This window comes from Brotonthovivens ammoniilytica, from assembly GCF_025566885.1.
GTDB lineage: Bacteria > Bacillota > Clostridia > Lachnospirales > Lachnospiraceae > Brotonthovivens > Brotonthovivens ammoniilytica.
The window spans coordinates 57,672-173,014 of record NZ_JAOQJQ010000003.1; the positions used below are offsets into that span (position 1 = coordinate 57,672).

Below are 115,343 nucleotides of genomic sequence, written 5' to 3' on the forward strand. Positions count from 1 at the left end.
GCGGGTTCTTCTTAATACGGTGGTACTGATTGTGGCCTGCCTGGCCCTGTGTACGGTACTGGCAATTCTGCTTGGCGTTTTATTTAACCGGAAATTTCCAGGCTCTTATTTATTCCGGACCATGCTGATACTCCCGTATTTTGTTATGGACTGTGTGGTAGGTATTGTTTGGAAAACATTGATTCTTGACCCCAATATGGGGATGAATTACTGGATTTGTAAGCTGCTGGGGATAAACTCCATTGATTTTTTCGGAAGATTTTCCCTGCTGACCATTGTAATTCTAATTGTATGGCAGTGGACGCCTTTCTTTTTTATGATTATTATAGCCGGACTGCAGAGTCTCCCCACAGATGTGTTAGAGAGTGCTTCTTTGGATGGCGCAAGCGCATTCCAGCAGTTAATACATATTAAAATACCAATGATAAAGAACCATATTATTACAGCTATGACCCTTGGGCTGATCAACATTTTAAAAGTATTTGGTCTTGTTTATGTAACCACTTCCGGGGGACCTGGTGTTAACAGTGCAAATCTGCCGTATCTGACTTACCGGACAATCTTTAATGACTGGAATGTGGGCAGGGCGGCGGCCCTGGCAGTTATTACTGTTGTAATTACTTTGGTAATTTCACAGAATTTCTTTAAACTGACCAATAAAAAGGAATCGGATTATGGCAGAGTTAAAAAGCCCCGGAGACTGAAAAGAAAGCAGGAGGTGTAAATAATTATGAATACAAGAAAAATCAGAAATATTTGTCTTTGTATTTTAGTTGCAGTGATTGCTTTGATCTGGTGCTTCCCGATTATTTATATGGTGGTGTCAAGCTTCAAACCGGAATCTCAGGTTGGTGTGTTTGGATTTGTTTTTCAGCCAACCCTGGAAAATTATCAGACTGTGATTACGCCGGCCTTCTTTGATTATCTGAAAAACTCTCTGATTGTAACGGTACTGACGGTTATTTTTTCCACGCTGCTTGCAGTGCCGGCGGGGTATGGTCTGGCTTTTGCCACTATGAAAAAACCGGATAATATGTATTTCTGGTTTGTTTCCACTACATTTCTTCCGGCGATTGCGGTGATCACCCCCGTATATCTGATTTTTAATGCCCTGCATCTGGTGGACAGTATCTGGGCGCTGGTAATTCTCTATACGGGAGCAGGAGTCCCTATGATGGTCTGGCTTGTTACAAATTATTTCAGGGAAATTCCAAAAGAACTTGTGGAGGCGGCCACTGTTGACGGGGCCAATAAAATACAGACATTCTTTAAGATTATGATTCCGCTGATTAAAAACGGAGTGGTTTCATCGGCGCTGCTTGTATTTATTCTTACATGGAATGAGTTTTTCTTTGCGATTACAATAACATATTCGGAAAGTGCAACACTTCCGGTTTATATGAGTAAGTGGATGACCCAGCAGGGATATTTCTGGGGGAAAATGTGTGCGTCGGGAACACTGATTGTCCTGATTCCCATTATCCTTGGGTTTTTTGCTCAAAAATCACTGGTCAAAGGGCTTACATCAGGTTCTGTTAAGGGATAAACGGGCTGATGTGAGGGAATGGCAGCAGTACAAAATAATTATTTTCAGTAATGAAATCGTATCAGGAGGGAAATATGAGTGTATTAAATTTGTTTCGTATGGATGGAAAAAAAGCAGTTGTAACAGGAGCTGCCAGAGGAATTGGCAGAGCATCTGCGCTGGCGCTGGCCGAGGCCGGAGCTGATGTAACGGTAATTGATATTCTGGACACTTCTGAAACTGTAAAAATGCTGGAGGAACTGGGGGTAAAAGCCTATGGGATTCAGTGTGACCTTACAAAAGAGGAACAGGTAAATGAAGCTATTGCCCAGGCAAAGGAAAAGATGGGTGCTATTGATATTGCTCATGTCAATGCCGGAATTGCCTACTGTGTAAAGTGTGAGGATATGAGTTTTGAAGAGTGGAAAAAGGTTACTTCCATTGATCTGGATGCAGTATTTTTGTGTACCAGAGCCATTGGACGGATTATGATTGCCGATGGAGCAGGCGGTTCTATTGTCTGCACGGCATCCATGTCCGGTTCTATTGTAAATTATCCTCAGGAGCAGGTTGCCTATAATGCGGCAAAAGCAGGAGTTATCCATCTGGTAAAATCTCTTGCCTGCGAATGGGCAAAACATGGTATCCGGGTAAATGCCATCAGTCCTGGTTATATCTGTACGGATATGACTCCTCCCACAACAAATATGGCATGGCAGAATATCTGGTATTCCATGTGTCCCACCAAGCGTATGGGAACTGCAGAGGAGATGGCTGCAGGTGTTTTGTATCTGGCAAGTGATGCCGCTACTTATACAACTGGAGCAAATCTGGTTATGGACGGAGGCTATTCCTGTTACTAAAGTGCAGAACAGAAAAAATCTGGAGGTATGAAAGATGCAGAAACTGGTGGCTGGTATTGATTATGGAAGTGATTCTGTCCGCGCGGTGATTGTAGAGGCACAAAGCGGCAGGACGATATCGGAAGGGGTATTTGCATATCCCAGATGGAAACAGAAAAAATATTGCAACCCGGCGGTTTCCCAATACAGACAGCATCCCCTGGACTATCTGGAAGGACTGGAAGCGGTCATGAAAGAGGCTCTTCAGAAAGCGGGAGCAGATGCTGGAAAGAGGCTTGTTGGAATTGGAATAGATACAACGGGCTCAACGCCCTGTCCTGTAGATATAAACGGAACCCCTCTGGCGCTGCTGAATGAATTCCAGGATAATCCCAATGCTATGTTTCATTTGTGGAAAGACCATACAGCTGTGGAAGAGGCAAAAGAGATTAACCGTACATTGTCCCGGGGCTCTGTGGATTATACCCGGTATCAGGGAATCTATTCTTCTGAATGGTTCTGGGCAAAGATTCTTCATACGACCAGAAAAGATCCGGCTGTACGAAAGGCAGCTTATACATGGGTGGAGCACTGTGACTGGATTGTGGGAGTGCTCACAGGTATCACTGACCCGGAGCGGATGTACCGCTGTTCCTGTGCGGCCGGACATAAAGCGTTGTGGCACAGCCGTTTTGGCGGGCTTCCTGCCCGGGAAGTGCTGGCTTCTATGGATGAATATCTGGGACTTGTATATGACAGGTACAAGACTTCTCCTCAGCCTGCGGGGACCTGTGTGGGAGAAATTTCCGGTGAATGGGCCGGGAGGCTTGGGGTAAATCCCGGGGCTGTTATTGGAGGCTGTTCTTTTGACGCTCATGCCGGCGGCGTGGGGGCCGGCGTCGGGTTAAAAACAATGGTAAAGGTAGTAGGGACATCTACGGTAGATATGCTGGTAGAGCATCCGGAAATATTGGAAGGCAAAGATTTGAGAGCATTCTGCGGCCAGGCAGAAGATTCCATTGTACCCGGATATGTGGGGCTGGAAATGAGCCAGCCGGCATTTGGAGATGCCTATGCCTGGCTGAAAGAGCTGCTGCTGTGGCCGTTAAAAGAAATGAAAATTCCAAAGGAGCTGCTTTCTTCTCAGACAAAGGTACGACTTCTTGAACAGCTGGAGGCAGAAATACTGCCTTCCCTGGAGATGGCCGCGTCAGAATTTCTGGAAGAAGATATTACGGCGCTTGACTGGTTTAACGGAAGGCGTTATCCTTATCTCAATGAATCTGCGAAAGCGGCATTCAGTGGTCTGACCCTGGGAACCGGAGCGCCGTCGCTGTACTGTGCACTGGTGAAGGCAACGGTTTTCGGAAGCAAACGCATTTATGAATCTCTCGCTGCACAGGGACTGTCCGTGGAACGGATGATCTGTGTGGGAGGCATCGCTAAAAAGTCAAAGCTTGTGATGCAGATGATGTCCGACGCTTTAAATCTTCCTGTTATGGTATGCCGCAAGGAACAGGTATGCGCAAGAGGTGCGGCGGTTTACGGTGCGGCAGCGGCGGGATTTTATAGCAGTGTCCAAGAGGCACAGAAGGTATTCTGCGAAGCATATGCTCCTAACTATTTCCCAGATCCGGACCGAAACAAGATGTATGAATCAATGTATCAGAAATACCTGACACTGGGAAAACTGACAGAAGAACAGCTCTGAGAGATTCCCGGAGGTTTCGGGAATGTAATGGAGTGCGATAAGAAATGAATAAGACAAAAGCAGTTGTATTTGACATGGACGGGGTTATTTTTGACACACAGAAGCGGTATAATGCCTGCTTCAGGGAAATGGGAAAAAGGTATGGTATCAGTGATGGAAAAATGGAAGAGCTGATTCTAAAAACCATGGGTGTCAATGAAACAGAAAGCTATCAGGTGGTGGAGGAGCTTCTTGGGGGAACTGTTTCCGGAAAGGAATTTGTCACAGGTATGCTGGACCTGTTTAAGGCGGGGGTAGAATCGGAGGGGCTTCCCTTAAAACCCGGGGTGAAGGAGCTTTTATCCTGGCTTACCGAACATGGATTTCTTGTGGGGCTTGCTTCAGCCACCGATTATGAGCGGATTGTAAAATATCTCACCAGAGCCGGTTTAAAACAGTATTTTTCCTTTATTACAGGAGGAGACCGGGTAGAACACGGAAAACCGGCGCCGGATATCTATCTTCAGGCCTGTGAAAATATGGGGGCAGATCCAAAAGAGACTTATGGGGTAGAGGATTCCTTTCAGGGAATCCGGGCTGTGTACAATGCAGGTATGCACGTGGTGATGGTTCCTGACAGTCTGGAGCCCACACAGGAAATAGAAAACCTCTTGGACTTTCGGTTTGAGACATTATTTGGTTTTCTGGACTATTTAAAGGGAGCAGAACCAGCATTGTCAGAAGAAAATTAAGAACCGGAAAGCAGATGAAATCCTGCTGAAAAGCAGAGGCAATTATAAGGTTCGTTAACAGAAATTATGATAAAAAACAGATATTAAGATGTGCGTGAATAGTTGTCATATCTTTTTATCTGTTTTTTTGATATAATAAATCCAGACTTGGCAGTAAATGCGCTGTCAGGCGGCATATGTACAAAAAGTTTTTAGGAAATCATCTGTTTTCTAAAGGGAGGAAAAAGAAAATGAAGAAAAAATTGTTAGTACGGGCATCGGCTCTGGCTGTTTCGGCAGCACTGCTGGCGCCTCAGGCCACAGCCTTTGCACTGGAACTGCCCGGGATACAGGCGCCACAGCTGGTGCAGAGAGGCGGTATGTTGTATGATGAGTCCATATATGAAAAGGAATACAGCCTGCCGTCAAAAATGAAAACAAGAAGCAGTCTGCCGGAAAAATATGATTTGCGGGAACAAGGACTGCTCCATGATGAAGTGAGGTTTCAAAATCCCTGGGGAGCCTGCTGGGCGTTTGCGGGGACACAGGCAATAGAGAGCAGTGCGCTAAAACAGAAGGCGGCGCAGTCTGAGTTTTCCGAAAAAGCTCTTGCCTGGTATGCATATACTATGCAAAACCGCAGGGGAGCTTCTGATGATCTGAAGGAAGGTGCAGAGATTATCAGTGAAAACGGTGATAGAAATGCGAAATATAAGATGGGAAATAATATCATGTCAATGACAGCCCAGCTTTCCAGCTGGAACGGTGCCAGTCTGCGAGAGGATATTCCTTATCAGGATAAAGAAGGACAAAAAATAGAAATGGAGATGAATGGCGGAACTGCCTATTATTATGATCCCCTGGGAGACTGGACGCTTCCTTATGAAAATGTGTATGACGATGCCTATCATGTGCAGGAAATGCAAATGCTGTATGGACTGGGAGTATTAGGCCAATCGTCGGATCCTCTATCGCCGGCAGAACAAAAGGAAGCTGCAGAAATGATGACTGACAATGCAAAACAGGCGCTTTTTGAAAAAGGGCCATTGTTTATCGGTTTTTATGCGCCGGAATCCAGGCCGGATGATCTGGGGGGTGAAGAAACCAGTCATTTTAACTGGGACAGCTTTGCACAGTACAGTCCTGACTTCCAGACAATGAATCATGCGGTAACAATTGTAGGATGGGATGATACCTTTTCTAAGGATAAGTTTACCATTACACCGCCGGGAGACGGAGCATGGATCGTAAAGAACAGCTGGAGTGATAAATGGGGCGATGAAGGGTATTTCTATTTGTCCTACTATGATACAACCGTTGTTTATTATAGTACGATATCGGGAGATTATAAAAACTCCGATGGATATTATACCTATGACCATAATTATCAGTATGACTATGCGGGATTGAAATATTCATCATCAAGCGATTATTCATTGGAGCTGGCATCTGTTGCAGCATCCATGGGATGCGAGCCGAAGATCGCCAATGTCTTTACCGCTCAGGGACCGGAAACATTAACGGCAGTGTCGGCATTGACGTTTGTTGGAACTGGCGCAGTGGTGGAAACAAAGGTTTATCGGAATCTTAAGGACAGCAGTAATCCAGAGTCAGGAGAGCTGGCTGCCCAACAGGAAGATGAATTTATAAATGCCGGGTATTATACCTTGCCCTTAAAGCAGGCTGTAGAGCTGAAAAAGGGAGAAACCTTCTCTGTGGTACAGAAAGTCTATTACCAATCTACAGGAGGCTATGATCTGCCAATAGAGGCGGCTCCTGGAAATATTCAGGCTGTGGAATCAACTGACAGCGCCGGCAATACGGATATATTGCATGTGAATTATAAAGTAACGGCTGAACCGGGACAGAGCTTTTTGTATCTTCCAATGGATGTGGGAGAAGATGCAGCCTGGTATGATGTGGCTGATTCAGAGGTGAAAAAGAATCTGGCTATGCCGATAGTAAATGCACAGGGAAATCAGGCAGATGTAATTATTCCGGGAAATGTTATGATTAAGGCATTTACCGTTGATTCTGTAGAGCTGTCTGTTCCTAAAATAAAGGCAGAAGCCTTTGATAGTAATGGTGCATCTCTGGGTGTGACGGAATATGCAGGTTCAATAGAAAAGCTTGTCCTGCCGGAGGGTACGGCATCTGTTGTGTTAACGGCATCCGGACAGGAACAGGAGACGGTAACCGTTACTGTGGACGGAAAAGAATATCAGACCGGAGATAAAATTCCGAAGGAGGTATTCTCAAAAGAAGGAGCAGTAAGCATAAAAGTTTCTGCAGAAGATAAAAGGGGAAACGTAAAATCACAGGAGTACACTTTAAAATTTGCAGTGAAAGAAGAAACAGAGAAACCGGAAAACCCGGGTGGTAAAGATGACCCGACAAATCCGGATGACGGAAAAGAACCGGTACAGCCTGATTCTGACGGTGATAAAACCCCAGGGCAGTCTGATGACGGAGCAGCAGGTGGAGACGGCAATATGGCAGACCAGATGAATACAGATCTGAATGCAAAAGCAGATCCGGTTAAAACCGGAGATACTTCACTGCCGGCAGTGTATGGAATCCTGGCAGCAGGAGCGGCAGTGGTGATTGTGGTGAGTGTTGTATTGTATCGGAAAAAGATGCGGTAATATGCCTGATTATATTTCTGATTGGGAAGGTGCGTAAGCATAAATAGAAAACATTCTTAATAGAAGCATTGAAATTTAAAAACCGGAAAAGTATGTAGGAGAATTGAACCGATTCCTAAAAGTTAGACCTGAAATCTAACGATTGGGGGTTACCTCAAATACAGATTTTTCCGGTTTTTGCATTTTATTATATGTCAGATGTGGGATGACTTCCGCCTCTGCAGGCGGTGAGTAACAAGTAGGTATCAATGGCGGGTGTCAATCCCCCATTTGATATACGCTCAGCCAGGAGGTGCAGCGCTTGGGAATAGAATATTGTCAGCAAAGCTGATCCGAATTGCGCACCAAGTCTCGCGAGAGTGAGACTTGAATTATTGTATCTTTTCCAGGCTGAACCAGGTAATGACAGCACCTGCCAGGGCAATGAAAAAAGAAACCAGCAGCATGATAAAGGCTGAGGTGTGGTTTAACAGCAGCCCTCCAAAAAAGCTTCCGAAAATACCGCTTATGGTAAACATGGTAGTTAAAAGGGACTGTCCTTTTACCAGATCGGCTTTTGGCAGCAGACGGTTAATGTATGCCGCAGCGCCGGGATAGTAAAGGGCGTAGCTTCCCATCTGGAACAGCTGTGCCGCATAAAAGGCGGGAACTGATTTTGCAAGCAGAGTAAATAAGAATTTCAGCAGAAAGAAAATAACAGAAATTCTAAGCAGCCAGTAGGCCGGAATTTTTCGATTCAGCCGGTTGAAGTTTGCCATAACGGGAAGTTCCACTGCCGCGCAGATGGCAACGGCGATTCCCATTTCCGAAGTGCCCCCGCCAATGGCAGAGACAATCTGGATGGTAAAAAAGTTTCCGGTAATAAAGAACATAAAATAAACCAGCATACTGCCCACAAGGAATAAAATAAATCGTTTGTATGTAATTATAAATCTGGGAAGTGACAGGGCCTGGCCGTCTGCCGGCAGCTTTGAACTGTCATCGGCTGTTTGGGAGATACTGCCTGACGGGACTTTGCGCAGTGACCAGAAAAAGCAGGTCAATCCGGCAAAAAATGCCAGGTAAAAAACCGGGAGCAGGGATTCGTGGTAAACTGCTACCAGCTTTCCGATAATAACGGATGCCACAGCATAGCTTACAGAGCCAACACCTCTGCTGAGACCGAAATTTATGCTGATTCCCGTATGCTCCAGAAGAAAACAAAGGGAATTAATCAGTGGCTGTAACGAGAACTGAAGAGTCAGAATCAGAACCATAATTACTGCCAGTGGAAGATTGGATACCGGGGTAAATATCAGGATCCCTGAGAGCAGCATTAAAATAACCAGCAGGATACAGCCAAAAAACTGTACAGTAATTTTTTGGCTGCGGTCCAGATAGCTGCCAAGAAATGGCTGCAGTATGGCAGCGGCTCCATTTGCCACAGATAAGATAATGCCGATGACAGCATTGTCAAAGCCCTGGGCCAGCAGATATACAGAAGCATATCCAACCACAATACTATAAGCAGCCTGATAACCGCCATGAATCATGGCATATCTGGCCTGAATAGAAGATTGATGTGTTTTCATTTTATGTAAACCCCACAATATTAATATTTTATCTTTTCATCCTAGTTTTTATTCTAGCAAATGGCCTAGGAAATGACAATCAAATCAAAGATGATTATGTAATTTTATGGAAAATAAAAATGCAGGCACCCTATCCCTGGCTGTTTATGAAGTGCTCCATAAAAGCATATGTGAAAAAGAGTTGAAAAAAAGAGTGCGTCATGTAAAAATAGGATATCAAAGGAGTACATAAGAAGATGAATACAGGAAAAGTTCAATTATTTGCGGAGATAGGTATTATCATTATCACGATAATCTGGGGAATTGCCTTTGTAGTGGTGAAAGATTCTCTGGACTTGATTCCGCCGGTTTATATGGTAGCATTTCGTTTTACTCTTGCAGCCATATTTCTTGCGGTTATTTTTGTAAAAAAACTGAGGCTGTTAAGTAAACAGTATCTTTTATCCGGGGCGGTAACAGGTATTTTTTTGTTTTTGGGATATTTTTTACAGACAATTGGACTTGAGGATACCCAGGCCGGCGTCAGTGCTTTTTTGACAACCGTATATGTGGTCTGGTCCCCCTTCCTTGCATGGCTGATTCATAAAAAGAAGCCGGAAAAGCAATGTGTGGCAGCTGCTTTTATAGCGGTGGCGGGAATAGGCTTATTATCCTTAAACCAAAGCTTTCAGATGGGGCAAGGAGAGATGCTGACGCTGCTTTGCGGTGTGGCATTTGCTTTGCATATGGTGTTTTTGGATAAGTTTGCAAAAGAGCAGGATCCAATTCTTCTGACAATTCTTCAAATGGCAGTTGTGGCGATTCTTGGATGGGTGCTGGCGCCGGTTTGCGATGGGAAAATGCCCGCAGATATGATTGGTGGAGATGGATTCTGGCAGGCTGTTTTATACCTTGGATTATTAAGTACCGGTGTGGCATTTTTACTGCAGAATGTAGCTCAGCGTTTTATTCCGGTGACTACCACGGCCATTCTTTTGTCAATGGAATCGGTATTTGGTGCATTATTTTCTGTTCTGCTGTTGTCGGAACACATGGGAGGAAGAAAAATTGTTGGATGTGTGCTGCTGTTTGGGGCTGTGATCACTGCGCAGGTGAAGGTGCAGAGGGGGAAAGCGAGCTGGAACAAGCCTTAGAAAATTATGATATTTATAGTGTGTTTTGTGTATTATTGGTTGGAAACGTAAGGATGCGTAAGCATACGTAAGAAAAGGCAAAATTTGCTAGTTGTATTGGAAGAATTTATGTAGAGAAATAAATCGTATAAACAAGAGGATTGAATAGGCATTACAAGATTTGATTTTGTAATGTCTATTATTTTTGTATAGCCTCTAATTCGTAAATATAGTATAAAATGCTTATTACTCCGTATAGCAATTTATTAGTATTAGATTTATTTGTATGTTTAAATAAAACAAGTGATAAAAAATATAAATATTATTTTGAAACTATATTTTGTAAAACTAAATATACATTGACAACAATATTGGATGAGCGTATTATAAAAACTAAATAAAGTTTGTTAATGTATGAAGTTAAGGAGAAAAAATATGAAAAGATTTCTGAAAAGAATAATAGTTAGTGTTAGTATTGGCTCGATGTGCGTATCTTCGATTCCTGTTTTAGCCACAGAATCGAAACAACAGCAGTATACGATAAATGATATAGGTGCATTGAAAAGAGAATTAAATAGTAATGCTTTTGATGAATTATCTAAGGTTGAAAAGCAAAAAATATCCAAAGACATAAATCCAAATGTGAAAGCGGAATTTTTTACAGAAAAAATAGAGACTGCATTAATAGAATTTTCGGATATGGAAGTAGATCTGTCGACCACAGCTGAGGGAAATCAATACGGGGAGGAAACAATTGATTTGGGGGATGGATGCTATGCAATTTTAGAGGTAACAGATAAAGAAGATTTAAATCTGTCACAAACTATTGCAAAAAATGTTAAGAGCTGGATAAATCCAACTGTATATGCCAAAAGCAGTAAAGTCACTAAAAAGTATGGGAATAGATATTTTACGGCTTCTTTTAACGTGGTATGTGGAATTGGGGGAGCTAAAATTGTGTTAGAAAACCACTATAAATTGAGTTCATCAGGTATAACGGAACGTTATGGTGTGTCATCTTGTTCAAGTGTATCATTAGGTGGGACAATATCACATGGAGATCCTGTTATAACAGATAAAACTGCAACTACACCAGGAAAATCAGATACAAATATGCATTGTCAGTATGAAGTTAATGGGTCTGCCGGAGGTGTTTGGAACTATAGCAAAACCTTTACTTTAAATACTAGACTAATATATAATTCAATTAATAAATCTGCAAAAACAATAACATTAACTCATGAATGGACAAAGAAATAATTATAGGAGAGATAATAATGACATATTTTACTTGGAGTATCGGTGCAATCATTATTTATGTAATAATCATTTTGGTTGTCATTGCATTTTACCGCCGGCTGAAATCTATAGATCATACATTAAAAGATCTCAAGAATTTAATAGAGGAAAAAGACAATAAAAATAAAGAATAGTTTTAGAATGAGAAAGGTTTAAGGTTTTCCGGATACTAAAAAACATTCCTGCAAAATATCGATCTGCAAAGATTTTGATATCAGCAGGAATGTTTTTTTGTTTTTATAAAACTTTTACTGCCAGCTTTTCCGTCCGCTTTTATCCGGAATTCCAAGTTCTTCCCGGTATTTTGCCACGGTTCTTCTGGAAAGCTTAATGTCATGCTTCTCAAGCTCTTCGGAGATCAGCCGGTCGCTGAAAGGTTTTTCTTTGTTTTCTCCGTTGATGATCTGTTTTATGACTTCTTTAATCTGGGCAGGGGTTATACCTTCTTCCTTTTTCCCCTGCCGGGAGATCGAAGCGGCCAGAAAGTAGTTCAGCGGAAAGATTCCCCAGGAGCACTGCAGATATTTACCGCGCATGGCCCGGCTGATGGTAGATTCATGAAGTTCCAGCTCCTGTGCAAGGTCACAGAGACGCAGCGGTTTATTGTGCAAGAGACCGTACAGGAAAAAGTCCTGCTGCCGGTCTACAATGGCGTGGGTGACCCGGGAGAGGGTGGAGCTTCGCTGGGAAATACAGTTCTTTACCCATTCTGCCTGCTGAATTTTGGAAGACAGGTATTTCTGAACTTCCGCATCTGCATTTTCCTTTAACATGGACTGATAGTAACTGCTGATATTAAAATTCGGATATTGGTATTCGTTAATCAGAATTTCAAATTTATTTTCCAGCTTTACGATAAAAATATCCGGAGTAATATAGCGCAGCTGTTCTCTGTCGCTGAAAGCGTTGCCGGGTTTGGGGTTCAGGGATTTTAATTCCTCACAGCCTTTTTGTATTTCTTCCATAGAAAGATGCAGCGACTTTGCAATGGCCGGAAGATGATTTTTCCCGATATCCTCCAGATGATTTAAAATCAACTGTTCTGTTACCGGGGAAAAATTTTTGCGCCGGTGCAGCTGCAGCAGCAGGCATTCTTTTAAGCTTCTTGCGCCTACGCCGGCAGGATCCAGTGCCTGGACGTCTGCTAGAAGTTTTTCCACGTCAGTTTCAGATAGGTGGAAACGCCCGGCAATGGAGGACAGATCTTCGGTAAGGTATCCCCGCTGGTCCAGTGAGAGAATCAGATATTCGATGATTTCTTTTTCCGAAGGCGTATATTCGGAAGCAATCAGCTGGGAGAGGAGATAGTCGCTGAGCAGCTCTCCGCCGGAATTGGCGACATTCCAGTTGTCCTGGAGATTATCGCTGTCCCGTTCCTGCTGATAGTATATGTGGTTCTGCCGGTCAGTGGAATCCAGCCAGTCCAGCTTCCGCTGGAGGTCAGCCTGTTTGTCCTGTTCTGCGGCCTCATAGGATTCGGCCAGTTCCACTACCGGGTTTTCCAGTGAGAGATTTTCTATGTAGCTTTCCAGCTCTACAGTACTCATCTGCAGGATTTCCATTGACTGAATCATACGCTGAGAAAGTATCTGTTTTTGACTGAGTTCCATTTTTAGTTCCATAGAAACATCCCCCTTTTATCATCTTATCTTAAGTAATCTATATGATATTTTACCAGAGATATGTTTGGTCTACAATGCCCGATATGAAAAAGAATCCTGCCACGGCAGGATTCTCCGCCTGCGGCGGGTCGCTTAATATGATTCAGGCGGCTGATAGCTGCAGTGAAAACGCTGCTCAAATACCTGAATCAAATTTGGACGGAAGTCCGGGTGGGAAATGTGAATCAAAAGCCGTGCCCGGTCTTTTAGCGTTCGCCCCCTTAAGTGGGCAATGCCGTATTCGGTTACGATATAGTCTGCATCGCATCGGGAGGTAGTGACCGCAGCTCCGGTATCCAGAATTGGCACAATTTTTGACAGAGTCCCTCTGGCCGCAGTGGAAGGCATGGCGATAATGGAAATTCCGTGATCTGCCATAGCGGCGCCCCGGACGAAATCTACCTGTCCTCCCACAGCGCTGATCTGTTTTAAACCTACCGATTCTGAACAGATCTGACCCATCAGGTCTACCTGTACACAGGAATTAATGCACACAATATGGTCATTTTTAGCCACCACTGCCGGGTGATTTACATAATCTACTGGGTGCATTTCCACATCTGGATTATGGTTTACATAATCATACAACCGTTTGGTTCCCATCAGGAAAGTAACAATGGATTTTCCCGGATGGAATACTTTTTTGCGGTTGGTGATTACTCCTGTTTCGGCCAGCTCTACCACACCGTCTGAAAACATTTCTGAATGGATGCCAAGATCTTTTTTATCTTTTAATGACAGCAGTACGGCGTCGGGGATGGCTCCGATGCCAAGCTGCAGAGTATCACCATCCTGAATCAGGGAAGCGCAGTGTTTTCCAATGGCTTTTTCCACTTCTCCCAGAGGGGCCGGCTTTAGCTCAGGCAGAGGAGCGCTGTGTTCCACAAAGCAGTCAATCTCATGAACGGATACTGTATTATCACCGTAAACCCATGGCATCTGGTCATTGACCTGAGCAATTACAAGTTTTGCGTTCTGAATGGCGCTTTTGGTGTAATCACAGGAAACGGAAAGATTTACATTCCCGTTTTCGTCCGGCGGTGTGACCATAACAAGGGCGGCGTCCAGCGGAAGAGTGGTGGTAAACAACTCCGGAATCTGATAGAAAAAGCATGGGGTAAAGTCCGCCCGGCCGAAAGCAATAGCGTCTCTTGTTCCGCCGCTGGCAAACAGAGAATTATGGCGGAAGTAAGGTTCCATACCTTCCTGACAGTACTTATTTTCTCCAAGGGAAACCATATGGCAGATTTCTGTATTCTCAAACCATTCCGGATGCCGGGACAGTGTATGAACAAGATATCCGGGTTCTCCCACTGCATGGCCCAGTGCGATACGGGCACCGGGAGGGATTTTTTTTAAGGCTTCTTCGGCCGACATAAGTTTCTGCCGGTATTCTGTTTTCCAGCTCATTTGGCGGCCTCCTTATTCTTCGATTTTGGCGATTGCTTTTGCAAGCTTCTTTTTCATGGCCAGATTGCCCTGGCGGGAAATCATAATCCGCTGAGCCTGCGGAGAGCCGGCGCCGTGCATGGATTCTGTCCGGTAGCCTACTGCTGCGGTTCCCAGGGTCAGGTTTTCAATCAGTCTTAAAATTCTCATGCGGTTTTCAGTAGACACCTCTGCAACGCCTTTAAAGTATTTGTCAATCACCGGACCCAGTTTCGGATCAGACAGATCTTTTTCGGATGGCGCTGTAACCATAAGACCTCCGGCGATATCCTCAGCCAGACGGGCGATTTCATATGGAAATCTTGTAATATTTTGTTTGCAGACATTGGCTAAAAGCAGGTCAATGATGTAGTTGCCGGAGGCTGTTTTCGTGCCTTCCGCAGAACATGCAATGCCGCAGCAATACAGCGTTTCGTTTAAATGCGTCATTTCGATTAATTTATCTTTTACATGGGAAGCGCGCTGGGCACCATTGTATTCCGCAGCTACAGCGGCAGCTCCGATTAATACATCACCCACGCCTACTTTACATCCTCCATAGGACTGTCTGTGATAGCCGGCAAAGCGTTCTACCAGTATTCCGGCAAATTCATACTCTCCATTTAAGAAAATACGGTCATTTGGAACAAATACGTCATCAAACACAACCAGAGCTTCTACACCGCCAAATTCAGAGTTTCCAACATCAATAGAACCGCCTTCCATTTTCCGGGTGTCGCAGGACTGGCGTCCGATAATCATATAGATCCCTTCCGTATCAACGGGAACAGAAAAAGATACGGCATAATCCTTATCGTCCTCGCCCATGGCGATGGTTGGCATAACAATTACTTCGTGGGAGTTGATAATACCGGTCTGGTGGGCTTTGGCGCCCCGGACAACAATGCCGTCGGCTCTTGTTTCTACCACACGCAGATACAGGTCAGGATCAGCCTGTGCATGAGGAGCTTTGGAACGGTCTCCTTTGGGGTCTGTCATTGCACCGTCAACGGTTAAGTCGTTGCGCTGGGTGTACTCTAAGAATTTTAAAAAGTTGTCATGATAGTGGGTGCCATGTTTTTCATCGCATTCATAAGATGTACTGTAAACGGCGTTGAAGGCATCCATGCCTACACAGCGCTGGAAGCAGGCAGCTGTCTTCTGGCCGCAGAGCCGCTGCATTTTTACTTTTTTTCTAAGATCTTCCGTATTTTGATGAATATGAGTGAAACGGTTGATTTTTTCCCCGGTGATATGGGATTTTGCTGTCATGAGATCTTCGTATTCCGGCATGGACGCCAGATCATAGGTCATTTTTACAGAATTTAAGGACGGGCGCAAAATCGGATGGTCCACCGGATTTTCGATTTTTTCCCCAAACATATAAATCTGCATATTCATTTTGCGGATGCTTTCTACATACTGTTCTCCTGTCATAAGTGCCATAATAAAAACTTCCTTTCCTTTTGATTAATGTTTCAAATTTTGTTGATATCAAAATATAAATGCAAAACCTGTGCCAGTTTCATGACACAGGTTTGGAAAGAGCGGGACTTAAATGCTGGAGAATCTGATGCAGGCTGAGAATCCTGCCGTGGCAGGATTCTTTTTTCTCAGTCTGGAGAATTTTTTTTGCGTTTCCGGACAAAGGTGGCGGGAGACATTTGAAGGCTTTTTGCGGCGTCCCGGACATTGCCGTAAGTATGGTAGGCGTCGTTGATATACTGAAGTTCGATTTCTTCCAGATAGGCGGAAAGATTATTGCCGTATCTGGCAGGGAGAAGCCGGGGCTTTGGAGCTTCTGTCCTCTGTATCATGGGCAGTTCATCCGGGTGGATGATTTCCCCGCTGCTGATAATAATGGCCCGCTCTACGACATTTTTCAGCTCCCGGATATTGCCGGGCCAGTCATAGTCTGTGAGGATCTGCATGGAAGCGTTGGAAAAGGTTTTCACAAAGCCGTATTTCCGATTCAGATCATTGGAAAACAGTGTCACAAGTGCAGGGATATCTCCTGGACGGTGGCGGAGGGGAGGAATGTGAATGGGAAATACCATAAGCCGGTAGTAGAGGTCTTCCCGAAAGGTGCCCGCCTTTACCATATCTTCTAAGCTGCGGTTTGTGGCGGCCAGAATCCGGACGTCGATTTTTCGGGGAACGGTGCTGCCGATTCGTTCAATTTCCTGTTCCTGCAGTACCCGGAGCAGCTTTACCTGCATGGATAAAGGAAGCTCGCCGATTTCATCCAGAAATATTGTGCCTTTATCTGCTACTTCAAACAGGCCGGGTTTTCCCTGGCGGTCAGCGCCTGTAAAGGAGCCTTTTTCATATCCAAACAGTTCGCTCTCCAGCAGATTCTCTGGGATAGCGCCGCAGTTGACCCGGATGAAGGAATTTTCCTTCCGGCTGCTGTGCTGGTGAATGTATTTGGCGAAGATTTCTTTGCCCACGCCGGTTTCTCCAAGGAGAATCACGGTAGTATCAAGCTCTAAGACCTTATCGGCAAGGCGCAGTGCGGCAAGGGTATTTTCATCCTCGGCAATCATGTCTCCGGAGAGAAGTTCTTTTTGCATATGGGCTAATTCCTGCTGCAGCTTCTTTTTCTGCTCCGCTGTTTTTTCAACTTCTACCTTTAGATGATAGATCTCTGTCAGATCCCGGACATTTGTGACAACCATAATGATTTCATGCTTTTCATTATAGATGGGAGAGCTTGTAATCAGAGCTTTTTTTCCGGTTTTAAACTCCTGATGGAGGGTGATGGGGCCGCCGGTGTTCAGAACCATCAGGGAGCCGGAGGAGGAAATGATCTTTCGTTCCACCAGATCACGCATGTTTTGGTGAAGTACCTCTTCCCGTTTCAGTCCGGTAATTGTCTCATAAGATTTATTGACCATAATGGTATTGGCCTGGCCGTCGGTAATATAGATTCCGTCAAAGGAGTTTTCCAGCACAGCGCTGAGCCATTGGTTGATATCTTTTTTGATTTCCATAAAAGTTCCTTTCTGCCGGATTTTTTTATTTTTATATATTTAGTGTACTCAAAAACGAAACAAAAGACAAGAAAATGTTTTGAAAATGGAACAAATATTGGATATGTGTTTTGAATATGAAACAAAAAAGAGGAGACAAGATAAAGGAATTTTGAATAAAACCGGGTCGGCGTATCAGTTTTATTCCAATAAAACTGGCATAAAATTTGCTATATATTTTAACAGATAAACAGGGAAAGAAAGGGTACATTATGATGGAAAGAATACAGGAAGTGTTAGAAAAAAAAGTCCGGCCGGCCCTCCTTGAACATGAGGGAGATGTAAAGGTGCTGTCTTTTGAAGAGGGGATTTTGCGGATACGTCTGCTGGGAAAATGTTCCGGATGTCCTTCCGCAAGAATTACCACGGAGGAGCTGATTCAAAAAGAGATTATGGAGGCGGTGCCTCAGGTGGAGGATGTAGTTCTGGTTCAGGAGACCAGCCGGGAACTTATGGATTTTGCCAGAAGGATTTTGAACCATGAAAATCGGAATTAAATACTGCGGCGGGTGCAATCCAAGGTATTCACGCCAGCAGGAAACAGAAAAGTTAAAAACCGGACTGTTAAAGGATATCCGGCGTGCAGAAGAAACCGGAGCTTTCTGTGCCGGAGAAAATGATGAACATAAAGATACAGACCTTGTGTTTACTTATGACAGTAATGAAGTATGTGATTTCTGGCTGGTTATCCACGGATGTTCGGCGGCCTGCGGAAAGAAAGAATTATTAAAGGCAAAGCAGAAGATTTTTGAGGCTGTACAGGGAAAGGATTTTGTAAAAATAAAGAAAGAGCTGCTGGAGGCTTTCAAAGCCGGATGCCGGAAAATGGAACCGGACAGTCAAAAAGAGGGGAAGGCCCATGGAAATTCCTGGACCGAAGACGGAAGGAAAATTCTGTATCCGGGGCAGCAGGCGTTTTTTACGAAAGTGCTGGATGAGGAGGCCGTGGCAGCGTTTGCCAGGTTAACTGGAGACTTTAACAGTATCCACCTGGATCCGGGCGCGGCGTCCGAAAGTCTGTATCGAAAGCCTGTGGTACATGGAATGCTTACCGCAAGCCTGATTTCAACGGTGATGGGCATGAAGCTGCCGGGGCCGGGAACTGTTTTTTCGGGAACCAGTATTACTTTTGATCTGCCGGTATTCTGGGGAGATACCATTACGGCTGAAGTTGTACTGGAAGATATTGAGGAGTATCCCGGTCATTATCGGGTACTGTTAAAGGGGCGGTGCGTGAACCAGGATGGATTAACTGTTGTCCAGGCAGACTGCAGTCAGATACTTTCTAAACGGAAATTTTATATAAAGGAGAAACAAAAGAATGACAAATCTTGAAAAATATAACCGGGCGTTTATCCGGAATCTGGATGTAACAGAGGATGAGCTTTTAGAATTGAAATACAGGGGAATTCCCCAGTGGGATTCCATTGGACATATGGATTTGATTGCAGAACTGGAGGGCGAGTTTGAAATCCGAATGGAGACATCGGATGTGCTGGCATTTTCTTCTTATAAAAAAGGAAAAGAAGTGCTGGCAGAATATGGCGTTATTCTGGAGTAAAAGCAGAGGGGAAAGCAATGATTATTACGGTCAGTTCAGAAACAATGGGAAGCAACAGCTATCTGATAGAAAAGAATAAAAAGGTTCTTATTATAGATCCCAATGAACCGGATAAAATCAAAGGGCTGATTTCGGAGTGTGGATGGCAGCCGGAAAAGATTCTGCTGACCCATGAACATTTTGATCATATCAAAGGGCTGGAAGAAATCCGGGAGTACTTTCAGATTCCGGCAGCGGCCAGCGAAGCCTGCAGTCTGGGCATCCAGAATGTTAGAAGTAATTTGTCTTCGATTTATGATATGTATGTCTATTATCAGACAGGACAGACTGCCGGAAAACGGCACCCGGATTTTGTATGCAGGCCTGCAGATGAAATATTTCAGGGAGAGTATAGTTTTTTATGGGAGGGATGCCGGATTACCATGAAGGCGCTGCCGGGGCATTCTAAGGGCAGCAGCGTGATCTGGCTGGATGAGGCTTTTTTGTTTACGGGAGATTATCTGATTCAGAATCAGCCGGTGATTACAAGATTTACCGGAGGAGCTCCGGACAGATATGAAAAAGAGGCCAGAAAATATTTTGCGTGTCTGCCGTCGGGATTGTTTATTTATCCCGGCCATGGGCAGCCCTATGTTTATACAAGGGAGATGGGGGCATATGAATGAAAATAAAGGGGTATACAGGCTTTCACAGCAGGAAAAGAACCGCAGGATAAACCGGGAATTAAGAGAACTTACAAAGATACACAAAAACAAATGTGAGCCGTACCGGAGGCTTTGCGGCGGTCTGAAAGAAGAAATGCCTTTTGTCCCGGTAAGTGCATTTAAGGATTTGGAGTTGAAAAGTGTCCCGGAATCAGAAATCGTGAAAATAATTACTTCTTCAGGAACTTCCGGTGAGCGTGTCTCCCGGATCTTTTTGGACCGGGAGACGGCGAATCTTCAGCAGAAGGCTTTGTGTGAAATTGCAGGAGATTTTATTGGGAATCAGCGGCTGCCGATGCTGGTGATTGACAGCCGGAATGTTTTAAGAGACCGGAGAGGATTTTCTGCCAGAGGTGCAGGGATTTTAGGGTTTTCCATACTTTCTGCTGAGCGGTGCTATGCACTGGATGAACAGATGCATTTATTGACAGAGGAAATCACGGCTTTTCTTAAAAAGCATGAGGGAGAAAACATTCTGGTTTTTGGATTTACTTATATTGTCTGGGAATATTTCTGCCAGGAATTAAAGAGAAGAGGTCTGTCCCTTGATTTGTCAAATGGATATCTGATTCATGGAGGAGGCTGGAAAAAAATGCAGCAGATAGCCGTTTCCGAAGATGTATTTGCCAGGGAACTGAAACGTGTCTGCGGCATCAGACATATCAGCAGCTATTACGGGATGGCGGAGCAGACGGGAAGTATTTTTATGGAGTGTGAGTGTGGTCATCTTCATGCCAGCTGCTATTCTGATATACGGGTGCTTCGGGCTGCAGATTTTTCAGAATGTGACACAGGGGAAGAGGGGATTTTAGCACTTTCCAGTGTCTTAGCCAAATCCTATCCGGGCCACAGGATTCTGACGGAAGATCTTGGCATCCTGCTGGGAACAGACCACTGCCCCTGCGGGCGGAAGGGAAGCTATTTTAAAGTAACAGGAAGAATACCAAAAACCGGGCTGCGGGGCTGCAGTGATGTGCTGGCAGAAAGCCGGGCCAAAAAGACAGACGCGAATATCTTTCTGGCGGCCGGAGTTTTAAAACCAAAGCCCCGGAAGGCGGCAGTTTTTGATGAATTAGCGGTTGGTTTTTTGACGGAAGTATCGGAATATATCCGGAAAAAGAAAGAACTGCAGCGATATCCGGATCTGTGTGCTTTTGGATTCTGGTGCCGTCCGGCAAACTTAAAAGCAATGAAACGTCAGGGACGCCGTGGGAAGGGGCTGGTATTTCATATTGTACCTTCTAATATGCCGGTGATGTTCGCTTATTCATGGGCTGTTGGGCTGCTTGCAGGAAATGGAAATGTTGTCCGGCTGCCGGGGCAGAGTGCTCCGGAGACAGATATTTTATGTAACCTTATAGAAGAGCTGTTTCAAAAGGAAACATACAGAGAGCTGAAGGAGTGCAGCAGTTTTGTCCGATACCGGGCAGACCGAAAAGTGACACAGATGTACTCAGAATGCTGTCAGGTCCGTATCATATGGGGCAGTGATGATACCGTGCGAAGCATTCAAAAGATTCCTCTGGCAAAGGGAGCATCAGATATCATATTTCCGGATAAATATTCCATTGCAGTGTTATCGGTCTCTTATATACTGGAACAATCAGAAGAAGAATTATGTCAACTGGCATATCGGTTTTACCAGGACACATACGGAGCAGATCAGAATGCCTGCTCCAGTCCCATTACTGTTTTCTGGCTGACAGGGGAAGCGGCCAGGGAAGAGATAAGTCTTGCAAAAGACCGCTGGCATACGGCGCTGGCAGAACAGGCAAAGGCGTATCCTCTGGACTTTTATAAGTCCGTGGCAAAATATCAAAAGCTTTGCAGAGCCTGTCTGGAACAAAAAGGTCTGGAGCCTGTAAAGCGTTTTGGAAACCGGTTGTATATTATTCCCTGCAAAGAACTGCCCGAGCATTTATGGGAGCTTTCCGGGGTGTGTGGTATGTTTTTTGAAAAAGATATAAAGGAAACAAGTGAGCTGTATCCCTGGATGGAGGCAAAGATTCAGACCATTGCAGCTGCAGGTATCTGTAAAAAGCAGCTGTATGATGAAATAAGAGCCGCCGGATGTCCTGGTGTTGACCGGGTGGTTTCCCCCGGAGAAGCCCTGGTTTTTGATCCGGTCTGGGACCGGAAGGATTTATATCTGCTTCTTACGGAGGAAAGATGATGAAATTTTATGAGGAAACAGATTTGTACAGGGAAAGGATACTGTTTATAACAGAAACCGGGGAGCATCTGACCTATCAGGAAAGCTATGATCTGGCGGATGAGATGCTGAAGGGAATACCGTCCAGAACTATTGCTTTTTTATTTTGCAGCAATCAGCTGGAAGCTGTCAGTGCATATCTTGGGATGCTGCGCAGGGGAATTGTGCCGGTTCTGTTAGATAAAGATCTGCCGCCGGAGCAGATCAGAGAGATGATGAAAATTTATGAGCCGGAAATCTGTATTTATCCGGCAGCCGAAAAAAATAAAATGCCAAAGGGACATATTTTGTGGGAAAATGCAGCATATCTCACAGTCAGAACCGGGGAGAGGCGCTGCCAGATGTATCCTGAACTGGGGCTGCTGCTGCCAACCTCCGGCAGCACCGGAAGTCCAAAGCTTGTGCGGCTTAGCTATGAAAATCTGCAGAGTAATGCACTGTCTATTGCCGGATATCTGAATCTTACAAAAGATGACCGGCCGGTGACAAATCTGCCTATGCAGTATACTTATGGACTGTCTGTAATTAACAGCCATGTGCTAAAAGGTGCATCTATACTGCTGACAACAGGAACGGTATTTGAAGAGCGTTTTTGGAAGCTGGTAAAGGAGCAGAGAGCCACGGCTCTGGCCGGTGTGCCTCATACATATGAAATGCTGAAACGGCTGCGGCTGGATGCCATGGAACTGCCGGATTTAAAAGTACTGACCCAGGCCGGAGGCAGGCTGTCGGGAACCCTTCAGCAGTATTTTGCCTCCTGGACCAGAAAAAAAGGAATAAAGTTTTTTATTATGTACGGCCAGACGGAAGCCACTGCCCGGATGTCCTACCTTCCCTGGGAAAAAAATCTGGAAAAGCCCGGGAGTATTGGGATTGCGGTTCCCGGGGGCCGTCTGGAGCTTCAGGATGAGGAAGGAATGGTGATCGAAGCGCCGGAAACAGAAGGAGAGCTGATCTATTATGGGCCAAATGTTTCTTTGGGATATGCCGGGGGGCGCAAAGATCTGTCAAGAGGTGATGAGCAAAGAGGCAGGCTTGCTACAGGAGATCTGGCAAAACGGGATGCAGAAGGGTTTTATTATATTACCGGAAGAAAGAAACGATTTTTAAAGATATTTGGAAAACGCATCAGTCTTGATATGCTGGAAAAGATGCTGGCCTGCCGGTATCCGGACAGTGTGGCAGCCTGTACGGGAACCGATGAGAAAATCTGCATTTATATAGAAGATAAAAGCCCAGCTGCTCCCGGTGAGATTGCAGGCTTTCTTTCAGAACAGACAAGATTGCACCAATCAGCGTTTCTGGTAAGGAAAATTCCACAGATTCCAAGAAACAGCGCAGGAAAAATACAGTACACACAGCTTTTATTACGGGATATCCACGGAAAATCTCGGGGAAACAGTTGAGAAAACAGTCTTTTTCGTATATAATAGCCGGAGTAAAAGAAAAACATAAATAAAATGAAAAGATAAAAGAAAAGAGGCCAGATAATGACAAAAGTCAGAACCAGATTTGCACCAAGTCCTACAGGGAGAATGCATGTAGGGAATCTTCGGACTGCATTATATACGTATTTGATTGCAAAACATGAAGGCGGAGAGTTTGTTTTAAGAATTGAAGATACCGATCAGGAGCGTTTTATGGATGAGGCTCTTGATATTATATATCGCACCATGAAAAAGACTGGGCTGATTCACGATGAAGGGCCGGATAAAGACGGCGGTTACGGTCCTTATGTGCAGAGTGAGCGCTGTGCATCCGGACTTTATATGGAATATGCCAAAATGCTCATTGAAAAAGGAGAGGCTTATTACTGCTTCTGCGATAAAGAGCGTCTGGAATCTTTAAAACAGACCATCGGAGATAAGGAAATCAGTGTTTACGATAAGCACTGCCTGCATCTGTCAAAAGAGGAAGTGGAGGCAAACCTTGCCGAAGGCAGGCCTTTTGTGATTCGTGCCAATGTTCCCAACGAAGGTGAGACAACCTTTCATGATGAAATTTACGGGGATATTACACAGCCAAATTCTGAACTGGACGATATGATTCTCATAAAATCTGACGGATATCCTACTTACAACTTTGCCAATGTAGTGGATGACCATCTGATGAAAATTACTCATGTAGTCCGGGGAAATGAGTATCTGTCGTCAGCACCGAAATACACCAGACTGTATCAGGCTTTTGGCTGGGAAGAGCCAAAGTATATCCACTGTCCGCTGATTACCAATGAAGAGCATCAGAAACTCAGCAAGCGGTGCGGGCATTCTTCCTATGAAGACCTCATTGAGCAGGGATTTCTCACGGAAGCTGTGGTAAATTTTGTGGCTCTTCTTGGATGGAGTCCTTCTGATAATCAGGAGATTTTCTCTATGGAAGAGCTGATACAAAAATTTGATTACCATCATATCAGCAAATCACCTGCGGTTTTTGATATGACGAAACTGAAATGGATGAACGGCGAGTATTTAAAAGCCATGGATTTTGATACTTTTTATGAGATGGCAGAGCCGTATATCCGGAAGGCAGTTAAAAAAGATTATGATCTTAAGAAAATTGCCCAGATGGTGAAAACCAGAATTGAAACATTTCCGGAGATTGGTGAACATATTGATTTCTTTGATACACTTCCGGATTATGATATCTCCATGTATACACACAAGAAAATGAAAACAAATGCGGAGACATCATTAGAAGTTTTGACAGAGGTTCTGCCGAAACTGAAAAATCAGGAGGACTACAGCAACGATGCCCTGTATCAGATGCTGAAAGAGTATATTACAGAAAAAGGATACAAAAACGGCTATGTGATGTGGCCTGTCCGCACGGCTGTTTCCGGAAAACAGATGACTCCGGGAGGAGCTACAGAACTGATGGAGGTACTGGGAAAAGAGGAATCTGTTGCACGTATTGAAAAGGCAATTGAAATGTTGAAATAAGTTCAAGAAGGTAAGAGAGCCGATTTATAATAATTCAGGGCTGTTTGCAGACTTTGGAAGTTTTCTGAAAATACAGAGGAAAGACTGTTACCGGGAAAACTTGTGCCAGAGGTGTTGCAATAGCCCTTTTTTCATGCCCGAAAATCAGTATAATAAGAATGATTCCATTAGAATATTCAGACACAAGATCTGGTATTGTGAAATGAGACTGATTTCAAAAGACACAATATATGGTTTTGGGTATTGTAATCAAATACCATATGTTGTACAATGTCAGCAGACATAAAAAAATAAGATCTATATATAGTATAACAGAAACAGGAGACGGGCATGAAAATCATAAAGAGAAGTGGAACAGAAGTCCAGTTTGATCTGGATAAAATTACAGCGGCGGTGATCAAAGCAAACAGCTCTGTGCCGGATAATGAAAAAATGAGCAAAGAACAGATTGCAGTTATTTCTGCAAATATGCGGACCATCTGTGAGGGAATGAACCGTGCGCTCAGCGTGGAGGAAATTCAGGATTTTGTTGAAAATCAGATTATGAATCAGCGGGCATTTTCCGTGGCAAGAAATTATATTACATATCGTTATAAAAGAGCACTGGTGCGTAAAACAAATTCTACTGATGAACAGATTTTAAGTCTTCTGGAATTTGATAATGAGGAAGTAAAACAGGAAAATTCAAATAAAAATCCGGCAGTTAACAGTGTTCAGAGAGATTACATGGCAGGGGAGGTAAGCAAGGATATTACCAAGCGTTTTCTGCTTCCGCCTGAAATCGTAGAAGCCCATGAGCAGGGGCTGATTCATTTCCATGACGCAGACTATTTTGCACAGCATATGCACAACTGCTGTCTGATCAATCTGGAAGATATGCTTCAGAATGGAACGGTAATCAGTGAGACTATGATTGAGAAACCTCACAGTTTTTCAACAGCCTGCAATGTTGCTACTCAGGCAATTGCGCAGATTGCAAGTTCTCAGTATGGCGGCCAGAGCATTTCCCTGGCGCAGCTGGTTCCTTTTGTACAGGTAAGCCGTGAAAAATTCCGGAAAGAGGTTGCGGCTAATTTTGCAGAGGCCGGCATTGATGCTGATCAGGATACCATTAATCAGGTAGCTGAAATGCGTGTCAGAAAAGAAGTTCAGCAGGGCGTTCAGATGATTCAGTATCAGGTTATTACATTGATGACAACCAATGGACAGGCGCCCTTTATCACAATTTTTATGTATCTGAACGAAGTAGAAGACGGCCAGCTGAAAGATGATCTGGCAATGGTAACTGAGGAAGTATTAAAACAGCGGATGCAGGGAATTAAAAATGAAAAGGGAGTTTACATAACACCTGCATTTCCAAAGCTGATTTACGTACTGGAAGAGGATAATATTAAAGAGGGAAGCAAATATTATTATCTGACGAAACTGGCGGCAGAATGTACTGCAAAACGGATGGTGCCGGATTATATTTCAGAAAAGGTAATGCTTCAGAATAAAGTAGATAAAAACGGAGAGGGACACTGCTATACCTGTATGGGATGCCGTTCCTTCCTGACCCCCTATGTGGATCCGGAAACAAACAAACCGAAATACTACGGAAGATTTAATCAGGGTGTTGTGACCATTAACCTGGTAGATGCAGCCTGCTCTTCCGGAAAAGATATGGAAAAATTCTGGAAAATCTTTGATGAAAGACTGGAATTGTGTTATAAAGCTCTAATGTGCCGTCACCGCCGTCTGGAGGGAACGCCTTCGGATGTGGCTCCGATTTTATGGCAGCACGGAGCGCTGGCCAGACTGAAAAAAGGTGAGACCATTGATGAGCTTTTACATGGCGGATATTCCACCATTTCTCTTGGATATGCAGGATTGTGCGAGTGTGTCAGATATATGACAGGAAAATCCCACACGGATCCCGCCGCAACACCATTTGCACTGGAAGTGATGCAGCATATGAATGATGCCTGCGCGAAATGGAAAGCAGAACAGAACGTGGATTTCAGTCTTTATGGAACGCCATTGGAGTCTACAACATATAAGTTTTCAAAATGTCTGCAGAAACGTTTTGGTATCATTCCGGATGTGACAGACAGAAACTATATTACAAACAGTTATCATGTACATGTAACGGAAGAAATTGACGCTTTTGATAAGCTGAAATTTGAAGCGCAGTTCCAGAAACTGTCTCCGGGGGGAGCCATCAGTTATGTGGAAGTGCCTAATATGCAGGACAACCTGGAAGCGGTTCTGTCTGTTATGAAATATATCTATGATAATATCATGTATGCAGAATTAAATACAAAGAGCGATTTCTGCCAGGAATGCGGGTACAGCGGAGAGATTCAGATTATTTCTGATGAGCACAATAAGCTGGTATGGGAATGCCCGAACTGCGGCAACCGGGATCAGGACAAAATGAATGTGGCCAGAAGAACCTGCGGTTATATTGGCACACAGTTCTGGAACCAGGGACGTACCCAGGAAATTAAAGAAAGGGTTCTGCATCTGTAGGCCGGAAGGCGGGGGATACTATGAACTATGCGGCGATAAAAAAATGTGATATTGCAAATGGACCGGGGGTGCGGGTTACTCTGTTTGTCTCAGGCTGTACCCATCACTGCAGGGAATGTTTTCAGCCGGAAACCTGGGATTTTAAGTATGGAAACCGGTTTGATGAGACCGTGGAACAGGGAATTTTAGAGGCTCTTGCTCCGGATTATATCCAGGGACTGACATTGCTTGGGGGAGAACCCTTTGAGCCGGCGAATCAAAGAGCGCTGGTACCTTTTTTGCACAAAGTGCGGGAGCGGTATCCGGATAAGGATATCTGGTGTTTCAGCGGATATGTTTTAGAAGAGCTTACCGGTATGCAGGAAGGAACCGGACGGGCCAGATGTGAGGTGACAGATGAGATGCTGTCTTTGATTGATGTGCTGGTAGACGGAGAATTTGAGCTGGAACAAAAAGACATCAGTCTGCAGTTTCGGGGCTCATCTAACCAGCGTTTGATTCAGGTAAAGGAAAGCCTTGAAAAGAAAGAGATTATCTGGTGGTCCGGCGGGAAATAGAGAAGAGAGTTTTAATTTTATAAGAAACTATAATTACAGCAAAGCAGCGCCTTCGTTCAGGTAACGGGCGCTGCTTTGCTGCGTGAAAGAAATGAGGCAGTAGTTATTCATTTATCTTAATATCTGAATTTAACCAATTTTTCCAAGCTCTGTATTTTTCTGATAGGCATCTGTAATGGCTTCAATGGCTGCGGAACGAAAACCGTTTCTTTCCAGAGCGGAAACCCCTGCAATGGTGGAGCCTTTGGGAGAGCAGACGGCATCCTTTAATTCTCCGGGGTGCCGTCCTGTTTCCAATACCATAGCGGCTGCCCCCAAAACAGCCTGGGCAGCATAAGTAAGCGCCTGATGCCGGCTTAAACCGGTGAGAACAGCTCCGTCAGCCAGTGCTTCAATAAACAGATAAGCAAAAGCCGGAACACATCCGCTGACGGTTGTGAAAGCGTCCATCATTGTTTCAGAAAGCCGCTCAATTCTGCCGGCTCGAAACAGCACCAGTTCAAGATCCGCAAGAATATCTTCGGATACTTCGGGACCGAAAGCCATGGCAAGCATTCCTTTTCCAATGGCAGCCGGTGTATTTGGCATAATCCGCACAAAGGGCAGCCGGCGGCATGCTCCATCCAGCTTTTGCCGAAGGGTTTCAATGGTCAGACCGGCAGCAATAGAGATCAGCACTTTTTCCTTCCCGGTTTCGCACTGCCGGTTTAGATATGGTGAAATTTCATGGAGAACATCTCCTATGATCTGTGGTTTTACACATAAAAAAATAAAATCTCCCAGCCCGGCGGCATCTGCATTTGTGGCGGCAGTCTGACATCCTGTTTCTCTGGCCAGACTAGAGGCTTTGGCCAGGTCGTAATCTGTAATATAAATCTGTTGTGGATTTAACGCCCGGCTGGCGGCACGGATTAAAGCGCTCCCCATATTTCCGGACCCGATAAAAGCTATTTTCTTATTCATTTCCTGTGGTCCTCCTATTTTTCTTTCATTGTAAATCCCGTACCTGAAAATGAAAATTAAAGTTTTTTTTGTATAATTATAAAAAATTTTAACTGGTTGTAATATATAGCAAAGGCGATATAAGAAATTGAAAAATGCATTAAAATCTTCTTTTCATCACAAAAAAAGTATTTGAATGGAGCTGGGGAAAACGGAATGGTAACATGGCCTTGACAACAAAAGGAGGGAAAGGGGATGGATATGATAAAAGAGCTGATACTGCGCAGGCGTTGTAGAAAAGAAAACAAAGAAAATAATGAGATACCGAAAGGCTGCAAAAAGGCAGTCAGCGGGGAGGCTTTTTTGTTTTTGGGGGGCATTGGGATTTTGTTTTTGTTTCTGGGGATTCACATGGGAGCTATTCATATGTTTAATACATTAATGAATACGGCATATCAGCTTTTGCTGGATACGGTATTTTACGTAATGGCAATTGCTGTTTTATCGGGAGCTGTCTCGGCGCTGTTTTCTGAGTTTGGGGTTATTTCTCTTCTGAATAAAGGACTCTCTCCCCTTATGAAACCGATTTACGGACTGCCAGGGGCCAGCGCAGTAGGCATATTAACCACTTATCTGTCGGATAATCCGGCTGTGCTGACGCTTAAGGCAGATGAAAATTTTCCGGAGTATTTTCAGAAAAAACATCTGCCGGCCCTGGTAAATCTTGGGACATCTTTTGGAATGGGCATGATTGTAACTACCTTTATGATTGGGATTGCATCTCCCTCTGGCGAGAGTTTTCTTCTGCCGGCAGTGATCGGAAATGCCGGTGGAATTGCAGGCAGTATTGTCAGTACACGTCTGATACTGTTTCTTTCTTATAAGGAGTATGGGAGAGGAAAGCCTCAGGGAAAATCCTTGAAACCGGAGTCCGAATCTGCCGTTTTGTATCGAAAAGTACGTGAGGGAGGCGTGGGAGCAAGGTTTATGGATGCCCTGTTAGCCGGAGGAAAGTCAGGGGTGCAGATGGGAATCAGCATCATACCGGGAGTACTGATTATTTGCACGCTGGTCCTGATGCTGGCAAATGGTGCTCCGGAAGGGGGATACACAGGAGGAGCCTATGAAGGAGTCGCAATTCTGCCATGGATTGGGAAAAAACTGGATTTTATATTGATGCCGTTATTCGGATTTACCAGTCCGGAGGGGATTACCGTTCCCATTACGGCATTGGGAGCAGCGGGAGCTGCTATTAGTCTGGTGCCCAATCTTGTGAATCTGGGACTGGCATCCGGACATGATGTGGCGGTATTTACAGCGATGTGTATCTGCTGGGGAGGTTTTTTAAGCACTCACGCAGCTATGATGGATACTTTTGGATGCCGGCGGATGACCGGAAAGGCGATTGCCTGTCATACAGCAGGCGGTCTGTGTGCGGGTATTCTGGCAAACTGGCTGTATCAGCTTGTATCAGTTTTGATGTAAATTAGGAAAAATAAGGATTAAAAATTATTTAAAATCACTAAAGTAAAATTGAATATGCATGTTGAAGCCAGGATGTTATGCTGATATCAGTAAAACATGTTTTCAAAAAAGTTCGAAGGAGGAGAATACTATGGACATTGAAAAATACCTTGACGCGTTCCCAAAGGAAAGAGAATTAAGAAAGAAAAATATTGAAACGGTTATGGCTTATATGACCTATAGCGGAGATGAGAGATTAAACCGCTGGAAATTATTTACAGAGGACGGACAGGGGGGCTATACAGGTCCTGCAAAAGATTATCCGGCACCTGAATTTATTGAGTGGGGAGTTCCGGGGCATGAGGGGTTAAAAATGAGTGATGCATGGAACAGCAAATGGTTTGAAGACGGGGTTTATACAGATATGCATCTGCTCCTTTCTGACGATCCCAACTATATAGTTGTATCAGCACTGGGAACGTTTCAGTTAAAATTTCCGGCGTATGAGGAAAAAAAGTATCAGAATTATTTCTTCCATGTTTTCGAAATGGAAGATGGACTGATTAAACGGTATCATGAACATATGAATTTTTGTCAGATGTATCATACCATCGGGATTGAACTGCCGGAAGTGGAGTTTCCGCACGGTATTTAAAAAATTGGGGGGATAAAGCAATGATGAAATCAAAAGGTCCGATTCAGCTTCCTTACGCGGGAACAAAGGTAAGAAAAATAGAATACGTGGGATATGCCACAGGAATGATCGGATATCAGATTCAGAATACATTGATGGGAATTTATCTGCTGATGTTTATGACAAATATTCTTCAGATTCCTATGCTGTATGCAGGCTCCGTTACTCTGGTCTGCAGGTTTGTGGATGCTTTTACAGATATTTTCTTTGGAACCATCGGGGACCGTACACATACAAGATTTGGTTCTTTCAGGCCATGGTATGTGACAATGGCAATTCCTGCGTGCTTATCATTTATGATGCTGTTTATCTGTCCGAAGTTTGTAACTCCGGGATCGGCATTTGCATTATTCTGGATTTATCTGATTTATTTGATTTACGGAAGTGTATTTACGACGATTATGTATACTTCTTACAGTGCATTTACTTCTGTTGCCACTGCAGATAATAACGAGCGCCGGGGACTGGTTCTGGCACGGCAGATGGGACTAAATATCAGCGGTATTATTGTGGCGGCGGCGACACCGGTTATGATGTATTTCGGCGGTGGAGTTTCCAATAATGAAGCTGCTTTTAAAGCTCTGGGAGTGTTTGTGGCAGTAGTAAGTATTGTTTGTTACCTGCTCTGCGGTTTGACACTTCGTGAACGGGTACAGTTAAATGCAGGCAAGGCTCTGCCCATCAAAGAAGGTTTTAAAGTATTTAAAGGCAATAAGATTTTCCTTGGGGCACTGATCTGCAATGTGCTTCATTCTATCGGAATAGCCATGTTTGGCGGATTGATGAGCTATTACTTCCTGTATTATAAAATGAATCCGGGATTAATGAGCCAGGGACAGCTTGTGGCAGCCATTGTAGCAACGGCTATCAGTATGATTTTTCTTCCGATGATGATGAAGCGGCTGCGCCGGGCAGCGGTTTACTGGATTGGTGTAATTATATTCTGCGGCCTTTTAATGCTGGGGTATGCATTCAGTATGTTTACCGTCAGCGGTTATCTGATGTGTACCGGTTTTACGGTAGGGATGATGATTGTCTATGCGGTTACCTTCAGCTTTATCCCTGATGCTGTGGATTACGGCGAATGGAAGAATGGTGTGGGGGCTCCGGGAACGGTAAATACTGTGCTGACCTTTATCCAGAAAATCACCACTGGTTTTGGAACGATGCTGATATCTGTTTTATTAAGTGCAGTAGGATATGATGCGGCCAGAGGGTTTGAGCAGACACAGGCGGCCAGAGAAGGAATCCGTCTTATCAGCTGTGTGGTACCGGCGGCATTTTTCCTCCTTTCTGCTCTTGGGCTGATTTTCCTTCGGGTTAAGGCAGAAAAGATGAAAGAGATCAGAGAAGAGCTGGCTGTCAGAAGAGCCAATGCACAAAAAGAGGAAGCATAAATATAAGTATCATTGTATAGGAGGAAGAAAGTTATGTGTGAAGATAAAGAATTAAGAGAGAAAAACAGAGGGACCATAGCAGAATTTTTTAAACGCCATGCGGAAGCCAGAGCCGAACTGTTTGATACAGACGGCTGTAAGGAACTGACCTTTGCGGCAAACGGCGGGGCTCCCCAGCGCTGGGAGGGTAAAGAGGAAGTATTAAAGAATTTTACCGCAAATAAGACATTTTTCCCCACCTGGGGATGGCGGGACATTGTTATTGACGATACACAGGATCCAAATAAATTCTGGGCAGAGGCATACGGCGGCGGTGAACAGAAGGTAGGAGATTCCAAAGAACCAACCAAATATGAAAACCATTATGTATTCTGCTTTAAAATGAAAGACGGGCTGATCCTTGAGATGCGGGAAATTAATAATCCGTTGAAGCTGATGATGGCATTGGGAGTAGAGCTTCCAAAGATGCCGGATGCAAAAGAGGATACAGAGCAGTTATTAAAACGTTAATCTTCAAATTTTGTATAAATATGCATAAGGTCCGGCAGTGTACGAAAAAGCAGTATGCTGCCGGGCTTTTTTTGCTCTATAAGAAATACTGTGTTGTGATAAAGCTGAAAAGTACCGATTCCTATAGAGCAAAAAACGCTCCGCTGTGGATGGCACTGTGGCGGAATGGAGTCATGTCGCAAAAACGATTTTTTATAAATGATCAGTAAAAGCTTTGTAAAATATAAAGACTGGATATGAAAAATGAATGGAAAAAGTGAGGTTAATATGGGGGAAGCTCTGTATAAAGTGCGGCGGTCATGGTAAAATGAGTCCAGAATGCCAAATGTCAGGAGGATAAAGATGTCTTCTTATTTATCAAAGTATGAGACGTTTATGGAAGTTGCAAAAACCAAAAGTATGAGCCGGTCTGCTGTAAATACGCATCAGACTGTTCCGGGGGTCAGCTATACCATTGCCAAGCTGGAAGAAGAGTGGGGGATTCCGCTGTTTGTGAGAAACAGAGGGAAAATATCCCTGTCTGAAGCTGGAGAAGCGCTGCTGCCTTATATTTCAGATGTACTGGAAGCTCAGCAGAGACTGGAAAATGAGGTGCTGTCTTTTAAGGGAATTGAAAAGGGTACTGTGAAAGTGGGAGGACTGCGCCGTGTGACAAAGCAGTGGCTTCCAAGCATGATTCAATATATGGAGGCAGAGTATCCCAATATTCAGATAGAAATTGTACTGAACTTGTATGAAGAGGTGCAGACAGATCTTCAAAATGGGGTGATAGACATTGCCTTTGCCGGAGAACCCACCACAAAACTTTTGGATTTTTACCATGTAATTGATGACCCGTATATGGTTGTTATGCCAAAGTCAGATCCGCTTCGGGGCAGGATGGAACTGACATTAGAAGAAATCAGGCATGAGAAGCTGATTATGCCGGACTGGGTTCATGATAAAGGGCTTCAGACACTGATGGAAAAAAGCAGAATTGATAATCAGACTGCCTATCGCATTAAGGATACAGGAACTATTTTGTCTATGGTGGAGCAGGGAATAGGTGTCTCTATCCTTCCATATTTTATTATATCAGGGGAACGGGCCGATGTGGCGGCAGTGCGCCTTTTGGACTGGCCGGCAAAACGGTTTGGGATTGTGACGGCTTCAGAAGCAAGGCTGTCTCCTTCGGCTAAAAAGTTTATGAATTGTGCGAAAGAATGGCTGAAAACCAATCAGGATCATATCGGCTTTCACGGGACAGAGAAGAAGGAAGGCTGAATGAGGGAGAAAAGGGGCGAAAATGGAGACTGAAAAGAAACGGAACGGACTGATTCACGATATGGGTTACTTTGCCGGAAATTTATTTTTTTCCAAACAGGAGATCAGGCGCCGTCATAATCTGGTAAGACAAAGGCTTAAGGCTGCAGGGGCAGATCTTCTGATTGCACAGCTGTGTTTTCCGTCGGCCAGTATGGCTGTGGATCCGTATATTACCTGGCTGACCGGTACTTCTGGCTATAAAAGCACCATGACAGCGGTTCTGCCGGTTCAGGGAGAGTTAATACTGATACCAGGAGCGGGAATGCAGTCAGTCAGCGGAAATGACTGCCCGTATCTGGCGGGAACGAAAGATCTGCTTCAGGAAGTATTAAATGGAGTGAAACGGATTGCTTACTGCGGGCTGGGGCGGATGCCCCTTTCTTTTTATCAGTATCTGGCAGAAGTACTGCCGGGAGTGGAACTGATAGATTTCTGCCGGGAACTGGATGTTATGAAAGCTGTAAAAAGCCAGGAAGAGTTAGAGGCAGTTAAGCATGCGGTCTGGATACAGGACCGGTTAATAGAGTATGGGGCAGAATATCTGAAACCCGGACTGACGCAGTCAGAGATCTGGAGCAGGATTATAAGCTTGTTATCAGAGCTGGGAGCGGATATGAGTGTTATGCCAAAGATTTTGATGACCTCCGGGAAAAATAAAACAGTAGGTTCTTTTCCAACGGTACATCCTAAGACACGGGCTCATCTCTGCTTTCCGGAATACAGATTGCAGGAGGATGACTGGGTACATATTATTTATGAAACCCCCGGACTTGGCGGCTATTATTCTGAAACCGGCCGCATTTTTTATTTTCAGGAGCCATGCATGAAGGCCCGAAAGGTTTGGAAAGAATGTGTGGAGCTGATAAAGTTTCAGGCGGGCAGTATTAGACCGGGAAAAACATTGCACGAAATCCGGGAGGAGGTTAATCATTATCTAAAAGTGCGGGGAGCCAAAACGGATGAGAATATATTCCAGATTCGCGGCATCGGAAATCTAACAACAGAAAGTCCGCAGCTGTATGACTGGGACCAGATGAAACTTCAGCCGGGGATGGTTTTGAGTCTGCAGCCTCGTTATACGAAAGGTGATGAAACGTCCATTATCTTAGATACTTATGTGGTTGGCGCTCCGGGGGAGAAGGCCTGCCGGTTAAGCAAAGTTCCTCAGGAGCTGGTTGTTCTATCTTAAAATACGGAAAAAACGAAATGTGCAGATATCGTATCATAAGATGAAAACAGAAGATTGACAATCCTTCCGGCAGATGATAAGATAATACTCGTTGTAAGCGGATATGGCGGAATTGGCAGACGCGCCAGATTTAGGTTCTGGTGGGAGACCGTGCAGGTTCAAGTCCTGTTATCCGCATAATAAAACCCTTGGATTTTCAAGGGTTTTGTTTTTTTTGTGTTGTATTTTGTGTTGCATAGACTTTCAAAATACCCATTGGCTATTTGATTCATTTGCTCGGCCTTATCCTCCAAAACATGCCGATATACATTTTTTAAAACGGCATCGCTGCCCCAGCCACCACGTTGCATGATATATGCATCAGGGATACCCAATGCATGTTGGATAGATGCCGAATAGTGTCTCAGGTCATGAAAGCGAAATTTCGGAAGACCGGATCTTTTTATAATATCAATAAATCGGTCAGAAATTTGAGTTTGCCTTAATAGAGTAATTTGCCCATTAATCCCTTTTAATTTTTCGATGACAAAATCCGGAAATTCTATGTATCGGTTACCGCTCAAACTTTTTGGGGATTTTTTTATCCAGTTATTATTTTCGTTTAAAGCCATGGAATATTCTGCGTGTACAATATTGCCTTGTATGTGATCGCTATCAAGCGCTGCGATTTCGCCCCTTCTCATAGGGGCGAATGCGGCCAGTAAAATAGGGATTTCCATTTCTGTATTATTTACATAATCCATGAGACGCTGTATCTCCTTTTCAGATGGGACATAAAGTTTAGGACGCACCGTCAATTTCTGAAATAATTTTATTTTCAATTATTTGAAAATCCTTTTTTTCGCTTGTATTCTCAGACGGCGGCTGGTGATAAAATTGAGGATCGCTTTGCTATATAGTCATCCCGAGCACCGCCGAATGTTAGACAACAATTATTTTTGCGGGATTCCTTTTACGCAGCCCATTTGGATGCATATGCTTCACAAATCCGCTTTCCTTTTGTGGTTGGATTATCGCATGTAAATGATTTGTATATCCTCTTCTTTTTTTGAGTGCCGTCCGGTAAAACAATGCTGCATGTTGCCGTCCTCTGTTGTCAGCAGAGGGCGGTGTTTGACTTTTAAGATATATTTGCTATAATATACTTAACAAGACAGCCGACAGGTAGGTGCAAGCTACCTGATCCGGCGAATTTATAACAGTTTACTTAGTAAAGCTGCCCATCCGGCCAAGGAATCAGGGCGGCTTTACTTATTTTTTAAATGTAGAATTGATACAATTAAGCTGGCAACAGCCAGTATGATCATAAATTCCTCATATGTATTCATAAGCATTTCCCCTTTCCACAAGACTCGGATCGGGAACCGGCACGCCCCTTCGGCTGTCCGGGTAAATATATTCAGTTACTTCGTCCCTGGAGAGACAGATATTTGACTTTCCAAGCATATTTGTTATAATATACTTAACAAGACAGCCGGAAGATAGATAAAGCCTATCCGCCCCGGTAAAATATAAAGCTTTGTAAGCCGCCTATCTTTTCCAGGGACAGGGCGGCTTACTTATTTTTCAAATTCAAAATTGCGATAATTAATCCAGCAACTGCTATGATAACCATGAATTCCTCATATGTACTCATAAGCAACACATCCTCCTGTCAAGACTCAGGACGGATGACTGCACGCCCTCCCGGCTGTCCGGGTAAATATATTCAGTTGTTCTGTCTATGGAGAGACGGGTATTTGACTTTTCAAGTATATTTGTTATAATATATTTAACAAGGGAGCCGATAGCTAGCTGAAACCTAGCCATCTCGGCAAATAGGTATAGAAAATAGCGCTACACTATGCGGGTGGGGGCGCTATTTTTGGTTATGCTTATTGACGGTTATAACAAGGGTTATTACAGCAACGAGCATAATAACGAAAGTAAATAGATCGTTGTATGTAACATACATAAGCACCAGCCCCTTTCTCTGTATGAGTAGGTGGCTACATATCGCCCCATCGGTTCCCTGGGTAAATATATTATGTTGTCAAGGTGGAATCAGGGACCGTTTTATATTTATTGCGTGATTATGTAATACAAAAAGGTGTCCCCCTGTTGGGAACACCTTTCTCAATCAATTGAATTACAAGATGGGCGGCGTATCCATCATCTCAGGTACTCTTACGAGTGTGTCGGGGGCCTTTCCGACTTTTGCGATTCAATTTAATGTATCCCCATTCTATGCGAAAATATTCTATTTGTCAAATTTGCTCAGCCTGCCATTTTCAATTCCGTACTTTAATTTTCCGGAAGTAATGGTGTGAAGAGTGGCAACATATAGATAATTTTCTTTTACATCCAGTTTTATTCCTATCTGCACATTCTCACTCAATACCTTAACAAGTTCAAAGGAGGCATTTGGTTCGTTTGGATTAACACCTATATAGTCGGGATTCGAGATGATGGATGGTATAAAACGCATATACGGCAGGCATTCCGGGTGTCTTTTTTCAATGTGCTTCTGTAAACCATTGGACTGATAAATCTGCTCTGCTCAAATGATACTGAAAGATATTCGTTAAATGCTTCATTAAAGAGAGCAATGGGAAATACCTTGTTGTTCATGCGTTTGTTCACCCCTTTTCTTAGTGTATTTTATTAAAAAGCCTCAGCGGTTTAATCAGATGTAAGTTTTCCAACAGACAATGTTGCTTCAAAGTAGATAACATGGTTGTCCCCTGCCCATCTTAATGTATATTCTACAAACTGATAAATATAGTACAAACAGAGATGGTCATTGAATAGGAATGACTGGCTTATATCCTCTTATCAGTTTTTGATAAAGGGGTTTTGCTAGATATGAATTATAACAAACCATTTAAAACTTACCATTTAATGGACAGGGGAATTTTTTATGTAGCTGAATTTATATAAGCATCTGAAATTTGTCCGGCATATTTTGTATATACATCTTGAAGCTTTCCAGCCCATTTTTCATATGTAGAATAGCTATCTCCGTTTTTATACATAAGTTCAGCCATTTCAGAAATACCATCATTACAGATAACTGCTAATTCGGAAATTTTTTCATTACATAATTCCGCTTTTGCCATGATATCATCACCTAAAGAAGAAGCTTCATTTTTATACTCTTTAACAAGTCCCGGCGTTGCGGATTTTATTTTTTTAGAGTATTTATCAAGGATACTCTGATAAGCACTGGAAGATGTTCCTGGCTTGGAGTTTGAAGCTGTATTATTTTCTGCTGGTGAAGAGTCTTCTTTCTGGCTATTGGAGTTGCTTTTGGATGAAGAATCTTTTTTCTGGCTATTGGAGCTGCTTTTAGATGAAGAATCTTTTTTCTTATCGGAAGATTTAGAGTTATGCTTGGCAACGTCCTTATTGTTTTCCGATGAAGTAGATTTTTCAGAAGCTTCGGCAGATACAGTGTCTTTTTGCTTTTTGGAATCATTATTTTCATCTGAAGCAGTAACATCTAATTCAGATTCGTCAATTATATCTTCTGATGTGGTAGCGCCTGTTTCTGATTCATTTGTGGAATCATCTTCTAAATTTGAGTTGTCGTCTATATTATAGGATTCAGATACTTTTGTAAGTTCATAAGTAGTAGTATTTCCCTGTACTGTTACCTCATAAATAATTTTACCATTCCGGTAGGAAAATTCTTTATTTTCACTAGTTGAGGATAGAAGTGAAGATCTTGAAGTATCCCGAATAGAAGTCCATGTATACTCATCTACGTTTGATGCAGGAGCAATAAAAGATCCAAGCCAATAGAGTATTATTCTACTTCTATTATGAGATACTCAGTTAATTTCTATGACATCATCCGAGATTATGGCTTCTTGGTAAGAATCATCGTCGCTTTCGGAGCGCCAAGTACCAGACAAGTCTAGCGCTGATGTGTCTTTTGATTTTGTAACGTTGCAAGAGGTCAATAATCCCATGATCATAAGACTAGAGACGATGATAGCTAATAGTTTCTTTTTCATAATAATCCCCTTTTCTTAGTGTATTTTATTAAAACGCTGCAGCGGTTTAATTTATATTTATTATGTCTTCAGTAATTGGCAGAACACTTTACCAACGGTGTTCTCAGACAATATTCTATTTTTGTCACCTTTATATTTTACGAAAAATTACCCTAAATTACCAGTACTAAAAAATTTTCTTACAAATGGGAAAGTGGCATATTTTTTATTTAAGTAATAGAATCTTTTGTATCCATTAACAATTCTTCTATATATTCCGCCACTTCGTCAGTCTTTGGTAATTGTTGTAACATTTCATCTCCACCGATTTTAAGCCATGTTCTATTTGATTAATCAATGGTTACATTAAAGCAGCCGGCAATTCTTTTGTTAAAAAGCTTTGTTAAAAATGCGCTAAAAAGGTATGATGATAAAGCAGAATATGGTATAATTTAACAATAATCTGAGTGAGTTACTTAGATTAAATAAACAAAATCTGAAAGGGAAAATTATGAAAAGAAAACAGGTAATTGCTTTGATTTTGAGTGCTGCGCTTGCTGTAAGTGTGGCAGCTCCGGTAATGGCTGCAGAGCCCGCTGAGGACTTAGCGCAGAGTGGAGTAGTCCAGGAGATTCCGGACGAAAAGAGTGAATCTTTAGCTTCCGATACGGAACATGCAAAAGAGGCAGATGCAAAAACAGTTCCAGAAGCGGACAGGCAGAAAGAAGAGACAAAAGCAGATGATCTTGAGAAGTGGAATCCGGTTATCACAGAGGAAGAATTAGAGGACAGCAAAGAAAGTCTGATGGGACTGCTGGACAAAGACGGGCTGATGGACCGGTATGATAAATTGCCGGCAGAAGCCAAGGCAGGGTTAGATTCCACCGCAGCGGAATATATGCATGCAGCCTTTGATGAAAACGTTGATAATTTTGAACAGTCATTAGCGTATATGGAGGGAGTTATTGGTGCGCTGGAACTTGGCACGGAACTGGATCCATATCTGGACCAGCTGATGGATGAAATTGTTGAGTCTATTGACCAGCTGCGCCATTATCTTATTACAGTAGAGCAGTGGTATCAGGATGAGAATATTGATGTCAACTTTGTAACTCAGCAATGGGAAACAATAATTAAAGATTTGAACGCATATTCAACCTGGTATGCACCGCTCTTTACTGCTGATTATGTAAAGACAGTAAGCTCTTACTATGAAAAATTAAATGCTGTAGAGATAACCGATGAAAATGCAGTGGATATTTACGAACAGTTGATGGATGCAGATAAGGTTCTTGGCCAGGCAGATAAAAATATCAATTTCTCATACAGAGATCAGGCAAAGGAGATCATTGCTCATTACCAGGATTTTCTGGCTCTGGCTCCAGAGGGCATGGCGGATGAATTTGCTTTTAGATTTTTGACAGGTACTGATACACCGGATAAGTATGTGTTTACCTATGGAAATGTGGTGGACAAATATCTGCCACAGGTACAGGCGGAACTGGCTTCTCTGGAGGATGCTTTTAGTATAGGCGCATATTATTCTTTTTATGAAGAGACCTGGGGAAACCTGAATAATCTCTGGACGGCTTTGGCAAACGCCATAGAGCAGGATGCCCTGAAACAAAGCGAAGAAATTGATGTATATGGTTATGAAGGATCTGAAAAGGCCGAATATGAAAGAGCAGCAGTTGTTTTTCAGGCTGCCTTGGAAGACCGGGAGTATGCACAGCTTGTAACTGCAGCAAAGGACATGCAGGCTGCGTTAAAGGAATATAATGAAGCGGCAAAGCTTGCCCTTGAAGAAGCTAAGGATCAGCTGCCAGGACTTTTAGATCAGCTGATGGTGCTGATGACCGAACTGGAAGTAAACGGAGCTTATTATGAAGATATGTACTATCAGGAAGTTGCCGCTCAGATAGGCGCGGTGTCTGATGCTCTTAGTGATCTTCCGGCTGTTACGGATATCGAAGCGTTAAAACTTGTTAATTCTGTAAATGGGACATTAAAAAAACAGGCTTCCAGCTATTCTGAGAAACTGGATGTTTTAATGGAACAGTGTGAAAGCCTGAATGCAGCAATTGCAGATATCTTTGCTTATGCATCGGATGGTGTGAAGGAAACAGATAACTATAAAGACGCGGCTGCTTTATGGAAAGCATTTGCGGATAAAGTCTCTAAGGAGCGTAATGCTTATGATGCAGGAGCTGTGGTAGATATTACAGGTTTGCTGAAGGCATACGATAATATGGCGGCAGATGCCGGAAGTGAAGAAGGTATGATTCAGACAGCTGCAAGGGCGATTCTGGATGCAGCGGTGAAGGCAGGCCAGGAGCTTTACAAACAGGAAGCTGCAAAGGAGCATAGTAAAGAAGCTCTTGAAGCATATAAAACAGCTCTGGATGCAGCAGTGAAGCTTCAAAGCAGCTGGGATCCGTCAAATGTATCCGATGTACTGAAAGGACTTGCAGATGCTCAGGAAGTTCTTCTTAATGATAAAGCTGGGACTGAAAAACCATCCGACCACCAGCAGAAGCCTTCTGACATAACAGAAGATCCGGTAGATACAGGTAAAAAGACAGAAGGAAAGGATACTACCTCTTCTGGTAATGTTCCAAAAACCGGAGATGCAGCTGCGGCAGGCATTCTGGCTATGATGGCAGCTTCAGGTCTTGGTGGAGCAGCAGGTTTAAGACGCCGTAAAAAAGATTAAGAGATGCAGGTGCCCTGACTGTCAGTGAAATTCACTGGCAGGGGCATTCCCTGAGAATGATAAAAACGAACCAGCGAAAAACTGTAAGACTCTCCCCCCTGGAAGAGGGCGGCTCATACGGTCAGCTGGTTCGTTATATTTTTAATTTATTTTATTTATTATCTTTTCCAGATCCCTGTCATGTCCAATTACCATTAGATGCTCATTGCCCTGGAAGGTATAATCTCCGGTAGGCATTGTTCTTAAACCGTCTTTTGTTTTTATGGCGACAATATTTACATGATATTTATTTCTGAAATCCAGATTCATAATACTTTTGCCAATCCATTCCTGCATCGGTGTGATTTCATAGATAGCAAAGTCATTGCCAAGTTCAAAGTAATCAAAAATATTGTCAGAGCTGTACTGCACTGCACACTTTTCGGCGATATCCCGTTCCGGGTAAACGATGCTGTCGGCGCCATTTCGGAGGAGAAATTTTGCCTGGATCTTTCTAGTTGCTTTACTGATAACTTTTTTTGCGCCCAGCTCTTTGAGCTGGCTTGTGATTTCAAGACTGCTTTGAAAATTTGTTCCGATACATACAAAACATACATCAAAGTTGCCAACACCAAGACTTCTTAAAACACTTTCTTTTGTACAGTCGCCGATTTTTGCGCTGGTGACAAAGGGAAGCAGGGGCTCCAACAATTCTTCATCCTGATCAACGATCATCACTTCGTTACCAAGTTCTGCGAACTTCTGACACAGGTAGCTGCCAAAGCGGCCCAGTCCAATGATTAAAATAGATTTCATAATAGATTCCTTTCATAAAATCAGCCAATACTAATGTGTTCCTGAGGCTGGCTGATATGTGACAATTTTTTCTTATCTGTGAAAGACAGGGCAAAGGATAAACTGCCCAGCCGTCCAATATACATAAGAAAGATAAGAATAATTTTTGGTGCAAGGGTCAGGTCCGAAGTGATTCCGAGGCTCATCCCTACAGTGCTGATAGCAGAAACCACTTCAAATAAAATATCCGTAATATCCAGATTCTGAATGGTACAGATTAAAAAGGAGGCAGCTAAGACCGAAAATAAATTGACGCAGAATACAGCGGAAGCTTTTGTGACGGCTCCGTTTTCCAGACGCCGTTTAAAAATATTGATACTTTCGGTTCGGGTAAGTGTTGAACGAAGGTATAAAAGTAATACTACAATGGTAGTGATTTTGATACCGCCTGCGGTAGACCCGGGGGCGCCTCCAATAAACATTAAAGCAATTGTAAGCAGTTTTGAAGATTCAGTCAGAGCGGAGCTGTCAATGGAGTTAAAGCCTGCGGTTCGCGGGGTGACGGCACAAAAGAAAGAACTTAAAACCTTTCCGGATGTGGTCATATCTGCAAACAGATGCTGGTTTTCCAGACAGTAGAATAAAACAGCTCCTCCTGCTGTGAGAATCAAAGTACCGATTAAAACGATTTTTGTGTGAAGTGCATAGCGGCGGACATGCAGTTTATGAGTGTAAATATCGTTCCATACAAAAAAACCGATACCTCCGATCAAAATCAAGAGCCCGATTGTTATGATTACAACTCCATTATCGTAAAAACCAGTCAGGGAAGAGAATGGGGTAAATCGGCCCATTAAATCAAATCCAGCATTGCAAAAAGCTGAGACGGAATGGAAAATCCCGTAATAGATGCCGGTACCAACGCCCATTTTTGGAATGAAGCAGGCTGATAATATCACTGCACCAATTCCTTCAAATAAGATGGTGCCCTTTAGGATTATCATGGCCAGCTTTACGATTCCGCCCATATCAACGACACTGACACTTTCTTTTAACATACCCCGCTGGCGGATGCTGATTTTTCGCTTCAGGAGAATTGAGATGCCAAAACCAAAAGTTATAAATCCAAGACCGCCGATCTGTATCAGGCAGAGAATTACTATTTGACCGAACATGGACCAGTGTGTAAAGGTATCTACTAGAATCAGGCCGGTTACACATGTGGCGCTGGTTGCGGTAAAGATTGTTGTGCCGAAAGGAGTAACTTCCCCTGTTTTACTTGCAAAGGGAAGCATCAGGAGTAAAGCTCCGATTAAAATAATGATAAAAAAGCCGATTGCAATAGTCTGCATCTGAGAAAGTCTGCGGGGAAACCTTCTCTGAAATGTATTTGCCATATTTTTTAGTCCTTTAAGAATTGTGAATTCTGCTTTCTTATTTTGAAGCAGGCCGGCAGATTCTGCCGAAATTGTTATATATTATAGCATTATAACTATTTTTGTCTAGTACTCTATGATATACTGATAGATGAAAAATTTTTATTTATATCAGATAACAGTGTATTTGTTAAATGTGCATATAAGTGTGGAGGTAGCATATGACAGTAATCATTGTAATAATTTTTGTTGTTCTGGCGATGCTTACAACCTGGGGGAAAAACAAGGTAAATGGACAGCAGGAACAGGATGGTTCCAGCCAGAATGCCCACAGAAGCCAGAGCACCTATCAACGGAGAGAAACGCCCCCAAATACCGGAAAAACCTTTCAGCCCGGATACTATAAACAAAAGACCTATCAAAAGCAGGAGACTATGCGGGAAAAAAACGGCGTGAGCAGAGGTGAAGCACAAAAGAAAAAGGAAGCCCAGGATGTGAAAAAGCGTTTTCATGAAAAATATCATGAAGAACTGGAAGAAAATCAAAAGATCGGGGCGCAGCATGTCTGGCGGGAAGCGGGAATTGAAGAGGAAGACGGAGCCATTCTGGCATCCGCAAAGTTAAATTCCTATGCCGCAGAAATGGACAATGAAGAGGACAGCCGAGTGGATTTGATGGGGCCGGTTTATGATCTGATGGCCAAGGGACCGGATACGTCTATTCCCTTTCGAAGAGACTTTGAGGGTGAGGCTGCAGAGCTGCTGAGTCGTTTAAACCGGTAAAAGAAACATTGGATATTTTTTATACGTGTAGTGTATGCATTTAAAAAGTGAAAGAAAGAAGGGAATAAAGATGCCGCAGGGAAATCCCAAACCAGGAGAGAAATATCTGCATTTTAAAAATAAATTATATCAGATTATAACAGTTGCAGTTCATTCAGAAACTAATGAAGAAATGGTAGTATATCAGGCGCTGTACGGAACTTTTAAAAGTTATGTGCGTCCTTTGTCTATGTTTATCAGTGAAGTAGATCACGAAAAATATCCTGAAGTTATGCAGGAATACAGATTTCAGTATATAGAAATAGAAGAGGATAGTCTGCCTGTACAGGCTGCAAAGGAAAACGATGTTGACAGCTCCGGAAAAAATCAAGGAGAAATCAAAGAGGAGGCTTGTCCCATCAATAACTGGCTGATTCGTTTTCTGGATGCGGAAAGCTTTGATGAAAAATATGAAATTGTAACAGAAATGAAATCGGATATTAATGATAAGCTGATTGATGATCTGGCAGTTTCTCTGGATGTTGTGATTCCGGAAGGGAACCTGCAAAACCGATATCAGCAGCTGAAAAACTGTATCCGCACCCGTCAGAAGTTCGAAGGAGGCAGAATCTCATAAGATGGGCATCCGGTGTGGTGTCAAAAACACTGGGTATGCAGCGCAAGATAGCTGTTCTGATATTTGGGATCATAGGTGACCTCTTTAGCAAACCAGCGGGGAGGAACAAAGTCAAGGGCAGCCTGACGGGATGGGAATTCAACTTCGGCAAGAATAAGATCCTGTAAGGCACCTTCAAAAAGGTCCAGTTCAATTGTGTAGGATAAATAAGGAATGCAGTAGCGTTTTTTTGTGATAACAATGCCGTCTGCTTTTGATTTTAAGTGTTCATAGGATTCTTTTGTCAGAGGGAGGTTGTATTCTTCTCTGGCAAGGAGGCCGGCGGACTTATAAGTCAGATAGTACTCTGTATTCTGACGTCTGATTCTGACTACTGGTTTTGTGGACAGGTAGGCCTGCTGGATTTCCAGACAGGGATACTGCTCTAGATGATCAGGGAGATGCTGAATCAAAAATTTGCGTTCGATTTCCATAAGCTTTTTAACCTTTCCGGCTGCGGATTACCTGAAGTTTTGCATACGCCTGCCGCAGCCAGATGATACGTATGGCTCAGCCGTTACAGAGTAAGCTCTGAGTAACAGCATTTTTACAGGTTCCATAATAATAGATCTGCAGAAAGAAAACAAGAACAGAACAAAGATAATAGCAGGAACAAAAAATAAATGCAGGAATGAAAAAGAGGAAATATAAGATGAAGAAAATAGGTATTTTACTGGCAGAAGGATTTGAAGAGGTAGAAGCTCTGACGGCAGCGGATATTTGCAGGCGGGCAGGGATTATCACCGGTCTGATATCCATTACCGGAAGTAAAACCGTGACTGGAGCTCACAAAATTACCGTACAGGCGGATGAGCTGTTTGAAAACATAGTATTTGAAGGATTGGACGGAATTGTGCTTCCGGGAGGGATGCCGGGAACAGAAAACCTCCGTGTGTATCCGGGTGTGAAAGAAAAGGTTCGGATGTTTTACGACAGCGGCAGACTGACGGCTGCTATCTGTGCGGCGCCGGGTATATTTGGAGAGATGGGAATTTTAAAGGGCCGGGATGCTGCGGTGTATCCGGGCTGTGAGGCCGGAGAAGATGTAAACTGGCTGGATAGGAGTACTGTTGTAAGCGGTCATGTGATTACCGGCAGAGGACCGGGGGCTGCTGCTTGTTTTGCCCTGGAACTTGTAAAATTTCTTATGGGAGAAGAAAAAGCAGAAGAAATAAAAGATAGTTTTATGATGCCGTAAAGGAATTGTGTACAGGCACAAAAAGAGGGAAGATAAAGAGATAAACTTTTAGAAAAATCACGATGTGTTTTCTACAGAATTACAGTATAATTACTATAATGCCGTAAAAAGGCGAAGAGAAGAAAACTAAAACATGCGGGTATTTAAGAATACAGGCAGGAAAAGGAGTATATATGAAACCTACATTAACAGAAGCAGAAGCAAAGCTGTCATATGCGAAATATTTTCATATGCCGTTAACACCAATTCCACAGGAAAAGCTGGATATTCTGGCCGCCGGACCTATGGACCCTGAAAAGATGTTAAAGATTACTGATCGTGTTAAATTGTTCGATGAAGGATACTTTGACGTGGAGGTGGGGTATGGTGTACAGGAGGATGGCAGCGGCTATGTATCAAACCTGACGAAAATGCCGGGCGTCACAAAAGAAATGTTTGAATGGTGGTTTGCATGGCATGGACTTGAGGATCTCCGTTATAAAATCTGGGATCCGGAAGATCACTATTATGCAAGACAGAAAAACCGTGATAAAGCATTGAGCAGTAACCTTCCCATGAGAGAAAGAACCTGGGGAACCACCCACGAAGTTTTAGAGGATATCGGACCGGGACCGGACGAACTTATTCTAGATTTTAAATATCCCTCGGAAATGGGATATCCGGAAGAGAAAGTAGGTACAGATGCCTGCGCTTCCATGATGTGTGCCAACGGCCACGGACCGGAGCCGGGCAAGGGTGTTGCAGCGGTGATGACACATATGATCCGAGAGATTGAAGGCGGTATTGAGTTAAGAAGCCGTTTTTGGATTGGATATCAGATTATGGATGGAAGACCTATGAAACTGATTCCAAGAGGTGTCAGTGTTCCTATGGAAGTGCCAATGGGGCTGTTTGCACATAACTTAAAAGAATTTACACATCTGGCAGCAATTCTGCCAAAGGTATACGAAGAAGAAAAGGACCGTTTCTAAAAGTAAAATGAAAAAGATTGGCGCTGATACTCCGGGGAAATCCCCGGGGTATTTTATTTCTCTATAGGAAATACTGTATTGTGATAAAGTTGAAAAGTACCGATTCCTATAGAGCAAAAAACGCTCTGCGGTGGAATGGAGTCATGTTGCTTGCGCATTTTTTATTCAGGAAATTCCTGCAGACAGGAAAGGCGGATGCTCTGTGAGAAAGGTGCTTTCGTGATTGCTGCATGCAGGCTTCTTTTATAGTTATTAAAAGGCATTTGGCCTTCTGTTTTCAGGGAAAGACTGTGGCAAAAATCACTTCCATTTCACGGTAAAGTATTATATAATAGCACCGATACGGAAATAATTCCCTGATAAAGCAGGATATCCCTGTGAAATAGTGGGAAAACTGATAGAAAAAAGTTGAGGAAGGACATATGCTTGAATTAAGAGATATTAGTTTTCAGGTAACAGATGAAAACGATGCCACAAACAAAGAGATTTTAAAAAATGTTAATTTAAAAGTAGATGACCGTTTTGTAGCGATTACCGGACCTAACGGCGGAGGAAAGTCTACCCTTGCAAAAATTATTGCGGGTATTTTCCGGCCCACATCCGGACAGATTCTGCTAGACGGGGTGGATATTACAAATATGAGTATTACTGAGCGTGCCAGAGCCGGCATTAGCTTCGCATTTCAGCAGCCGGTGCGGTTTAAAGGACTGACAGTAAAGGATCTTATTACACTGGCGGCGGGGAAGGACATTAATATTTCCCAGGCCTGTTCCTATTTATCAGAAGTGGGACTGTGCGCCAAAGATTATATCAACCGTGAAGTCAATGCCAGTCTTTCAGGCGGAGAATTAAAACGTATTGAAATTGCCATGATCATGGCAAGAGGAACGAAACTGTCCATTTTTGATGAACCGGAAGCAGGAATTGATTTGTGGAGTTTTAATAACCTGATTCAGGTTTTTGAGTCTATGCATGAAAAAATCAATGGCTCTATTCTGATTATTTCTCATCAGGAACGTATTTTAAATATTGCGGACAAGATTGTTGTAGTTGCCGGTGGACAGATAAAAAATGTAGGGACAAAAGCAGAAGTACTGCCGGATTTACTGGGAACCTCAGAAGCCTGCAGCACTTTAATGGATAAAATTGTATAGGGAGGTCAAAAACTATGGATGCAATTGAAAAACACATACTGGAAGAGGTAGCCGACCTTCATGCAGTTCCGGAAGGTGCGTACAATATCCGCTATAACGGACAGTCTGACGGCAGAAAAACAACAGCTAATATAGATATTGTAACAAAAACAGAAGAAGGAAAATCCGGCATTGATATTATTATCAAACCGGGAACCAAAAATGAAAGCGTGCATATTCCTGTAGTTTTGAGCCAGAGCGGTTTAAAAGAGACAGTATACAATGATTTTTATATCGGAGATGATGCCGATGTGACAATTGTTGCGGGATGCGGTATTCACAACTGTGGAACGGATACTTCTCAGCATGATGGTATCCATACCTTTTATGTTGGGAAAAATGCCAGAATAAAATATGTAGAGAAACATTATGGTGAAGGCGATGGTTCGGGAGAACGTATTTTAAATCCGGTTACCGTGATCAATATAGATGAGGGCGGTTATATGGAGATGGATACTGTCCAGATCAAGGGCGTTACCTCCACAAAACGTGTGACGACTGCAGTGCTGAAAGCGGGTGCTGCATTAGAGATCAGCGAAAAAATCATGACACATGGCAATCAGTACGCAGAAACAGATTTTACCGTTGATATGAACGGAGAGGACTGCAGCGCCAATGTAGTATCCCGTTCTGTTGCAAAAGGAAAATCAAAACAGCTTTTTGTTTCAAGAATTAACGGAAACTGTAAATGCGCAGGTCATACGGAGTGCGATGCCATTATTATGGATCAGGCCTGTGTAACTGCGGAGCCGCAGCTGACTGCAAATGATATAGATGCCAGTCTGATTCATGAGGCAGCTATTGGAAAAATAGCCGGAGAACAGCTTATAAAGCTCATGACACTGGGGCTTACAGAAGAGGAAGCAGAGGAACAGATCGTAAACGGTTTCTTGAAATAATTACCAAAATAATTTTTTCATTTCTGTTAATAATAGTTTCAGGGTAAGCAATGCTTATCTTTAAAAATAAAAAGAAACAAATATTTACGGAGGTGAAAAGAATGAGCAATTCTTCAAACTCAAACAAAACTAGTGTACCAGAAGCAAAAGAAGCAATGAACCGTTTCAAACAGGAAGTTGCATCCGAATTAGGTATCTCTTTAAAAGAGGGATATAACGGAGATCTGACATCTCGTCAGGCAGGTTCCATCGGTGGTGAAATGGTAAGAAAAATGATCCAGAGACAGGAAGAGCAGATGTCTGGAAGATAGTAATTCTATTGCTGTCAGATAAAAAGGCTTTTCCGGCCAACCTAAGAGGTTGGCTGGAAGGGCCTTTTTACATTTATTGTTGAAATTTGAAAAACCCTGTGTTATAATTCCTAAATGACTGTAAGTGGCGAAAGTACGCCCTTTTTTATGGTATATGGGTTTTGTAGTTGTGAAGTTCCTGTATCATAGAAAGCCGCAGACGTACAACTACATGACATATATTAAGGAGGATAATTGTTAGAATGAGTGTACAGGTAGAAAATTTAGAAAAAAACATGGCAAAACTCACAGTTGAGGTGCCTGCTGAGGAACTGGAAAGCGCACTCCAGGAAGCATATAATAAACAGAAAAAAAGCATCAGTCTTCCGGGATTCCGTAAAGGAAAAGTTCCAAGAATGATGGTTGAAAAAATGTACGGAGCAAATGTTTTCTGTGATGATGCAGCAAACAGCCTGCTTCCGGGGGCATATTCAGAAGCAGTAGAAGAAAGCGGACTGGATATCGTTTCCAGACCAAATCTTGATATTGTACAGCTGGAAAAAGGAAAAGCATTTATTTTTACAGCAGAAGTTGCAGTAAAACCGGAAGTGACACTTGGAAAATATGTGGGAGTTACTGTAACAAAGATTGATACAGCAGCAACAGAGGAAGAAATCGAAAAAGAAATCAATGCTGAAAGAGAAAAAAATGCCAGAACAATCACAGTGGAAGGCAGAGCTGTAGAAGACGGCGATACAGCAGTTATTGATTATGAAGGCTTTGCTGACGGTGTGGCATTTGAAGGTGGAAAAGACGAGAATCATTCACTGGTAATCGGTTCCGGCAGCTTTATTCCTGGATTTGAAGAGCAGCTTATCGGAAAGAATGCCGGTGAAGAAGTGGAAGTAAATGTAACATTCCCTGAAGAATACCATTCTGCAGATCTTGCGGGAAAAGCAGCAGTATTTAACGTAAAAATCAACGAAATCAAAACAAAAGAAGTTCCAGAGCTGGATGATGAGTTCGTACAGGATGTTTCTGAATTTGATACTGTTGCAGAATATAAAGAGAGCATTAAGGCAAAAGTAGAAGAAAGAAAAGAAAGCGATGCCAAAGCAGCTCAGACAGACGAAGCTATTAAGAAAATTGTAGATAAATCCCAGATGGATATTCCGGAAGCTATGATTGATACTCAGTGTGAAGATATGATCAATCAGTTTGGGCAGCAGATGTCACAGCAGGGACTTTCCATGCAGCAGTACCTTCAGTTTACAGGTATGACCATGGATAAAATGAAAGAGCAGGTTCGCGAAGAAGCAGTTGCACGTATTGAAAGCGGACTGATTTTAGAGCAGATTGCAAAAGAAGAAAATATTGAGATTTCAGATGAAGATTTAGATGCTGAGATCGTTAAAATGGCTGAGCTGTACAAAATGGAAGCAGATCAGTTAAGAGGCTACATGGGCGATTCTGAGAAAGAAGCAATGAAAAAAGATTTGGCTGAGCAGAGAGCTGTAGCATTTATCATGGAAAATGTAAAATACAGAGCAAAAGCAAAATCAAAAAAAGAAAAAGATGCGGAAGCTGAGGCAGAAAGCACAGAAGAATAGTCATAAAGGTTTGGCAGATATCTTTTTCAGGCCGGTCCGGTCGGACCGGCCTGTTTGATACTTTTTAAACAGAAATGGAGGCAGAAATATGAGTTTTGTACCTTATGTCATTGAACAAAACAGCAGAGGCGAACGAAGCTATGATATTTACTCAAGATTATTAAAAGACAGAATCATTTTCCTTGGAGAAGAAGTGAATGAGACAACGGCTAGTCTTGTTGTTGCACAGCTTCTTTTTCTGGAATCAGAAGATCCGGGAAAAGATATTCATTTATACATTAACTCTCCCGGCGGGATGGTGACTGCAGGTTTAGCAATTTACGATACTATGCAGTATATTAAATGTGATGTATCAACTACCTGCATCGGTCTGGCTGCAAGTATGGGAGCATTTTTGCTGGCCGGAGGAACCAAGGGAAAACGTTTTGCGCTTCCCAATGCAGAGATTATGATTCATCAGCCCTCCGGAGGAGCAAGAGGTCAGGCAACAGAGATCCAGATTGCAGCAGAGAATATTTTAAAGACGAAACAGCGTCTTAACAGAATCCTTGCAGAAAATACCGGAAAATCTATAGAAGAGGTTGCCGCTGATACAGAAAGAGACAATTATATGACTGCGGAAGAAGCAGTTGCATATGGACTGGTTGATTCTGTAATCAAAGACCATCACTAGGATGAGAGAGGTAAAAACATGGCAGTAAAAAACAACGGAGAAGAAAGAATACGTTGTTCATTTTGTGGGAAAACCCAGGAACAGGTGCGCAAATTGATTGCAGGCCCAAAGGGGGCCTATATCTGCGATGAATGTGTGGAAATCTGTTCTGATATTATAGAGGAAGAGCTGGAAGGATATACTTCCGAGAGTGCATCGCAGTCAGAAATTAATCTGTTTAAACCGGAAGAATTAAAAGCTTTTCTGGATGATTATGTAATCGGACAGGATGAGGCGAAAAAAGTTCTCTCTGTAGCAGTTTATAATCACTATAAAAGAATTATGGCAGAACCAGATCTGGATGTGGAGCTGCAAAAGAGCAATATTTTGATGCTGGGACCTACCGGTTCCGGTAAAACACTGCTGGCTCAGACGCTGGCTAAGATTCTTAATGTGCCTTTTGCTATTGCGGATGCCACAACATTAACAGAGGCAGGATATGTAGGCGAAGATGTGGAAAATATTTTGCTGAAAATTATCCAGGCAGCAGATTATGATGTAGAGAAAGCCCAGTACGGCATTATTTATATAGATGAAATTGATAAGATCACAAGAAAGTCAGAAAATGCATCTATTACAAGAGATGTTTCAGGAGAAGGGGTGCAGCAGGCGCTGCTGAAAATTCTGGAAGGAACTGTGGCATCTGTACCGCCTCAGGGGGGCAGAAAGCATCCTCAGCAGGAACTGATTCCCATTGATACAACGAATATTTTGTTTATATGCGGCGGTGCTTTTGAGGGACTAGATAAAATCATCGAGGCCAGAATGGATCAGAAATCCATTGGCTTTAATGCGGAAATTTCTGATAAAAAGGACAAAAATGTAGGAGAGCTGTTAAAAGAAGCTCTGCCTCAGGATTTTATAAAATTCGGATTGATTCCGGAGTTTATCGGGCGTGTTCCTATGGTAGTTTCCCTGGAGGCGCTGGATAAAGAGTCACTGGTCCGGATTCTTACGGAACCGAAAAATTCTCTGATGAAACAGTACGAGAAGCTGTTTGAGTTAGACCAGGTAGAGCTGGTATTTAAGAAGGAGGCTCTAGAGGCAATCGCAGAGTGTTCACTGAAACGAAAAACCGGCGCCCGGGGTCTTCGTGCGATTATGGAAAAAACCATGATGGATCTGATGTATCGGATTCCTTCAGATGATACCATTACAAAGTGTATCATTACCAGAGAAACAGTAACAGGAAGCGGAGAAGCCGTTCTGGAATATAAAAGCAAATAGGCAAAGAGAAAATTACATGGACGGAGCTTTCTTGTGAGAGCTTCGTCCATTTCACAATAAGACATAAGAGAAATGGAGGACGGTTATGAGTGAACTTTTAAAAGAACTGCCCGCTGTAGCCTTAAGAGGCATTACAATTTTACCGGGAATGATTGCGCATTTTGATATCAGCCGTGAGAAATCTATCAAAGCCATTGAGACCTGCATGATGGAAGATAATCAGATTTATCTGGTGACACAGCGGGATATGGAGGAAGAAGATCCTGATGTAAACGGTTTATATAAGATTGGTGTCATTGCCAGCATCAGACAGCTGATTAAGTTAAAAGATGATGTTGTGAGAGTTTTGGTGGAAGGGAAAGAAAAAGCTGAACTTGCATATCTTAATCAGGATAAAGGATATCTGGAAGCAGCAGTAGTACCGGTGGAGGAAAAGGAGACGGAAGTGTCCCCTGAGGTAGAAGAAGCCATGCTGCGGGCTGTGCAGGAGGCTATGATTGAATATTGTAAAGTGAATCCAAAATCAGGAAAAGAACTGGCCCGCCAGGCAGATGGATTGAATCATCTGAATACACTGATGGATCTTTTAGGAAACAACCTTCCGATTTTTTATGAACAAAAGCAGAAATTGCTGGATGCATCATCCCTGGAGGAACGCTATGGGGTTTTGATGAATATTCTGCTCAGCGAGACGAATATTCTTGAAATAAAAAATGAGCTCCAGATGAAAGTAAAGGAACAGGTAGATAAAAATCAAAAAGAATATATTCTGCGGGAGCAGATGAAAGTGATTCGGAAGGAGCTAGGAGAGGACAATACGGAATCTGACAGCCAGCGGTATTTAAAACAGACAGAGGAGCTGAATGCCCCCTTACAGATCAAAAACAGAATCAGAAAAGAAATTGAACGGTTTAAAAATATTGCCGGAAATGCTTCTGAGGGCAGCGTGGCAAGAGGATACATAGAAACTCTTCTGGCACTGCCATGGGAGAAAGCCTCTAAAGATAATACAGATCTTGACAATGCAGAGTTTATTTTAAATGAAGATCATTATGGACTGGAAAAGGTAAAAGAACGGGTGCTGGAGTTTTTGGCTGTGCGCAATATGACAAAAAAAGGGGAGAGTCCCATTCTTTGTCTGATTGGCCCGCCGGGAACCGGAAAAACCAGTATTGCCCGGTCCGTTGCAAGAGCCCTGGATAAAAAATATGTGCGGATCTGCCTGGGCGGCGTTCGGGATGAAGCGGAAATACGGGGGCACAGAAGAACGTATGTGGGGGCTATGCCTGGCCGGATTGTGGAAGGCATCAGGCAGGCCGGTGTAAAAAATCCCCTGATTCTTCTGGATGAAATTGATAAAATGAGCAGTGATTATAAAGGAGATCCTTCTTCGGCTATGCTGGAGGTGCTGGATTCAGAACAAAACCAGAGATTTATGGATCATTATGTGGATCTTCCGGTAGATTTGTCAGAAGCTTTGTTTATTGCTACTGCAAATGATATCGGAAATATTCCCCGGCCTTTGATGGACCGTATGGAGCTGATTGAAGTACAGAGCTATACCTCAAATGAGAAGCTGCACATTGCAAAAGAGCATCTGATAGGGAAGCAGAAAGAGAAAAACGGGCTGGACGCAGATCAGATCAGCTTCAGCGACCGGGCGCTGATGAGTCTTATTGAGGGTTATACAAAAGAAGCAGGTGTGCGGAATCTTGAGCGCAGGATTGGTGAACTCTGCCGTAAGGCAGCCAGAGAGATTTATCAGAAACATAAAAATGCCGTTAAGATCACAGAGACAGCTCTTGAGAAATATCTTGGAAAAAGAATATTTACTACAGATATGGCGAATACAGAGGATGAAATCGGAATTGTAAGGGGGCTGGCATGGACCAGTGTAGGCGGAGATACGCTGGAAATCGAAGTAAATATTATGCCGGGAAAAGGTGAGTTTTTACTTACCGGAAAACTGGGAGATGTAATGAAAGAATCTGCCCAGGCCGGTATCAGCTATATCCGGTCGGTCAGTGAACAATATCAGATAGAAAATAATTTTTTCAAAGAGCATGATATACATATCCATATTCCGGAAGGAGCAGTGCCAAAGGACGGACCGTCAGCGGGAATTACTATGGCTGCGGCTATGCTGTCTGCCATTATTCAAAAACCCGTTAAGGCAGATGTGGCTATGACCGGTGAGATTACTTTAAGAGGCAGGGTTTTACCTGTAGGCGGATTAAAAGAGAAACTTTTAGCGGCTAAAAATGCCGGGATTAAAACGGTCTGCGTTCCGGCAGACAATGAGAAAGATGTATCAGAAATCTCGCAGGAAATAAAACGTGGGCTGGACATTCATTTTGTTTCCCGGATGCAGGATGTACTGGAAATTGCATTTGCAGACGGTAAAGAAGCATAACCCCACAGCGGGGAAAGGAGACCTTTATGGTTATTAAAAAAGTGGAATTGGAAACAGTGTGCGGTTATACCAGCACACTGCCGGAAAATACAAAACCGGAAATTGCATTTGCAGGGAAATCAAACGTTGGAAAGTCTTCCCTGATTAATGCTCTGATGAACCGGAAATCACTGGCGAGAACATCTTCTCAGCCCGGAAAAACCCAGACCATCAATTTTTATAATATTAATGATGAAATGTATCTGACAGACCTGCCGGGGTACGGATTTGCCCGGGTATCTCAGTCTGAAAAAGAAAAATGGGGAAAGATGATTGAAAATTATCTGAATACTTCTAGTCAGCTGCGGGCGGTATTTCTTTTGATAGATATCCGGCATGATCCTTCTGCCAATGATAAAATGATGTATGAGTGGATGGTTTATCAGGGCTTTGAACCGATTATTATTGCTACAAAACTGGATAAAATCAAGCGGAGTCAGGTACAAAAACAGTTAAAGGCCGTGAAACAGGGGCTGAATGTGAAACCTGGAACAATTGTAATTCCTTTTTCTGCTCAAACAAAGCAGGGGAGGGAAGAAATATGGGATTTAATGGATCAGATAGTAGAATATGAAGAATAAATATGTGTATGTTTTAGTTTTGCTGGTCTGCATCGCTTTTGCGGGGCTTTTTCTTACGGGGATATATATGGCAGGCCAGAAAAAGGGCAGTACAAAAAAAGAACTGACAGTGGTGACGTCTTTTTATCCAATGTACGTGGCGGCAGATAACATAATTGGAGACAGTAAAGGGGTGGTGCTTCAGAATTTAAGCGAGCCCCAGACCGGGTGTCTTCATGATTATCAGCTGACGCCGGAAGATATGAAACTGTTGTCGGAAGCGGATGTGTTTATTGTAAACGGCGGCGGGATTGAAACCTTCCTGACAGATGTTGCAAAAGCATATCCGGACCTTGTGATTATGAATGCTTCTGAAAATATTCATCTGCTGGAGGATAATGCCCATGTCTGGATGGATCCAGAGCTGTATGCCGGACAGGTAAAGAAAATTGCATCCGATATGAAACAGGCTGATCCGGAGCGCGGAGCATTATATGAACAGAATGCAGCTGCATATTGTGAAAAGATCGGAGATTTGCAGCAGGAATTTGAAGAACTGAAAGCCAGGGGTTCGGGGAGCAGTCTTGTGATTTTCCATGAAGCGTATGCCTATACAGCAAAGGCACTTGGGATGAACGTGGCAGGCTCCATGGACCTGGACGAAGAGCGGCAGATCAGCGCCGGCGAGGTGGCGGAAATTTTATCAGTAATTGATTCACAGAATGTAAAATTTGTATTTGCAGAGAGACTGTACGGGGAAAGCATGGGAAATACAGTAGAAGCAGAATCCAAAGCCCGGGTGGTTTATCTGGATCCTCTTACCAGAGGAGAATACAGGGCAGACGGATATCTGAAAGGAATGCAGAAAAATCTTGAATTGATCAAAGAGGCGTTTTCAGATTATGAGCCATAGGTGAAAGGAGGAATCACGATGCGCAGATTAATTAAACCCTGCGGGCTTCACTGTATAAAAATAAATGACATTGGAGTAAAATTTGCAGAACAGACAGCATTGGAACATGTGAACCTTCATATTCACTGCGGGGCGCTGGCCGCTGTGATCGGAAAAAACGGAGCGGGAAAGTCCACGCTGATTCGTGCAATTTTAGATGATATTCCTCACACAGGGACCATAGAATTTAAAGATCACAAAAATGGAAATATGCAGAATATGCGGATTGGTTATGTGCCTCAAAAATTAAATATAGAAAAAAAGACGCCGGTAAGTGTCTATGATATGATTGCCTCCTATCAGTCCGGATTTCCGGTATTTTTAAAAAAACGGGCAAAAGTGCAGCAGCAGATTCTGGAAAATCTAAGGCTGTTTCAGGCGGAAGATCTCATTGACAGGCAGGTGTGCAATCTTTCCGGAGGGGAGCTGCAAAGAGTACTGCTGTCTATGGCGGTAATGTCTGAGCCGAACCTGCTGTTATTGGATGAACCGGTTTCCGGAATTGATCAAAATGGCATGGATTTGTTTTATGAAACGGTAAATGATCTAAAGCAGAACTATGATCTGGCGGTAATCTTAATATCCCATGATCTGGATTATGTAGCCAGATATGCGGACCAGGTAGTCCTGCTTGATAAGACCGTAAAGAAACAGGGAACCGTACGGCAGGTATATGAAAGTCCTGAATTTCAGCAGGTGTTTGGCCGGTTTGATATAGATTCCTTTAGGAATATGCGGGGAAAAGAACAGAGCCTTAAAGCCTCAGCGCTAAACAAGGAGCTGGTAAAGCAGACATCTAAAAGAAGGGATACCCCTGGTTTTCCCATATCAGACAGGAGGGGGCGCTTATGATGGAAATGCTGGCATCATTGTTTTCTTATGACTTTATGAAAAATGCCTTTCTGGCAGTGCTGATTATTACACCTCTCTTTGGCCTGTTAGGAACCATGATTGTAAATAATAAGATGGCTTTTTTTTCGGATGCTCTTGGGCACTCCGCTCTTACCGGGATGGCCATAGGCATAGTTCTTGGAATCCAGGATACAAATTTATCCATGATCTTGTTTGCAGTTGTGTTTGCGCTTCTGTTAAACAAAATCAGCAGCAGTATAAAAGCGGCAACAGATACCATTATTTCTGTATTTTCTTCCTGCAGTATTGCTGTAGGGCTTGCTATTTTATCCCGGGGCGGGAATTTTAGTAAATATTCCAGTCTCCTGGTGGGGGATATACTGAGCATTACCCAGAAAGAAATCTTTTATTTATTTATTATATTTCTGGCAACCCTGGTATTCTGGGTTGTATGTTACAATCAGCTGCAGGCGGTAAGCATTCACCGGACGCTGGCAAAAAGCCGGCGTATGAAGGTAGTACTGATTGAAAATCTGTTTTCTGTTTTTATTGCTGTTGTAGTTATGCTGTCTATTAAATGGGTGGGTATCCTGATTATCAATGCACTGCTGATTCTGCCCGCCGCTTCTAGCAGGAATATTGCGGAAAATGTCAGGGAATATCATTTTTTTGCCGTTCTATTTTCTGTATTTTCCGGAATACTAGGACTGGTAATTTCTTATTTTACCAATGTGGCTTCCGGTCCTATGATTGTAATACTGGCTTCTGTCATCTTTTTTGCCACATATATTTATGGGAAAAATAAATAGGGAAAGACCATTACCTCAAAGAACAATCGTCAAAAAGGGATTGTTATGGATGGGAAAAGGAGAAACTGTCTGGTTGAAATGCAAAATTTTATCAGACAGTTTTTCTTTGTTTTTATGCAGTTTTTTAACCAAATTGCCCTGTAATTCATATATAGTTCATAATCCTGTTATAAACTGCAGAAGGTTAAGAAAAAATTAAGAATAATACGCGCCTGAGGCGTGTTTGACCACAATAAACGAAAGAAGGAAGTAAATGGAATGGAAAAAAAGAAGTTAAATTTTTCCCACAACCTGCTTGGGTGCCGGTTTGATAACTGGATGCGTCTGATTCATCAAAACCCAGTTACTCCGGAAAACAAAAAGCAGGTTCGTTTTATGTCCGTAGTTTCTTTTGTTCTTGGGATTCCTGCATTTTTAGAGTGGCTGATCTTTTATATTCCCATTAAAAGGACGAAGATCAGGAAAGATCCGGTTTATATTGTAGGACACTGGAGAACGGGAACTACATTTTTGCAGAATCTTATGACAAGAGATCCGCAGTTTGGCTGGTTTGATCCGGTAAAAACAGTATCATTTAACAATTGTATTTTGCTGAAACCTCTGCTGGCGGCGGCACAGAAATATCTGCTGCGGGGAGCCAGGCCTATGGATAATCTGGAATATACACTGGATCTGCCTATGGAGGAAGTATTTGCACAGGCTACCATTTCTACCCAGGCCATTGCGCATATGCTTGTATTTCCCGACGGAGGACGGGGCGTAAAATATATTGAGACAGCCTTTATTGATGAGCAGCCTGAAAAAAAGCAGCGGGAATGGAAGAAGGCATATAGTTATATTATAAAAAAAGTAACGTTTCTGGAAAAAGGCAGACAGCTGCTTTTAAAAAGCCCGGAGAATACCTGCCGGATTGGGATGCTGAAACGCTGCTATCCGGGAGCGAAATTTATTAATATATACCGGGACCCCTATGTGGTAGTTATGTCAACCTATAACATGTTCATCAAAGAAATGGGATTATTCTGCCTGAACAAAAAGCCATCTAATGAATTTATCGAAGATGCGGTGATTGACCTGTTTGAGAGGATCTACAGAAAGGCCTTTAATGAGCTTTATGCTATGCCGGAAGGGGATTATATTGATATCTGTTATGAAGAGTTCTGCAAAGATCCCAAAGAGAACTTAAAAACCATTTATGAACATCTGGGTCTGGAAGGATATGAAAATGCCCTGCCGCACTTTGAAAAATATCTGGACAGCCAGAAAAACTACAAAAAGAATCAATTTGAATTAAAAGATGAGTTACGAAATAAAATAAATGACCGCCTGGGATTTTATTTTGAGCATTATGGATATGAAATGCGCACCGGCGGTGAGAAGGAGGATTGCTGAGTTATGGATCATTTGGATAAACTGGAGGCAAAAAGTGTACACATTTTAAGAGAGGCCTATGCGGCTTTTGGGAATTTATGTATGCTCTGGTCAATTGGAAAGGACAGTACAGTTTTACTCTGGCTTGCCAGAAAGGCATTTTACGGCCATGTACCGTTTCCCCTGGTGCATGTGGATACTCATTATAAAATACCGGAGATGATTGAATACCGGGACCGTCTGGCCAAAGAGTACGGACTTTATATGATTTACGGAGAAAACAAAGAGGCTTTAGAGGCGGGAGAGACATTTCCAGAGGGAAAGGTTTCCCATATGGAATGCTGCAAGCGTCTGAAAACAGAGGCTCTTACCCATACATTAAATGGAACCTGGCCCCGTTACCGCTTAAATCTTCAGACCGGAGAATATGAACAGGATACAGACACGGCGGCTTACACGGGAGTAATTGTAGGGGCCCGTTCCGATGAGGAAGGCTCCCGCTCCAAGGAAAGATATTTTTCCCCAAGAGATAAATATAATGACTGGAATCTGGATGATCAGCCCCCTGAGTTCTGGAATCAGTTTAAGACAGATTTTGCTCCGGGAACTCATGTAAGAATTCATCCTCTGTTAGACTGGACGGAGCTGAATATCTGGGAATATATTGAACGGGAAAATATCCCCACAGTTTCTCTGTACTACAATCAGGGAGACGGAACAAGATACCGTTCCTTAGGCTGTGCACCCTGTACAAAGCCTATTAAATCAGAGTCACGCAATCCAAGAGAAATTATTGAAGAACTAAAAACCGGAGCGCTTTCTAACATTGCCGAGAGAAGCGGCCGTGAACAGGATAAAGAAGACGGGGGCCTTGAGACGCTCCGCCGGAATGGATATATGTAGGAGGAAGGCACAAATGCAGATGGAAGAATTATTAAATATTGTTACCGTGGGACATGTGGATCACGGGAAAAGTACGGTAATCGGAAGACTGCTTGCAGATGCAGGTGCGCTTCCTGACGGGAAGTTAGAGGCAATCAAAGAAAACTGCAAAAGAAATTCCAAACCCTTTGAATATGCTTTTCTGCTGGATGCGCTAAAATATGAACAGGCCCAGGGAATTACTATAGATACAGCACGCTGTTTTTTCCAGACAGACAAAAGGAACTATATTATTATTGATGCTCCGGGACATATTGAATTTTTAAAGAATATGGTAACCGGTGCTTCCAGAGCCGAGGCGGCTCTGCTGGTGATTGATGCCTCTCACGGAGTAGAAGAAAATACAAGACGCCACGGATATTTTCTGTCCATGCTGGGTATCCGCCAGGTGTCTGTGCTGGTAAATAAGATGGATATTGTAGATTACCGGGAAGAGGTGTTTGAAAGCATTAAGGAAGAGTATAAAAAATTCCTGAAAAAAATTGATATTAATCCTCAGACATTTATTCCTGTCAGCGGTATGGAAGGAGATAATATCGCCATTTCGTCGGAACGGATGTCCTGGTATCAGGGTCCTACCGTGTTAGAGCAGATGGACGCTTTTAAAGCAGTTCCGGAGCCGGAGAATATGCCCTTCCGTATGCCTGTTCAGGGTGTGTATAAGTTTACGGAAAGCAATGATAACCGCCGGATTATAGCCGGGACGGTAGATGCGGGAAAAATAAAAGAGGGGGCTTCTGTAACCTTTTATCCTTCCGGAAAGAAGACAAAAGTAAAGACACTGGAAGTTTTCAATGCGCCGAAGCCAAAACAGTTTACGGCGGGCCAGGCGGCAGGGTTTACCATGACAGAGGAGATTTTTGTAAAGCGCGGTGAGATCGCCTGCATTTCAGAGGAAGATGCTCCAAATGTCGGGGTGCGGCTGAAAGTAAATCTGTTCTGGCTTGGAAAGGAAAATTTAAAACTGGATAAACCTTACTACTTAAAATGCGGCACCGCAAAAGTAGAAATGCGTCTGGAAAGTGTAGAGCGGGTGGTGAATGCTTCGGACTTAAGCTGTCTGATGCGTCAGTATGTGGAAAAAAATGAGGTTGCCGAATGTATCTTAAAGCTGGATCGTCCTATTGCTTTTGATCTGGCGGGCTCCATTGAAGCTACCAGCCGTTTTGTAATTGTAGATGATTATGAGATTGCCGGCGGGGGGATTATTACTGAGGCATTAAAAGACCTGGATTATGATCACAAAAATATCCGCTGGTCCGGAGATGCCATGACTGAGGCGGAGCGTTCTAAGATGCTTGGAAACAGCGGACTTGTTGTATGGATGACAGGACTGTCAGGTGCAGGAAAGACAACAACGGCGCAGGAAGCAGAGCGCCGCCTGATAGCAAAAGGAATACCAGCTTACGTGCTTGACGGAGATAAGCTGCGCCATGGCCTGAACAATGATCTTGGATTTTCCGATGAAGACAGAAAAGAAAATATCAGACGTACCACAGAAGTGGCGAAGCTGTTTAAAGATGCGGGGATGGTTACTTTTGTTACATTGATTTCTCCATTTGAGGAAGCACGGCAGAAGGCAAGAAACAGCATTGGTGATAATTTCATGGAAGTTTATGTAAAAGCGGACCTTGAAACCTGTCAGAAACGGGATCCCAAAAAGCTGTACGAAAAGGCAAGAAAGGGAGAAATCCGTTCCTTTACCGGTATTGACTCAAAATATGAGGTACCAAAAAACCCGGATCTTGTGCTGGATACACAGCTCTGGAATGAAGAGGAGTGCGCGGAAGCGCTGATTGGCGCTGTGATGGCCAAAATAAAACGATAGTGTATAGAAATCAGAAAATTTAAAGTAATCATAGATATACAAAAGCGGGGAGCGCACAATGATCTGACTTGATCAGTGTGTGCTCCCTGGTTGTTTATCAGGCGGAAGGCTGATATCTCATATGAATCATATTTTCTATGAGTTCAACAGTGCCTTCCACACCGTAAATAGAGGTATTCAGGCAGGCATTGTAAAGTTCGGGATTTCCCCAGGTTCTGTCAGTATAGTATTTGTAAAAAGCCTGTCTGGAACGGTCAACCTGAAGAATGGTTTTTTTTGCCTGTACGGCGCTGACATCAAAACGGCTTATCTCCACCTGAATCCGTTTCTCAAGAGGGGCGCACAGATAGACAGATAAATGGGGGATATGCAGTTTGTCCAGAATGTGATCCGCACATCTGCCAAGAAAAATACAATTTTCATTTTCTGCAATATTTTTTATGATTTTTCTCTCTTTAAAATACAATGCATCATGAGATACGGAGCCTAGTTTTGGCAGTCTTGGAAATCGGGAAGGTTCTGCGTCAGGAACGCTGTCATTATAATCAGAAACTTCATTTTCGTCCAGATTATATTCCTGACAGGCCATGGAAAGAATATCTTTATCGTAATAGGTAAGGTGTGTCCTTTTGGCAAGAAGAAGGCCTACCTCCTGCCCGCGGCAGCCATACTGGCGGCTGATACAGACAATTACTCTTTTTCCCTGAGGAATCACAGGGCAGGCGCCGCTGATAGCTTCAAGACCGGATGTTAAGTGATAGGCTTTGGGGTCATAAGATGCGATTTCCTGTTCTAACTGGCGGTAGGCTGTCAGAAGCTTCTCATATTCTCCGGGATCTTTTAATGTTTTCATCATATTAGATAACAAAATTAATTCGTTTTTCAGGAACTGGTTTTTGTCCTGATTCAAAAGCTTTGCAATCTGATTGACAGATATGGTTCTAGAAGCCGGAAATACTTTTCCAAGGGTACTGCCCGTTGCTTGATAAATCTGATTGTCAAGTTCGTAAATTTTTGCCGCTAAAGCTTTGTCCTGCTTTTTTTCATTCATAGAGTGTCCCCCAATTATAAAATTTGATCTTCCCAATAAAATCTCTTTATTATAGTATATGTTAAAAGTAAAATTATTTCTATGTTATTACATTATTCATTTCCCATATTTTTTCAGGCATACGGTAAAGGTGCATCCCTTTTTTGGTTTGCTGGAACAATCTATAGTTCCGCCGTGAAGTTCAGCCACTTTTTTTGCAATGGAGAGGCCAAGTCCGGTTCCATCCTTCTTGTGAGAGGTATCTCCCTGATAGAACTGTTCAAAAATATGCTTTATGGTTTCCTTATCCATACCCGGCCCCTGGTCTCTTAGATAGATCTGATAAGCATACTGGGTGTCGATGAGACTGATATCAATCAGACCGTTTTTGGGAGAAAATTTAATAGCGTTGTCCAGCAGGTTCAGCCAGATCTCAGAAATCAGTTCCTTATCTCCCATATACAGTGTGGGCGGGAGATGCAGCTGAAAGGTTAAGTTTTTTTCCTGCCATTTTGGCTCCAGTAAAAGGATGGTCTGCCGGATCTGTTCATCCAGAGAATAGGCACAGTGTCTGATAGAAAGTTCATCACTGCCAAGCCTTGAGAGCCGCAGGATATTGGCTGTGAGAGCTGACAGACGGGAGCTTTCCTGTACGATCAGACCGGCGTATTCGACCCGCTCCCGGTCTGAGATGCCCTGTTCTGTCAGCAGTTTTCCGTAACCGTTGATAATAGCCAGGGGAGTTTTAAATTCGTGGGATACATTTGAAATAAAATCCTTTTTTAAATATTCATTGCTGCGCAGTTCCCGGATCATAATATTGAATTGTTTTGCAAGATCGCCTAACTCATCCTTTCTGCCGGATTCTTCTACTTCTATATCAAAGTTTCCGGCTGTAATCTCTTTGGCTGCCTTTGACAGATCAAGGATGGGGGTGGCGGTACGTTTGGTCAGGGCAATAATCAGGACCACCACAGCCAGCAGCGCTATAATAAAAAGCGCCAGATCCTTAAGAGCATATCCGAAATAGAGAATTCGATAATCTTTTCGGGAAAAAATGATATCATGGCTGACCATCCAGGTAAGGATGATAGTAGCCAGAGACGAGAACATAATTAACAATGTGAAAATCAGACCAAAGCGTCTGCGGATTCGTTTCATAAAATACTCCATTCCGATTATGTAAACCTGAAAAATGCGGGAATTTACTTATTAATAACTGCTTTATATCCAAGTCCCCGGATTGTCTGTATTTCAAAATCATTGACAGCGGAGAGCTTTTCGCGAAGACGTTTGATATGTACATCAACGGTTCTGGGATCTGTTTCTGAATCAAAGCCCCAGATTTCGTCCATCAGTGTCTGACGGGTGAAGATTTTATCAGGGTAGGAGAGCAGTTTGTGCAGCAGATAAAACTCTTTCTGGCGCAGTTCCATCTGAGTGTCTTGGCAGGAAAAAATCAGAGTATTTTCATCAAGTGTACAGTCTCCTACAGTCAGGATACTTTCCTCAGACATCCGGGCCCTTCTTAGCAGCGCTTCTACTCTCAGCAGCATTTCATCCATATCTATAGGTTTTATCATATAGTCATCTGCGCCGTTTTTAAAGCCCTCCCGTTTATCGTCCAGCTGGGATTTTGCGGAAATAATCAGGACCGGGAGTGTATAATTTACACTTCGGATCTGAGCGGTAAGCTCAAAGCCGTCCATATTTGGCATCATAATATCAGCGATAAGAAGATGGATGGGTGTTTGTGCCAGAATTTCTAAAGCTTCGGTGCCGTCGCCGGCTTCAAAAACCTGATATCCGGTTCGTTTCAGGTGTATTTTTATCAGATTACGGTAATCAGGATTGTCCTCTGCAATCAGAATATTTACCATAGAAAAACCTCCTTCATTTCTGATAGTGTAACATGAAATGAGCTGTTTGTTAATGGGCCGTTAAGAGACCATCCGGCAGCAACGCTGTTAGGTAAAAAAGAATCAGTCCGATTTGGAATCACTGACAGTCAAAAAACAAATTTGTCAGGGGTAACAGGGCGTGATATCTTAGAGACAGACAAAGGTAAAGGGGGACAAATGATGCTTACAACAAAACAGAATTTTCTGGAAACAATTAAAAAAGGCGGAAAACCGGATCGTCTTGCAGCATGCTATACTGCGTTTAAACCCATAGGAGGAGATCCGGTATTCCAGTTTGTGCGGGGAAACCGTATCAGAGGAACATACTCTTATGACCGTTGGGGAACTTATATTGCTTTCCCGGAAGAGCAGCCGGCGGCAACGCCTGTTGTTACAGCTGAAAATCAGGTCATCCAGGATATAGAGGAATGGAAAAAATACGTAAAGGTTCCAGATCTGCGAGGCAACTGTTCCGAAGGATGGGAGACAGCTCTTGCAAATAAGGCAGCCATTGATAAAGATGAATATATGTCCATTACCATAATGGGAACAGGTATTTTTGAACAGCTCCACATGCTGATGACATTTGAAGATACGCTCTGTAATTTCCTGTTATATCCGGATGAAATGCATGAGCTGATTGATGTTATTACGGAGTACCGCTTAGAGTACATGAAATTGATTGTAGAGAATCTGCATCCAGATGCGATTTTATCCCATGATGACTGGGGAAGCAAAACGAGCCTGTTTATGGCTCCGGATACATGGAGAGAATTCTTTAAAGAACCGTACCGCAGACTGTATGACTATCTTCATGCCAATGATATCTTAATTGTGCATCATTCGGATTCTTTCTGTGAACCCATTGCGGAAGATATGGCAGATATCGGAATTGATGTGTGGCAGGGAGTGCTTCCAACAAATAATATTCCTGAGATTTCCAAACGCCTGAATGGACGTATGGCTTTGATGGGAGGTATTGATTCCGGAATAGACCGTGCAGATACACCGGAAGAAGAGATTCGGAAAGAGACAAGAAGGGCTTGTATGGAATACGGAGATCTGCCTCAGTTTATTCCAAGTATTACATACGGCGGTCCGGGAACAATCTATCCGGAAGTTGAAAAAGTAATTATTGATGAGATCCATCAGTTTAATAAAGAAAAGTTTGGAATTTAGTGCAGAATCACAGGTAATATGCAGGGAGTCTGCGGGCTGTTCCTTTGTGTGAAAAGTAAATAAAAAACTATGCCGCTGTGTGGGAGAAGGATACCTGCACAGCGGTTTTTAATACAATGGGAGCTATAAGTATCCCATTGTATTAAAACGCTCCCCGGGGAAGCCCCCTTTTATGGTTCTCGGATATTCAGGAGATTATAAACGGTTACATCAAGAGCTTTGGCGAACTGAATCAGTTCATAGTCGGTTACGATGCGTTCTCCTGTTTCTATACGGCTGATGGACTTTTGATTCAGGTTTAATCCGTTCAGCTGTACTTTGGCAGCCAGCTGCTCCTGGGACAGCCCGCATTTTTCCCTTTCTGCCCGGATTTGTCTCCCAGAAGTATTGCAGAGTCCATTTGAACATCTGTAGATCCTCAAGTTGTTGTGCCTCCTTTTGAATTATCCCAAAGATAAGTAATCTGAGTTGACAGTAGCATAATGAAGAATTGATAATTACTCTAAAGATGACTAAAAACTTATGATATAGATAAATTTAATCTCCAATTATAAATACTTTTAGTGTAGAATAGTATGCATAATATAAAAGGAGATTAGCGGATATGGAAGAAGAAAAGCTGAAAACAGCTCAGGAGCTGGCGGGGCAGATTATGATCTGTGCCAGAGACCAGATTATGATTTCCATGCGTTTTCTGGACCGGGCTCTGTTTCGAATGCCTGTAACAGCCAGCAACAGGACCCCAGGCTTTGGTGTAGACGGCGAAAAAATCTATTACAATCCGGAATTTGTACTTCAGTCATTTCAGCGCGAAAAGAATGAATGTACCCGGGCGTTTCTGCATATGATTCTCCACTGTATTTTCAGCCATCCATTTCAATATGAGAAGCTGGACCGGGAATGCTGGGATCTGTCCTGTGATCTTGCTGTAGAAGCAGCTATTTTGGATTTGAATATAAAAGATACTGTTTTAAACCGGGATGACACAATGAGAAGAACTCTGAATAAATTTTCGGCGAAGGTTCCACATCTGACTGCGGAGAGGATCTATCGTTTCCTTTTAGATCATCCAGCGGAAAGGGAAGAGTGGCTGAAGGAATCGGCGGCTTTTGCACGGGATGAACATCTGCTTTGGATTCCTGAAAGGGAAGTGGACGCCAAGGAGAGAAGCGGGGATTCTTATACAACGGATACAAGAACTGCTATGGTGGGCTGCCATGAGGCAGACAGTGGAGAAGAAGGTGAGCAGGAAGAAGTAGAAGAAGCACTTTTAGGCCAGGGAGACAGCGACTGGGAAGATATCAGCCAGCATGCAAAGACGGATCTTGAGACGTTTTCCAGAGAACAGGGATTTGGCGCCGGAAGCCTGCTGTTAAATTTGCGGGAAAGTCTTCGTGATAAAATAGATTATGGAGAGTTTTTGCGAAAATTTGCTGTAATGGGCGAAGAAATGCATATCAATGATGATGAGTTTGATTATATATATTATACATATGGTATGCAGCTGTTTGGGAATATGCCTCTGGTAGAACCTTTGGAATACCGGGAGAGCAAGCGTATCCGGGAATTTGTCATTGCCATTGATACGTCTGGATCCTGTCAGGGAAAGACAGTAGAACGATTCCTAAATAAAACATATTCCATATTAAAAACAAGCGAAAGCTATTTTGCACGTGTAAATATTCATATTATACAGTGCGACAGCCAGATACAGCGGGATGTGAAAATTACTTCTGATGAGGAATTTGAACAGTATATGCAGGATGTGGAGCTGGCGGGATTTGGCGGCACTGATTTTAGACCGGTATTTGATCATGTAGACGGAATGATCAGACGTCATGAGTTCCAGAATCTGAAAGGTTTGATTTACTTTACAGATGGTCACGGGACCTTTCCAGAGAGAATGCCGGATTATCAGACTGCGTTTGTATTTATAGAAGAAGGGATTACAATACCAGAAGTGCCGGCATGGGCTATTCGTCTGGTATTGCGGGAGGATGAAATTTAATGAACATCAAAGAAGCGAAAGAACAAATTGAAAAAGCAGTGCGTATTTATCTGATGAAGGATGCATATGGAAATTACAGGATTCCCATTGAGCGTCAGAGACCGGTATTTTTACTGGGGGCTCCGGGAATCGGAAAGACAGCGGTAATGAGTCAGGTGGCTCAGGATCTGGACGTGGCGCTGGTGTCGTATTCTATGACCCATCATACCCGTCAGAGTGCTCTTGGACTGCCCTTTATCAGTCATAAAAACTATCAGGGAAAGGAATTTGACGTATCTGAATATACCATGAGCGAGATTGTGGCATCTGTATACGAGGCTATGGAAGTGAGCGGTAAGAAAGAGGGGATTTTGTTTCTGGATGAAATCAACTGCGTGTCAGAGACACTGACCCCGTCCATGCTGCAGTTTCTGCAGTACAAAACCTTTGGCAAACATCAGATTCCGGAAGGCTGGGTGGTGGCAACAGCAGGAAATCCCCCGCAGTTTAACCGTTCTGTAAGAGAATTTGATATTGTAACTATGGACCGTTTAAAGGTGATGGAGATTGAGCCGGATTATGATGCGTGGAGAGGTTATGCGGTGAACCGGGGCGTTCACAGCGTGATTTTAACCTATCTGGATATTAAAAAAGGTGATTTTTATATTATTGAAAATACGGTGGACGGCAAATCTTATGTGACGGCCAGAGGCTGGGAAGATTTGTCTGAAACCATTTACCTGTATGAGGAGCAGGGATTTTTGGTAGATGAGACATTAATCGGGCAGTATCTGAGAAATCCAAGAGTTGTTCGGGAGTTTGCCTCTTATTATGATCTGTATCAGAAGTATAAAAAGGATTATCAGGTACATCAGATTCTTTCCGGAGAGGCTGACCGGGATATCAGAAAGCGGGCGCAGCAGGCTCCCTTTGATGAACGTCTGTCCTTAATGGGGCTTCTTTTAGAAGCGCTGCAGCAAGACATCAGGAAGAATGTAGAGCTGGAAGATGCCATGCTAAAACTTCTTAATGAATTGAAGGAAGTAAAGGAGCGATTGTCAGCAGAGCCGAAGGCGGAGATATCTGCGCAGAAGGTATTACAGAATCAGGTTGAAGGTGTGAAACAGCGGATGGCCAAGGAAGACCAGGCCAATGCCCTGTCTGACGCTGACCGAAGAGCATATCAGCTGATTATCCGTACTCTGCAGCGGGATATGCAGGACATACGACTTGGGGATATTACAGATGCTGCAGCGGCTTTTAATCTGATAAAGAACAGCTTTGACCGCGATGTGCTTAAGATGCGCAGTCAGGCGGATGAAATCAGTGGGGAATTATCCAACCTGTTTGAATTTGTGGAAAAGGTATTTGGAAATGGAAATGAGATGTTGATTCTTGTAACAGATCTTACGGTAAATTATAACAGTGCAAAGTTTATCAGCCGGAAAGGCTGTGAAGAGTATTATAAATATAATAAGAAGTTTCAGTTATATGAAAGACAGCAGGAAATAGCCCATGCGTTGGAACAATTACAGTTATAAAATTGAAAATGGGGAAGTAACGCTGACCAGGTTTGAGGGCGGCGATACCAGAGTGGAAATTCCCCATAGAATAGATGGGATGCCTGTAACAGAAATTGGCCCGGAGGCTTTTTCTGAGTACGGACTTCAGGTGGAATCTGTTACCGTGCCGGAAACTGTGCGAAAAATAGGGGCTTCTGCCTTTAAAATGTGCATGAATCTGCAGCAGCTGATGCTTTCTGAAGGGCTTGAATCTATCGGAGAGGGGATGCTTTACGGGACTCCGTTAGAGGAACTTTATTTTCCTTCTACCCTGAAAGATATTGAGGGGGCCTGGGAGCTTGGCGGATTAAGGTGGAACATCCATGAGAAAAATCCGTGGTTTTCAACAGACGGATTTGCCCTGTATAAATGTGATGCAGGTGAAAAGATTCTTTTGGCAGTGCAGCCGGAGGAGAACAGAAGTCTGTATCAGGTGGAGGCAGGAACTGGTGTGATTGGCCAGTCTGCCTTTGAAGGGCAGAAATATTTAAGGCATGTAGATCTGCCGGGCAGTCTGCGGATGATTGAGGAAGAAGCTTTTGAAAGCTGCCAGAGCTTAGAAGAGATAGATCTGCCGGAGGGCGTCGTAAAAATCGGGGCAGAGGCATTCAGCCACTGTGCCAATTTAAGAGTGCTCCGTCTGCCGGCATCACTAGAAGAGATCGGCCACCGGGCTATTACCAATACATATGACTGGAGCTATTTAAAGCGGGGCATTGAAAAAATTGTGGTCTCTTCCGAAAATCTTACGTATCTGGCAGATGAATCGGCGCTTTACAGACGGCTTTCTAACGATACATTAGAGCTGGTGAAATATTTCGGAGATGATGCAGAATATGAAGTTTCAGATAGGGTATCCGTTCTTTCTGAATATGCATTCCGCCGGTCTGTATTTCGTACTTTGATAATACCGGACAGTGTCCAAATCATTCAAAAGGATGCCGTATTGGAATGTGAAAAGTTGGAAAAAATTATTTTGCGTAAACTGGATGCTCATATTTTTCTGCCCAGAACTCCTGTCTGCCGAAAGGACGAGGTGACAAAGCTTTTGTCTGATCAGGGAGATCTGTTTTGGTTTGAAGCTTATGACCGGTTATTCGGAACGTATTTCCAGCTGTCTGATAAGGCAGAGTTTGCCTGCACAAGATTGAGATATCCGGTAAGCCTGCGTTCGGAAATCGCAGGAGCCTATCAGCGTTTTTTAGAAAAACACAGAATAGAAATACTAGATGTCATCAGTACCCAGGAGAATGCAGATCTGCTGAAAAAACTGACGGAAATCGGATTTTTTACTAAAGATAATATAGATGCTGCCATTGACAGGATAGGACGGAGCGGGAAAGGCAAGCTTACCGGATTCCTTATGGAGTATAAGCGTGAGAATATCGGGACGGATGATTTTGATTTTTCTTTGTAATTATTTCAGAAAATAGAAGAGGGGTGAGAGATGCTTATTTTGGATGAAAATTTTTCTAAAATAACTGAAAATAAACAATAATAATTCGTAATTACAGATATTATATGTTATGATAAACAGGTATTCCGTCACCAGGAGATGCACTGCAGCATTTGCGGCGATTGAATATAGAATATTTATTTTTATCAGATAAGGATTAGAGGATTTAAAGTTTTTGATACTCTGATCCGGGAAGGAAAAACTATGAAATATGAAATTCAGGGAGAAAATTTACCGGTTGTGATCTGTCGGCTGGATGCCAACGAAAAAATGATTACAGAACGTGGAGCTATGGCGTGGATGTCACCGAATATGAAGATGGAGACCACATCAAACGGAGGTGCCGGTAAGGCGCTTGGAAGAATGTTTTCCGGTGATTCTCTGTTCCAGAATATATATACCGCTCAGGGAGGAGAGGGAACCATTGCCTTTGCGAGTTCTTTTCCGGGGGAGATCCGGCCATTTCAGGTGTCTGCGGGACAGGAATACATACTTCAAAAACGATCCTTTCTGGCTTCAGAAGCGGGAGTAAATTTATCCGTACATTTTCATAAAAAATTTGCATCAGGCCTATTTGGCGGCGAGGGATTTATTCTGCAGAGAGTTTCCGGAAACGGAATTGTTTTTGCGGAGTTTGATGGAAGTGTTGTAGAATATGAGCTGGGAGCCGGTCAGAAAATCATTGTTGATACCGGAAACCTTGCGGCTATGTCAGCTACCTGCAGTATGGACATTCAGACGGTGCCGGGACTTAAGAATAAAGTATTCGGCGGCGAGGGATTTTTTAACACAGTTGTAACCGGACCGGGGCATGTATGGCTCCAGACAATGCCTATCAGTTCTGTGGCCAATGCATTAAAACCATTTTTCCCATCCGGGAATTAAAAAACAACCGGCCGGAAATTTTTTCCTGGTCAGCGCCCCACAAAAAGTGAGACTAAAATCTAAACTTTGGGGGGCGCTGCACGGTTTGGTTAATGTTTAGAGAAAGAATTTCAGCAGCCTCTCCTGGCCGGTGCTGTCTGTTATAGCATAACTTTCCTTAATATATCCGGATTCCAGGTGAATGACAAAATGGCAGCAGTGTAAAATAAACTCCGGATCATGCGTTACGATCATAACCGTTCTGCCGGAGGCTGTGATTTGTCTGACAGCTTTTGCAACCTGCCTCATATGAAACAGGTCCAGGCCGCTGGTGGGTTCGTCAAATAGAATAAACGGTCTTTCAGAAGCAATTGCGCAGGCAACTGCAACACGCTGCTTTTGTCCTCCGGATAGTCCCATGGGGTGGCAGTCCGCAAAGGGCAGCAGATCCATTTCATTTAAAATCTTTTCTGCCTTTTCTTTATCCTTTGATGGATTCTCAGATTTCATGCTTAATAATATTTCATCTAGAACGCTTTCTGTGAAGAGCTGGTGATTTACATCCTGCATGACCATGTAGCATAGTTTCAGCCTGTCTTTCGTTGAATAGCATGTCTCCGTATTCTGTACGGTTCCTTTAAAGCGTCTTTCCAATCCGCACAGACAACGGGAAAAGGTTGATTTTCCGGTTCCGTTGTGTCCGATGATGGCCGTTGCGCTGCCGGAAGGAAAATCAGCTTCCGGTATGTGAAGCAGCCTGGGCTGATGCTTGTAGGCAAAGAAAAAGTCTTTAACCTTCCATATCCCATTGCTATTTTGTGCCGGCAGTCTTTCTGTATTTTTAAGTCCGGTGAGGGTGAGGGGACGCAGTCCCATTTCATCCCGCTGCTGTGGGGACAGCTGCTTAAATTCCTCAGCTGTGTAATCTCCTGCAATTTGTCCGTCTTTTAGAAACAGGACCCGGTCGAAGAGGCCGGACAGATAGTAAAGCCGGTGTTCAGATATAATAACGGTTTTTTTCTGGGCCTTAAATGTTAAAAGAAGCTGCCTAAGGTCTGCAATGGCCCGGGAATCCAGATTAGATGAGGGTTCATCCAGTACATAAATTTCAGGGTCGATGGCGGAGGCTGAGCCGCAGGCGATTTTTTGTTTTTCTCCGCCGGATAAGGAGAAAATACTTCTGTCAAGGAGAGAACTTAAGTTTAACTGTTTGGCGGCCTGTGTTACTCTCTCGCGAACAACCTCCTTTGGCATACCGTGGTTTTCCGGTCCAAAGGCCAGCTCGCTGGTAGTGTCTACATTGAAAAACTGCGAGCGCGGATTTTGGAATACAGAACCTGTTTTTAAAGAGAGATCAAATAGTGTCAGGTCACAGGTGTTTTTTCCGTCAAGACAGACGGAGCCGGTTAAGGTTCCTTCATAATAGTGAGGGATGAGCCCGTTAAACAGCCGGGTCATAGTAGTCTTTCCACACCCGGAGCTTCCACAGAGCAGAACAAAGGAACCATCCTCAATGGTACAGGAAATATTGTTTAAAGAACCTCCCGGCGTGCCGCTGCTGTAAGATGCTGCGGCCGACTGATAGGAAAAGGATACATTTTTACATTCGATCATCGTTTACCCCCTTGTAATTAGTTCATATATCTGGGCTGCGAATGCCCCAAGACATATGATAAGAAAAATGATATCCTGTGCGTGAAATCCAAGTCTGCATATATTTGTCCGTCTGACCGGTCCGCCCAGTCCCCGGGTAAGCGCCGCAGCAGATAGTTCTTCACCGATTTTTACGGAACAGATCATCATAGGAACAAGCCGGTATTCTAACATGGAACCGGGTCTGCCTTCTCCAAACCGGATGCCCCTCATACGCATTGCATCTCCGATGGCGCTCCATTCTTCGGCAACAGTAGGAAAAAAACGAAACATGACAGACATGGGAATCGTAATCTGCCGGGGCAGATGCAGCCGTTCCATGGCTGCAATAAATTCACTGACTGTGGTTGTGGTTACTGCGAAGTATCCCATTACAATACCGGGGGTAAAACGCAGCAGTATACCTGTGAGGGCTACTGCAATATAATTGGGGATGCCGTTTAAATGTGACAGGCCGAATAATTCTAAAAGGAGGCTTCCTCCAAATACCAGTATGTAAATGATGGCACCTTTTCGCTTTTTTGCCGCCAGCAATAGGAAAAGGGGAATAGCCGCCAAGATAATGATATAGTATTGCATAATGCCGCTAAAGGAACCGCCCAGAATAAAAATGGCTATGGTTAATAATACGGCAAGCTTTGTCCGGGGATCTAATGAGAGTTTGGTGTTGTCTTTTTTGCTGGCGAGAAGTTCGCGGCCCATTATACGATTCCTGCCCGTTTAAAGTGTTTTTTGAAAATCCGGCCCCCAATGAGACCTCCTGCAAGGCCGCTGACAAAAGCTGCTGCCAGAAGTAATGGTAAAATCCAGTCCGGCATATATGCCATAAGGGTGTCGGCATATTCCTGGCCGTAACCGGGAAGCAGGTTTTGATAATATGCATCTCTGGTTACCACAATAGGAATAAATGCGCCGATTACCCACATAGAGAAAATTCCATGAATAAAAATCTCCCCTTTTGCGCTTTGATAGCGGCTGGCCTTCATTAGAAAATCAGAAATCAGGCCAAAGATCAGGCCGGTTGGAATGCACCAGTAGCCCATACCGGTGAGCAGCATTATGATGCCCAGAAGCAGACCGCAGATAGTAAGCATACCAAATTTTTTGATCTTGCTGAAAAACAGCATCATTGGTATTCCCCCGATGATAGGTACGATTACACTGATCAGCGGAATAAAAATCGGAATAAAACCGATGGATGCCGCGGCAAAAATGACGATGAAATAAATAGCGGTAAAAATACCAATGTTTATAAAATCCTTTCCTTGCAATTTGTTCATAGAACAACCTCCTGCTTGTTTTATATTTACTTGGATTAGTTGCAACTAACCAAAGCTAATGGTAGCATATATGATGTGATGTTTCTATGCACATATCAGTATTTTAGGCCCGTATAGCAAGGAGTTTTCTGCCTGAATCAAACTGAAATTGACCGAAGATTTTTACATCATTATAATAGTATCAATGATTTTGTGCTGAAAAAGGAGAAGAAAAATGGATGATATGTTAGGCAGTATTTTAAAGAACAGTGACCGTATTTTGGGAGTGACGCTGAAGGATAGTTCAAACGGCAGGGAATTGATTTTAGACCGGGACGGCGGCAGAGGGCGTATGGTCTTTTATACCATCTGTCCCGGGCTTACACTGGCATTTATTTTTGTAAATGCCGGTATGTGGCCGGAATCTGATGCAAATTCCCAGCTGAAACTGCTCCAGATCAACTACTGTATTTCCGGAAGAAGTGAATTGCTTTTAGATGACGGTACCTATATTTATCTGCAGAAAAATGATTTTGCTATCAGTGAACAAACTGCGCAGAAAGAGTACATTTTTCCTACAGGAAAATACCAGGGAATCAAAATATACTGTGATCTGAAGCTGTTACAATCCGGCAGTGGGCTTCTGGAGTTTTTTAACATGGATCTTGCCGCGCTGAGAGATATCTATTGCAAAAGAAGGAAGACCTACCTTTGCGAAGCGGATAATGAACTGAAAGATATTTTTAGCAGGCTCTTTTGTTTGGCAGAAAGGCCGTCAGATTTTTATTTAAAGATCTATACCCTTGAGCTTGTTTACCGGCTGCTGGGTATGAATGTTCATCCGCCAAAATCCTGCGGTTTCTACACAGAAACACAGGTAGAACTTGCCAAGAGAACGGCAAAGATACTTTCCGACAATCTGCATCTGCATATTCCGGTACGGCAGATTGCAGATCGTTTTTCTGTCAGTGAAACCAGCCTGAAAAACTACTTTCGGGGAGTATATGGACAAAATATCTCCACCTATCTGCGGGAAATCCGCATGAATACGGCAGCCGGATTACTTAAAAACACAAAACGTCCTGTGGCTGAAATTTCTGAACAGGTTGGATATTCCAATCAAGGAAAATTTGCGGCTGTTTTCAAGCAGAAATATGGTCTGTCGCCGCTGGAATACAGAAGAGTAAAAAAGCTGGAAAATGAGTCATTGGAAGATAGTTAATACAACAACGGAAATGAAAGACATCCGGATGGAGCTTGATGCGGTAAAAGCACTTTTCTCATGTTTATATGATCAATCGGCAGGGCGGGAGATGGTTTCATAACCGTTGTTGTTTTTTGCATAGAAGGCTAAACTTAATTTTAAACGCTCTTCAGGATCATCTAACTGCAGATAGTAGCGGGCTTCCATTTTTCGAATATGATAGATAACATTATTTCGGTGCATATGAAGCAGCCTGGCAGTTTCTGTAGCCTGACAGTTTGTTTTTAAGTAAGTATCCAGAATCTGCACACAGCAGGTATGATTTTTTGCGTCATCTGCAAGGATACGGTTTAGCTTTTCATGTTTTGTAATACTATATCCGCTACCGGTCGTATCTAAACGGCAGAGAAACTTTAGTGCAATTTGTTCAAAAAAAATCAGATCTGTGCGGGAAGAAGACTCTTCCTCTAAAAATGACAGTGCAGCTTTGGCTTCCCGATAAGCAGCTTTTAACTCTGTAATCTGATGAAATAAGCGGCTGACGCCTCCAGATATATTATGCTGATGTATTTCATACAGAAGTGTGTGGTAAATCAGTGGAAACTGCTCCATATAATGAAAAGGATCTAAGCGTTTCTGCTCAAAAATCAGAATCAGAATCTGTCCCTGGTATTCAAAAACACGGGATTCCGGAATAGACTGCTGAATCTGATGCAGAAGAAATGGAATTGTGATAGATCCGGGGGACGTTAAGTTCAGTGCACATAGATAAAAGTCAGAGGCAAACGGAAGATCAATATAAGCCAGCCGGTCTTTCACAATCGAAATTTCGGGAGAATCATTTTCCAGAAGATCAATCAACAGATATTCATACATAAACCCTTCTGTTTTGATGCTCTGCATCATCTTTTCCAGTCCGATCTGGACACTTTCAAAAAAGTTTTCAAACATTCTTCTCATATATTTCATATTGGACGGATTTACTAAAACAAGTACACAATAACCCACAGGCTTTCCGTTGATATAGATTAGTTTGATAATCTCATTATAGCGCTCAGACCTTTTATCAGCTGAGATATAAATGCCGGTTTCTGTCAGCGTATCAAATATTTTTTCATTTTGAAACTGCTGTACCATGTCAGAGGTCAGATGTCCCTGCTGGATGGCGTAAGGAAAAATTTTATCAGCGGCAACATAAGCCGTGGAGTGTGCCAGAATCTTTAAACTAAGATCGTAGATCAGAACGGGATTTTTTAAAAGAGGCTCACTGATTTGGATTAAGTGATTTAATCCAAGATTCTGAATCAGGCTGTCGTGCATGCTGCGATCCCAGTTTTGAAACATAATATAAATTTCCTGAAGGGTATTAAAAATAACTGCCCATTCCAGATCAGTCTCCATCCATATGACTCCCGGGTAAGGAACCGGAAGCTGTCCGGGACGGCAGACACAAAGTAAAAGCAGGTGTTCAGGCAGACTGTCCGGTGAGAGCGGGTGTTGGGACTCACACAGATATAAAAAATCCGGAGAGATTTCCAGGCTGCATCTGGGCAGAAGACGGATTCCGGAAATAGATACTGTTGTGAGATCCAGATATTGTTCAACGGATAGCTGGGGATGTTTGATTTTCAGCTGTGTAAATAACATGTTGAGGTCGATAATCATAATCAAGTCTCCTTTTTTGAATTGTATCATGTGACAAGAAAAAATAAAATATTTTTCTTTTAATGTGAATAAATCAAGAAAATAAGAACATAGGTTCTTGTAAAAACTACAAAACAAAACCGAAAAACAGACGATAAAATTAGAGGTTTCAGAAATGATGATAAAAACAAATCACGTTATACTGACAGTAGCAGATCTTAAATGAAAACGTATGGAGGAGGTAAGAAAAACGTGAACAGAGTATGCCAAATTATTAATGGAGCCATTGCAAGAGCACAGGAAATTCTTAACAGTATGCCATTATTTGAGTTCTAAGGAGGAAAGAGACTATGAGCAGAGCCATGAATCGAATTATTGTAAATAAAGATCTGTGCATCGGATGCCAGATCTGCTTTAAAGCCTGTTTTATAGATATTATAAAATGGGATAAAGAAAACAGAAAACCAATTATAAAATATCCGGAAGAATGCGTACAGTGTGGTTTCTGTGAACTTAATTGTCCCAAGGGAGCGATTAAGGTAGAGCCGGATTATGACGCATATGTATTCCCGAGAGAGCACATTTGTGATATGTAGGAGGAGATGCAAAATGGCAAATATTATAAAAACGGATTTATTAGTAGTTGGCGGAAGTCTGGCCGGTATGTGTGCCGCTATCACCGCAAAGGAAAATAATCCAGAGCTTGATGTGCTGGTTGTGGAAAAATATACATCCGGGTATGCAGGAAAAGCAAACCGGGGTGCAGGTATTATGGATGCTATGGCAGGGGTAGATCCGGAACGGTATGTGGAATATCATACAAAATACAACGGGGACTATTTAAATGATCAGGATTTTCTGCGTGATTATGCCAATGGACTTGATAAAAGTGTGGAATTGCTGGATAAGTGGTCTGACGGGAAAATTTCAAAAACGCCGGAGGGAAAGTTCCGCTATTTGAAATGGCGTGCTCAGATTACAGGAAAAGATGAGCATGGAAAATTAACCTTTGATAATAAAGATGATTTTCCATGGACACTGGTGGCCGTAGATTTAGATTATATGGTTAATGTCAGAAGATATGGGGCAAAAATCGGCGTAAAATTTATTGACCGCACCGGCATTGTAGATCTGCTCAAAGACGGCGAGCGGATCAGTGGTGCAGTGGGATACAATATTGATGACGGGTCTCAGTCTGTATATCAGTGCAGGGCTGTAGTTATGGCCACAGGTGCATGCAATTACCGGATTATGCCAATGTGGGCCGGCGGAAGAGGAGAGGGTATACGGGCTTGTTACCGGGCAGGTGCACAGTTTAGAAACTGTGAGATGAGCTCTTTTTATAACTGGACCTCTCTGGAAAACTTTGAGTCCAGCATGGGTGTAGAATATGCCCTCTATAATTCTGAAGGGGAAAATGTATGTAAGGAATTTGCAACCACTCACCACTCCGATGTGGATGCCTATTCCATTGCAGAATATTATAAACAGACAAAAGCCGGAAAGGGGCCTTTAACTTACCGGATGCCGGAAAATCCTCTGATGCCCTTTCTTCAGCAGTGCTGTGGCTCTTCCGCTTATTTTGACCGTCCTTTTGCAGACAGATTCTGGAACAACCTGTTTTTTAATGCCTTTTCCCAGGCAACTAATAATGAATGTGTGCCGGGACTGGTAGGAGAGTTTGGAGCATTAAGAGTGGGAAGAGATTTCCAGACCACAGTTCCCGGATTATTTGCAGCAGGAGATTTGTCTCATACCGGTGGAGCATATCATGGGGCAACCACATCTCCGGTTATGGTACGGGGCTCCGGTCTTGCAAATGCACAGTATTCCGGGCGTCTGGCAGGAGAAAACGCAGCGCTGTTTGCAGCAGCCCATGAGTTTGGGACTGTTGACGAGACAGAAATTGTGGCAATTGACCGGCATTTTAACGGGTATGGAAAACAAAAGGGAACAGTGTCTGTCATGGACTTTCTGCCAAAGCTTCATAATGTCATTCAGCCGCTGGGCAACAGTTTGTACAGAAGCCAGGAGCGTATGACAAATGCTCTTGCCCGTGTAAAGGAGCTGCAAGGAGAGTTAGATACACTGAAGGCAGATGATCCTCATAATATGTTTGGATGTCTGGAAATGGAATCAATGCTTCTGTGTGCTGAAATGTTCTTTACTGCTTCTCTGGAGCGGACAGAATCACGGGGATGGTTCTTAAGAGAAGATTATCCGGAGCATGAAAAGGAATTGTACTGGGTAACCTGCCAGCAGACAGAAGATGGCGGTATGCAGACGAAAAAAGAACGTGTACCCATTGAAACTTACAAGTACCAGCCAATGGCATAAGGAGGAGAGAGTATGAACCCAAAGGATAGAAAACCATATCCTCTGACAGAGGAAGAAAAGAAAAGCCCGGTTGCGAAATTTTACAGAGAAACCCTTGCCTGCCCGAATCCAAAGCTGATGGAAATTCTGGCCCGGGGGCCCATGGATCCCTCAAAAGCGCTGATGCCGGAACAGATAGAAAAAATGTATGAACCGGGATATATGGAAGTGGAAACAGGATACTGTATCCTTCCAAACGGAGCTGGATATGTAGCGGTTAATAATGTATTTCCGGGAGTTACCATAGAGATGATGCAGTGGTGGTTTGCGTGGCATGCATTGGAGCAGATACGCTATAGAATCTGGAATCCCCTGTGTCATCCAACCATTGCAGTGGCAGATATTGACAGAGACTATATCAAAGATCCTAATGTGCCGCTGGCAAAGAAATCTCAGGGAGTTGTACATTTTGTAGTGGAAGATATCGGAGGCGGGGAGCAGAATATTCTGATACATTTTCTGGATCATGACCAGATGGAGGGAATCTCCGACGAAAAACTGGAAGCGACTCATCAGACGGTATTCGGCGGTTACGGAATCGTATCCAGCAGGGGAAAAGATGCCCCCATTGATAAGGCTCCGGCTATTATGATGCATTTCTGCCGGGAAACAGAAGAAGGTGTGGAATTCCGTACCCGTTTCTGGGTGGGCTACCGCTGGAATAAAGGAAAACCAATGTGTGTGCTGCCGCCGGGATTATCTGTACCGGAAGTAGTTCCCATGGGGCTTGCATTTCATAATGTAGAAGAGTATTCTCATCTGGCAAGTATCCTGCCGGAGGTGTATGCAGAGTTTGGGAAAGATCCAATTTAATGTGACATAGGAGGGCAGCTGCTGTAAAGGGTTTTAATTCCCTTTACAGCAGCTGCTTTTAAAAAGTTGGTAAAAAATAGAATGGCGAAATTAATGTTTATATCATATAAAATGCTTTACAGAATGGTTTTTGCTGTTAAAGTGTTTCCCCTTTTTTAATATCTCTGAACATCAAACAGAAAATCATCATTACTACCGCACAGACCAGCGGAACTTTGAAACAATTTACCATACCTGTAGAATTTATAATGGCTCCCATCAGACCATTGGCGATTGTATTTCCGAAAATACCTGCTACTCCCAAAAAAGACATGCCGCTGGCGATTTCTTCTGGTTTTAAAACATTAAGCGGGTAGGTATACGGAACAATCTGCTGGCAGCTGTTTACACTGCCCATGGGAAGAATACTGATCATGCCGAAAACAAATGGTATTCCGGCAACTATCGGCATACCTGTCATGAACAGCAGTACACCGCCTGCCAGACTGGCAATTCCCCAGAACAGTACCAGGGGGCGGTATTTTAACGTTTTGGCGGCATACTGACCAAAAATTAAAGTCAGAACAGCGGCGATAATCAGGGAAGGCGTTGTGAGAAAACCGGCCCGGACAGAGTCTACACCGCCGAATGCCTGCACATAGGAAGGCAGATAGTTAAAGGCTGCGTTGGCGATACTGAAAAACAGAGAAATCATAAAAACAGATAAAAAGTATTTGTTTTTCAATATACGAACCGGGAAAATAGGATCCTGGCTTTTTTTCTCACAGACAAGCAGGAGCAGGATGCCAATAATAGTTATGATAATTAAAAGGATATTGACCGGACTGGTCCATCCCGATGCAGGTCCCCAGCTCATAACCAGTCCGAAGGGGATCAGAAAAACGCAGGTAAAGATGGAGCCGCCGATATCCATAGGCTTTCCGCTGTCTGCTTTCTGGCTTTTTGGTATTCCATATATGGCCAGAATAATTGTTATTACTAATATTGGCAGCGAAATATAGTATTCCAGACGCCAGCCTGCTGCCGTGGAGCAGAAGATGCCAGCCAGGGGCGCGGCAATCATCATAGCAACGGTAGATGCGCTCTGGGCAAATCCGGAATATTTTGTAGCATCCTGACTGCCGAATACATCGCTCATTAATACAAAAGAGTTGGTTACCCATAAGCCCCAGGCAATTCCGGAAACTGTCCGGGCGATAACATACACCCAGAAATTTGGGACGAAAGTGGCTGCTGCATAAGAAACTGTATATAAGATCAGTGCAAAAATAAAAAGCTGCTTCCGTCCGAATTTTTCTCCCAGTTTTCCGCTGATAGGCATAATTGCGCATCTTGCGGCACTTTCTAGGGTAAAAATCATACTGACAGATAGTAACGCATCATACTCACCGGCCACTGCATATCCCAAAACCCCAATACCGGATATTAAAAACATTGCCATAAAGTTTGCAATTAAAATAGCAAAAAACCCAATCATTTTTCTGCTTTGCTGCATAAAAACCTCCTTTTCCAAGGCCGGGCCGGATCAGAGCTAACGCTCCGGATGGAGGCACATTTTTTTTGCTCTGTCCGGCGTCCCTTATAGATAGATTGTTAGCAGTGCGCTGCAGACTAAGTCTCCGCTTACTGCTGCAGTTGTCTGAAATGTATAAAAACGTTTATCCCTGCTTAAAAAATGGGCATGAAGGAAAAGCTGGTCGCCGGGATATACAGGATGCAGAAAGTCTGCGTTTTGTATACCGGAGAAAATCGGGAGCCTGCCGGATTCCTGTTCTGAAAGACACAGGGCGCAGGTCTGTGCCAGTGCTTCGATGATTAACACTCCCGGAAATACAGGATTGCCCGGAAAATGCCCCTGAAAACAGGGTTCTGATGCGGCTACAGATTTTAATGCGGTACTGTCATTTCTGCTGAGTGAGAGAATGGAATCAATCATCAGCATAGGCGCTCTGTGGGGCAGCCTGGAAAAAACATCTGTATGAATCTGTTTATTCATGGTTTTAATAGCGCCTTAAAACCTGGCCGGAGATGACTACTCTTTGGACTTCGTTTGTACCCTCATAAATCTGAAGAATTTTAGAATCCCGCAGCAGTTTTTCCACAGGATACTCCCTGCTGTAACCATAACCACCCAGAATCTGTATCGCTTCTCCGGCATTTTTAAATGCCACATCTGCAGCATAGCATTTTGCAATGGCTGCTTCTCTGCTGTAAGGCATATGAGCCTCTGCAAGACAGAGAGTATGTACAATCATCTGACGTGCTGTTTCAACTCCGATTTCCATATCTGCCAGTTTAAACTGGATGGCCTGTAACTTGGCGATAGGCGCGCCGAAACACTGTCTTTGCTTTGCGTAAACCGCAGCTTCGTCGATACAGCGCTGAGCGACGCCCACAGCGCTGGCTCCCACAAACGGGCGGGCCAGATCCAGTGTCTGCATGGCATATTTGAATCCTTCTCCTTCTTTTCCTAATAAATGATCTTCCGGAATGCGCACATCTTCAAACACTAAAGATGCAGTATCAGAGGAGCGCAGTCCCATCTTATCCTCATGTTTGTCAACGGAAAATCCCGGACGGTTTCGTTCCACAATAAATGCGGAGATTCCCTTTACCCCTTTTGTTTTGTCTGTCAGGGCAAATACTACAAAAATATCTGCATAGGTGCTGTTTGTAATAAAACATTTGGAGCCGTTGATAACATATTCATTTCCGTCCTTTACGGCAGTTGTCCGGGTTGCCGCCGCATCAGAGCCGGCGTCTGCCTCTGTCAGGGCAAAGGCGCCAAGGCCGCCTCCCACGATAACGTCAGAGTACATTTTTTTCTGTTCCGGGGTTCCGTGCATCAGCACCGGTTTCAGGCTGAGTGTAGTACCCATTAAAGTAGTGGCAAAGCCCAGATCATATTTTGCGAATTCTTCCATAACAGCGGCCACTGTTACATAGTCAATGCCGCTTCCACCGAATTCTTCCGGAATCTCAAGACAGTGATATCCGATTTCCATGGCTTTTTTTACTGTATCCAGAGGAAAGGTTCCATCTTTATCCCACTGTGCCGCAAAAGGCTTGATTTCCTTTTCACAGAAGTCGTGTGCCATTTTCACGATGTCTTTCTGATCTTCGTTTAACATGTATCCCATAGTATTGTCCTCCTTAAAATTAGTTTTCACTTGTTACGTTTTTTTAGAGCAATCTGCATGCCAGAAAAATACAGTGTATTTGTGCTGTCCCTGTTAAGAAAGCGTTTACTTTTTGCATTTGGTGTATAAAAAAGAAACAAAATGAAGCCATTCATTTACTTATAAAAATAAAAAATTACAATAAATGAAGTATTTTGGCTGACTCTATTAATTCATCTCTAAAATCCGGATGGGCCAGACTGATCAGTGCCCTGGCTCTGTCGGACATAGACAGGGTTTTTAAATTGATGCACCCGTATTCTGTGGCCACATACTGAATGTCTGCCCGGGCGGTGGTAACGGCGGATCCGGGGGGAAGGTTCCCCACAATCCGGCTGGAGCGGCCGCATTTATTTTCAATGGTACTTGTAAGGGCGATAAAGGATTTTCCGCCTTTGGACATCTGCGCTCCACGGACGTAATCCACCTGTCCACCGGTGGCGCTCTGCTGTTTGCCGCCAAGACAGTCGGCGGCTGCCTGGCCGTACAGATCTATGGACATGGCAGTGTTTACACTGATCATATTGTCGTTGCGGGCGATGACGGAAGGGTCATTTACCATATGAAAAGGAGCAAAATAAATATCTTCATTCTGATTGACGTAATCATAAAGCTCTTTTGTTCCAAGGGCGAAAGATGTTACTGTTTTTCCTTTCATGTAGTTTTTCCGCCTGTTGGTTACAACACCGGATTTCATCAGATCCATCATGGAATCTGTAAGCATTTCTGTATGAATACCAAGATCATTATGATTTCCAAGACCGTAGCCGATGGCATTTGAAATGCCTCCCAGTCCGAGCTGTATCGTTGCACCGTCGGGAATCAGTTTTACGATATGTCCGGAAAGGGTACGCAGCGTATCGTCAAAGGACAGATTAGGCATGGCAAATATTTCGTCATCTGCTTCTGTTATGATATCTGCCTGTGAAACGTGAATGCAGCTGCTTTCACCGTGGACGAAGGGGGCATTTTTATTTACCTGTAAAACCACCCGGTGAGAGAGCTGGCGGATATAGTCATGAAACGTGCTGCCATAGGCGCCGTAACTCATAAAACCTTTTTCGTCAGGAGGAGAAACCTCCAGAAAAGCAATATTGGGGCGGGCGATTTCGCGGCACCATAAGCGGATCTGGCTTAAATGGAGCGAAGTAAAACGGGTCTGGCCGTTTTTGATACCGGTATGCTCTCCGGGACCGGCAAAATAACTGAGAGTAGAAAAGTGTCCACGGGCTTCGGGCAGAAAAAACGGCAGGATTCTGGGAGTAAGGCCGTGGCAGATTAAAACATCCTCAAGCTCCGCTCTGCGCTCATATAATGCTTCCGCAAGTTTAAAAGCAATGCTGGAGGCTGTTCCGATGTAGACCCGGTCACCGCTTCCCACTATTTTAACTGCATCAGATACCGGACGTAATTTTTCCTGATAAAGCTGTTTCCAATCCATAAGTCATGTTTCCTTTCTGTTCTGATTTTGTTTTGAATGATGAAATGTAAAAATGCAAAAGGTATGCCAGTTTAGCTGAAAAAGTAAAAAAATGGCAGAAATTAGAAAGTGGCATATCTTTTGCATGAAAGTCAGAGGAAGATATGAAACATATACAAAAAATTTCAGGAGGTATTAGCTATGAACATGCTTGTTTGTGTGAAACAGGTTCCGGATACGACAGAGATTAAAATAGATCCGGTGAAAAACACATTAATCAGAGACGGCGTGCCAAGTATTTTAAATCCCTTTGACGGATATGCCCTTGAGGCGGCGGCACGCATCAAGGATCAGAATCCGGAATCGAAGATTGTCGTCATTACTATGGGGCCTCCCCAGGCGCAGGCTGTATTAAAAGAAGCCATTGCAATTGCGGCGGATGGTGCATATCTGATATCAGGAAGAAGTTTCGGAGGATCAGATACACTTGCCACCAGTTATATTTTGTCTCAGGCTGTCAAAGAGATTGAAAAGAAAGAAGGGAAATTTGATATTATTTTCTGCGGAAAACAGGCCATAGACGGGGATACTGCTCAGGTTGGACCGGAAATAGCGGAACATTTGGGGTATCCGCAGGTGACTTATGGACTGGAAGCAGAATTAAAAGAAGACCAGGTCATCGTGAAAAAAGAAACGGAGGAAGGAGCGGAGCTGATTGGAGTTCAGATGCCATGTGTTCTGACCTTTACAAAACCGGCCTGGGATCCAAGATATCCTACTATGAAACGGAAATTAATGGCCAACCGGGCGGAAATTCCGGTGATCAGTGATGAGGAACTGACCTCTATAGACAGAGCCAAAATCGGCTTAAAAGGTTCTCCCACCAAGGTAAAAAGGACCTTTGTACCCCAGAAGAAACAGGGAGGCGTGATCATAGCGGAAGAAAATGCGGAAGAATCAGCCAGAAAACTGTATCGGCTGCTTGGCGATGCGGGAATTATGTAAGGAGGTCAGACAAAATGGAAGCAAAAACAAAGGATCTATGGGTGTTTATAGAAACAAATAAAGATGGAAGTGCTAAAAACGTAGGGCTTGAACTGCTGACGCCGGGGAGGGCTCTGGCGGGCAGACAGGGCGGAGGGCTCACTGCCGTTGTTATTGGATACAATGTAAAATCTGCCGTGCAGGCGGCGGATATCTATGGGGCGGACACCATAATTACAGTAGACGGGCCTGAATATCAGGACTATACAACGGATGCTTATACCCATGCAATCTGTAAGCTGGTGGAAAAGTACGGCCCCACAAGTATGCTGATTGGAGCTACCAACAACGGCCGTGATCTTGGCCCGAGGGTGGCCTGCCGATTGAAGACAGGTCTGACTGCAGACTGCACAAGTCTGGATATAGATGAAGAATCAGGAAATGTGGCCTGGACCAGACCAGCTTTTGGTGGAAATCTCATGGCAACGATTTTATGTCCGGATCACAGGCCGCAGATTGGAACCGTACGGCCAGGTGTATTTAAAAAAGGGCAGGAGACGGAAAGGAGTGCAGTCATTATCCGGGAAGATATTCCTGTAGATCAAAAAGATATCCGGACACAGATCCTTGAAGTTATCCGGGATATGAATGAGGAAAACGTAGATCTGGAGGGAGCAGAAATTATTGTATCCGGAGGCAGAGGTGTAGGAGGACCGGAAGGGTTTGAGGTAATAAAAAAACTGGCGGATGAGCTGGGAGCAGTTGTGGGGGCATCCAGAGCCGCAGTGGATTTAGGATGGATTTCCCATACCCATCAGGTAGGGCAGACAGGAAAGACTGTGGGACCGAAGCTGTATATTGCCTGTGGTATTTCCGGCGCTATTCAGCATCTAGCGGGAATGAGCAGTTCGGATTGTATTGTTGCAGTCAATAAAGATCCGGATGCTCCGATATTCGGCGCGGCAGATTACGGAATCGTTGGAAATCTGTTTGAGGTTCTTCCTGTGCTGACGGAAGAAATTCAAAAAAGCAGAAAACTTATCTGACAGTATACAAGAGATACAGCGGAGTGCATTTTTTATACAATGGGAACCTTGTTCCCATTGTATAAAAACGCTCCGCGAGGAGGCGCACAGGCGCGAAGATGAAAAAAGCCGCAGGCGGCCGCGCCAGGCGCAAGAATGTGCCAGAGCACATTCTATTTAGAATGGGAACCTTGTTTCCAGTGTATAAAAACACCCCCCATGAAGGAGCACCGGCGTGAAAATGAAAAATGCCGCAGGCGGCCGCGCCGGGCGCAAAAACTGGCATGACGATTGCTTCATAATAAAGTGATAACAAAAGCAGATGAAAATAAGAAAGGAGATCATATGGCAGCAATATCTACAATAAATAAACCCATTGAAACAGCGGAGGAATACGTACAGAGTCTAAGAGATATGAAAACGGAAATCTGGGCCTTTGGAGAAAAGGTTTCCAATATTCCGGATCACCCGCTGTTTATACCACATGTAAATGCAGTAGCGAAAACTTATGAGATGCCATTTCCTGTTAAGAGTCATCTTACAGGAAATACCATTAACCGGTTCAATCATATTCATCAGGGTCCGGAAGATCTGGTGGCAAAAGTAAAAATGCTGCGGGCGCTGAATCAGCAGACAGGATGCTGTATCCAGCGATGTGCAGGTATGGACGCTTTAAATGCTACTTATATTGTGACCTATGAAATTGATAAAAAGTATGGAACGAACTATCATGAAAGATTTAAAAAATTCATGACCTACCTGCAGGACTATAATCTGGTAACCATCGGCGGCATGACAGATCCCAAGGGCGACAGAAGCAAAAAGGCAAACCAGCAGAAAGATCCTGATATTTTCCTTCATGTAGTGGAAGAGCGGGAAGACGGAATTATTGTTCGGGGAGCAAAAGCGCATCTCACCGGTGTTTCCGGAGCTCACGAGCTTATGGTATTTCCAACAGAAAACATGAAAGAAGATGCAAAAGATTATGCGGTTGTATTTTCCTGTCCGGTAAATACGCCGGGAATTACATATATTTTTGGGCGTCAGACTAATGACAGCCGGAAACTGGATACGGAGTATCCCATTGACCAGGGAAATCCCAAATATGCCTGCGTAGGCGGCGAATGTCTGGCAGTATTTGATAATGTGTTTATCCCCTGGGAAGACGTTTATATGTATAAAGAATATGAATTTGCCGGAATGTTTGTGGAAGCATTTGCAACGGCTCACCGCCAGAACTATGGAGCCTGCAAAGGCGGAATTGCAGATGTTTTAATCGGCGCTGTTTACGGCATTGCAAAGGTAAACGGAGTAGAACGGGTAGGACATGTAAAAGACAAAATTGCAGATATGATCAATTTGTCTGAAACGTTATATGCCGGTTCCATTGCCTGCTCCTATGAAGGACACCAGACGGAATCCGGGGCATGGCGTGCAGATACCATGCTTGCAAATATAACAAAACATAATACAACAAAGTTTGTGTATGACATTAACCGGATTGCCCATGACCTTTCCGGAGGGCTTTTGGCAACACTGCCATCCGAGGCTGATTTAAGACATCCGGAAATCGGGCCTTTAATTGAACGTTTCCTGGCAGGCACAGATGCTATGTCCACAGAGGATAAAATGAGACTGTACCGTCTTGTGGAAACATTAAGCGGCGGAACTGCGGCGGTAGAATCCATGCACGGAGCGGGTTCTCCACAGTCCCAGCGTATTATGATGCTTCGTGACGCGAAGCTGGAGCAGAAGCTGAAGTTTGCACAGCAGCTGGTGGGCTGCAGAGGATGTAACGGCTGTGATGGATGTAAGCAGGATTAAAGCTTTGAAAAAACTGTGACAGAAAAAATCAGGAGGAAAACATGGAATATCGTTCAATGATTCTTACAAAAGAAGACAGTATCGCTATCATTCAGATGAATCATCCAGAAGCTATGAATGCGCTGGAGGAAGAACTGGCGGCAGAATTACTCAGTGCATATAAAGATGTGGCTGAGGATCCTGAAATTGGAGCGGTGATTTTAACCGGCGCTGGAAAGGCTTTTTGTGCAGGAGGAGACTTAAAACTCCTCTCCAGAGGATTTGAAACTGCAGAGGCAGGATATGATTATATGAAGTCTTTTCGGGAGATGGTAACGCTTTTTATGAATATGCCAAAACCAACCATTGCTGCTGTTAATGGGTTTGCAGTAGGGGCAGGCTTTTGCATTGCCATGCAGGCGGATCTGATTCTGGCCTCTGATCAGGCAAAATTTGGTATGGCATTTGCAAATGTGGGACTGATTCCTGATCTGGCCGGGATGTATACACTGCCAAGACTGGTAGGGCTTCACAGAGCAAAGGAACTGGTTTTTACAGGACGGACGATCAGCGCCTCAGAGGCGGAAGAAATGGGAATCGTAAACAGGGTCATTTCTCATGATGAGCTGCTGGCGGAAGCGAAGAAACTGGCTGTAAAACTGGCTGCAGGTCCCAGAGTGGCTCTTCGCATGGCCAAAAACGTAATGAATGATTCTGTTAATATGACGCTGGAACAGCTTCTTGACTTAGAACCCCATGCCCAGGCTATCTGTTTCCAGAGCGAAGACCATAAAATTGGAGTAAAGGCATTTTTTGATAAAGAAAAACCTGTGTTCAAAGGAAAATAGAAGTATGAGACAACCGGCAGAGCCGCCGGGTATTGAAACTATAAATAAATGAAAGGTAGAAGAAAGGAAAAAAATTATGGCAAAAGTAGAAATTAACATGCCTCGTTTTGGAGCGCAGATGAAAGAAGGAAAAATTCTCAACTGGATGGTAAGTGTAGGAGATCATGTAGAGGAAGACGACGGCCTGCTGGAAGTGAAAGCTGAGAAGATGGATGCAGAGGTGGAGTCTTTATATACCGGCACTGTCATTGAAATTATCGCAAAGGAAGGCGAAGTATATCCGGTGGGAGCCGTACTTGGATATATGGATGCCGAAGACGAAGACTAATAAATAGGTAGATCATGTATGATGTCTGGCCATCTGATGCAGTCATATGCATTGGATGGCTGTTTTAAAAATTCGGTACGTATTTGACACGGGGGATGATCTATGGGATTGATTGCAATTGCGGCGAATCCGGCTTCGGGAAGGGATATCCGCAGGCTGGTGTCTTCAGCCACAGTATTTAATAACCGTGAAAAACAAAATATTATGGAGCGCATTATATTAGCTGCCTCTCAGTTTGGAGATCACAGATTTTGCATTATGCCGGAAAAATCATATTTTGCCCAGAAGATCAATGCGCATTTAAAAGAAGATCTTAAGCTGATTCCGGAAGGAATGGTTTTCTGTCCGGATCTTCCCTGTTCTGACAGTCAGAAAGATACCACTGCATTTGCAGAATATGCCCGGCAGCAGGGGGCAGATGTGCTGATTGTGCTGGGGGGTGACGGCACCAGCAGGGCTGCGGCAAAAGGAATGATGGATCTCCCGTTAATTTCCATATCTACCGGAACCAATAATGTGTTTCCGGAAGTATCAGAAGGCACTGCAGCCGGTATAGCGGCTGCGGCTATTGCGCAGGGAATCAGACTGGATGATAGCTGTTTTGAACGGTGCAAGCAGATTGAAGTATCTGTAAACGGAACATTTTGTGATATTGCTCTGATTGATGCGGTTTTTTCAGATACTGTGTATTCCGGTGCGAAAGCGATCTGGAGCAGAGAGGATATCAGCAGAGTGATGGTCACCCAGTGTCATCCTTCAGCGATTGGATTTTCAGCAATTTTGGGATGTACGCTGACCGTAAGTCCCCAGGATAACTGGGGAGCTCTGGCTGACTGTGGAATCGGGACGCCAAATCTGAAAGTTTCTTTGGCAGCTGGGACAATTACACCGGTGCAGGTGACAGAAATAAAAAAAATTCCGTTGAATGAGAGTGTAATTTACAAAATGGAAAAGAGCGGAATGCTGGCTCTTGATGGAGAACGTGAAGTGAAATACAGTTCCGGCGATGAAATAGAATTATGTATCCGAAGATGCGGGCCGGTTCGTGTAAAAATTGCCAGGACACTGGAAGCGGCCCAGAAACAGGGGTTTTTTGTAATTTCATAAAAAATATAAGGAGGAGAAGTCATGGAAGGTATGATGAAAGCCATGGTGCTGGAAGAACCCGGAAAGCTGGTTTTAAGAGAGCTTCCCATTCCCAAACCGGGTCCCAGGGACGTTTTGCTGAAAACAAAGTATGCAGGCATCTGTGGAAGCGATTTTCCCATTTACAAAGAAGGGCTGTTTGTTCCAAGGCTGCCGTTGATTATTGGTCATGAGGCCAGTGCGGTGATTGTGGAAAAGGGTGAACAGGTACAGGGATATGAGGTCGGAGACCGGGTGACCGGAACAAATATTCAGTTCTGCGGCCACTGCCAGGCCTGCCGGGAAACACCGGAAGGGGAGCTGGCATGGGGATGTGAAAATATTGCGGTTTCCGGACTGGGCTTTGGTGTAGATGGGGTATTTGCAGAATACTTTCTGATACATGATGTGATTCCGGGGGTATCGCTGTTTAAAATAGATGACCGCGCGGATGATCTGGAGGCTGCCATGTGTGAACCGATGTGCACCGGGGCCGGATGGTATCAGGTTCCGGATCCAAAGCCCGGCGATAATATCGTAATTATTGGCGCGGGAATTATCGGAGAGAGCGTTTTGCAGCAGCTTTTAAAAATCCCGGATGTGGAGATTGTTGTGGCGGATTATTCGAAGCTGCGGCTGGATGTTGCAAAGAAAATGGGAGCCCATCATATCTGCAATCCATCCACAGATGGAGACACACTGGATTTTGTCATTGATCTGTGGGGAAATAAGGAGTTTTTATACAATTACGGAGACCGGATCAGCGGCAATGCAGATATTGTTTATGAATGCTCCGGAAATGCAAAAGCCTGGGCCCAGGCAATACAGATTGCAAAGCCTGGCGGAAAAGTATGTACGGTTGGAACCTGTGAGGGAATGGCTCTGGTGTCCCCTCAGTGGATTCAGTTAAAGCAGGTACAGGTGCTGGGCGGATTGTATGGAAGCATTGGACAGTCAGTGGAAGAGATCAACAACGGAACATTAAATGTAAGGGATCTGGCTACACATGTATTTTCACTGGAAGAGTTAAACGAGGCTTTCCAGGTGGCCATGGATGCAGATAAATCCATTAAAGTGCTGATTAAAGTGGATAAGGATGCGCCGGATTATCCGTATAACAAACAGGAAACATGGGGGTGACATATTATGAAATATTCAAATGACGAATTATTGGCAATGTATCGGACGATGGTGACAGGACGTCTGTTTGATTTGGAACTGGACCGCCAGAATAACCAGGGGCATCTTCAGGGGATGTTTCATTTCAGTATTAATCAGGAGGCCATTGGAACTGCAGTAGCTCACGCACTGAAAGATGACGAACCGTTTATGCCGTCTCACAGATGCCGCCCTCTGCATTTGTACCGCCTGGATTTGAGAAAATTTCTGGCAGAGCAGGTTGGATTAAAAAGCGGATACAGCAAAGGAACATCCAGTGATTTTCATCTGTGTCTGCCGGAAATTGGTTTTGTGCCTAACCCCTCCATTCTGGGAGCAGGAGCGCCCATTGCCTGTGGATATGCATTTGCATTAAAAAGAAAGTCCCCCGGGAAAGCAATGATACAGCTGATGGGAGACGGTACCTTTAATCAGGGCGTTGTCCACGAGGCGCTTAACTGGGCGGCGGTTCAAAAGCTGCCGCTGGTATTTTTAGTAGAAAACAACGGCTGGGCCATGAATACCGACCCGTCTTATTACCGGGCAAATGATAATATTGCGGACCGGGCCAGGGCCTGCGGGCTTGATGCGGTTTCGGTGGACGGAAATGATTTAATGGCAATGCGCGAGGTGACGGATGCGGCTCTTGACCGGGCCAGAAAGCATTCCATGCCATCCCTCATTGAGGCCTGCACTTACCGTGTGAAAGGACATTTTAACGGCGATACCGGATGGTACCGGGATCCAAAATATCATGAGGAAATGATGGAGAGGTATTCAGATCCCATTCCCCGCTACGAAAAAATACTGGTGGAAAATCATGTGGCCTTACAGGAAGAGCTGGATGCAATGAAAAAACAGATAAAAAAAGAAATCCGTAAGATTGCCAATGAGGTTTATGAAGAGTCTTTAGATCCTGCAAACAAGGTGGATATAGAAGAAATGCTGCGCCCGGAGACAATGTGGGCAATGCCGATGGAGGGACTGCGATGAAAAAGATAACATTAAATAATGCTCTGGATGAGGCGTATCTGGAGGAAATGCTTCGTGATGAGGATGTCATTTTATTTGGAGAAGATGTGCAGACCGGATGCGGAGCCACATCTCACCCGCTGCTGGCCCAGAATTTTGGACCAGACCGTCTGATTCCAATGCCTATCACAGAACAGCTGATCTGCAATAGTGCAGTTGGTATGGCTCTGGCTGGAATGCGGCCCATAGCGGAACTTGGGTTTGAGGATTTTTTAAGTCTTGGATTTGACGCGTTAGCCAATCAGGCAGCTAAAATCCGGTTCTGGTCCCACGGAAAGGTGAAATGCCCTATGGTTGTAGTGACCTGCGGCGGAGTGGGCGCCGGATGCGGATGCAATCATTCTCAGAAAGCAGAAGCTTGGCTGGCAAATGTACCCGGACTTAAGATTTTATGTCCTACCACTGCGGCAGATACAAAAGGAATGATGAAAGCAGCTATCCGTGACGATGATCCTGTACTGTTTTTAGTAAACCGGAGCCTGCAGTACGTAGAAGATGAAATTCCGGAAGAGGATTATATTGTTCCTCTGGGAAAAGCACGTATTGCAAAAGAGGGAAAAGATCTTACGGTTGTATGCTGGCACCGCCCTTATACATACGTAATGGAGCTGGCAGAAGAGCTGAAAGAGGAGGGGATTGATCTTGAAGTTATTGATCCCCGCAGTATGTGTCCATTTGATAAAGAGACGATTATTACTTCTGTTCGAAAGACAGGACGTCTGCTGGTTACCCATGAAGCGCCCTACAAATTCGGGCCCTGCGCCGAAATTATTACAACGGTGGTAGAAGAAGCTATGGACAGCTTAAAAGCAGCCCCCGTCCGGGCCTGCACACCTATGACAGCGATACCTTCCTTAAGTCCCGAAATGGACACTGTTGTAACGAAAGAGCAGATCAGGAAAGCTGTATATCAGATGTGGGATTGACACCCGCCACTGATATACGCTCCGCCAGGAGGTGCAGCGATTCGGTATAGAATGTTGTCAGCAAAGCTGACCCGAATCGCGCACCAAGTCTCGCATGAGCGAGACTTGAAAAAATTATGAAGATGATTTAGTCTACGGAGCGGGTTTTTACAGAGATTTTACAGGGGAAAGGAGAAGAAAGAATGGCACAGGGAAATAGAAAGAAATTGTATTATGGCTGGATGATTACTCTGCTGGCAGGACTGACCTATTTTGGTTCTAATGGACTGCTGTCTGCCTCTTCCGGAAATATAATCAGTGAGCTGCTTTTAGTCAAAGGCTGGGATGCCGCGTCGGTTAGTATGACATATACCATTAAATCTGTTTTGGGCTTATCTTTACCGATTGTGGGACTGCTGTTGTTAAAAGTAGGACCAAGAAAATGTATCTGTGTAACAACATTGATTACAGCTGTCTTTTTGGCAGCTACAGGCTGGGTAGATTCGCCGATGATCTTTGTACTTGTTTATGGAATTGCTGTAAGTTTTAGTATGCTGTTTAACGATCAGCTGGCCTGCTTTACCATTGTAAATAACTGGTGGAACCGCCGGCGGGGGGAGCAGGGCGGATATGTCCAGGCGCTGGGCGGTCTTGGGGGTGTTGTATTTCCACCCATTGTTGCTCTGTTATTTATGAATTTCAGCTGGAAAACGTCTCTGATCATTATGGCTGTACTGCTGGTTGTGATTACGGCGCTTCCCCAATGGTTTCTTATGAAAGATCATCCGGCTGAAATGGGACTTAAGATTGACGGGGAAGATACGGAAGCGAAAGCAGAAAAAACGGACAGCAGCAAAGCAGTTGGAAAGAAGAGGGGGTACTATCAGTCTGCCGTAAACTGGGATGTCAAGGATGCTGTCTGCACCCCGCAGATCTGGTTTATGGGAATTGCCTGGGGAGGCGTTACCTTTGGGTATTGTTCCATTATGTATTTCGGGATTACCCATATGGTGATGAATGGATTTGGAGAACTAAAAGCGGCCTCCCTGATTTCAGCGCTGAGCCTGTTTATTATGATCGGCAGTCTTCTTTTAAGCCGCATCACGGACCGTATCAGCCCTAAAATTTCACTGTTCTTGATTTCACTGATCTGTGGAATCGGGTATCTGCTGTTTGATATTGGAACGGTGAATAATAGTATCTGGCTGATTATTCTGGCTATGGCTCTGGCGGGACTTCCAGACGGACCGATTCTGTCGGCGATTATGAACGGTGTGTGTTCTTATTACGGACCTAAAAATTATGCGGCCCTGCAGCCATACTGCAATGTGGTACTGACAATTATTGCCTCTATATCTTCCGTTATCTGCGGAGCGGTGCTGACTTCTACCGGAACTTTATCAAATGCGTATTATATATCTGCGGCATTTGCGGTAATTGTAGCGTTTGTAGCGCTGTTTTTAAAACCGCCGAAGCTGTCAGAGAAATTAAAGGAAAAATATGCGGCCCGGGACGAAGCTGAGAAAAAGCTTGGGGATCAGATTCTGGGGCCATAAAAAAGATACAGACAGGCGTGCGGATGAAAATCCCGTACGTCTGTTTTTGGAACAATGAAAGGAGACATAATGAAAACGTCAGTATTTCATTCTGTAAATGCCGGTCTGTACTTTTATTTTCAAAACACGGGAATCTGGATTGACGGTATTCATGATGGGAGTGGTGTTGGCATGTCGTTAATGCCTGATGAACTGATAAAGGATATGGAGTGCGGCACAGGGCTGTTTCAATGCGTATCCGGTTTTGTTTTTACACACCTCCATGAGGACCATTTTAATAAAGAAAAAACAGAGAGATTTTTACAGAGAGCTTCCTGTGAAACGGCAGTGTATACACCGACAGCTTATTCGGAAGCAGTAAAGCCTGAGCCATTGGCAGAAGGAGTAAAACGCCTGTCTGTAGGAAGCGGGGAAGTATTGACGAAAAAGACAATGCATGATGGGGAAGGGTATCAAAAGGCTCCCCATGAATCTGTGCTGCTGCGGCTGGGGGGAGAGAGTTTTTACATAGCGGGAGACGCTGTGCTGGATGTAAAAGATGCCAAAATCTTAGGGGCTTACGGGGAGCATATGAAGATGGCTTTTTTGAATCTGTATCAGCTTGGGGACAGCTGTGCAGAAGAATTTTTACAAAAGCTGGGAGCCCGCTGTGTAATGCTCTATCATTTGCCGTTTCCAGAGGATGACAGATTCAGCTATAGAATTATGGCCCGCCAGATCATGAAAAAACGTTGTGAGTCTTTGGAAAAATTGGGAATTTGTGTGAAGGTTCCAAAACATATGACCTGGATAAAATAAAGATGAAAATACAGAAGAATAGAAGGGTTCCTTTAAAAGAGCTGTTCTTGTCAGCTGTCAGGTAAAACCGGTGAAAACCGGTTTTACCTGTATACAGGACTATAGTTTGTGGCAGCACATTCCATGAACATCATGGGCGGCTTCCATAATGCTTTCGCTGACCGTTGGATGAGCATGTATAGTATTGGCCAGCTGAGTTATCGTCAGCTTATTTTGGATAGCTAAAGCGGCTTCTCCGATCATTTCCGTTGCATGGGGGGCAATGATATGGCATCCGATAACCTGCTCTGTGTTGGCATGGCAGATGATTTTTACAAAACCGCTGGAACAGTTTACTGCCAGACAACGGCCGTTTCCGGAAATATCAAAGTATCCGGTTTTTACCGGTTCCCCTGCGGCAGAAGCTTTTTCTTCGGTAAGTCCCACGGATGCAATTTCGGGGGTTGTGTAAATACAGCCCGGGACAGCAGAATAGTCCATGGTCCGGTCCAAACCGGCGCAGTGACCGGCAGCGATGATTCCCTGAGCGGTGGCGGTATGGGCCAGCTGAATGGTTCCTGTAATATCACCGATGGCATAAATGCCGGGAACATTGGTCTGCATATGGGCGTCTGTTTCAATATAACCTTTTTCATTGCATCTTACACCGGCCGCTTTCAGATTCAGACTGGCTGTATTTGGTTTTCTTCCAACAGCAAGAATGACTTGTTCAGAAGAAACCTGGCAGAGCTGAGAGTCTTTTTCAAAAATGACTTCTGAGCCGTTTTTGATTTCACAGACAGCTGCATTTACATGTATGTCGATGTTTTTTTCTGCCAGAAGTGTGGTCATAAGGCTGCAGATATCAGAATCCATGCCGTACAGAATGGAGGGCATCATTTCAATAATTGTAACTTTTTTTCCAAGATTAGCAAAAAGAGTGGCAAACTCTACTCCTATGACGCCGCCTCCTATAATGGCAACTGATTCCGGACATTCTTCCAGCCCCAGCACATCATCTGAATTTAAAACGTTTTCATGATCTGCACCGGGGATAGGAATCAGAGCCGGTGTAGAACCTGAGGCCAGAATGATTTTTTCGGCGGTATATTCTTCCTCCCCTGCTTTCAAAGAGTGAGGACCTGTAAATGCGGCCTCCCCGCGCACCAGCTCTACTCCGTGTCCGGTTACCAGCGCTTCAACGCCGGAACGAAGCTGTTTTACAACTTTATCTTTGCGTTTTGCTATTTTTTTATATTTGAAATCAATATCTCCCTTGATTTCTATGCCAAGGCTTTTGCAGTTTTGAATATCATAAAACAGATCAGAACTGTAAAGCAGAGTTTTTGTTGGAATACATCCTCTGTTTAAACAGGTTCCCCCAAGCTCTTCTTTTTCAATGAGAACTGTACGAAGTCCCTGTTGTGCACACCGGATGGCAGCGATATATCCCCCTGGTCCTCCGCCGATAACGGCTGCCTGATAATTATTCATGGTAGTTTCCTCCTTCAAAGATATTTAGATAGACAGTCAGAGCAGCAATTGCAATGGTTATATTGTGCCCGTGCCCCAGTTCCGGTACATACAGTCCCTCAAAGGAAGCACCGCCGGAGAGAATCTGAATTTCCGTATCGTACATATTAAGAAGCGCTTCAATGGATTTGGGATCAACAGATGCAGGTTCCGGGACAAAAATCTGAGCCTTGATACGGATATTTTCCCGGGAAGCACTCAGACCGAAAATATCATGAACACCGGCCATACAGCAGTGGTGCATGGCGTCTTTTACTGCACGGATGGCAGCTTTTGTCTGGTCCTCCCCATGCAGATCGCTTCCCTGGCCAAATTCGATTAAGTATCGTTGATAAGCCATAGATTTATGCCTCCCTGCCAGATGCTTTATGATACATGTACTTCCAAGGATCCTTAAGAACTTTATTAACACTTTCTAAAAATTTGGCAACCAGTACGCCGTCAGCGAATCCGTGGTCAATGGTCAGACTGAATAACGTCATGTTGCCGGGGACAATCTGGCCTTCTTCGTTGTAAATCGGAAGCACCCGGTTGCGGCTGATTCCGAAGATAGCTGCCTGAGGCGGATTTAAAAAGGGATGCTGGTCATCAATAAGATAGGAACCAAGATTGCTGACAGAAAAAGTAGCCCCTTCCAGCTTGACTCTCATAAGTTTGCCTTTTTTCAGATAGGTGTATGTTTTGTTTAACTCTTCGGATATTTCTTCAATATCTTTTTGATCTGCATGTTCCAGGACAGGGGTCATAAGCACTCCATTAATAGAGGCTGCAACACTGATATTGATATCGTCATAATAAATCAGCTGCCCGTTTTGCCGGGAACCATTTAATTCCATGTTTTCTTCCATGGCGCATGCGGCTGTTTTTACATACAGATCCCCAAAGGTGATTTTTCTGCCGCTGTCTTTTAATTTTTCATTTACTTCCCGGCGGAATTCCATAAGTCTGGTAATATCCAGCTGAGCAGAACCGGTTCCCTGGGGAAACTCCAGTTTGCTTTTTGACATATTCTGGGAAATCACAGCCCGCAGTCCTTCCAGAGGGATGCATTCGCGGATCCGGCGTCCTTCTTCATCAATTGTTGACATAATGTAATACCTCCTTTGTGATCGTAATAAGATGAATGAGACAGGTATGTATATGATCTGTCTTAGATATTAAAATTAAGAAGCAAAACCGGTGCCAGATTTGTAAAACAAACATGGAAATAGTAAAAGGGATGTAACAGATAAAAAAAAGACTACAAATAGAGACAAATAAAAAATTTCTGATAAAATAGAAATATATAGGACAGATTTTTGAAAGGAGAAGGAAAATGGAGAAAAAACTGTCATATTTAAACCTGCCTGCTGAACATGTGCTGGAGATTATAACTTTTGTGCTGGACCAGCTGGATGAAAAAATACTGATTATTGATAAGGAGGGGGATTTTAGATACTATAATCAAAAATATCTGGATTATTACGGAGAGCTGTGGCAGGACAGCAAAGATATATCGGCAGATCAGATTTTTGATCAGAATTTGTTTTCATTAAAAACTAAAGATGCAGAAATTTTAGCTGAATTTATAAAATCTCATGAAAATATTGAGAAGCTGTTTAATGCACCGGATGTAAAAAGTGAACATGATGTATTTACTGATATTGTGCCGATCTTTTTAAAAGATGAGTTTTGGGGAATTTTGATTGTAGAGCATGATTCGAAACTGATTACATCACTGAACAATCAGCTGAATTACTACAAATCTTTGAGTATGAATTTAAAACAGCAGCTAAACAGTAAAAATGAACTGCCGTCATCTTTTCATCATGTAATCGGAGATTCGGTCCAGATGTTAAGAGTCCTAAACTTATGCGCCCATGTGGCTCCCACCCAGAGTTCCGTCTGTCTGCTGGGAGAGAGCGGCACTGGCAAAGAGGTGCTGGCAGAAGCCATTCATTTAAGCTCCGTGAATGTGGATGGTCCTATGATCAAGGTGAACTGCGCGGCAATACCGGAGTCGTTAATGGAGAGTGAACTGTTTGGATATGAAAAAGGGGCATTTACAGGGGCAAGTCCTCAGGGACGTGCAGGGAAATTTGAACTGGCCAGCGGCGGAACGCTGTTTTTAGATGAGATTGGGGAGATGCCTCTTCCCATGCAGGCTAAACTGCTGCGGGTCATACAGGAAAAGGAAATCACAAGAGTGGGCGGCTCAAAAACCATTAAGCTGAATTTCCGTCTGATTACGGCTACCAACCGGGATCTGGAAAATATGGTGGAAGAAGGTACCTTTCGGGAGGATCTTTATTACAGAATCTGTGTGATTCCAATACATATTCCGCCTCTTCGGGAGAGAAAGGATGATATACCGCTGCTGGCAAATCAGTTTTTGGATTCCCTTTGTTCTAATACAAATGATATGCGCTGTTTCTCTGACGAAGTTTTGGAACAGTTTATGAATTACAAATGGCCGGGGAATATCAGAGAACTGAAAAATTGTGTGGAACGGATGGCCATTCTCTGTCCGGATACCTGTATTGGAGAGGAATATCTTCCACTGCAGATTACAAAATCCGGAATGCCCAAGAAATCTGATTCAGAAAAGAACCGGTATAATCTTCACGTAATTACGGAAAAGATGGAAAGAGAGACCATAAAAAATGTACTTGAAATTGTAAATGGCAATAAATCCAAAGCCATTGAACTTCTTGGGATATCCAAGCGGAATTTTTATATGAAACTGGAGAAATACGGGTTAAAATAAATATTTTATCAGCAGTGTTTAGAGAAATATCCAGGGCAGCAGCATATTGTTTTGGGACGTAATTGGTATATAAATTATACGGAGTGTATATTTTATTTACAGCTTTTTTATAAACCTTAAAAGGTCTGTTCCGGATTTTTTGAAAGTAAAGTATATCAGGGACAGAAGATGTAATGGGAAATGGCATATGATTTGCAGGATATGATTCTGAAAGATTTATTTTTAGATGTTACCAGTTATAATTTTACGAACTCTAAGTACGCAGCAGGAGGAATTCAGATGATATTTATACAATCCAACAGCACAAATCCCTATTATAATCTTGCTCTTGAGGAATATATGTTTGAACAAATGGACCGTAACAGGGAGTATTTTATGCTCTGGCAGAATGCGAATACCATTGTAGTGGGGAAATATCAGAATACATTAGAAGAAATTAATCAGTCCTTTGTAGACAAATACGGGCTCCGTGTTGTCAGGCGGCTGTCCGGGGGCGGGGCGGTTTACCATGATCTTGGAAATCTGAATTTTACTTTTGTGGCAGGAAGCAGGGAGCATCCTGAATTTGACTTTGAAAAGTTTGCACTTCCGGTGGTAGAGACCCTTAAGAAATTTGGGATCTGTGCACAGATGAATGGAAGAAATGATATTTCGATTGACGGGAAGAAAATATGCGGCAATTCTCAATATGCCAAAAAAGGCAGGGTGCTGCATCACGGCTGTATTATGCTGGACTCTAATCTGCAGAATGTTTCAGATGCACTGAATGTAAAAGTGGCAAAGTTTGAATCAAAAAGTGTAAAGTCTGTGCGGGCCAGGGTAACTACCATTAATACTTATGCGAAAACGCCAATATCCATGGAGGCATTTAAACAGGCCCTGATACAGGAGGTATTTTGTTCCTGCGGGTTAGAGGTGTATCATTTTTCCCCTGAACAGGAAAAGGAAATTGAAAGGCTTCAGAAAGAAAAGTATGAAACCTGGGACTGGAATTACGGAAGAAATCCTCTCTGTAATATGAAAAGAGAGCTGAAATTTTCAGGGGGACTTCTGACTGCACAGATGCAGATTGAACACGGCGTGATAGAGCAGATTAAATTTTTCGGAGACTTTTTTGGAAATGGAGAGATCTGGGAGCTGGAAAAGAAACTGACAGGTCTGCGTACAGACGAATATTTGAAAGATCATGTGGAAAAAATGAATGTGGGATATTATATTCATGGGATTACGGAAGAAGAATTATGTAGACTGCTGAAGTAGGAAAATGTATAGAGAAAAAATACAGCCGTGTCATTAAGTGCGAAAGCAAGTAAAAAACCTCTGTGAAGCCCGTAAAATCAGGGCTTCACAAATTTTTACAATAAATTAGCACTCAACACTTGACAGTGCTAACAAAAGGTGATATAACGTGTTTATGGAAAAGTGTTATATATAAAATAGAACAAACAAGAATATATTCCTGAAAGGAGGAATGTTTTATGAATATTCAGAAATTCACACAGAAATCAATGGAAGCAATCAGTGACTGCGAAAAGCTTGCGTATGAATACGGCAATCAGGAAATTGAGCAGGAGCATCTGCTGATGGCCCTGGTGCGTCAGAGTGAAGGATTGATCTTAAAGCTCATTGAAAAGATGGAAATTAATAAAGAACATTTTATCAATAATGTTCAGAAACATTTGGAACAGCGGGTAAAAGTATCCGGAGGCCAGGTTTATGTGGGCCAGCATTTGAATAAAGTACTGATCAGTGCCGAGGATGAGGCGAAACAGATGGGAGACGAATATGTCTCTGTAGAGCATTTGTTCCTGGCTTTGCTGAAATATCCAAATGCAGCCGTAAAAGAGATTTTTAAGGAATACGGTATTACAAGGGAACGGTTTTTGCAGGTGCTTTCCACTGTAAGAGGAAATCAGAGAGTAACGTCAGATAATCCGGAGGCTACTTATGATACTCTGGAAAAATACGGTTATGATATGGTAGAACGGGCCAGAGAACAAAAGCTTGATCCGGTAATTGGACGTGACAGTGAGATTCGTAATGTCATCCGGATTCTGTCAAGAAAAACGAAAAACAATCCGGTTTTAATCGGTGAACCCGGAGTTGGTAAAACTGCTGTAGTAGAAGGCCTGGCACAGCGTATTGTCAGAGGAGACGTACCGGAAGGACTGAAAGACAAAAAACTTTTCGCTCTGGATATGGGAGCTTTGGTTGCAGGAGCAAAATACCGGGGTGAGTTTGAAGAGCGTCTGAAAGCGGTTCTGGATGAAGTGAAAAAAAGCGAAGGCAAAATTATTCTGTTTATTGATGAGCTGCATACCATTGTAGGTGCAGGTAAGTCTGACGGAGCTATGGATGCCGGCAACATGTTAAAACCTATGCTGGCCCGGGGCGAGCTTCATTGTATCGGGGCGACGACTCTGGATGAATACCGTGAATATATTGAAAAGGATGCTGCTTTAGAGCGGCGTTTTCAGCCGGTTATGGTTGACGAGCCGACGGTTGAGGATACCATTTCCATTCTCCGCGGCCTGAAGGAACGTTATGAAGTATTCCATGGAGTAAAAATTACAGACGGAGCGCTGGTATCAGCTGCTGAACTGTCCAATCGTTATATTTCTGACCGTTTCCTGCCGGATAAGGCTATTGATCTGGTGGATGAAGCCTGTGCGCTGATTAAAACGGAACTGGATTCTATGCCTACAGAGCTGGATGAATTAAACCGCCGGGTAATGCAGATGGAAATTGAAGAGACTGCTTTAAAGAAAGAAGAGGATAAGCTCAGCAAAGACCGTCTGGAAAATCTGCAGAAAGAGCTTGCAGAACTGAAAAATGAATTTCAGACAAAAAAGGCTCAGTGGGATAATGAGAAAAAAGCCGTTGAGCGGGTGCAGAAGCTTAGAGAAGAACTGGAAGCATTAAATAAAGAAATCCAGCTGGCACAGCAGAATTATGATCTGAACAAAGCTGCGGAACTTCAGTATGGGAAAAAACCTCAGCTGGAAAAACAGCTGGAAGCAGAAGAAGAGATCGTAAAAGCAAAAGATATGTCTCTGGTTCATGAAGCTGTCAGCGATGAGGAAATTGCAAGAATTGTTTCCAGATGGACCGGCATTCCAGTTGCGAAACTTACGGAGAGTGAGCGAAATAAAACACTTCATCTGGACGAGGAACTGCATAAACGTGTGGTTGGTCAGGACGAAGGCGTTACGAAAGTAACAGAGGCAATTATCCGCTCCAAAGCAGGGATTAAGGACCCAAGCAAGCCCATTGGTTCTTTCTTATTCCTGGGACCTACCGGTGTCGGTAAAACAGAGTTAGCCAAAGCTCTTGCCGCAAGTCTTTTTGACGATGAGAGCAATATGGTCCGGCTGGATATGAGTGAGTACATGGAGAAATATTCGGTATCCCGTCTTATCGGAGCGCCTCCGGGATATGTAGGATATGACGAAGGCGGCCAGCTGACAGAAGCAGTCCGCAGAAAACCATATTCCGTTGTACTGTTTGATGAGGTGGAAAAGGCCCATCCCGATGTCTTTAATGTACTGCTGCAGGTATTAGACGACGGACGGATTACTGATTCTCAGGGGCGTACCGTTGATTTTAAAAATACCATTATTATTATGACTTCAAACCTTGGATCTGCTCATCTTCTGGAAGGAATTAACGAACAGGGTGATATTAGTCCCCAGTGTGAGCAGCAGGTACTAAATGAGTTAAGAGGAAATTTCAGACCGGAGTTTTTAAACCGTTTAGATGAGATCATTCTGTTTAAGCCGCTGACCAAAGATAATATTGGCCACATTATTGGTTTGTTAATGAATGAATTAAATAACCGTTTAAAAGAGCGTGAGATTTCAGTAGAACTGAGTTCTAAGGCAGAGCAGTTTATTGTAGATCACGGGTATGATCCGGTTTATGGTGCGAGACCTTTGAAACGGTTTTTACAAAAACATGTTGAAACGTTGTCTGCAAAATTGATACTTTCTGATGCTGTACGGGCAGGAGATATTATTTTAATTGATCTGGTAAATGATAAACTGGAAGCAAGGGTAAAATAAAAAATAATTTTTTCTGACTGCCTTGATGAGATAGACTTTTTTGGGCAAAACCGGAAAAGCAGCTGCAGTATGATTAATAAGGGCGAAAGGCTGATATTTAAGCTTTTCGCTCTTTGGCGTCTGTGCTATAATGCAAAAAACAGCAGGAGGATTCTAAGATGCATAACGTTGATATCCGCAATGTCAGTCTTGGACAGATTCATTATTTTATAAAAGTGGCAGAGTATGGAAATATTACCAAAGCGGCAGAATATTTTAATCTGACCCAGCCAACGCTGAGTAAAAAGATTATGAGTCTGGAGGAGCAGCTGGATCTGCAGGTATTTATCCGGGGGAAAAAATCCATTACATTAACGCCGGCAGGAAAATTTCTGTATGAACAATGGAGAAATCAGATAGATCAGATTGAAGAGGATATACAGCATGCCCATATTCTGCAGCAGGGATACTCCAAACGAATTGTTGTTGCCTGTCTGGATTCCTTTCGGCCGGAAGCTTTTTTACTGCCTGCAGTGGAGCATTTTAAGAGGAATTATAAAGACGTTATGATACGTTTAGAATCGGATGCAGCCCAGGATATCCGGGAAATGCTGATTCACGGGGAAGTGGATGTGATTTTTTCTGTACTTTATGATTTCCAGGAGAAAGAAATGACACATATCGGATGGAAAAAGCTGGGGAAATGCCCCCATGCTGTCTGTATGAATCAAACAAATCCGCTGGCTCAAAAAGAGGTGCTGGCGATTGAAGATTTAAAGCAGTCTGACTTTGTCTGCATTTCTCCGATGCAGCTGCCGGAATATGTCAAAGAGCTGCATCGGGTATGCAGTGTGGGAGGGTTTGCTCCTAATATTACAAATTATGTGTCTTCTGCCAATTCCCTGACATTAAATCTTATGGCCCCAAATGACATTTTTTTATGTGATCAGTACTATGCGGATATGAAGTCAGAAGATCATTGTCTGGTTCCTATTAAAAATACAGAGAGCGGGTATATTATGGCCTGGCGGGAAGATACGGACAATATTTATATCCGGAAATTTGTAGATTTGTCTTTGGAATTTCTGGGAAAATAAAAGTCCGCACTGGGAAGAAAATACCATTCAAAATCGGCATGTATGAATGAATATTTACAATTTCTAAAATTAATATAAAAAAAATATAATAGAGATATAAAAATTACAGAGTATTTGTACCGGTATTTCCGAAGCAGTGGAGAACGTGAAATGCTCTGTTTTTTTGTACCTATTTTACAAGTATGAGGAGGTTTTAGGTTTGAAACAAAAAAAGAAAAGTGAATTGTTTGGGTTCGGAAAAGGCTGGGGAACAATTGTTTTCTGTCTGTTAATGTTCTGGTTTTATGCAGGAATGGTTAATGACAGTTCTAACATTGTGGCTCCGGCGGTTGCAGAAAAACTTGGTATTCCTGCAGGAAGTGTTCTTAATATGGGAACGGTAGCAGCTATGATCGGTGTTATCTTCTTCTTTGTTATGGGAGCGGTGAATCGTAAAATCGGTCCAAGAGTTACCTCGTTTATCTGTTTGATTCTGGCTGGAGCGGGTTATTTCGGAATGGGTCATGCCAACAGTTTGTTTGTATATGCCTTTTCTCTTTGTGTCTGTACGATTGGGGCCATGAGCGCAGGATATATTGCCGGCGGTGCTTTTGTAACACAGTGGTTTCCCAAGAAAAAGGGAATTGTCATGGGATATACAACCATGGGACACAATATGGCAACGGGATTTTTTGTGCCGTTAATTACCTTTCTGGTAGCAAGACTTGGGGTTACTAATGCTGTTGTTATTCCGGCAGTGCTTGTAATTGTACTGGCCCTTGCAGGATTACTGCTGATGCGTAATACTCCTCAGGAACGTGGAATTAATCCTGATAATGTTTCAGATGAAGAATATCAGAAAGAGTATTTTATCGAGGAGACCGGAAAAGACGGCGGCTGGACTGTGAAAAAGCTGTTTCGTTTAAAAGGTTTCTGGATGGTGGCAGTGGCATCCGGCGGATTCCAGTTTGTATCCACTATTATTATTACACAGCTGGTAGTAAGAAATATGGAACTTGGATTTTCACAGATACAGGCAACTACCATTATGACAGTTCTTGCTTTTGCCGGAATTTTTGGCTCCTGGCTGATTGGCGCAATGGATCAGAAGCTGGGAACAAAGAAGACTATGATTTTCTTTGGTATCTGGTATGCAGCAGCTCTGTTTATTGAGGTGACAGAAGTAAAGGCCTGTGTATACATATTCCTGGTAATGTTTGCGCTGGCTCTGGGAGGATCTGCAAACTTTACAACCTCGCTGCCGGCGGCAGTTTTCGGCCGCCATGGATTTGAAAAGGTAAACAGCGTTCTGTTTCCCATTCAGGCGCTGGTATCCTCCCTTGGTTTCTGCGTTAATGGGAATGTGTTAAATGCTACGGGAAGTCTTCGGATGTCTTATGTAATAGCTGGTATAGCTTCACTGCTTGTGGTAGTTTTGGTGCTGTTTATTAAAGAGCATCAGTATAACAGAGATTTTATGACAGAGGCAGAGGCGGAAGCATTTACAAAAAAACTGGAAAAAATGTAGTATTTCAGGAGAGACATTTCATATGATATAAAAACAATATGTTAGAGATCTGTGAAATGAAAAAAGTTATTTTTTTAGTTTTTGGAATTTTGATAACAGCGGGCAGCTTTTTTCTCTCTTCTCATATCAGTGATCACAGAATTACTGAAAGCTTTTATCAGGCTGAAACAAAAGAACCCGCGGAACAAATAAAAAAAGTTGCACTTACATTTGATGACGGTCCCAATGAGGAGTATACGCCAAAACTCCTGGACGGGCTGAAAAAACGAAATGTACGGGCAACTTTTTTTCTGCTTGGAAAGCAGGTGGAACAATATCCGGAACTGGCAAAGAGAATTTCAGATGAAGGGCATCTTATTGGCTGTCATGCCTATGAGCATAAAGATTTAAGCCGCCTTTCCCTGGAGGAGGCATGCAGGCAGATCACAGATACCAATGATCTGTTATATGAAGTAACCGGGCATCGGCCTATGTTTATGCGGCCGCCCTATGGAAGCTGTCAGGAACAGCTGCCGGAAAAAACAGAAATGATTGAGGTATTATGGGATATTGATACAGTTGACTGGTCTTTGCGCAATACAGATCAGGTGGTAAAAAACACCTTGAAAAAGGTAGAGGACGGAAGCATCATTTTAATGCATGATGAATTTCAGGAAAGTGTGGATGCAGCGCTGCAGCTTGTAGATGCCCTGGAAAAAGAGGGGTATCAGCTTGTTACTGTGGAAGAGTTGATTTTAGACTGAAAATCTGTCTGCGTCTGGTCAGAACAGATGAACACAAATACCTTTCTGTCTGGGGATTCGTATTGATAAATGAGAAAGGTTTTATTATAATAAAGCAGACAAAACAGTGAGGAATGTATACTGGGAAAACAGGAGTCACATAGAATGAAAAAATGGAAAAAAGGACTGCTTGCCGCCGGCATTGCAGCAGCAGTGATTGTGCTTGTGTTTACTATTTATGTACAGCAGTATTATCACAGCCAGGTGGATGTAGCCACAGAAGAAAGAGAGGAATCCAATTTACAGATTCAGGAGGAAAATGGGTACATAGAAATCCTTCCGAAAAATGAAAAAACAGACACCGCATTTATTTTTTATCCTGGTGCCAAGGTAGAGTACACATCGTATCTGCCTCTGATGGAATTGCTGGCAGATCAGGGAATCGCCTGCTATCTGATGCATATGCCATGCAATCTGGCGGTTTTTCATGTGGATGCAGCTGATACGATTTTGGAAAAATATTCGTATAAACATTATTATATTGGAGGGCATTCCCTTGGGGGAGCTATGGCAGCTGCATATCTTGACGGAAATGCAGATCAGTACGATGGCCTTGTGCTTCTGGGAGCCTACTCCACCAAAGACTTAAGTAATACGGATTTAAAGGTACTTTCTGTTTATGGAAGTGAGGATCAGGTGTTAAGCAGGGAAAAATATCAGGAAGATCTTGATAATCTTCCTGATTCCCTTAAGGAGCTGGTGATTGAAGGCGGTAATCATGCATATTACGGAAATTACGGAGAACAGAAAAAAGACGGAACGGCTTTGGTTACAAGGCAGCAGCAGCAAAAGGAAACGGCAGAGGCTATTTATGAGCTGATACAGACAAATAAATGATCTAATGAGAGATCATCAGGAGGAGGATTTTATGAACCAGAGACAGATGGCAGTCAAAGACATGATATTGCAGGGAAACACGTATCTTGGAATTGAGTTTGGGTCTACCAGGATTAAGGCGGTACTGATTGATGAGGAGCATAATCCTGTTGCGTCCGGCAGTCATGAATGGGAAAACCGCTATGAAAATAATCTCTGGACGTATTCGCTGGAGGATATTTTTCAGGGGCTTCAGGACAGTTATCAGAAAATGTCAGAAGATGTGAAAAAACAATATGGAGTTGAAATCGTGAGGGTGAAAGGCATTGGTTTCAGTGCTATGATGCACGGATATATGGCTTTTGATAAAAATGGAAATCTGCTGGTGCCCTTTCGAACCTGGAGAAACAGCAATACGAAGAAGGCGTCAGAGATTTTGACGGAATATTTTGATTTTCATATTCCTGAGCGGTGGAGTATTGCGCATCTGTATCAGGCTGTTTTAAATCAGGAAGATCATGTGAATAAGATTGCGTTTATTACAACGCTGGCTGGATTTATTCACTGGAAATTAACCGGTGAAAAAGTGATTGGAATCGGAGATGCTTCCGGAATGTTTCCCATTGACTCTGATCTTAAAGATTATGACAGGGAGCTGATTGACAGGTTTGATCAGCTTCTGGCTGACAAAGCATACCACTGGAAACTTAAAGAGATACTGCCAAAAGTGCTGACCGCGGGCCAGGAAGCGGGAAGACTGACGCAAGAAGGGGCAAAGCTTTTAGATCCCAGCGGAAAGCTGCAGGCAGGTATTCCCTTTTGTCCGCCGGAAGGAGATGCGGGAACCGGGATGACAGCAACTAACAGTGTGGCAGTGCGCACAGGAAATGTATCAGCAGGAACCTCTGTCTTTGCTATGATTGTTCTGGAAAAAGCGTTGAAGAAACTGCATCCGGAAATTGATATGGTGACAACCCCTTTTGGTGAGCCGGTAGCTATGGTACATGCCAATAACTGCACATCTGACCTGAATGCCTGGGTGAATCTGTTCCGGGAGTTTGCCGAAGGCTGCGGGTTTTCCATAGATAACAATACACTGTATACCACATTATTTAAAAAAGCCCTGGAGGGAGATGCAGACTGCGGAAATCTGCTTTCTTATTGTTATCTGTCCGGGGAAAATATTACAGGATGCCAGGAAGGACGTCCGCTGTTTGTCCGCACCCCGGACAGCCGTTTTAATCTGGCGAATTTTATGCGGACGCATTTATATACCAGTCTTGGAGCCTTGAAAATCGGCATGGATATTCTGCTGAAAGAAGAGGGTGTGTGTATTGATCAGGTCTTTGGACACGGCGGTTTTTTCAAAACTCAGGGAGTGGGGCAGAGGATCATGGCAGCTGCCATGAATGCTTCCGTATCTGTTATGGAGACTGCCGGAGAAGGAGGCGCCTGGGGGATTGCACTGCTGGCGGCCTATATGGATCGGAAAGAAGAAACAGAAAGCTTAAGTGAATACCTCTCAGAGAAAGTTTTCAAAGGGCAGGCAGGTTCCTGCATAAAGCCAGATCCGGAAGATGTGGAAGGATTTGAAACTTTTATTCAGCGGTATAAAGATGGACTGGCTATTGAAAATGCGGCTATTGAGCGTTTTAAATAGACTGTTTGGAAAATTTACATTTTGTCATGGAATCTGAAGCGTGGCAGCTTTCGCATGAAAGTCTGCCTGTTGGGTTCAGAAAAGAAAAGCGGAGAAAATAAAAATGCTGGAAAAATTAAAACAGGCAGTATATGAGGCGAATATGCTGCTTCCAAAATATCAACTTGTTACATTTACCTGGGGAAATGTCAGCCAGATTGACCGGGAAACCGGATATTTTGCCATTAAACCAAGCGGTGTGGATTATGAAAAACTGACGCCGGACGATATGGTAATTATGGATCTTGAAGGTAACAAAATTGAGGGGAGATTCAATCCGTCTTCGGATACGCCTACTCATATAGAAATTTATAAAGCATTTAAAAATGTGGGAGGTATCGTACATACCCACTCCTCCTGGGCAACAAGCTGGGCCCAGGCCGGCCGGAGCATTCCCTGTTACGGGACAACCCATGCGGATTATATGTATGGAGAGATTCCCTGCGCCAGATGCCTGACAAAAGAGGAAATTGATCACGACTATGAAAAGAATACAGGGATTCTCATAGCAGAACTATTCCAGAAATATGATTATGAGGCAGTTCCGGCGGTACTTTGTAAAAATCATGGGCCCTTTACATGGGGGAAAGACGGACAGGAAGCGGTACATCATGCAGTTGTCCTGGAGGAAGTTGCAAAAATGGCCGCAAGGTGCGAGATGATTAATCCCAGTGTCCAGACGGCGCCGCAGGAACTGCAGGATAAGCATTATTACCGGAAGCACGGAAAAGATGCTTATTATGGGCAGAAGCAGCCGTAAAGCAGATAGGAAAGGAATTCAAATTAATTGAACAGGAAACACAGACGATATTGATTGCAGCATTTGTTAAAATGGTTTTATGCATCTGTTAGTTATAAAAAGAGTGAAAGAAAGTGGTGAATGAAATCAGCTTTCATACAGTATCTGCATTAAATACGTTGGAGTTTACAGGGAGTGAAGTAGTTTATGGCAAGAAAAAATAATAGTGGATTGTTTTATGTCTGCAGTCTTATAGAGTATATTGGGCGTCTGCAGAAATTAAAACGGTCGGAAGTAGTCCGATATATGGGAATGGAAACAATTGAGCGAATATATGAATATGCAGATGTGTTTCATTGTGAAGTGATTGATAAAGTAGCGTCAGAATTTGTAATAGAATGTGAGATACCTCAGGGGGAATTTGATAATGTTTCGGATTGTCAGTATAAAGTTCCGGATTATTGGACAATTGGAGAAGTATATGAAAGATTAATTGAAGATTGTTATGATGAAAATGAAATTTTATATGGAATTCAGGAAGTTTACACGTCATGGATTGATGAAGATTTGTCAGACTATAATACAGATTTTTATTATCAGCCGAGAGATTATATAGCGGCGTGTTATCAGGAGGGGACTATATTATGAAAAAACAGAAGGGACTGTATGGGGGTAGGAGTTAAAGTTAAAGTCCTGCAAACATACAATATTTCACAATTTTTCACCTATTGCTCCGGAATATTATCAAAATAATAGAAATTGAGAAAAAAACTTGTCAATCGCCTGTAATTGGAGTATCTTAGACTTGGCGTTGTGCAGGGATGAAGAGATCATTCTTTCATAAAAGAAGAAAAACCCTGCTCAAATTTCTGCACTGAAACTTAAAATGAATTTTGAATATATATAAAATTCATTTTATTAACGGAAAGGATAGCAACAGTATGGATCTGTTTGATTACATGCGTGAGCAGAAAAAAGAAAAAGAATCGCCCTTGGCTTCCAGACTCCGGCCTGCATCTTTAGATGAGGTTGTAGGACAGCAGCATATTATAGGAAAAGATAAATTATTATATCGGGCAATTTCAGCAGATAAGCTGCAGTCAGTGATTTTTTACGGACCGCCGGGCACCGGAAAAACAACTATTGCCCGTGTTATTGCCAATACTACCAGCGCTGAGTTTATGCAGATCAATGCTACTTCGGCCGGAAAAAAAGATATGGAAGCTGTCATTCAGGATGCAAAAAATAATCAGGGGATGTACGGCAGGAAAACAATACTTTTTATAGACGAAATTCATCGTTTTAATAAAGGACAGCAGGACTATCTGCTTCCCTTTGTTGAGGATGGTACGGTGATTCTCATCGGTGCAACTACTGAAAATCCTTATTTTGAGGTAAATCAGGCTTTGTTATCCAGGTCGGTGGTTTTTGAGCTGCGCCCGCTGGAGCCTGAAGATATCCGGATACTGTTGAGAAGAGCTGTGGAGGATGAAGTAAAAGGACTTGGTTCCTATGGAGCTGTTCTCGAAGCAGATGCGGAAAGCTTTCTGGCAGATTTTTGTAACGGCGACGCAAGAAACGCGCTGAATGCCATTGAGCTGGGCGTGCTGACAACACCCCGGTGTGAAGATGGAAAAATACATATAACCCTG

Annotated in this window: 102 protein-coding genes and 1 tRNA gene (2 of these 103 cut by a window edge); 76 read left to right on the forward strand and 27 right to left on the reverse strand. The window is 43.4% G+C overall.

Going from position 1 to position 115,343, the window contains the following annotated elements; genetic code table 11:
* The 6 genes from OCV88_RS08335 to OCV88_RS08360 all read left to right on the forward strand — a co-directional run.
* Positions 1-724: the 3' portion of a carbohydrate ABC transporter permease gene (locus OCV88_RS08335; protein WP_158425053.1), read on the forward strand. 203 nt of this gene lie to the left of the window's left edge; only the last 724 of its 927 coding nucleotides appear in the window; its start codon lies beyond the left edge, outside the window; the stop codon is at positions 722-724.
* A gap of 6 nt (positions 725-730) precedes the next feature.
* Positions 731-1,546, forward strand: a complete 816-nt coding sequence (locus OCV88_RS08340) for a carbohydrate ABC transporter permease (protein ID WP_158425054.1) — start codon at positions 731-733, stop codon at positions 1,544-1,546.
* Positions 1,547-1,620: 74 nt separating this feature from the next.
* Positions 1,621-2,388, forward strand: a complete 768-nt coding sequence (locus tag OCV88_RS08345; protein ID WP_158425055.1) for an SDR family oxidoreductase — start codon at positions 1,621-1,623, stop codon at positions 2,386-2,388.
* A 34-nt stretch (positions 2,389-2,422) separates the two neighbouring features.
* Complete coding sequence (locus tag OCV88_RS08350) at positions 2,423-4,078, forward strand: ribulokinase (protein ID WP_158425056.1); 1,656 nt, start codon at positions 2,423-2,425, stop codon at positions 4,076-4,078.
* Positions 4,079-4,122: 44 nt separating this feature from the next.
* Positions 4,123-4,809, forward strand: coding sequence for an HAD family hydrolase (locus tag OCV88_RS08355; protein WP_158425057.1), 687 nt, complete (start codon positions 4,123-4,125; stop codon positions 4,807-4,809).
* A gap of 230 nt (positions 4,810-5,039) precedes the next feature.
* On the forward strand, positions 5,040-7,433 hold the full coding sequence (locus OCV88_RS08360; protein ID WP_262591031.1) for a lectin like domain-containing protein: 2,394 nt from the start codon (positions 5,040-5,042) through the stop codon (positions 7,431-7,433).
* Positions 7,434-7,804: 371 nt separating this feature from the next.
* Here the strand turns inward: OCV88_RS08360 and OCV88_RS08365 are convergent, their stop codons facing one another.
* Positions 7,805-9,004, reverse strand: coding sequence for an MFS transporter (locus OCV88_RS08365; RefSeq protein ID WP_158425059.1), 1,200 nt, complete (start codon positions 9,002-9,004; stop codon positions 7,805-7,807).
* 236 nt (positions 9,005-9,240) lie between these two features.
* Here OCV88_RS08365 and OCV88_RS08370 point away from each other — a divergent pair, with 236 nt between their 5' ends.
* The 3 genes from OCV88_RS08370 to OCV88_RS08380 all read left to right on the forward strand — a co-directional run bounded on the left by OCV88_RS08370 (position 9,241) and on the right by OCV88_RS08380 (position 11,549).
* Positions 9,241-10,137: a DMT family transporter gene (locus OCV88_RS08370; protein WP_158425060.1), complete on the forward strand. Its 897-nt coding sequence runs from the start codon at positions 9,241-9,243 to the stop codon at positions 10,135-10,137.
* A gap of 414 nt (positions 10,138-10,551) precedes the next feature.
* A complete protein-coding gene (locus tag OCV88_RS08375) occupies positions 10,552-11,376 on the forward strand; it encodes a hypothetical protein (protein WP_158425061.1) in 825 nt (274 codons plus the stop codon).
* 17 nt (positions 11,377-11,393) lie between these two features.
* Positions 11,394-11,549, forward strand: a complete 156-nt coding sequence (locus OCV88_RS08380; RefSeq protein WP_262591034.1) for a hypothetical protein — start codon at positions 11,394-11,396, stop codon at positions 11,547-11,549.
* Between the two features lie 114 nt (positions 11,550-11,663).
* Here the strand turns inward: OCV88_RS08380 and rpoN are convergent, their stop codons facing one another.
* The 4 genes from rpoN to OCV88_RS08400 all read right to left on the reverse strand — a co-directional run bounded on the left by rpoN (position 11,664) and on the right by OCV88_RS08400 (position 17,497).
* Complete coding sequence (gene rpoN / locus OCV88_RS08385) at positions 11,664-13,037, reverse strand: RNA polymerase factor sigma-54 (RefSeq protein ID WP_158425062.1); 1,374 nt, start codon at positions 13,035-13,037, stop codon at positions 11,664-11,666.
* Positions 13,038-13,169: 132 nt separating this feature from the next.
* Positions 13,170-14,486 carry an acetyl-CoA hydrolase/transferase family protein gene (locus OCV88_RS08390; protein WP_158425063.1) on the reverse strand — a complete coding sequence of 439 codons (1,317 nt, stop codon included), beginning with the start codon at positions 14,484-14,486 and terminating at the stop codon, positions 13,170-13,172.
* A gap of 12 nt (positions 14,487-14,498) precedes the next feature.
* Positions 14,499-15,950: a 4-hydroxyphenylacetate 3-hydroxylase family protein gene (locus OCV88_RS08395; RefSeq protein WP_158425064.1), complete on the reverse strand. Its 1,452-nt coding sequence runs from the start codon at positions 15,948-15,950 to the stop codon at positions 14,499-14,501.
* 167 nt (positions 15,951-16,117) lie between these two features.
* Entirely contained in the window at positions 16,118-17,497 is a 1,380-nt protein-coding gene (locus OCV88_RS08400) for a sigma-54 interaction domain-containing protein (protein ID WP_158425065.1), read from the reverse strand.
* Between the two features lie 251 nt (positions 17,498-17,748).
* Here OCV88_RS08400 and OCV88_RS08405 point away from each other — a divergent pair, with 251 nt between their 5' ends.
* The 9 genes from OCV88_RS08405 to nrdG all read left to right on the forward strand — a co-directional run bounded on the left by OCV88_RS08405 (position 17,749) and on the right by nrdG (position 28,020).
* Positions 17,749-18,033 carry a NifU family protein gene (locus OCV88_RS08405; protein WP_158425066.1) on the forward strand — a complete coding sequence of 95 codons (285 nt, stop codon included), beginning with the start codon at positions 17,749-17,751 and terminating at the stop codon, positions 18,031-18,033.
* Positions 18,017-18,871, forward strand: a complete 855-nt coding sequence (locus OCV88_RS08410; protein WP_158425067.1) for a MaoC family dehydratase — start codon at positions 18,017-18,019, stop codon at positions 18,869-18,871. The genes OCV88_RS08405 and OCV88_RS08410 overlap by 17 nt, the downstream gene beginning before the upstream one ends.
* Positions 18,858-19,097, forward strand: coding sequence for an acyl carrier protein (locus OCV88_RS08415; RefSeq protein WP_158425068.1), 240 nt, complete (start codon positions 18,858-18,860; stop codon positions 19,095-19,097). Before OCV88_RS08410 ends, OCV88_RS08415 begins: the two co-directional genes overlap by 14 nt.
* Positions 19,098-19,114: 17 nt before the next feature.
* Complete coding sequence (locus tag OCV88_RS08420; RefSeq protein WP_158425069.1) at positions 19,115-19,762, forward strand: MBL fold metallo-hydrolase; 648 nt, start codon at positions 19,115-19,117, stop codon at positions 19,760-19,762.
* On the forward strand, positions 19,755-21,974 hold the full coding sequence (locus OCV88_RS08425; RefSeq protein ID WP_158425070.1) for a LuxE/PaaK family acyltransferase: 2,220 nt from the start codon (positions 19,755-19,757) through the stop codon (positions 21,972-21,974). The genes OCV88_RS08420 and OCV88_RS08425 overlap by 8 nt, the downstream gene beginning before the upstream one ends.
* Entirely contained in the window at positions 21,971-23,419 is a 1,449-nt protein-coding gene (locus tag OCV88_RS08430) for an AMP-binding protein (RefSeq protein ID WP_158425071.1), read from the forward strand. The genes OCV88_RS08425 and OCV88_RS08430 overlap by 4 nt, the downstream gene beginning before the upstream one ends.
* 84 nt (positions 23,420-23,503) lie before the next feature.
* A complete protein-coding gene (gltX, locus tag OCV88_RS08435) occupies positions 23,504-24,952 on the forward strand; it encodes a glutamate--tRNA ligase (protein WP_158425072.1) in 1,449 nt (482 codons plus the stop codon).
* 330 nt (positions 24,953-25,282) lie between these two features.
* Positions 25,283-27,463: an anaerobic ribonucleoside-triphosphate reductase gene (gene nrdD, locus OCV88_RS08440; protein WP_158425073.1), complete on the forward strand. Its 2,181-nt coding sequence runs from the start codon at positions 25,283-25,285 to the stop codon at positions 27,461-27,463.
* 20 nt (positions 27,464-27,483) lie between these two features.
* Positions 27,484-28,020: an anaerobic ribonucleoside-triphosphate reductase activating protein gene (gene nrdG, locus OCV88_RS08445; protein WP_158425074.1), complete on the forward strand. Its 537-nt coding sequence runs from the start codon at positions 27,484-27,486 to the stop codon at positions 28,018-28,020.
* 129 nt (positions 28,021-28,149) lie between these two features.
* Here the strand turns inward: nrdG and proC are convergent, their stop codons facing one another.
* On the reverse strand, positions 28,150-28,983 hold the full coding sequence (gene proC, locus OCV88_RS08450; RefSeq protein ID WP_158425075.1) for a pyrroline-5-carboxylate reductase: 834 nt from the start codon (positions 28,981-28,983) through the stop codon (positions 28,150-28,152).
* A 234-nt stretch (positions 28,984-29,217) separates the two neighbouring features.
* On the opposite strand from proC, the gene OCV88_RS08455 reads away from it, so the two are divergent.
* The 7 genes from OCV88_RS08455 to OCV88_RS08485 all read left to right on the forward strand — a co-directional run bounded on the left by OCV88_RS08455 (position 29,218) and on the right by OCV88_RS08485 (position 35,698).
* The gene (locus OCV88_RS08455) at positions 29,218-30,447 is read left to right on the forward strand and encodes a CD0519/CD1768 family membrane protein (RefSeq protein WP_262591039.1); all 1,230 of its coding nucleotides are present in this window, start codon (positions 29,218-29,220) and stop codon (positions 30,445-30,447) included.
* A gap of 130 nt (positions 30,448-30,577) precedes the next feature.
* Positions 30,578-31,081 carry a PhzA/PhzB family protein gene (locus OCV88_RS08460; RefSeq protein WP_262591040.1) on the forward strand — a complete coding sequence of 168 codons (504 nt, stop codon included), beginning with the start codon at positions 30,578-30,580 and terminating at the stop codon, positions 31,079-31,081.
* Between the two features lie 20 nt (positions 31,082-31,101).
* Entirely contained in the window at positions 31,102-32,517 is a 1,416-nt protein-coding gene (locus OCV88_RS08465; protein WP_158425077.1) for an MFS transporter, read from the forward strand.
* 12 nt (positions 32,518-32,529) lie between these two features.
* Positions 32,530-33,027 (forward strand): phenazine biosynthesis protein, encoded by a 498-nt coding sequence (locus tag OCV88_RS08470; protein ID WP_262591043.1) that lies wholly within the window; start codon positions 32,530-32,532, stop codon positions 33,025-33,027.
* Positions 33,028-33,369: 342 nt separating this feature from the next.
* Entirely contained in the window at positions 33,370-34,290 is a 921-nt protein-coding gene (locus OCV88_RS08475; protein WP_262591044.1) for a LysR family transcriptional regulator, read from the forward strand.
* 22 nt (positions 34,291-34,312) lie between these two features.
* Complete coding sequence (locus OCV88_RS08480) at positions 34,313-35,521, forward strand: M24 family metallopeptidase (RefSeq protein WP_158425080.1); 1,209 nt, start codon at positions 34,313-34,315, stop codon at positions 35,519-35,521.
* Between the two features lie 97 nt (positions 35,522-35,618).
* Positions 35,619-35,698: transfer RNA gene (locus OCV88_RS08485), tRNA-Leu, on the forward strand.
* Here the strand turns inward: OCV88_RS08485 and OCV88_RS08490 are convergent.
* The 3 genes from OCV88_RS08490 to OCV88_RS08500 form a co-directional block, all read right to left on the reverse strand.
* Positions 35,680-36,312, reverse strand: coding sequence for a site-specific integrase (locus OCV88_RS08490; RefSeq protein ID WP_262591136.1), 633 nt, complete (start codon positions 36,310-36,312; stop codon positions 35,680-35,682). The genes OCV88_RS08485 and OCV88_RS08490 overlap by 19 nt on opposite strands.
* A gap of 1,448 nt (positions 36,313-37,760) precedes the next feature.
* The gene (locus OCV88_RS08495; RefSeq protein ID WP_262591138.1) at positions 37,761-38,051 is read right to left on the reverse strand and encodes a PBECR3 domain-containing polyvalent protein; all 291 of its coding nucleotides are present in this window, start codon (positions 38,049-38,051) and stop codon (positions 37,761-37,763) included.
* A gap of 367 nt (positions 38,052-38,418) precedes the next feature.
* On the reverse strand, positions 38,419-38,619 hold the full coding sequence (locus tag OCV88_RS08500; protein ID WP_262591047.1) for a hypothetical protein: 201 nt from the start codon (positions 38,617-38,619) through the stop codon (positions 38,419-38,421).
* Positions 38,620-38,743: 124 nt separating this feature from the next.
* Here OCV88_RS08500 and OCV88_RS08505 point away from each other — a divergent pair, with 124 nt between their 5' ends.
* Both OCV88_RS08505 and OCV88_RS08510 read left to right on the forward strand, forming a co-directional pair.
* Positions 38,744-39,103: a hypothetical protein gene (locus OCV88_RS08505; protein WP_262591049.1), complete on the forward strand. Its 360-nt coding sequence runs from the start codon at positions 38,744-38,746 to the stop codon at positions 39,101-39,103.
* A gap of 906 nt (positions 39,104-40,009) precedes the next feature.
* Complete coding sequence (locus OCV88_RS08510) at positions 40,010-42,211, forward strand: LPXTG cell wall anchor domain-containing protein (RefSeq protein ID WP_158425082.1); 2,202 nt, start codon at positions 40,010-40,012, stop codon at positions 42,209-42,211.
* 141 nt (positions 42,212-42,352) lie between these two features.
* Here the strand turns inward: OCV88_RS08510 and OCV88_RS08515 are convergent, their stop codons facing one another.
* Both OCV88_RS08515 and OCV88_RS08520 read right to left on the reverse strand, forming a co-directional pair.
* On the reverse strand, positions 42,353-43,006 hold the full coding sequence (locus tag OCV88_RS08515) for a potassium channel family protein (protein WP_158425083.1): 654 nt from the start codon (positions 43,004-43,006) through the stop codon (positions 42,353-42,355).
* Positions 43,007-43,026: 20 nt separating this feature from the next.
* Entirely contained in the window at positions 43,027-44,382 is a 1,356-nt protein-coding gene (locus tag OCV88_RS08520) for a TrkH family potassium uptake protein (protein ID WP_158425084.1), read from the reverse strand.
* Positions 44,383-44,582: 200 nt separating this feature from the next.
* Here OCV88_RS08520 and OCV88_RS08525 point away from each other — a divergent pair, with 200 nt between their 5' ends.
* Both OCV88_RS08525 and OCV88_RS08530 read left to right on the forward strand, forming a co-directional pair.
* Positions 44,583-45,143: a hypothetical protein gene (locus OCV88_RS08525; RefSeq protein ID WP_158425085.1), complete on the forward strand. Its 561-nt coding sequence runs from the start codon at positions 44,583-44,585 to the stop codon at positions 45,141-45,143.
* 70 nt (positions 45,144-45,213) lie between these two features.
* The gene (locus OCV88_RS08530) at positions 45,214-45,759 is read left to right on the forward strand and encodes a DUF1653 domain-containing protein (RefSeq protein WP_158425086.1); all 546 of its coding nucleotides are present in this window, start codon (positions 45,214-45,216) and stop codon (positions 45,757-45,759) included.
* Positions 45,760-45,779: 20 nt separating this feature from the next.
* Here the strand turns inward: OCV88_RS08530 and OCV88_RS08535 are convergent, their stop codons facing one another.
* The gene (locus tag OCV88_RS08535; RefSeq protein ID WP_158425087.1) at positions 45,780-46,232 is read right to left on the reverse strand and encodes a CYTH domain-containing protein; all 453 of its coding nucleotides are present in this window, start codon (positions 46,230-46,232) and stop codon (positions 45,780-45,782) included.
* Between the two features lie 218 nt (positions 46,233-46,450).
* Between OCV88_RS08535 and OCV88_RS08540 the strand changes: the two genes are divergently transcribed.
* From OCV88_RS08540 to cysC, 16 genes are all read left to right on the forward strand, one after another.
* Positions 46,451-46,996 carry a DJ-1 family glyoxalase III gene (locus OCV88_RS08540; RefSeq protein WP_158425088.1) on the forward strand — a complete coding sequence of 182 codons (546 nt, stop codon included), beginning with the start codon at positions 46,451-46,453 and terminating at the stop codon, positions 46,994-46,996.
* 173 nt (positions 46,997-47,169) lie between these two features.
* Complete coding sequence (locus OCV88_RS08545; protein WP_158425089.1) at positions 47,170-47,967, forward strand: DAPG hydrolase family protein; 798 nt, start codon at positions 47,170-47,172, stop codon at positions 47,965-47,967.
* Positions 47,968-48,389: 422 nt separating this feature from the next.
* Positions 48,390-49,121 (forward strand): ABC transporter ATP-binding protein, encoded by a 732-nt coding sequence (locus OCV88_RS08550; RefSeq protein ID WP_158425090.1) that lies wholly within the window; start codon positions 48,390-48,392, stop codon positions 49,119-49,121.
* Positions 49,122-49,135: 14 nt separating this feature from the next.
* Positions 49,136-50,059 carry a SufB/SufD family protein gene (locus OCV88_RS08555; protein ID WP_158425091.1) on the forward strand — a complete coding sequence of 308 codons (924 nt, stop codon included), beginning with the start codon at positions 49,136-49,138 and terminating at the stop codon, positions 50,057-50,059.
* Between the two features lie 101 nt (positions 50,060-50,160).
* Positions 50,161-50,370 carry an alpha/beta-type small acid-soluble spore protein gene (locus OCV88_RS08560; protein ID WP_158425092.1) on the forward strand — a complete coding sequence of 70 codons (210 nt, stop codon included), beginning with the start codon at positions 50,161-50,163 and terminating at the stop codon, positions 50,368-50,370.
* Between the two features lie 242 nt (positions 50,371-50,612).
* Positions 50,613-51,959: a trigger factor gene (gene tig / locus OCV88_RS08565; protein ID WP_158425093.1), complete on the forward strand. Its 1,347-nt coding sequence runs from the start codon at positions 50,613-50,615 to the stop codon at positions 51,957-51,959.
* 88 nt (positions 51,960-52,047) lie between these two features.
* Positions 52,048-52,632 (forward strand): ATP-dependent Clp endopeptidase proteolytic subunit ClpP, encoded by a 585-nt coding sequence (gene clpP / locus OCV88_RS08570; RefSeq protein ID WP_158425094.1) that lies wholly within the window; start codon positions 52,048-52,050, stop codon positions 52,630-52,632.
* Between the two features lie 18 nt (positions 52,633-52,650).
* Positions 52,651-53,898, forward strand: coding sequence for an ATP-dependent Clp protease ATP-binding subunit ClpX (gene clpX / locus OCV88_RS08575; protein WP_158425095.1), 1,248 nt, complete (start codon positions 52,651-52,653; stop codon positions 53,896-53,898).
* Positions 53,899-53,983: 85 nt separating this feature from the next.
* A complete protein-coding gene (lon, locus tag OCV88_RS08580; RefSeq protein ID WP_158425096.1) occupies positions 53,984-56,311 on the forward strand; it encodes an endopeptidase La in 2,328 nt (775 codons plus the stop codon).
* 26 nt (positions 56,312-56,337) lie between these two features.
* Entirely contained in the window at positions 56,338-56,931 is a 594-nt protein-coding gene (yihA, locus tag OCV88_RS08585; protein WP_158425097.1) for a ribosome biogenesis GTP-binding protein YihA/YsxC, read from the forward strand.
* On the forward strand, positions 56,921-57,823 hold the full coding sequence (locus tag OCV88_RS08590) for a metal ABC transporter substrate-binding protein (protein WP_158425098.1): 903 nt from the start codon (positions 56,921-56,923) through the stop codon (positions 57,821-57,823). Before yihA ends, OCV88_RS08590 begins: the two co-directional genes overlap by 11 nt.
* Positions 57,824-57,841: 18 nt before the next feature.
* Positions 57,842-58,714 (forward strand): metal ABC transporter ATP-binding protein, encoded by an 873-nt coding sequence (locus OCV88_RS08595; protein ID WP_158425099.1) that lies wholly within the window; start codon positions 57,842-57,844, stop codon positions 58,712-58,714.
* The gene (locus OCV88_RS08600) at positions 58,711-59,523 is read left to right on the forward strand and encodes a metal ABC transporter permease (RefSeq protein WP_330671938.1); all 813 of its coding nucleotides are present in this window, start codon (positions 58,711-58,713) and stop codon (positions 59,521-59,523) included. The genes OCV88_RS08595 and OCV88_RS08600 overlap by 4 nt, the downstream gene beginning before the upstream one ends.
* Positions 59,524-59,781: 258 nt before the next feature.
* Positions 59,782-60,915 (forward strand): sulfotransferase family protein, encoded by a 1,134-nt coding sequence (locus OCV88_RS08605; RefSeq protein WP_158425100.1) that lies wholly within the window; start codon positions 59,782-59,784, stop codon positions 60,913-60,915.
* Between the two features lie 3 nt (positions 60,916-60,918).
* Positions 60,919-61,797 carry a sulfate adenylyltransferase subunit CysD gene (cysD, locus tag OCV88_RS08610; RefSeq protein WP_158425101.1) on the forward strand — a complete coding sequence of 293 codons (879 nt, stop codon included), beginning with the start codon at positions 60,919-60,921 and terminating at the stop codon, positions 61,795-61,797.
* A 13-nt stretch (positions 61,798-61,810) separates the two neighbouring features.
* Positions 61,811-63,664 (forward strand): adenylyl-sulfate kinase, encoded by a 1,854-nt coding sequence (gene cysC / locus OCV88_RS08615; RefSeq protein WP_158425102.1) that lies wholly within the window; start codon positions 61,811-61,813, stop codon positions 63,662-63,664.
* A 97-nt stretch (positions 63,665-63,761) separates the two neighbouring features.
* Here cysC and OCV88_RS08620 read toward each other — a convergent pair whose 3' ends face one another.
* The 3 genes from OCV88_RS08620 to OCV88_RS08630 form a co-directional block, all read right to left on the reverse strand.
* Positions 63,762-64,715, reverse strand: a complete 954-nt coding sequence (locus OCV88_RS08620) for a cytidylate kinase-like family protein (RefSeq protein ID WP_158425103.1) — start codon at positions 64,713-64,715, stop codon at positions 63,762-63,764.
* Between the two features lie 96 nt (positions 64,716-64,811).
* Positions 64,812-65,855 carry a sensor histidine kinase gene (locus tag OCV88_RS08625; RefSeq protein WP_262591055.1) on the reverse strand — a complete coding sequence of 348 codons (1,044 nt, stop codon included), beginning with the start codon at positions 65,853-65,855 and terminating at the stop codon, positions 64,812-64,814.
* 44 nt (positions 65,856-65,899) lie between these two features.
* Positions 65,900-66,574, reverse strand: coding sequence for a response regulator transcription factor (locus tag OCV88_RS08630; protein ID WP_158425105.1), 675 nt, complete (start codon positions 66,572-66,574; stop codon positions 65,900-65,902).
* 198 nt (positions 66,575-66,772) lie between these two features.
* Here OCV88_RS08630 and OCV88_RS08635 point away from each other — a divergent pair, with 198 nt between their 5' ends.
* A complete protein-coding gene (locus OCV88_RS08635) occupies positions 66,773-67,774 on the forward strand; it encodes a uroporphyrinogen decarboxylase family protein (RefSeq protein WP_262591057.1) in 1,002 nt (333 codons plus the stop codon).
* 170 nt (positions 67,775-67,944) lie between these two features.
* Here OCV88_RS08635 and OCV88_RS08640 read toward each other — a convergent pair whose 3' ends face one another.
* Positions 67,945-68,196, reverse strand: coding sequence for a helix-turn-helix domain-containing protein (locus OCV88_RS08640; RefSeq protein ID WP_158425106.1), 252 nt, complete (start codon positions 68,194-68,196; stop codon positions 67,945-67,947).
* A gap of 182 nt (positions 68,197-68,378) precedes the next feature.
* Between OCV88_RS08640 and OCV88_RS08645 the strand changes: the two genes are divergently transcribed.
* The 4 genes from OCV88_RS08645 to OCV88_RS08660 all read left to right on the forward strand — a co-directional run bounded on the left by OCV88_RS08645 (position 68,379) and on the right by OCV88_RS08660 (position 73,664).
* On the forward strand, positions 68,379-69,782 hold the full coding sequence (locus tag OCV88_RS08645) for a vWA domain-containing protein (protein ID WP_158425107.1): 1,404 nt from the start codon (positions 68,379-68,381) through the stop codon (positions 69,780-69,782).
* Positions 69,782-71,302 carry an ATP-binding protein gene (locus OCV88_RS08650; RefSeq protein ID WP_158425108.1) on the forward strand — a complete coding sequence of 507 codons (1,521 nt, stop codon included), beginning with the start codon at positions 69,782-69,784 and terminating at the stop codon, positions 71,300-71,302. Before OCV88_RS08645 ends, OCV88_RS08650 begins: the two co-directional genes overlap by 1 nt.
* Positions 71,277-72,740: a leucine-rich repeat domain-containing protein gene (locus OCV88_RS08655; RefSeq protein WP_158425109.1), complete on the forward strand. Its 1,464-nt coding sequence runs from the start codon at positions 71,277-71,279 to the stop codon at positions 72,738-72,740. The genes OCV88_RS08650 and OCV88_RS08655 overlap by 26 nt, the downstream gene beginning before the upstream one ends.
* A gap of 243 nt (positions 72,741-72,983) precedes the next feature.
* Positions 72,984-73,664: a TIGR00266 family protein gene (locus tag OCV88_RS08660; RefSeq protein ID WP_158425110.1), complete on the forward strand. Its 681-nt coding sequence runs from the start codon at positions 72,984-72,986 to the stop codon at positions 73,662-73,664.
* Between the two features lie 96 nt (positions 73,665-73,760).
* Here the strand turns inward: OCV88_RS08660 and OCV88_RS08665 are convergent, their stop codons facing one another.
* The 3 genes from OCV88_RS08665 to OCV88_RS08675 are packed head-to-tail and all read right to left on the reverse strand — an operon-like array spanning position 73,761 to position 76,576.
* Positions 73,761-75,257 carry an ABC transporter ATP-binding protein gene (locus OCV88_RS08665; protein ID WP_158425111.1) on the reverse strand — a complete coding sequence of 499 codons (1,497 nt, stop codon included), beginning with the start codon at positions 75,255-75,257 and terminating at the stop codon, positions 73,761-73,763.
* A 3-nt stretch (positions 75,258-75,260) separates the two neighbouring features.
* Complete coding sequence (locus OCV88_RS08670; protein WP_158425112.1) at positions 75,261-75,998, reverse strand: energy-coupling factor transporter transmembrane component T; 738 nt, start codon at positions 75,996-75,998, stop codon at positions 75,261-75,263.
* Complete coding sequence (locus OCV88_RS08675) at positions 75,998-76,576, reverse strand: MptD family putative ECF transporter S component (protein WP_158425113.1); 579 nt, start codon at positions 76,574-76,576, stop codon at positions 75,998-76,000. The genes OCV88_RS08670 and OCV88_RS08675 overlap by 1 nt, the downstream gene beginning before the upstream one ends.
* Before the next feature lie 214 nt (positions 76,577-76,790).
* On the opposite strand from OCV88_RS08675, the gene OCV88_RS08680 reads away from it, so the two are divergent.
* Positions 76,791-77,777, forward strand: a complete 987-nt coding sequence (locus tag OCV88_RS08680) for an AraC family transcriptional regulator (protein WP_262591061.1) — start codon at positions 76,791-76,793, stop codon at positions 77,775-77,777.
* 72 nt (positions 77,778-77,849) lie between these two features.
* Here OCV88_RS08680 and OCV88_RS08685 read toward each other — a convergent pair whose 3' ends face one another.
* Complete coding sequence (locus tag OCV88_RS08685) at positions 77,850-79,424, reverse strand: PucR family transcriptional regulator (RefSeq protein ID WP_262591063.1); 1,575 nt, start codon at positions 79,422-79,424, stop codon at positions 77,850-77,852.
* Positions 79,425-79,753: 329 nt separating this feature from the next.
* On the opposite strand from OCV88_RS08685, the gene OCV88_RS08690 reads away from it, so the two are divergent.
* The 3 genes from OCV88_RS08690 to OCV88_RS08700 are packed head-to-tail and all read left to right on the forward strand — an operon-like array spanning position 79,754 to position 82,592.
* A complete protein-coding gene (locus tag OCV88_RS08690; protein ID WP_262591064.1) occupies positions 79,754-79,999 on the forward strand; it encodes a 4Fe-4S dicluster domain-containing protein in 246 nt (81 codons plus the stop codon).
* A gap of 13 nt (positions 80,000-80,012) precedes the next feature.
* Complete coding sequence (locus tag OCV88_RS08695) at positions 80,013-81,740, forward strand: FAD-dependent oxidoreductase (protein ID WP_262591066.1); 1,728 nt, start codon at positions 80,013-80,015, stop codon at positions 81,738-81,740.
* Between the two features lie 12 nt (positions 81,741-81,752).
* Positions 81,753-82,592, forward strand: coding sequence for a DAPG hydrolase family protein (locus tag OCV88_RS08700; protein ID WP_158425116.1), 840 nt, complete (start codon positions 81,753-81,755; stop codon positions 82,590-82,592).
* 136 nt (positions 82,593-82,728) lie between these two features.
* Here the strand turns inward: OCV88_RS08700 and OCV88_RS08705 are convergent, their stop codons facing one another.
* The 4 genes from OCV88_RS08705 to OCV88_RS08720 all read right to left on the reverse strand — a co-directional run bounded on the left by OCV88_RS08705 (position 82,729) and on the right by OCV88_RS08720 (position 87,212).
* Positions 82,729-84,087, reverse strand: coding sequence for an MFS transporter (locus tag OCV88_RS08705; protein WP_158425117.1), 1,359 nt, complete (start codon positions 84,085-84,087; stop codon positions 82,729-82,731).
* A gap of 84 nt (positions 84,088-84,171) precedes the next feature.
* A complete protein-coding gene (fabZ, locus tag OCV88_RS08710) occupies positions 84,172-84,588 on the reverse strand; it encodes a 3-hydroxyacyl-ACP dehydratase FabZ (protein ID WP_158425118.1) in 417 nt (138 codons plus the stop codon).
* A gap of 4 nt (positions 84,589-84,592) precedes the next feature.
* On the reverse strand, positions 84,593-85,732 hold the full coding sequence (locus tag OCV88_RS08715) for an acyl-CoA dehydrogenase family protein (RefSeq protein ID WP_158425119.1): 1,140 nt from the start codon (positions 85,730-85,732) through the stop codon (positions 84,593-84,595).
* A 175-nt stretch (positions 85,733-85,907) separates the two neighbouring features.
* Positions 85,908-87,212, reverse strand: a complete 1,305-nt coding sequence (locus OCV88_RS08720; protein WP_158425120.1) for an acetyl-CoA hydrolase/transferase family protein — start codon at positions 87,210-87,212, stop codon at positions 85,908-85,910.
* Between the two features lie 180 nt (positions 87,213-87,392).
* Between OCV88_RS08720 and OCV88_RS08725 the strand changes: the two genes are divergently transcribed.
* The 11 genes from OCV88_RS08725 (at position 87,393) to OCV88_RS08775 (ending at position 98,753) form a co-directional block, all read left to right on the forward strand.
* On the forward strand, positions 87,393-88,196 hold the full coding sequence (locus OCV88_RS08725; RefSeq protein WP_158425121.1) for an electron transfer flavoprotein subunit beta/FixA family protein: 804 nt from the start codon (positions 87,393-87,395) through the stop codon (positions 88,194-88,196).
* A gap of 14 nt (positions 88,197-88,210) precedes the next feature.
* Complete coding sequence (locus OCV88_RS08730) at positions 88,211-89,221, forward strand: electron transfer flavoprotein subunit alpha/FixB family protein (RefSeq protein WP_158425122.1); 1,011 nt, start codon at positions 88,211-88,213, stop codon at positions 89,219-89,221.
* 324 nt (positions 89,222-89,545) lie between these two features.
* Complete coding sequence (locus tag OCV88_RS08735) at positions 89,546-91,024, forward strand: 4-hydroxyphenylacetate 3-hydroxylase family protein (RefSeq protein ID WP_158425123.1); 1,479 nt, start codon at positions 89,546-89,548, stop codon at positions 91,022-91,024.
* A 41-nt stretch (positions 91,025-91,065) separates the two neighbouring features.
* On the forward strand, positions 91,066-91,851 hold the full coding sequence (locus tag OCV88_RS08740) for an enoyl-CoA hydratase/isomerase family protein (RefSeq protein ID WP_158425124.1): 786 nt from the start codon (positions 91,066-91,068) through the stop codon (positions 91,849-91,851).
* A gap of 76 nt (positions 91,852-91,927) precedes the next feature.
* Positions 91,928-92,179 carry a biotin/lipoyl-containing protein gene (locus tag OCV88_RS08745; protein ID WP_158425125.1) on the forward strand — a complete coding sequence of 84 codons (252 nt, stop codon included), beginning with the start codon at positions 91,928-91,930 and terminating at the stop codon, positions 92,177-92,179.
* 102 nt (positions 92,180-92,281) lie between these two features.
* Entirely contained in the window at positions 92,282-93,286 is a 1,005-nt protein-coding gene (locus OCV88_RS08750; RefSeq protein ID WP_158425126.1) for an NAD(+)/NADH kinase, read from the forward strand.
* Positions 93,287-93,307: 21 nt separating this feature from the next.
* A complete protein-coding gene (locus OCV88_RS08755; protein ID WP_158425127.1) occupies positions 93,308-94,444 on the forward strand; it encodes a zinc-dependent alcohol dehydrogenase in 1,137 nt (378 codons plus the stop codon).
* 6 nt (positions 94,445-94,450) lie between these two features.
* On the forward strand, positions 94,451-95,455 hold the full coding sequence (locus tag OCV88_RS08760; protein WP_158425128.1) for a thiamine pyrophosphate-dependent dehydrogenase E1 component subunit alpha: 1,005 nt from the start codon (positions 94,451-94,453) through the stop codon (positions 95,453-95,455).
* Positions 95,452-96,420, forward strand: coding sequence for an alpha-ketoacid dehydrogenase subunit beta (locus OCV88_RS08765; protein ID WP_158425129.1), 969 nt, complete (start codon positions 95,452-95,454; stop codon positions 96,418-96,420). The genes OCV88_RS08760 and OCV88_RS08765 overlap by 4 nt, the downstream gene beginning before the upstream one ends.
* 182 nt (positions 96,421-96,602) lie before the next feature.
* Positions 96,603-97,955 (forward strand): MFS transporter, encoded by a 1,353-nt coding sequence (locus OCV88_RS08770; RefSeq protein ID WP_158425130.1) that lies wholly within the window; start codon positions 96,603-96,605, stop codon positions 97,953-97,955.
* Between the two features lie 69 nt (positions 97,956-98,024).
* Positions 98,025-98,753 (forward strand): MBL fold metallo-hydrolase, encoded by a 729-nt coding sequence (locus OCV88_RS08775; protein ID WP_158425131.1) that lies wholly within the window; start codon positions 98,025-98,027, stop codon positions 98,751-98,753.
* 99 nt (positions 98,754-98,852) lie between these two features.
* Here OCV88_RS08775 and lpdA read toward each other — a convergent pair whose 3' ends face one another.
* The 3 genes from lpdA to OCV88_RS08790 are packed head-to-tail and all read right to left on the reverse strand — an operon-like array spanning position 98,853 to position 101,353.
* Positions 98,853-100,226 carry a dihydrolipoyl dehydrogenase gene (gene lpdA / locus OCV88_RS08780; protein ID WP_158425132.1) on the reverse strand — a complete coding sequence of 458 codons (1,374 nt, stop codon included), beginning with the start codon at positions 100,224-100,226 and terminating at the stop codon, positions 98,853-98,855.
* The gene (locus tag OCV88_RS08785; protein ID WP_158425133.1) at positions 100,219-100,605 is read right to left on the reverse strand and encodes a Lin0512 family protein; all 387 of its coding nucleotides are present in this window, start codon (positions 100,603-100,605) and stop codon (positions 100,219-100,221) included. The genes lpdA and OCV88_RS08785 overlap by 8 nt, the downstream gene beginning before the upstream one ends.
* 4 nt (positions 100,606-100,609) lie before the next feature.
* Complete coding sequence (locus OCV88_RS08790; protein WP_158425134.1) at positions 100,610-101,353, reverse strand: 2-oxo acid dehydrogenase subunit E2; 744 nt, start codon at positions 101,351-101,353, stop codon at positions 100,610-100,612.
* Positions 101,354-101,580: 227 nt separating this feature from the next.
* Here OCV88_RS08790 and OCV88_RS08795 point away from each other — a divergent pair, with 227 nt between their 5' ends.
* The 11 genes from OCV88_RS08795 to OCV88_RS08845 all read left to right on the forward strand — a co-directional run.
* A complete protein-coding gene (locus tag OCV88_RS08795) occupies positions 101,581-103,011 on the forward strand; it encodes a sigma-54 interaction domain-containing protein (RefSeq protein WP_158425135.1) in 1,431 nt (476 codons plus the stop codon).
* A gap of 279 nt (positions 103,012-103,290) precedes the next feature.
* On the forward strand, positions 103,291-104,271 hold the full coding sequence (locus tag OCV88_RS08800; RefSeq protein WP_158425136.1) for a lipoate--protein ligase: 981 nt from the start codon (positions 103,291-103,293) through the stop codon (positions 104,269-104,271).
* A gap of 218 nt (positions 104,272-104,489) precedes the next feature.
* The gene (clpB, locus tag OCV88_RS08805) at positions 104,490-107,072 is read left to right on the forward strand and encodes an ATP-dependent chaperone ClpB (RefSeq protein WP_158425137.1); all 2,583 of its coding nucleotides are present in this window, start codon (positions 104,490-104,492) and stop codon (positions 107,070-107,072) included.
* Between the two features lie 158 nt (positions 107,073-107,230).
* Positions 107,231-108,148, forward strand: a complete 918-nt coding sequence (locus tag OCV88_RS08810; protein ID WP_158425138.1) for a LysR family transcriptional regulator — start codon at positions 107,231-107,233, stop codon at positions 108,146-108,148.
* 199 nt (positions 108,149-108,347) lie between these two features.
* A complete protein-coding gene (locus OCV88_RS08815; protein WP_262591070.1) occupies positions 108,348-109,655 on the forward strand; it encodes an MFS transporter in 1,308 nt (435 codons plus the stop codon).
* Between the two features lie 56 nt (positions 109,656-109,711).
* Entirely contained in the window at positions 109,712-110,398 is a 687-nt protein-coding gene (locus tag OCV88_RS08820) for a polysaccharide deacetylase family protein (protein WP_262591071.1), read from the forward strand.
* 144 nt (positions 110,399-110,542) lie between these two features.
* The gene (locus tag OCV88_RS08825; protein WP_158425140.1) at positions 110,543-111,274 is read left to right on the forward strand and encodes an alpha/beta hydrolase; all 732 of its coding nucleotides are present in this window, start codon (positions 110,543-110,545) and stop codon (positions 111,272-111,274) included.
* Positions 111,275-111,305: 31 nt separating this feature from the next.
* The gene (locus tag OCV88_RS08830) at positions 111,306-112,913 is read left to right on the forward strand and encodes a xylulokinase (RefSeq protein WP_158425141.1); all 1,608 of its coding nucleotides are present in this window, start codon (positions 111,306-111,308) and stop codon (positions 112,911-112,913) included.
* A gap of 103 nt (positions 112,914-113,016) precedes the next feature.
* Positions 113,017-113,712 carry an L-ribulose-5-phosphate 4-epimerase gene (locus OCV88_RS08835; protein WP_158425142.1) on the forward strand — a complete coding sequence of 232 codons (696 nt, stop codon included), beginning with the start codon at positions 113,017-113,019 and terminating at the stop codon, positions 113,710-113,712.
* Positions 113,713-113,898: 186 nt separating this feature from the next.
* Positions 113,899-114,339, forward strand: coding sequence for a hypothetical protein (locus tag OCV88_RS08840; protein ID WP_158425143.1), 441 nt, complete (start codon positions 113,899-113,901; stop codon positions 114,337-114,339).
* A 293-nt stretch (positions 114,340-114,632) separates the two neighbouring features.
* Positions 114,633-115,343, forward strand: partial view of a replication-associated recombination protein A gene (locus tag OCV88_RS08845; protein ID WP_158425144.1) — the 5' portion only. 618 nt of this gene lie beyond the right edge of the window; only the first 711 of its 1,329 coding nucleotides appear in the window; it begins with the start codon at positions 114,633-114,635; the stop codon falls past the right edge of the window.

Excerpts from the sequence above, each read along its gene's own strand:
- OCV88_RS08340 (WP_158425054.1), top strand. The coding sequence starts at position 731 with ATGAATACAAGAAAAATCAGAAATATTTGTCTTTGTATTTTAGTTGCA.
- OCV88_RS08345 (WP_158425055.1), top strand. The coding sequence starts at position 1,621 with ATGAGTGTATTAAATTTGTTTCGTATGGATGGAAAAAAAGCAGTTGTA.
- OCV88_RS08350 (WP_158425056.1), top strand. The coding sequence starts at position 2,423 with ATGCAGAAACTGGTGGCTGGTATTGATTATGGAAGTGATTCTGTCCGC.
- OCV88_RS08355 (WP_158425057.1), top strand. The coding sequence starts at position 4,123 with ATGAATAAGACAAAAGCAGTTGTATTTGACATGGACGGGGTTATTTTT.
- OCV88_RS08360 (WP_262591031.1), top strand. The coding sequence starts at position 5,040 with ATGAAGAAAAAATTGTTAGTACGGGCATCGGCTCTGGCTGTTTCGGCA.
- OCV88_RS08365 (WP_158425059.1), bottom strand. The coding sequence starts at position 9,004 with ATGAAAACACATCAATCTTCTATTCAGGCCAGATATGCCATGATTCAT.
- OCV88_RS08370 (WP_158425060.1), top strand. The coding sequence starts at position 9,241 with ATGAATACAGGAAAAGTTCAATTATTTGCGGAGATAGGTATTATCATT.
- OCV88_RS08375 (WP_158425061.1), top strand. The coding sequence starts at position 10,552 with ATGAAAAGATTTCTGAAAAGAATAATAGTTAGTGTTAGTATTGGCTCG.
- OCV88_RS08380 (WP_262591034.1), top strand. The coding sequence starts at position 11,394 with ATGACATATTTTACTTGGAGTATCGGTGCAATCATTATTTATGTAATA.
- rpoN (WP_158425062.1), bottom strand. The coding sequence starts at position 13,037 with ATGGAACTAAAAATGGAACTCAGTCAAAAACAGATACTTTCTCAGCGT.
- OCV88_RS08390 (WP_158425063.1), bottom strand. The coding sequence starts at position 14,486 with ATGAGCTGGAAAACAGAATACCGGCAGAAACTTATGTCGGCCGAAGAA.
- OCV88_RS08395 (WP_158425064.1), bottom strand. The coding sequence starts at position 15,950 with ATGGCACTTATGACAGGAGAACAGTATGTAGAAAGCATCCGCAAAATG.
- OCV88_RS08400 (WP_158425065.1), bottom strand. The coding sequence starts at position 17,497 with ATGGAAATCAAAAAAGATATCAACCAATGGCTCAGCGCTGTGCTGGAA.
- OCV88_RS08405 (WP_158425066.1), top strand. The coding sequence starts at position 17,749 with ATGATGGAAAGAATACAGGAAGTGTTAGAAAAAAAAGTCCGGCCGGCC.
- OCV88_RS08410 (WP_158425067.1), top strand. The coding sequence starts at position 18,017 with ATGAAAATCGGAATTAAATACTGCGGCGGGTGCAATCCAAGGTATTCA.
- OCV88_RS08415 (WP_158425068.1), top strand. The coding sequence starts at position 18,858 with ATGACAAATCTTGAAAAATATAACCGGGCGTTTATCCGGAATCTGGAT.
- OCV88_RS08420 (WP_158425069.1), top strand. The coding sequence starts at position 19,115 with ATGATTATTACGGTCAGTTCAGAAACAATGGGAAGCAACAGCTATCTG.
- OCV88_RS08425 (WP_158425070.1), top strand. The coding sequence starts at position 19,755 with ATGAATGAAAATAAAGGGGTATACAGGCTTTCACAGCAGGAAAAGAAC.
- OCV88_RS08430 (WP_158425071.1), top strand. The coding sequence starts at position 21,971 with ATGATGAAATTTTATGAGGAAACAGATTTGTACAGGGAAAGGATACTG.
- gltX (WP_158425072.1), top strand. The coding sequence starts at position 23,504 with ATGACAAAAGTCAGAACCAGATTTGCACCAAGTCCTACAGGGAGAATG.
- nrdD (WP_158425073.1), top strand. The coding sequence starts at position 25,283 with ATGAAAATCATAAAGAGAAGTGGAACAGAAGTCCAGTTTGATCTGGAT.
- nrdG (WP_158425074.1), top strand. The coding sequence starts at position 27,484 with ATGAACTATGCGGCGATAAAAAAATGTGATATTGCAAATGGACCGGGG.
- proC (WP_158425075.1), bottom strand. The coding sequence starts at position 28,983 with ATGAATAAGAAAATAGCTTTTATCGGGTCCGGAAATATGGGGAGCGCT.
- OCV88_RS08455 (WP_262591039.1), top strand. The coding sequence starts at position 29,218 with ATGGATATGATAAAAGAGCTGATACTGCGCAGGCGTTGTAGAAAAGAA.
- OCV88_RS08460 (WP_262591040.1), top strand. The coding sequence starts at position 30,578 with ATGGACATTGAAAAATACCTTGACGCGTTCCCAAAGGAAAGAGAATTA.
- OCV88_RS08465 (WP_158425077.1), top strand. The coding sequence starts at position 31,102 with ATGATGAAATCAAAAGGTCCGATTCAGCTTCCTTACGCGGGAACAAAG.
- OCV88_RS08475 (WP_262591044.1), top strand. The coding sequence starts at position 33,370 with ATGTCTTCTTATTTATCAAAGTATGAGACGTTTATGGAAGTTGCAAAA.
- OCV88_RS08480 (WP_158425080.1), top strand. The coding sequence starts at position 34,313 with ATGGAGACTGAAAAGAAACGGAACGGACTGATTCACGATATGGGTTAC.
- OCV88_RS08500 (WP_262591047.1), bottom strand. The coding sequence starts at position 38,619 with ATGGCAAAAGCGGAATTATGTAATGAAAAAATTTCCGAATTAGCAGTT.
- OCV88_RS08510 (WP_158425082.1), top strand. The coding sequence starts at position 40,010 with ATGAAAAGAAAACAGGTAATTGCTTTGATTTTGAGTGCTGCGCTTGCT.
- OCV88_RS08515 (WP_158425083.1), bottom strand. The coding sequence starts at position 43,006 with ATGAAATCTATTTTAATCATTGGACTGGGCCGCTTTGGCAGCTACCTG.
- OCV88_RS08520 (WP_158425084.1), bottom strand. The coding sequence starts at position 44,382 with ATGGCAAATACATTTCAGAGAAGGTTTCCCCGCAGACTTTCTCAGATG.
- OCV88_RS08525 (WP_158425085.1), top strand. The coding sequence starts at position 44,583 with ATGACAGTAATCATTGTAATAATTTTTGTTGTTCTGGCGATGCTTACA.
- OCV88_RS08530 (WP_158425086.1), top strand. The coding sequence starts at position 45,214 with ATGCCGCAGGGAAATCCCAAACCAGGAGAGAAATATCTGCATTTTAAA.
- OCV88_RS08535 (WP_158425087.1), bottom strand. The coding sequence starts at position 46,232 with ATGGAAATCGAACGCAAATTTTTGATTCAGCATCTCCCTGATCATCTA.
- OCV88_RS08540 (WP_158425088.1), top strand. The coding sequence starts at position 46,451 with ATGAAGAAAATAGGTATTTTACTGGCAGAAGGATTTGAAGAGGTAGAA.
- OCV88_RS08545 (WP_158425089.1), top strand. The coding sequence starts at position 47,170 with ATGAAACCTACATTAACAGAAGCAGAAGCAAAGCTGTCATATGCGAAA.
- OCV88_RS08550 (WP_158425090.1), top strand. The coding sequence starts at position 48,390 with ATGCTTGAATTAAGAGATATTAGTTTTCAGGTAACAGATGAAAACGAT.
- OCV88_RS08555 (WP_158425091.1), top strand. The coding sequence starts at position 49,136 with ATGGATGCAATTGAAAAACACATACTGGAAGAGGTAGCCGACCTTCAT.
- OCV88_RS08560 (WP_158425092.1), top strand. The coding sequence starts at position 50,161 with ATGAGCAATTCTTCAAACTCAAACAAAACTAGTGTACCAGAAGCAAAA.
- tig (WP_158425093.1), top strand. The coding sequence starts at position 50,613 with ATGAGTGTACAGGTAGAAAATTTAGAAAAAAACATGGCAAAACTCACA.
- clpP (WP_158425094.1), top strand. The coding sequence starts at position 52,048 with ATGAGTTTTGTACCTTATGTCATTGAACAAAACAGCAGAGGCGAACGA.
- clpX (WP_158425095.1), top strand. The coding sequence starts at position 52,651 with ATGGCAGTAAAAAACAACGGAGAAGAAAGAATACGTTGTTCATTTTGT.
- lon (WP_158425096.1), top strand. The coding sequence starts at position 53,984 with ATGAGTGAACTTTTAAAAGAACTGCCCGCTGTAGCCTTAAGAGGCATT.
- yihA (WP_158425097.1), top strand. The coding sequence starts at position 56,338 with ATGGTTATTAAAAAAGTGGAATTGGAAACAGTGTGCGGTTATACCAGC.
- OCV88_RS08590 (WP_158425098.1), top strand. The coding sequence starts at position 56,921 with ATGAAGAATAAATATGTGTATGTTTTAGTTTTGCTGGTCTGCATCGCT.
- OCV88_RS08595 (WP_158425099.1), top strand. The coding sequence starts at position 57,842 with ATGCGCAGATTAATTAAACCCTGCGGGCTTCACTGTATAAAAATAAAT.
- OCV88_RS08600 (WP_330671938.1), top strand. The coding sequence starts at position 58,711 with ATGATGGAAATGCTGGCATCATTGTTTTCTTATGACTTTATGAAAAAT.
- OCV88_RS08605 (WP_158425100.1), top strand. The coding sequence starts at position 59,782 with ATGGAAAAAAAGAAGTTAAATTTTTCCCACAACCTGCTTGGGTGCCGG.
- cysD (WP_158425101.1), top strand. The coding sequence starts at position 60,919 with ATGGATCATTTGGATAAACTGGAGGCAAAAAGTGTACACATTTTAAGA.
- cysC (WP_158425102.1), top strand. The coding sequence starts at position 61,811 with ATGCAGATGGAAGAATTATTAAATATTGTTACCGTGGGACATGTGGAT.
- OCV88_RS08620 (WP_158425103.1), bottom strand. The coding sequence starts at position 64,715 with ATGAATGAAAAAAAGCAGGACAAAGCTTTAGCGGCAAAAATTTACGAA.
- OCV88_RS08625 (WP_262591055.1), bottom strand. The coding sequence starts at position 65,855 with ATGAAACGAATCCGCAGACGCTTTGGTCTGATTTTCACATTGTTAATT.
- OCV88_RS08630 (WP_158425105.1), bottom strand. The coding sequence starts at position 66,574 with ATGGTAAATATTCTGATTGCAGAGGACAATCCTGATTACCGTAATCTG.
- OCV88_RS08635 (WP_262591057.1), top strand. The coding sequence starts at position 66,773 with ATGATGCTTACAACAAAACAGAATTTTCTGGAAACAATTAAAAAAGGC.
- OCV88_RS08645 (WP_158425107.1), top strand. The coding sequence starts at position 68,379 with ATGGAAGAAGAAAAGCTGAAAACAGCTCAGGAGCTGGCGGGGCAGATT.
- OCV88_RS08650 (WP_158425108.1), top strand. The coding sequence starts at position 69,782 with ATGAACATCAAAGAAGCGAAAGAACAAATTGAAAAAGCAGTGCGTATT.
- OCV88_RS08655 (WP_158425109.1), top strand. The coding sequence starts at position 71,277 with ATGCGTTGGAACAATTACAGTTATAAAATTGAAAATGGGGAAGTAACG.
- OCV88_RS08660 (WP_158425110.1), top strand. The coding sequence starts at position 72,984 with ATGAAATATGAAATTCAGGGAGAAAATTTACCGGTTGTGATCTGTCGG.
- OCV88_RS08665 (WP_158425111.1), bottom strand. The coding sequence starts at position 75,257 with ATGATCGAATGTAAAAATGTATCCTTTTCCTATCAGTCGGCCGCAGCA.
- OCV88_RS08670 (WP_158425112.1), bottom strand. The coding sequence starts at position 75,998 with ATGGGCCGCGAACTTCTCGCCAGCAAAAAAGACAACACCAAACTCTCA.
- OCV88_RS08675 (WP_158425113.1), bottom strand. The coding sequence starts at position 76,576 with ATGAACAAATTGCAAGGAAAGGATTTTATAAACATTGGTATTTTTACC.
- OCV88_RS08680 (WP_262591061.1), top strand. The coding sequence starts at position 76,791 with ATGGATGATATGTTAGGCAGTATTTTAAAGAACAGTGACCGTATTTTG.
- OCV88_RS08685 (WP_262591063.1), bottom strand. The coding sequence starts at position 79,424 with ATGATTATCGACCTCAACATGTTATTTACACAGCTGAAAATCAAACAT.
- OCV88_RS08690 (WP_262591064.1), top strand. The coding sequence starts at position 79,754 with ATGAGCAGAGCCATGAATCGAATTATTGTAAATAAAGATCTGTGCATC.
- OCV88_RS08695 (WP_262591066.1), top strand. The coding sequence starts at position 80,013 with ATGGCAAATATTATAAAAACGGATTTATTAGTAGTTGGCGGAAGTCTG.
- OCV88_RS08700 (WP_158425116.1), top strand. The coding sequence starts at position 81,753 with ATGAACCCAAAGGATAGAAAACCATATCCTCTGACAGAGGAAGAAAAG.
- OCV88_RS08705 (WP_158425117.1), bottom strand. The coding sequence starts at position 84,087 with ATGCAGCAAAGCAGAAAAATGATTGGGTTTTTTGCTATTTTAATTGCA.
- fabZ (WP_158425118.1), bottom strand. The coding sequence starts at position 84,588 with ATGAATAAACAGATTCATACAGATGTTTTTTCCAGGCTGCCCCACAGA.
- OCV88_RS08715 (WP_158425119.1), bottom strand. The coding sequence starts at position 85,732 with ATGGGATACATGTTAAACGAAGATCAGAAAGACATCGTGAAAATGGCA.
- OCV88_RS08720 (WP_158425120.1), bottom strand. The coding sequence starts at position 87,212 with ATGGATTGGAAACAGCTTTATCAGGAAAAATTACGTCCGGTATCTGAT.
- OCV88_RS08725 (WP_158425121.1), top strand. The coding sequence starts at position 87,393 with ATGAACATGCTTGTTTGTGTGAAACAGGTTCCGGATACGACAGAGATT.
- OCV88_RS08730 (WP_158425122.1), top strand. The coding sequence starts at position 88,211 with ATGGAAGCAAAAACAAAGGATCTATGGGTGTTTATAGAAACAAATAAA.
- OCV88_RS08735 (WP_158425123.1), top strand. The coding sequence starts at position 89,546 with ATGGCAGCAATATCTACAATAAATAAACCCATTGAAACAGCGGAGGAA.
- OCV88_RS08740 (WP_158425124.1), top strand. The coding sequence starts at position 91,066 with ATGGAATATCGTTCAATGATTCTTACAAAAGAAGACAGTATCGCTATC.
- OCV88_RS08745 (WP_158425125.1), top strand. The coding sequence starts at position 91,928 with ATGGCAAAAGTAGAAATTAACATGCCTCGTTTTGGAGCGCAGATGAAA.
- OCV88_RS08750 (WP_158425126.1), top strand. The coding sequence starts at position 92,282 with ATGGGATTGATTGCAATTGCGGCGAATCCGGCTTCGGGAAGGGATATC.
- OCV88_RS08755 (WP_158425127.1), top strand. The coding sequence starts at position 93,308 with ATGGAAGGTATGATGAAAGCCATGGTGCTGGAAGAACCCGGAAAGCTG.
- OCV88_RS08760 (WP_158425128.1), top strand. The coding sequence starts at position 94,451 with ATGAAATATTCAAATGACGAATTATTGGCAATGTATCGGACGATGGTG.
- OCV88_RS08765 (WP_158425129.1), top strand. The coding sequence starts at position 95,452 with ATGAAAAAGATAACATTAAATAATGCTCTGGATGAGGCGTATCTGGAG.
- OCV88_RS08770 (WP_158425130.1), top strand. The coding sequence starts at position 96,603 with ATGGCACAGGGAAATAGAAAGAAATTGTATTATGGCTGGATGATTACT.
- OCV88_RS08775 (WP_158425131.1), top strand. The coding sequence starts at position 98,025 with ATGAAAACGTCAGTATTTCATTCTGTAAATGCCGGTCTGTACTTTTAT.
- lpdA (WP_158425132.1), bottom strand. The coding sequence starts at position 100,226 with ATGAATAATTATCAGGCAGCCGTTATCGGCGGAGGACCAGGGGGATAT.
- OCV88_RS08785 (WP_158425133.1), bottom strand. The coding sequence starts at position 100,605 with ATGGCTTATCAACGATACTTAATCGAATTTGGCCAGGGAAGCGATCTG.
- OCV88_RS08790 (WP_158425134.1), bottom strand. The coding sequence starts at position 101,353 with ATGTCAACAATTGATGAAGAAGGACGCCGGATCCGCGAATGCATCCCT.
- OCV88_RS08795 (WP_158425135.1), top strand. The coding sequence starts at position 101,581 with ATGGAGAAAAAACTGTCATATTTAAACCTGCCTGCTGAACATGTGCTG.
- OCV88_RS08800 (WP_158425136.1), top strand. The coding sequence starts at position 103,291 with ATGATATTTATACAATCCAACAGCACAAATCCCTATTATAATCTTGCT.
- clpB (WP_158425137.1), top strand. The coding sequence starts at position 104,490 with ATGAATATTCAGAAATTCACACAGAAATCAATGGAAGCAATCAGTGAC.
- OCV88_RS08810 (WP_158425138.1), top strand. The coding sequence starts at position 107,231 with ATGCATAACGTTGATATCCGCAATGTCAGTCTTGGACAGATTCATTAT.
- OCV88_RS08820 (WP_262591071.1), top strand. The coding sequence starts at position 109,712 with ATGAAAAAAGTTATTTTTTTAGTTTTTGGAATTTTGATAACAGCGGGC.
- OCV88_RS08825 (WP_158425140.1), top strand. The coding sequence starts at position 110,543 with ATGAAAAAATGGAAAAAAGGACTGCTTGCCGCCGGCATTGCAGCAGCA.
- OCV88_RS08830 (WP_158425141.1), top strand. The coding sequence starts at position 111,306 with ATGAACCAGAGACAGATGGCAGTCAAAGACATGATATTGCAGGGAAAC.
- OCV88_RS08835 (WP_158425142.1), top strand. The coding sequence starts at position 113,017 with ATGCTGGAAAAATTAAAACAGGCAGTATATGAGGCGAATATGCTGCTT.
- OCV88_RS08840 (WP_158425143.1), top strand. The coding sequence starts at position 113,899 with ATGGCAAGAAAAAATAATAGTGGATTGTTTTATGTCTGCAGTCTTATA.